This is a genomic window from Actinokineospora lacus (assembly GCF_053813445.1).
This window is the reverse complement of sequence record NZ_JBQERA010000005.1, coordinates 287923-403265: the sequence shown is the minus strand read 5'-3', so window position 1 is coordinate 403265 and position 115343 is coordinate 287923. Positions and strand designations below refer to the sequence as shown.

Annotated in this window: 91 protein-coding genes (2 of these 91 only partly in view); 34 read left to right on the top strand and 57 right to left on the bottom strand. The window is 71.9% G+C overall.

The window, feature by feature from the left end:
* Both ACTG9Q_RS15085 and ACTG9Q_RS15080 read right to left on the bottom strand, forming a co-directional pair.
* A protein-coding gene (locus ACTG9Q_RS15085) for a family 43 glycosylhydrolase (protein ID WP_455573390.1) crosses the window boundary here: on the bottom strand, positions 1–1143 show its 5' portion. 966 nt of this gene lie to the left of the window's left edge; only the first 1143 of its 2109 coding nucleotides appear in the window; its start codon is at positions 1141–1143; the stop codon falls past the left edge of the window.
* 28 nt (positions 1144–1171) lie between these two features.
* Positions 1172–2584, bottom strand: a complete 1413-nt coding sequence (locus ACTG9Q_RS15080) for an endo-1,4-beta-xylanase (RefSeq protein ID WP_455573389.1) — start codon at positions 2582–2584, stop codon at positions 1172–1174.
* 510 nt (positions 2585–3094) lie between these two features.
* Between ACTG9Q_RS15080 and ACTG9Q_RS15075 the strand changes: the two genes are divergently transcribed.
* Positions 3095–4138: a LacI family DNA-binding transcriptional regulator gene (locus ACTG9Q_RS15075; protein ID WP_455573388.1), complete on the top strand. Its 1044-nt coding sequence runs from the start codon at positions 3095–3097 to the stop codon at positions 4136–4138.
* A 117-nt stretch (positions 4139–4255) separates the two neighbouring features.
* On the opposite strand, the gene ACTG9Q_RS15070 is transcribed toward ACTG9Q_RS15075, so the two are convergent.
* The 4 genes from ACTG9Q_RS15070 to ACTG9Q_RS15055 form a co-directional block, all read right to left on the bottom strand.
* Positions 4256–4798: a class I SAM-dependent DNA methyltransferase gene (locus ACTG9Q_RS15070; protein ID WP_455573387.1), complete on the bottom strand. Its 543-nt coding sequence runs from the start codon at positions 4796–4798 to the stop codon at positions 4256–4258.
* Between the two features lie 169 nt (positions 4799–4967).
* Positions 4968–5618 (bottom strand): hypothetical protein, encoded by a 651-nt coding sequence (locus tag ACTG9Q_RS15065; protein ID WP_455573386.1) that lies wholly within the window; start codon positions 5616–5618, stop codon positions 4968–4970.
* On the bottom strand, positions 5619–6404 hold the full coding sequence (locus ACTG9Q_RS15060; RefSeq protein WP_455573385.1) for an endonuclease/exonuclease/phosphatase family protein: 786 nt from the start codon (positions 6402–6404) through the stop codon (positions 5619–5621).
* A 71-nt stretch (positions 6405–6475) separates the two neighbouring features.
* Entirely contained in the window at positions 6476–7234 is a 759-nt protein-coding gene (locus ACTG9Q_RS15055) for a hypothetical protein (RefSeq protein WP_455573384.1), read from the bottom strand.
* Between the two features lie 202 nt (positions 7235–7436).
* Between ACTG9Q_RS15055 and ACTG9Q_RS15050 the strand changes: the two genes are divergently transcribed.
* Positions 7437–10910 (top strand): ATP-binding protein, encoded by a 3474-nt coding sequence (locus ACTG9Q_RS15050; protein WP_455573383.1) that lies wholly within the window; start codon positions 7437–7439, stop codon positions 10908–10910.
* Here the strand turns inward: ACTG9Q_RS15050 and ACTG9Q_RS15045 are convergent.
* Positions 10885–12447, bottom strand: coding sequence for an NAD(P)-binding protein (locus ACTG9Q_RS15045; protein ID WP_455573382.1), 1563 nt, complete (start codon positions 12445–12447; stop codon positions 10885–10887). The genes ACTG9Q_RS15050 and ACTG9Q_RS15045 overlap by 26 nt on opposite strands.
* 78 nt (positions 12448–12525) lie before the next feature.
* Positions 12526–13014 carry a hypothetical protein gene (locus ACTG9Q_RS15040; RefSeq protein ID WP_455573381.1) on the bottom strand — a complete coding sequence of 163 codons (489 nt, stop codon included), beginning with the start codon at positions 13012–13014 and terminating at the stop codon, positions 12526–12528.
* Between the two features lie 357 nt (positions 13015–13371).
* Between ACTG9Q_RS15040 and ACTG9Q_RS15035 the strand changes: the two genes are divergently transcribed.
* The 5 genes from ACTG9Q_RS15035 (at position 13372) to ACTG9Q_RS15015 (ending at position 21105) form a co-directional block, all read left to right on the top strand.
* Positions 13372–17460: a SpoIIE family protein phosphatase gene (locus ACTG9Q_RS15035; RefSeq protein WP_455573380.1), complete on the top strand. Its 4089-nt coding sequence runs from the start codon at positions 13372–13374 to the stop codon at positions 17458–17460.
* A complete protein-coding gene (locus ACTG9Q_RS15030; protein WP_455573379.1) occupies positions 17460–17777 on the top strand; it encodes an STAS domain-containing protein in 318 nt (105 codons plus the stop codon). The genes ACTG9Q_RS15035 and ACTG9Q_RS15030 overlap by 1 nt, the downstream gene beginning before the upstream one ends.
* A 226-nt stretch (positions 17778–18003) precedes the next feature.
* On the top strand, positions 18004–19251 hold the full coding sequence (locus tag ACTG9Q_RS15025) for a serine hydrolase domain-containing protein (protein ID WP_455573378.1): 1248 nt from the start codon (positions 18004–18006) through the stop codon (positions 19249–19251).
* A gap of 68 nt (positions 19252–19319) precedes the next feature.
* Positions 19320–19994: a VanSc-type vancomycin resistance response regulator transcription factor VanR gene (vanR-Sc, locus tag ACTG9Q_RS15020; RefSeq protein ID WP_455573377.1), complete on the top strand. Its 675-nt coding sequence runs from the start codon at positions 19320–19322 to the stop codon at positions 19992–19994.
* 10 nt (positions 19995–20004) lie between these two features.
* Positions 20005–21105 carry a sensor histidine kinase gene (locus ACTG9Q_RS15015; RefSeq protein WP_455573376.1) on the top strand — a complete coding sequence of 367 codons (1101 nt, stop codon included), beginning with the start codon at positions 20005–20007 and terminating at the stop codon, positions 21103–21105.
* Positions 21106–22134: 1029 nt separating this feature from the next.
* Here ACTG9Q_RS15015 and ACTG9Q_RS15010 read toward each other — a convergent pair.
* Complete coding sequence (locus tag ACTG9Q_RS15010) at positions 22135–23766, bottom strand: amino acid adenylation domain-containing protein (RefSeq protein WP_455573375.1); 1632 nt, start codon at positions 23764–23766, stop codon at positions 22135–22137.
* Positions 23767–24240: 474 nt separating this feature from the next.
* On the opposite strand from ACTG9Q_RS15010, the gene ACTG9Q_RS15005 reads away from it, so the two are divergent.
* Entirely contained in the window at positions 24241–24453 is a 213-nt protein-coding gene (locus tag ACTG9Q_RS15005; protein WP_455573374.1) for a hypothetical protein, read from the top strand.
* 172 nt (positions 24454–24625) lie between these two features.
* The gene (locus ACTG9Q_RS15000) at positions 24626–25153 is read left to right on the top strand and encodes an EF-hand domain-containing protein (RefSeq protein WP_455573373.1); all 528 of its coding nucleotides are present in this window, start codon (positions 24626–24628) and stop codon (positions 25151–25153) included.
* A gap of 95 nt (positions 25154–25248) precedes the next feature.
* On the opposite strand, the gene ACTG9Q_RS14995 is transcribed toward ACTG9Q_RS15000, so the two are convergent.
* Positions 25249–26448: a S8 family peptidase gene (locus tag ACTG9Q_RS14995; RefSeq protein ID WP_455573372.1), complete on the bottom strand. Its 1200-nt coding sequence runs from the start codon at positions 26446–26448 to the stop codon at positions 25249–25251.
* 616 nt (positions 26449–27064) lie between these two features.
* On the opposite strand from ACTG9Q_RS14995, the gene ACTG9Q_RS14990 reads away from it, so the two are divergent.
* The 3 genes from ACTG9Q_RS14990 (at position 27065) to ACTG9Q_RS14980 (ending at position 28735) form a co-directional block, all read left to right on the top strand.
* The gene (locus ACTG9Q_RS14990; RefSeq protein WP_455573371.1) at positions 27065–27457 is read left to right on the top strand and encodes an AMIN-like domain-containing (lipo)protein; all 393 of its coding nucleotides are present in this window, start codon (positions 27065–27067) and stop codon (positions 27455–27457) included.
* A gap of 184 nt (positions 27458–27641) precedes the next feature.
* Positions 27642–28010: an asparagine synthase-related protein gene (locus ACTG9Q_RS14985; RefSeq protein WP_455573370.1), complete on the top strand. Its 369-nt coding sequence runs from the start codon at positions 27642–27644 to the stop codon at positions 28008–28010.
* Positions 28007–28735, top strand: coding sequence for a lasso peptide biosynthesis B2 protein (locus ACTG9Q_RS14980; protein ID WP_455573369.1), 729 nt, complete (start codon positions 28007–28009; stop codon positions 28733–28735). Before ACTG9Q_RS14985 ends, ACTG9Q_RS14980 begins: the two co-directional genes overlap by 4 nt.
* A gap of 57 nt (positions 28736–28792) precedes the next feature.
* Here ACTG9Q_RS14980 and ACTG9Q_RS14975 read toward each other — a convergent pair whose 3' ends face one another.
* Complete coding sequence (locus tag ACTG9Q_RS14975) at positions 28793–28930, bottom strand: hypothetical protein (protein WP_455573368.1); 138 nt, start codon at positions 28928–28930, stop codon at positions 28793–28795.
* A 624-nt stretch (positions 28931–29554) separates the two neighbouring features.
* On the opposite strand from ACTG9Q_RS14975, the gene ACTG9Q_RS14970 reads away from it, so the two are divergent.
* Complete coding sequence (locus tag ACTG9Q_RS14970; protein WP_455573367.1) at positions 29555–29764, top strand: hypothetical protein; 210 nt, start codon at positions 29555–29557, stop codon at positions 29762–29764.
* Between the two features lie 20 nt (positions 29765–29784).
* Positions 29785–30426: a hypothetical protein gene (locus ACTG9Q_RS14965; RefSeq protein ID WP_455573366.1), complete on the top strand. Its 642-nt coding sequence runs from the start codon at positions 29785–29787 to the stop codon at positions 30424–30426.
* Positions 30427–30608: 182 nt separating this feature from the next.
* Here ACTG9Q_RS14965 and ACTG9Q_RS14960 read toward each other — a convergent pair whose 3' ends face one another.
* Complete coding sequence (locus ACTG9Q_RS14960; RefSeq protein ID WP_455573365.1) at positions 30609–31235, bottom strand: response regulator transcription factor; 627 nt, start codon at positions 31233–31235, stop codon at positions 30609–30611.
* A 409-nt stretch (positions 31236–31644) separates the two neighbouring features.
* On the opposite strand from ACTG9Q_RS14960, the gene ACTG9Q_RS14955 reads away from it, so the two are divergent.
* On the top strand, positions 31645–34926 hold the full coding sequence (locus tag ACTG9Q_RS14955) for a DUF7507 domain-containing protein (protein WP_455573364.1): 3282 nt from the start codon (positions 31645–31647) through the stop codon (positions 34924–34926).
* Positions 34927–35015: 89 nt separating this feature from the next.
* On the opposite strand, the gene ACTG9Q_RS14950 is transcribed toward ACTG9Q_RS14955, so the two are convergent.
* Positions 35016–35480: a hypothetical protein gene (locus ACTG9Q_RS14950; RefSeq protein WP_455573363.1), complete on the bottom strand. Its 465-nt coding sequence runs from the start codon at positions 35478–35480 to the stop codon at positions 35016–35018.
* 229 nt (positions 35481–35709) lie between these two features.
* Here ACTG9Q_RS14950 and ACTG9Q_RS14945 point away from each other — a divergent pair, with 229 nt between their 5' ends.
* Complete coding sequence (locus ACTG9Q_RS14945; protein ID WP_455573362.1) at positions 35710–36921, top strand: lytic transglycosylase domain-containing protein; 1212 nt, start codon at positions 35710–35712, stop codon at positions 36919–36921.
* 126 nt (positions 36922–37047) lie between these two features.
* Here the strand turns inward: ACTG9Q_RS14945 and ACTG9Q_RS14940 are convergent, their stop codons facing one another.
* On the bottom strand, positions 37048–38352 hold the full coding sequence (locus ACTG9Q_RS14940) for a COG1470 family protein (RefSeq protein WP_455573361.1): 1305 nt from the start codon (positions 38350–38352) through the stop codon (positions 37048–37050).
* Positions 38353–38493: 141 nt separating this feature from the next.
* Between ACTG9Q_RS14940 and ACTG9Q_RS14935 the strand changes: the two genes are divergently transcribed.
* Complete coding sequence (locus ACTG9Q_RS14935; protein WP_455573360.1) at positions 38494–39111, top strand: DUF4255 domain-containing protein; 618 nt, start codon at positions 38494–38496, stop codon at positions 39109–39111.
* Positions 39112–39212: 101 nt separating this feature from the next.
* Here ACTG9Q_RS14935 and ACTG9Q_RS14930 read toward each other — a convergent pair whose 3' ends face one another.
* Genes ACTG9Q_RS14930 through ACTG9Q_RS14870 form a run of 13 tightly spaced genes read right to left on the bottom strand, consistent with a single transcriptional unit; the run spans position 39213 to position 53057 of the window.
* The gene (locus ACTG9Q_RS14930; RefSeq protein ID WP_455573359.1) at positions 39213–39752 is read right to left on the bottom strand and encodes a phage tail protein; all 540 of its coding nucleotides are present in this window, start codon (positions 39750–39752) and stop codon (positions 39213–39215) included.
* Position 39753: 1 nt separating this feature from the next.
* Complete coding sequence (locus ACTG9Q_RS14925; RefSeq protein WP_455573358.1) at positions 39754–41124, bottom strand: NADase-type glycan-binding domain-containing protein; 1371 nt, start codon at positions 41122–41124, stop codon at positions 39754–39756.
* 22 nt (positions 41125–41146) lie between these two features.
* A complete protein-coding gene (locus ACTG9Q_RS14920; RefSeq protein ID WP_455573357.1) occupies positions 41147–43102 on the bottom strand; it encodes a putative baseplate assembly protein in 1956 nt (651 codons plus the stop codon).
* Between the two features lies 1 nt (position 43103).
* Entirely contained in the window at positions 43104–43508 is a 405-nt protein-coding gene (locus tag ACTG9Q_RS14915; protein ID WP_455573356.1) for a GPW/gp25 family protein, read from the bottom strand.
* Positions 43509–43534: 26 nt separating this feature from the next.
* Positions 43535–45430, bottom strand: coding sequence for a phage baseplate assembly protein V (locus ACTG9Q_RS14910; RefSeq protein ID WP_455573355.1), 1896 nt, complete (start codon positions 45428–45430; stop codon positions 43535–43537).
* Positions 45430–46800 (bottom strand): phage tail protein, encoded by a 1371-nt coding sequence (locus ACTG9Q_RS14905; protein WP_455573354.1) that lies wholly within the window; start codon positions 46798–46800, stop codon positions 45430–45432. Before ACTG9Q_RS14905 ends, ACTG9Q_RS14910 begins: the two co-directional genes overlap by 1 nt.
* On the bottom strand, positions 46797–47297 hold the full coding sequence (locus tag ACTG9Q_RS14900) for a phage tail protein (RefSeq protein WP_455573353.1): 501 nt from the start codon (positions 47295–47297) through the stop codon (positions 46797–46799). Before ACTG9Q_RS14900 ends, ACTG9Q_RS14905 begins: the two co-directional genes overlap by 4 nt.
* A gap of 10 nt (positions 47298–47307) precedes the next feature.
* A complete protein-coding gene (locus tag ACTG9Q_RS14895; RefSeq protein WP_455573352.1) occupies positions 47308–49896 on the bottom strand; it encodes an eCIS core domain-containing protein in 2589 nt (862 codons plus the stop codon).
* A 13-nt stretch (positions 49897–49909) separates the two neighbouring features.
* Positions 49910–50092, bottom strand: coding sequence for a DUF6760 family protein (locus ACTG9Q_RS14890; protein WP_455573351.1), 183 nt, complete (start codon positions 50090–50092; stop codon positions 49910–49912).
* A complete protein-coding gene (locus ACTG9Q_RS14885) occupies positions 50089–50511 on the bottom strand; it encodes a phage tail assembly protein (RefSeq protein ID WP_455573350.1) in 423 nt (140 codons plus the stop codon). The genes ACTG9Q_RS14890 and ACTG9Q_RS14885 overlap by 4 nt, the downstream gene beginning before the upstream one ends.
* 49 nt (positions 50512–50560) lie before the next feature.
* Complete coding sequence (locus ACTG9Q_RS14880) at positions 50561–51025, bottom strand: phage tail protein (protein ID WP_455573349.1); 465 nt, start codon at positions 51023–51025, stop codon at positions 50561–50563.
* 22 nt (positions 51026–51047) lie between these two features.
* The gene (locus ACTG9Q_RS14875; RefSeq protein WP_455573348.1) at positions 51048–51482 is read right to left on the bottom strand and encodes a phage tail protein; all 435 of its coding nucleotides are present in this window, start codon (positions 51480–51482) and stop codon (positions 51048–51050) included.
* 12 nt (positions 51483–51494) lie between these two features.
* Positions 51495–53057 (bottom strand): phage tail sheath subtilisin-like domain-containing protein, encoded by a 1563-nt coding sequence (locus tag ACTG9Q_RS14870; protein WP_455573347.1) that lies wholly within the window; start codon positions 53055–53057, stop codon positions 51495–51497.
* Positions 53058–53273: 216 nt separating this feature from the next.
* Between ACTG9Q_RS14870 and ACTG9Q_RS14865 the strand changes: the two genes are divergently transcribed.
* The 3 genes from ACTG9Q_RS14865 (at position 53274) to ACTG9Q_RS14855 (ending at position 57178) form a co-directional block, all read left to right on the top strand.
* The gene (locus tag ACTG9Q_RS14865) at positions 53274–54179 is read left to right on the top strand and encodes a C40 family peptidase (RefSeq protein WP_455573346.1); all 906 of its coding nucleotides are present in this window, start codon (positions 53274–53276) and stop codon (positions 54177–54179) included.
* A gap of 226 nt (positions 54180–54405) precedes the next feature.
* Positions 54406–55236 carry a hypothetical protein gene (locus tag ACTG9Q_RS14860; protein WP_455573345.1) on the top strand — a complete coding sequence of 277 codons (831 nt, stop codon included), beginning with the start codon at positions 54406–54408 and terminating at the stop codon, positions 55234–55236.
* 13 nt (positions 55237–55249) lie between these two features.
* The gene (locus ACTG9Q_RS14855) at positions 55250–57178 is read left to right on the top strand and encodes a hypothetical protein (protein WP_455573344.1); all 1929 of its coding nucleotides are present in this window, start codon (positions 55250–55252) and stop codon (positions 57176–57178) included.
* Positions 57179–57290: 112 nt separating this feature from the next.
* Here ACTG9Q_RS14855 and ACTG9Q_RS14850 read toward each other — a convergent pair whose 3' ends face one another.
* The 6 genes from ACTG9Q_RS14850 to ACTG9Q_RS14825 form a co-directional block, all read right to left on the bottom strand.
* Positions 57291–57722: a hypothetical protein gene (locus tag ACTG9Q_RS14850; RefSeq protein WP_455573343.1), complete on the bottom strand. Its 432-nt coding sequence runs from the start codon at positions 57720–57722 to the stop codon at positions 57291–57293.
* A 134-nt stretch (positions 57723–57856) separates the two neighbouring features.
* Entirely contained in the window at positions 57857–60631 is a 2775-nt protein-coding gene (locus ACTG9Q_RS14845; protein WP_455573342.1) for a helix-turn-helix transcriptional regulator, read from the bottom strand.
* Between the two features lie 459 nt (positions 60632–61090).
* Complete coding sequence (locus ACTG9Q_RS14840) at positions 61091–62023, bottom strand: Dyp-type peroxidase (protein ID WP_455573341.1); 933 nt, start codon at positions 62021–62023, stop codon at positions 61091–61093.
* Positions 62020–62445 carry a hypothetical protein gene (locus tag ACTG9Q_RS14835; RefSeq protein WP_455573340.1) on the bottom strand — a complete coding sequence of 142 codons (426 nt, stop codon included), beginning with the start codon at positions 62443–62445 and terminating at the stop codon, positions 62020–62022. Before ACTG9Q_RS14835 ends, ACTG9Q_RS14840 begins: the two co-directional genes overlap by 4 nt.
* Before the next feature lie 42 nt (positions 62446–62487).
* Positions 62488–62967, bottom strand: a complete 480-nt coding sequence (locus ACTG9Q_RS14830) for a hypothetical protein (RefSeq protein ID WP_455573339.1) — start codon at positions 62965–62967, stop codon at positions 62488–62490.
* 4 nt (positions 62968–62971) lie between these two features.
* Entirely contained in the window at positions 62972–70303 is a 7332-nt protein-coding gene (locus ACTG9Q_RS14825; RefSeq protein ID WP_455573338.1) for an RHS repeat-associated core domain-containing protein, read from the bottom strand.
* Between the two features lie 348 nt (positions 70304–70651).
* Here ACTG9Q_RS14825 and ACTG9Q_RS14820 point away from each other — a divergent pair, with 348 nt between their 5' ends.
* Positions 70652–71041 (top strand): hypothetical protein, encoded by a 390-nt coding sequence (locus ACTG9Q_RS14820; protein WP_455573337.1) that lies wholly within the window; start codon positions 70652–70654, stop codon positions 71039–71041.
* A gap of 143 nt (positions 71042–71184) precedes the next feature.
* Here the strand turns inward: ACTG9Q_RS14820 and ACTG9Q_RS14815 are convergent, their stop codons facing one another.
* The 3 genes from ACTG9Q_RS14815 to ACTG9Q_RS14805 all read right to left on the bottom strand — a co-directional run bounded on the left by ACTG9Q_RS14815 (position 71185) and on the right by ACTG9Q_RS14805 (position 74986).
* On the bottom strand, positions 71185–71601 hold the full coding sequence (locus ACTG9Q_RS14815) for a hypothetical protein (protein ID WP_455573336.1): 417 nt from the start codon (positions 71599–71601) through the stop codon (positions 71185–71187).
* A 265-nt stretch (positions 71602–71866) separates the two neighbouring features.
* The gene (locus tag ACTG9Q_RS14810) at positions 71867–73630 is read right to left on the bottom strand and encodes an ABC transporter family substrate-binding protein (protein WP_455573335.1); all 1764 of its coding nucleotides are present in this window, start codon (positions 73628–73630) and stop codon (positions 71867–71869) included.
* 189 nt (positions 73631–73819) lie between these two features.
* Complete coding sequence (locus tag ACTG9Q_RS14805) at positions 73820–74986, bottom strand: LLM class flavin-dependent oxidoreductase (RefSeq protein WP_455573334.1); 1167 nt, start codon at positions 74984–74986, stop codon at positions 73820–73822.
* A 201-nt stretch (positions 74987–75187) separates the two neighbouring features.
* Between ACTG9Q_RS14805 and ACTG9Q_RS14800 the strand changes: the two genes are divergently transcribed.
* On the top strand, positions 75188–75370 hold the full coding sequence (locus ACTG9Q_RS14800; protein ID WP_455573333.1) for a PspC domain-containing protein: 183 nt from the start codon (positions 75188–75190) through the stop codon (positions 75368–75370).
* 12 nt (positions 75371–75382) lie between these two features.
* Here the strand turns inward: ACTG9Q_RS14800 and ACTG9Q_RS14795 are convergent, their stop codons facing one another.
* On the bottom strand, positions 75383–76417 hold the full coding sequence (locus ACTG9Q_RS14795) for a zinc-binding dehydrogenase (protein ID WP_455573332.1): 1035 nt from the start codon (positions 76415–76417) through the stop codon (positions 75383–75385).
* Positions 76418–76752: 335 nt separating this feature from the next.
* Between ACTG9Q_RS14795 and ACTG9Q_RS14790 the strand changes: the two genes are divergently transcribed.
* From ACTG9Q_RS14790 to ACTG9Q_RS14775, 4 genes are all read left to right on the top strand, one after another.
* Positions 76753–78051, top strand: coding sequence for a wax ester/triacylglycerol synthase domain-containing protein (locus ACTG9Q_RS14790; RefSeq protein ID WP_455573331.1), 1299 nt, complete (start codon positions 76753–76755; stop codon positions 78049–78051).
* Positions 78048–79241: a type III PLP-dependent enzyme gene (locus ACTG9Q_RS14785; protein WP_455573330.1), complete on the top strand. Its 1194-nt coding sequence runs from the start codon at positions 78048–78050 to the stop codon at positions 79239–79241. Before ACTG9Q_RS14790 ends, ACTG9Q_RS14785 begins: the two co-directional genes overlap by 4 nt.
* 118 nt (positions 79242–79359) lie before the next feature.
* The gene (locus ACTG9Q_RS14780) at positions 79360–80157 is read left to right on the top strand and encodes a hypothetical protein (RefSeq protein WP_455573329.1); all 798 of its coding nucleotides are present in this window, start codon (positions 79360–79362) and stop codon (positions 80155–80157) included.
* Positions 80157–81215: a Gfo/Idh/MocA family protein gene (locus ACTG9Q_RS14775; RefSeq protein WP_455573328.1), complete on the top strand. Its 1059-nt coding sequence runs from the start codon at positions 80157–80159 to the stop codon at positions 81213–81215. The genes ACTG9Q_RS14780 and ACTG9Q_RS14775 overlap by 1 nt, the downstream gene beginning before the upstream one ends.
* Before the next feature lie 56 nt (positions 81216–81271).
* Here ACTG9Q_RS14775 and ACTG9Q_RS14770 read toward each other — a convergent pair whose 3' ends face one another.
* From ACTG9Q_RS14770 to ACTG9Q_RS14695, 16 genes are all read right to left on the bottom strand, one after another.
* Positions 81272–82231, bottom strand: coding sequence for a hypothetical protein (locus ACTG9Q_RS14770; protein ID WP_455573327.1), 960 nt, complete (start codon positions 82229–82231; stop codon positions 81272–81274).
* 55 nt (positions 82232–82286) lie between these two features.
* Complete coding sequence (locus ACTG9Q_RS14765) at positions 82287–82940, bottom strand: HD domain-containing protein (RefSeq protein ID WP_455573326.1); 654 nt, start codon at positions 82938–82940, stop codon at positions 82287–82289.
* Between the two features lie 47 nt (positions 82941–82987).
* Entirely contained in the window at positions 82988–84277 is a 1290-nt protein-coding gene (locus tag ACTG9Q_RS14760) for a solute carrier family 23 protein (RefSeq protein WP_455573325.1), read from the bottom strand.
* The gene (locus tag ACTG9Q_RS14755) at positions 84274–85677 is read right to left on the bottom strand and encodes an MFS transporter (RefSeq protein ID WP_455573324.1); all 1404 of its coding nucleotides are present in this window, start codon (positions 85675–85677) and stop codon (positions 84274–84276) included. The genes ACTG9Q_RS14760 and ACTG9Q_RS14755 overlap by 4 nt, the downstream gene beginning before the upstream one ends.
* The gene (locus tag ACTG9Q_RS14750; RefSeq protein ID WP_455573323.1) at positions 85674–87245 is read right to left on the bottom strand and encodes an alpha-amylase family glycosyl hydrolase; all 1572 of its coding nucleotides are present in this window, start codon (positions 87243–87245) and stop codon (positions 85674–85676) included. The genes ACTG9Q_RS14755 and ACTG9Q_RS14750 overlap by 4 nt, the downstream gene beginning before the upstream one ends.
* A 31-nt stretch (positions 87246–87276) precedes the next feature.
* A complete protein-coding gene (locus ACTG9Q_RS14745; protein WP_455573322.1) occupies positions 87277–88332 on the bottom strand; it encodes a questin oxidase family protein in 1056 nt (351 codons plus the stop codon).
* The gene (locus ACTG9Q_RS14740) at positions 88329–89126 is read right to left on the bottom strand and encodes a hypothetical protein (RefSeq protein WP_455573321.1); all 798 of its coding nucleotides are present in this window, start codon (positions 89124–89126) and stop codon (positions 88329–88331) included. The genes ACTG9Q_RS14745 and ACTG9Q_RS14740 overlap by 4 nt, the downstream gene beginning before the upstream one ends.
* 28 nt (positions 89127–89154) lie before the next feature.
* The gene (locus ACTG9Q_RS14735) at positions 89155–90105 is read right to left on the bottom strand and encodes a nucleoside hydrolase (RefSeq protein WP_455573320.1); all 951 of its coding nucleotides are present in this window, start codon (positions 90103–90105) and stop codon (positions 89155–89157) included.
* Positions 90106–90146: 41 nt separating this feature from the next.
* Positions 90147–91229 carry a glycosyltransferase family 4 protein gene (locus ACTG9Q_RS14730; RefSeq protein WP_455573319.1) on the bottom strand — a complete coding sequence of 361 codons (1083 nt, stop codon included), beginning with the start codon at positions 91227–91229 and terminating at the stop codon, positions 90147–90149.
* A complete protein-coding gene (locus ACTG9Q_RS14725) occupies positions 91229–92254 on the bottom strand; it encodes a formylglycine-generating enzyme family protein (RefSeq protein ID WP_455573318.1) in 1026 nt (341 codons plus the stop codon). The genes ACTG9Q_RS14730 and ACTG9Q_RS14725 overlap by 1 nt, the downstream gene beginning before the upstream one ends.
* Before the next feature lie 198 nt (positions 92255–92452).
* Positions 92453–94141, bottom strand: coding sequence for a WD40 repeat domain-containing protein (locus ACTG9Q_RS14720; protein ID WP_455573317.1), 1689 nt, complete (start codon positions 94139–94141; stop codon positions 92453–92455).
* Positions 94138–94797, bottom strand: a complete 660-nt coding sequence (locus ACTG9Q_RS14715) for a GTP cyclohydrolase II (protein ID WP_455573316.1) — start codon at positions 94795–94797, stop codon at positions 94138–94140. The genes ACTG9Q_RS14720 and ACTG9Q_RS14715 overlap by 4 nt, the downstream gene beginning before the upstream one ends.
* Positions 94798–95325: 528 nt before the next feature.
* A complete protein-coding gene (locus ACTG9Q_RS14710; protein ID WP_455573315.1) occupies positions 95326–95919 on the bottom strand; it encodes an isochorismatase family cysteine hydrolase in 594 nt (197 codons plus the stop codon).
* Positions 95910–96188, bottom strand: a complete 279-nt coding sequence (locus ACTG9Q_RS14705; protein WP_455573314.1) for a MerR family DNA-binding transcriptional regulator — start codon at positions 96186–96188, stop codon at positions 95910–95912. The genes ACTG9Q_RS14710 and ACTG9Q_RS14705 overlap by 10 nt, the downstream gene beginning before the upstream one ends.
* Positions 96189–96773: 585 nt before the next feature.
* Complete coding sequence (locus ACTG9Q_RS14700) at positions 96774–99635, bottom strand: glycosyl hydrolase (RefSeq protein WP_455573313.1); 2862 nt, start codon at positions 99633–99635, stop codon at positions 96774–96776.
* A 466-nt stretch (positions 99636–100101) separates the two neighbouring features.
* The gene (locus tag ACTG9Q_RS14695; protein ID WP_455573312.1) at positions 100102–101052 is read right to left on the bottom strand and encodes a GNAT family N-acetyltransferase; all 951 of its coding nucleotides are present in this window, start codon (positions 101050–101052) and stop codon (positions 100102–100104) included.
* A gap of 152 nt (positions 101053–101204) precedes the next feature.
* Here ACTG9Q_RS14695 and ACTG9Q_RS14690 point away from each other — a divergent pair, with 152 nt between their 5' ends.
* The 7 genes from ACTG9Q_RS14690 (at position 101205) to ACTG9Q_RS14660 (ending at position 109774) form a co-directional block, all read left to right on the top strand.
* On the top strand, positions 101205–102632 hold the full coding sequence (locus ACTG9Q_RS14690) for an Nramp family divalent metal transporter (protein WP_455573311.1): 1428 nt from the start codon (positions 101205–101207) through the stop codon (positions 102630–102632).
* 48 nt (positions 102633–102680) lie between these two features.
* Entirely contained in the window at positions 102681–103493 is an 813-nt protein-coding gene (locus tag ACTG9Q_RS14685; RefSeq protein ID WP_455573555.1) for an alpha/beta fold hydrolase, read from the top strand.
* Positions 103493–104767 carry a PP2C family protein-serine/threonine phosphatase gene (locus tag ACTG9Q_RS14680; RefSeq protein WP_455573554.1) on the top strand — a complete coding sequence of 425 codons (1275 nt, stop codon included), beginning with the start codon at positions 103493–103495 and terminating at the stop codon, positions 104765–104767. The genes ACTG9Q_RS14685 and ACTG9Q_RS14680 overlap by 1 nt, the downstream gene beginning before the upstream one ends.
* Before the next feature lie 18 nt (positions 104768–104785).
* Positions 104786–106657, top strand: a complete 1872-nt coding sequence (locus ACTG9Q_RS14675) for an FAD-dependent oxidoreductase (protein ID WP_455573310.1) — start codon at positions 104786–104788, stop codon at positions 106655–106657.
* Positions 106658–106752: 95 nt separating this feature from the next.
* Complete coding sequence (locus tag ACTG9Q_RS14670; RefSeq protein ID WP_455573309.1) at positions 106753–108057, top strand: cytochrome P450; 1305 nt, start codon at positions 106753–106755, stop codon at positions 108055–108057.
* A gap of 249 nt (positions 108058–108306) precedes the next feature.
* Positions 108307–108726 (top strand): calcium-binding protein, encoded by a 420-nt coding sequence (locus ACTG9Q_RS14665; protein ID WP_455573308.1) that lies wholly within the window; start codon positions 108307–108309, stop codon positions 108724–108726.
* 340 nt (positions 108727–109066) lie between these two features.
* Positions 109067–109774: an AfsR/SARP family transcriptional regulator gene (locus ACTG9Q_RS14660; RefSeq protein ID WP_455573307.1), complete on the top strand. Its 708-nt coding sequence runs from the start codon at positions 109067–109069 to the stop codon at positions 109772–109774.
* A gap of 195 nt (positions 109775–109969) precedes the next feature.
* On the opposite strand, the gene ACTG9Q_RS14655 is transcribed toward ACTG9Q_RS14660, so the two are convergent.
* Positions 109970–110377 (bottom strand): hypothetical protein, encoded by a 408-nt coding sequence (locus ACTG9Q_RS14655; RefSeq protein ID WP_455573306.1) that lies wholly within the window; start codon positions 110375–110377, stop codon positions 109970–109972.
* A 548-nt stretch (positions 110378–110925) separates the two neighbouring features.
* On the bottom strand, positions 110926–112173 hold the full coding sequence (locus ACTG9Q_RS14650; RefSeq protein WP_455573305.1) for an MFS transporter: 1248 nt from the start codon (positions 112171–112173) through the stop codon (positions 110926–110928).
* Between the two features lie 66 nt (positions 112174–112239).
* On the opposite strand from ACTG9Q_RS14650, the gene ACTG9Q_RS14645 reads away from it, so the two are divergent.
* The gene (locus ACTG9Q_RS14645) at positions 112240–112698 is read left to right on the top strand and encodes a helix-turn-helix domain-containing protein (protein WP_455573553.1); all 459 of its coding nucleotides are present in this window, start codon (positions 112240–112242) and stop codon (positions 112696–112698) included.
* A 121-nt stretch (positions 112699–112819) separates the two neighbouring features.
* Here ACTG9Q_RS14645 and katG read toward each other — a convergent pair whose 3' ends face one another.
* Both katG and ACTG9Q_RS14635 read right to left on the bottom strand, forming a co-directional pair.
* The gene (katG, locus tag ACTG9Q_RS14640; protein ID WP_455573304.1) at positions 112820–115096 is read right to left on the bottom strand and encodes a catalase/peroxidase HPI; all 2277 of its coding nucleotides are present in this window, start codon (positions 115094–115096) and stop codon (positions 112820–112822) included.
* Positions 115093–115343 carry the 3' portion of a Fur family transcriptional regulator gene (locus tag ACTG9Q_RS14635; protein ID WP_455573303.1) on the bottom strand. The gene runs 202 nt beyond the window's last position, so only the last 251 of its 453 coding nucleotides appear in the window; the start codon falls outside the window, past its right edge; it ends in the stop codon at positions 115093–115095. Before ACTG9Q_RS14635 ends, katG begins: the two co-directional genes overlap by 4 nt.

Below are 115343 nucleotides of genomic sequence, written 5' to 3'. Positions count from 1 at the left end.
GAAGCGGGCCCCTTCGAGGGTGCCCACGCTCGACGGGGTCTGGAAGACCTGCTGGGCGCGGACCTGCGAGCGTCCGTCTGCGGACAGCTGGGCCACGCTGATCGTGGTGTTGCCGTAGGCGACGTACATGGTGTCGTTGTCGTCGACGAGCATTCCCGCGTCGTAGTAGCAGTTGTCGATCTGGGCGTGCTTGCTCCACGTGCCGTCGACGGCGGACGCGGTGTAGATGTGGGTGTCGTTGAAGTCGATGCAGCCCGCCCAGTAGTAGGTGCGGTTGCTCGGCCGGTACTGCAGGGTCGAGGCCCAGATGCCGTTGACGTACGCCCGCTGCCCGTTCGTCAGGTCGTACTTCGTCCCGAAGTCCAGTGACGGCACCGCGTGCCCGGCGAACTCCCAGTTGACGAGGTCGTAGGAGCGCAGGATCGGCGCGCCGGGCGAGTAGTGCATTGTGGAGGATGTCAGGTAGTAGGTGTCGCCGACCCTGATCACCTCCACGTCGGCGAAGTCCTGCCAGACGACGGGGTTGGTGTAAGGGCTCGACGGCGGCCAGTCCCCCGGCTGCTGTGGCGTGGTGGTCGGCTGGCTGCCGACGCGCACCAGCTGCCACTGCTGGTTGCCGCCACCCCAGTCGTCGTACTGCACGATGTTCGCTCCGTCGGCGGTGGACGCGTTCTGCACCTCGACGGCCTTCCCCGAGTGGCGGCTGATCAGTCGCACATGGCCGTCGGTGGAGTCGGCCAGCCGGAACTGTTGGTTGGTGCCGTTGGTGTCAGCCCACTGCACGATCGCGCCGCCGTTCGCGGTCGACCAATTGTGGACATCCAGCACCTTGCCCGAATGCCGCGACCTCAACCGGTAGTAGCCGCCACCCGAGTCCACGAACTGCCACTGCTGCCAATTGCCGTCGTTACGCGACCACTGCGTTATCCGCGCACCATCGTTCGTCGCCTGGTTGTAGAGATCCAATGCCTTGCCACTGTTGCGATTGACCAACACGTACCACGCGCTGGTGTCCACCGACGCCGCCGACGACGGCGCGGTGCCCGCGATCATCAGGCTCCCGATCAGGGCGGAGACCACGGCCACGGCCAGCGCCCCCCATCGTTGTCGCCTGGTCCGCGGGGAAGTCCTCGTGCCGACCATGAGCACACTCCTTGTGAATGAGGTTCGGTCAGCCGACGCGGACCAGTTGCCACTGCTGGTTGTTGCCGCCCCAGTCGTCGTACTGCACGACGTTGCCCCCGTCCGCGGTGGACGCTCCCTGCACCTCCACTGCCTTCCCGGAGTGGCGGCTGACCAGCTTGGCGTAGCCATTGGTCACGGTGACCCGGAACTGCTGGTTGGTGCCGTTGGTGTCAGCCCACTGCACGATCGCGCCGCCGTTCGCGGTCGACCAGTTGTGGACATCCAGCACCTTGCCCGAATGCCGCGACCTCAACCGGTAGTAGCCGCCACCCGAGTCCACGAACTGCCACTGCTGCCAATTGCCGTCATTGCGCGACCACTGCGTTATCCGCGCACCATCATTGGTGGCCAAGTTGTACAGATCCAAAGCCTTGCCACTGTTGCGGTTCACCAGCACGTACCACGCGGTGGTGTCGATGTCGCCCGGCGGCGGGTCGCCACCCTCGTTGAGGGCGTTGAGCACGGCGGTGTAGGCGGGCTTCTTGTTGCCCGAACTGTCGAACAGCAGCGGGTTCTGCCCGGTTCGCCAGGAGTCGCTGTCGCGGATGCCCCACACGGTGATGCCGGTGCAGCGCGCCACGGCGAGGCAGGAGCGGGTGACGCTGGCGAACACGGTGGCCTGGTTGGAACCGGAGATGTCCAGCTCGGTGATCTGCACGTCCACGCCGAGATCGGCGAAGCGCTGCAGGTTCTGCTGGTAGTCGCCGGCCACCGAGTTGCTCAGGTGGGACTGGAAGCCGACGCAGTCGATCGGCACGCCCCGGGCCTTGAAGTCCCGGACCATGTTGTAGATGCCGGTGGACTTCGCGTTGATCCCGTCGGTGTTGTAGTCGTTGTAGCAGAGCTTCGCGCCGGGGTCGGCCGCTCGGGCGGCGCGGAAGGCCGCCTCGATCCAGTCGTTGCCGGTGCGCTGCAGGTTCGAGTCGCGGCGGCCGCCGCCGCTGCCGTCGGCGAAGGCCTCGTTGACGACGTCCCAGGAATGGATCTTGCCGCGGTAGTAGGACGCCACCCTGGTGACGTGGTTCATCATCGCCGAGCGCAGCGCGGTGCCGCTCATGTTCTGCGACCAGCCCGGCTGCTGCGCGTGCCACAGCAGGGCGTGCCCGCGGACCTTCATCCCGCGCGAGAGCGCGTGGTTGGCGATCCGGTCGCCGTTGCCGAAGGTGAAGTTCCCCTGGGACGGTTCGGTGGCGTCCCACTTCATCTCGTTCTCGGCGGTGACGCTGTCGAACTCGCGGTTGAGGATGGTGGTGTAGACGCTGTCGCTGAGCCTGCCCGCCGCGACCGCGGTGCCGAAGTAGCGCCCGCGCTCGGCTGCCGAGGTGGCCAGCGTGCTGCCCGCGGCGGCGGTGCCGGTGAGCGCCACGGTGATGCCCGCGACGAAGGAGCCGACGGCCATCACCGCTGTCGCTGCTCTGAGCCGCCGTCGTAGCCGTCCGTCGATGTGACTGGTCGCTGATCGCGCCATGTGCGTGTCCACGCTTCCAGGAGGAGGGGGGTCCGCACACCGGGCAGTGTCCGATCGGGTGACCGGCGCGGAATGTTAGCGCTAACATTCCGCGCCGCGCCACAACCCCGGCATGCGGGTTTCATGAGATGCGGCAATCCCCCGGCGACGGGACGGCGGTGCGGCGCCGCGGGCGCTGCGAGGTCGCTCCATCGCTGCGCACGGCGGCCCCTCTCGCCGTCGTCGACGGTGGGGTGGCCATCCCGGCCGAAGCTGAAAGTTTCGGCCGAGTTACCAGAACTTCGTACCTCAATGTAGCCACACGTCTGTACAGCGTCAACGGATCGGTGGTGGAGCGCGTTCGACAACCAGGTCAGTTCGACTGCCAAGCCGAGAGTTTCACCGGATGCGCGGCAGCGCTGGTGTGGAGAGGGTCGCGTCCCGCGTCGATAGACTTCGGCCATGACCGACTCCACCGAATCCGCACGTGACGCCCAGGGGGTCCTCACCCTGGCGCAAATCGCGGAGCTCGCCGGGGTGTCGGCCGCCACGGTGTCGAAGGTGGTGAACGGTCACCAGGAGGTCGCCTCCGACACCAGGGCGATGGTCGAGTCCGTGATCCAGCGGCACGGGTACCGCAGGCAGAAGAGGCAGGCGAAGGCCCCGCTGCTGGAAGTCGTGTTCCACGAGATCGCCGGGCCCTACCCGGTCGCCGTGCTCAACGGGGTGGAACGGGCCGCGCGGGGACACGGGCTGTCCATCGTGCTGACCCAGCTGCAGGGCAGGCACGAGCCGGGGCGCAGCTGGACCGACACCGTGCTCACCCGCAGGCCGACCGGCGTGGTCATGGTGTTCTCCGAACTCACCGCGAGCCAGCAGGTGCAGCTGGCCAACCGCGAGATCCCCTTCGTGCTGGTCGACCCGACCGGCGAGCCCGACCACGGCGTGCCGTCGGTCGGGGCGGACAACTGGAGCGGCGGCCTCGCGGCCACCCGGCACCTGGTGGGGCTCGGCCACCGGCGCATCGCGATCATCACCGGCCTGCCGCACCTGCTCTCCGCCCGCGCCCGCATCGACGGCCACCGCGCCGCGCTCGACGAGGCCGGGCTGCCTGCCGACCCGGCACTGGTCCGGGAGGGCAGCTTCCAGATCGCGGACGGCTACCGGCAGACCAGGGCGCTGATGCGCCTGCCCGACCCGCCGACGGCGATCTTCGCCAGCAACGACGGCGAGGCCCTCGGCGTCTACCAGGCGGCGCACGCCCTCGGCCTGCGCATCCCCGACGACCTCAGCGTCGTCGGGTTCGACGACCTGCCGCCCGCGGAGATCATGATTCCGGCGCTGACGACCGTCCGCCAGCCGCTCGGCGAGATGGCCGCGACCGCGACGGAGCTGGTGGTCGAGCTGTCCAAGGGGATGCGGGCCCGCAGTCACCGGGTCGTGCTCCCCACCGAGCTGGTGGTGCGCGCGAGCACCGCGGCCCCACGGCGGCGACTCACCCTCTGACCGGCCCCCAGCGCGGTCGATGCAGGCGTCCTCCGGGACAATTGTCCACAGTGGTCCGAAGCTCTCCAGACTTGCCCGCGGGCTCCGGAGGGCGTCAAGATTGCGAAAAGCCCGCCGTCACCGCGCGCGGTGGACGGACACGGCGTAGTCGCCGTCGGCGAAGGCAACCCCCGACCAGGTCGAATACCGCTCCGCGAGAGCGAGACCGGCGGCGGCGCAGTGCTCGTCGTACTCGGCGGTGGTGTAGCCGCGGTCCAGTGAGAAGCCCGCGATGAGCACGCCGCCCGGCGCGACGTGCCGGGCGACGCCCGCGACCAGGGCGGGCTGCGTGCCCGGCCCGGTGAACAACGGAACGTTGCCCGCCATCACCACCACGTCGAACACCCGGCCGAGGTCGAGGTCGGCGAGGTCGGACTCGTGCCAGGTGATGTGCGGGGCCCGGCGCCGGGCGGTGGCCAGCATCGACGGGTCCACGTCCACCCCCACGACCTCGATCCCGTGCCGCGCCAGCTCGATCCCCACCCGCCCGGTCCCGCACCCGGCGTCGAGCACGGTGGCGGGCCGGTGATCGCGGACGAACCCGGCCTCCCCGTGCACGTCGACCCCGCTGTCGGCCAACCGGTCGAACCGTCCTTGGTAGTCCTCGCCATCCCACGTCACCGCGCCACCGTGGCACACCCAGCTCTCGCCGTCATCCCCACCAGGACCCCGAGACCGAGAAGGGCGGCGCCACGGGGTCAGCGGCGTCCTGCTCACCTGGTGCCCCCAGCCTGCCTTCGAGGCCACCGATCGCGGCTGCCCCTCAATGCCCGCGGCCACCCGGCGGTCTTCAGGGCGGCCGGTCGGTGACGAGGAGCGGGCCCAGCGCCGTCCCGGTCGGCACCGCTTCGGCCCAGGGGCCGGTCGGGGACCAGCCGCTGTTGAGGTCGAAGTGGATGGTCCGACCGGCGGGGTCGAGGTCGATCAGCACTCCCGGGCCGTCGGCGGCGGTCAGTGGCAGGCCGGTCGCCCTCGGCTGGGCCGTCATCTCCAGGAACACCCTCGGCAGCGGCTCGACCACGGCCTTGGTGCCGCCGAACAGCGGGATCGCGCACACCGGGGCGGTGCGGCCGTCCGGCGCGGACTGGGCCAGGCCCGCGCCGAACCCGGTCGTCGTCTGGTTGAGCACGGTCAGCGCGCCCGGTGCGCCCTGTGCCTCGACGCGCCCGGTGCCGGTGGCGGCGGTGACCAGCAGGGTCGCGCCGAGGTCGGCGGGGTAGGTGTTGCGGAGGGTGACCCCGTCCCCGGCCGGGGCGGTGTAGGCGGCGTAGTCGGTGTTCCACGCCAGGTCGGTGCTCATGGCGAACGTGCCGGTCTGGAACCACAGCAGCGGCACACCGCGTGGCGCGGCCCGGACCGCGACGCAGGCCAGCAGGCGGTGGCCGGAGGCGGCCAGCTGGTCGACCGTCGTGTCGTCCATGAGCACCGTGACCCGCGGCATCTACATGTCCACGGCGAAGGGGTAGTGGTAGGCGTCGCTCTTGAAGTCCAGGACGTTGTCGAGGACGAACACCGAGCTCTCGCTGGTGAGGATGTGGTCGAGGCCGTTGGCGAACGCCTGGCCCTGGTCGTCGGTGATGTAGACGCTGCTGTCGTCCCACCTGGAGAACGGGTGCGTGACCGCGCCCTGGAGCAGGTTGTTGAGCGAGCCCGCGTAGTTGAAGTCGCCGCAGACGGCGGTCGGGCTGGGCTGGTTCTGCGCCGCTCCGAGCAGGTGGTTGAGCACCGCGACCGCGCACGCCACCTGCGGGCCCCCGGTGTCGGCGTGCCAGTCGAGCACGGTCACCCCGCCGCCCGCGGCCAGGCGCAGGTCGACCCGCACGGGCGGGCGCAGGTGGTTGCCGATCGGGTCCTGGAAATTGCGCGGGTAGTAGTACCCCAGGTTGGCATGTCCACTGAAGACAGCGGTGCGGTAGAAGATGAGGTAGCCGTCGGTGCTGTTGACCCACTGCGGGTTGTTCGGGTTGTCCTGGCTGTACACCTGCAGGACGTTGTAGTACGCCGACCACCCCGGCACGGCGTTGTCCAGCGCCCGCACGAACGGGGTGGTCGGGCCGGGCGGGCCCAGGGGGACGTTCGAGTCGAGGATGCCCTGCGGGCACTCCTGCAGGCAGATGACGTCCACGCCGTGGTTCACACCCAGGCGGACGATCTTCTCCACGCGTTGCACGGGCGTGCTGGTCGGCAGCGTCCCGTGGTAGACGTTCCACGTCAGGTACACGGTCATGGCGGGCTCCTTGGTCGGACGGGGACGCCCGCGCCGGGCGGCGGACCCGGCGCGGGCGCGAGGACGTCGGGTCAGACGCGCGCGCCGTTGCCCACGGCGACCGACGCGGGCGGGTCGGCGGGCGTGCGGCCTGCCGGGACGAACGGGTCGTCGAGCACCTCGGGCGTGGCCTCGATGAGCAGCGGCACGAGGTTGGCGTTGGCCGGGACCGCCCGGCCCCACGGGGCGCCGCCCCACGACCAGCCCTGGTTGATGTCGTAGGACACCGTCCGGCTGCGCCCGCCGGTCAGGTCGACCAGGACGCCCGGGCTGTAGGCCTTCTCGATGACGGTCCCGGTGTTGACCGGCAGCGAGGAGAACATCAGCAGGACCCGCTCGATCGGGGCGATCACGTCGAGGTGGCTGCCGTACAGCGGGAACGCGCACATCGGCGTGGACTTGCCGGTGAACTGCGCCTGCGAGATGCCGCAGGTGAACGGCGTGGTCGTCAGGTTGTGAATGGAGAGCGCGCCCGCGGTCCCGCCCTGCACGACGGCGCCGGTGCCCTTGGGGCTGGTCACCTCCAGGGTGTCGCCCAGGTCGGTCAGGTAGGGGTTGGCGGCCCGGATGACACCGCCGGGGATGATGGAGCTGGTGGAGGTGTACGTCTGGTACTGGACGGTCCAGTCGACGTAGGTCTCGGTCGCGAAGTTCGTGCTCTGGAACCACACCAGCGGCGAGCCGGGCATGGTGGTGCGCACGCCCTTGAAGCCGTAGAGGACGAAGTTGGCGCTGTCGAGGGTCTCGACGGTCTCCTGGGACATATCGATCTCGATCTGGTAGTCAGCCATGGGATTCCTCCGAAAGTGTTGGAGCGGGCCACTCCTGCGGGTGAATTCGGGCCGGTCTGTTGTGTAGCAACCCGTGCCGACAACGTTAGGAACCCCGTGCAGACGCGGCGCAGATCCGGCGCAGACGCCCCGATCGCGGGATCGCGCGAAGGCATGTCCGGACCGGACAATGGGTGTCGCGCGTGGACAGACGGGGGTGGACATGGCACTCGCCGTACGGCTCACGGGCGAGGTGGCCGTCGAGCGCGGCGGCCTGCCCGCCGCGGGCCGGGCGCTGCGGTCCACCCAGGCCCAGGCCGTGCTCGCCCTGCTGGTGCTCGAACGCGCGCGCCCGGTCGGCCGCGACGAGCTGGCCGCGCTGCTCTGGGGCGACGACCCGCCGTCCTCGTGGGAGTCCGTGCTGCGCACCGCCGTCGCCAGGGTGCGGGCCGCCCTCGCCGACGCCGGGCTCGACGGCCGGTCCGCGGTCAGGGCCACTCCCGGCGGGTACCGGACGACCCTGCCCGCCGACACCGCCGTCGACGTGGAGCAGGCCATCGCCGACGCCGACGCGGGCCTGGCCGCCCTCGACGCCGGTCTGCCCGCAGGCGCGGTGTGCCGCCTGGCGGCGGCGGAGGCGGTGGCGGGCGCGCCGTTCCTGGTCGGGACCGAGGGCGCCTGGGTGGGCGCGTGGCGAACCCGGCTGCGGGCGCTGCGCGTGCGCGCGCTGGAGGCGCTGTGCCGGGCCAGGACCGCCACCGGGCAGGCCGCCGAGGCCGCGCTGGCCGCCAGGGAGGTCATCGACCTCGACCCGTTCCGCGAGTCGGCGCACCGGCTGCTGATGACCGCGCTGGCGGCGGCGGGCAACCGGGCCCAGGCCCTGGTGGTCTACGAGCAGTGCCGCGCCCTGCTGGCCGAGGAGCTGGGCGCCGACCCGTCCCCGGAGACCGAGGCGGTGTTCCTCGGGCTGCTCGACACCGGGTCCCGGCCAGTCCCCCGGCCGCGGGCCGACCTGCCCGCCCGGCTGCGCGCGGAGAGCGGCGGCCTGCTGGTCGGGCGCCTCCGCGAGGTCGCCGCGGTCCGCGAGGCGATGGTGCGCGACACCCAGGGCCCGCCGTCGCTCGCGCTGGTGGCGGGCGAGGCGGGGATGGGCAAGACGGCACTGGTCGCGCACGCCGCGAGGTCCGCGGGAGACGCGGGTGCGCTGGTGCTCCACGGCCGCTGCGACGAGGAGGTCGTCCTCGCGTACCGGCCGGTGGTGGAGTGCGTCGCGCAGCTGGCCGCGCACCTGCCCGCCGAGACCGTCGCCGAGCACGTCGCCGTCTACGGCGCGGGCCTGCCCCGGCTGGTGCCCGAGCTGCGGGTTCCGGTGCCCGCCGCCGACCCGGGCGCCGACCAGCAGACCGAGCGGCACCTGCTGTTCCGGTCGGTGGCCGCGCTGCTGGCCTCCGCCGCCGCCGACCGGCCGCTCGTCCTGGTCATCGACGACCTGCACTGGGCGGACAAGCCCTCGCTGCTGCTCCTGCGCTACCTGGCCACCGCCGCCGACCCGGCCCGGCTGGCCTTGGTCGCCACCTATCGCGACGGCGACCTCGCGGGCGACGCCGAGCGGACCGTGCGGGAGTTGCTGGGCCTGCCGGGGGCGCGCCGGGTGGCGCTGGCCGGGCTGGGCGACGACGACCTGGTCCCGCTGGTGGAGTCCGCCGCCGGACAGCGGCTGGGCGGGGCCGCCGTCGCCTGGGCGCACGCGGTCGGCCGGGAGTCCGGCGGCAACCCGTTCTTCGCCCGCGAGCTGCTGGCCCACCTGGTCGAGACCGGCTGGTCGGCGGCGGACCCGGCCGATATCGGGCTGCCGGAGACCGTGCGCGAGGTCGTCGCCCGCCGCGTCGACCGGCTGGGCGGGCGGGTGCCCGCCGTGCTGGCCTGCGCGTCGGTGCTCGGGCAGGAGTTCGACCTGGCCACCCTGGCGGTGGCGGCGGGCGAGACCGAGGACGACGTGCTCGACGGCCTCGACCGGGCGGTGGGCGCCGGGCTGCTGGTGGAGCGGGCGGGCGACGAGTTCGCCTTCCGGCACGCCCTGGTGCAGCGGACCACGTACCAGCGGATGGGCGAGACCCGCAGGCGGCGGCTGCACCGGGCGGTGGCGCGCGCCCTGGAGTCGGGGCCGCTGCCGGGGGCCCGCGTGGGTGAGCTGGCCCGGCACTGGCTGCTCGGGCACCGCCCCGACGAGGCCGGGCACGCCGCGGGCGCCGCCCGCGCGGCCGGGGTCCGCGCCCTCGCCGACCTGGCCCCCGACCAGGCGCTGCGCTGGTTCACCGAGGCGCTGTCGCTGGTGGCGGCGGGCGACCCGCTGCGCGTCGACGTCCTCATCGGGCTCGGCGAGGCCCAGCGCGGCGTCGGCGACCAGGCCTACCGCGAGACGCTGCTGACCGCGGGCAGGCTGGCGGAGGCCGGTGGCGACACCGCCCGGCTGGTGTTGGCCGCGGTGGCCAACAACCGCGGATCCGTGTCGAGCAGCGGCCGCACCGACACCGAGCGGGTCGCGCTGCTGGAGTCGGCCATCGCCGCGATCGGCGACGACCCGCACCCGCAGCGCCCCCTGCTGGGCGCGACCCTGGCCGTGGAGCTGCTCGCCGACGACCAGGCGGACCGGCGGCGCGCGCTGGCCGACGGCGCCGTGGACCGGGCCCGCGCCCTCGGCGACCCCGGGGTGCTCGGCCGGGTGCTGGCGCTGCGCTTCGAGGCGACCTGGGCCCCGGCGACCCAGGTGCGCAGGCTCGCCGACACCGCCGAGCTGCTGGGGCTGGCGGGCGGCTCGGCGGACCGGCGGCTGCGCTTCCTGTCCGCCCGGCTGCGGGCGATCGCCTGCTGGGAGGCGGGCCTGCTGGCCGAGTCCGACGCCAGGGTGGCCGAGGAGCTGCGGATCGCCGCCGACATCGGGGAGCCGTACCTGCGCTGGGTGGCCGCGCTGTCCGAGGCGGGCAGGCTCCAGGCCGCCGCCCGCCTGGCCGAGGCGGAGGCCGCCGCCGAGGCGGCCCTGCGCCTGGGCACCGACGCGGGCGAGCCGGACGCGGTCCTGGCCTACGGCGCGCAGCTGATGGGCCTGCGCCGCCAGCAGGGCCGGGCCGGGGAGCTGCTCCCCGCGCTGTCGGGGATGGTCGACTACTCCGACTACGACATGCGCCCGGCGATCGCGCTCATCCACACCGAGGACGACGACCTGGACGCCGCCAGGGCCGCGGTCGGCGACGTGCTCGACCGGCCGCTGCCCGAGCCCGCGTCGCAGTTGCAGGTGCAGCACCTGTGCCTGCTGGCGGTGGTCGCCTCCGCGCTCGGCGAGGGGTCCGCGTGCCGCCGCCTGTACGAGCGGCTGCGCCCGTGCTCCGGGCTGCTGCAGCTCAACCAGGTGGTCCGGGAGGGCCCGATCGACTACCAGCTGGGCCTGGTGGCGTGCGGCGCGGGCGAGCTGGACACCGCTGTGGAGCACCTGACCGCGGCGGTGCGGGACGCCGCGGCCCTGCCGTACTGGTTGGCCGAAGCCCAGGTCGCCCTCGCCGACGCGCTGCTGCGCCGGGGCGGTGCGGATTCCGCCGCCCGGTCGCTGGTGGAACGGGCGTGCGCGACGGCGGTCGCGCACGGTTTCGGGGGCACCGCGCGGAAGGCGGGGCGGGTCAGGGTCGGTGCAGGCGGCGGGTGACGGCCATGCGCTGCGGCTGGGACAGGACGGGGAACATCACGTCCAGGTAGAACAGCAGGAACATCCCGTAGGCCAGGACGTGGTGGCGGGGCAGCGGGTACGGGCTGCCGAAGGCGTAGTTGGCGATGGCCATGGCGGAGTCGAGCGCGCCCTCCTCGGAGTCCGTCGTGGTGTTGTTGCCCGCGAAGTAGACGTTGGTGTCCTGCTGGCCCGCCATCGGGAACCAGCCCTTGCCCTGGGCGCGGTAGAGGGTCTTCTTCGGACCCGCCATGTACGTCGCCGACCACATGCCGTGCGTCCACTCGCGGTGGAACTTCACCGTGTCCGGCCTCGGCCTGCGGGCGGGCCTGCCCTTCTCGCCGTACATGGTCAGGTAGAGGCCGTCGGCGGCCGGGTCGGCCATCAGGTTCTTGAGGACGAACGTGGTGTAGGTGTCGGCCAGGTCGTAGTGCGGCCAGCGGTCGAGGCCCGCGTAGGCGGCGGTGAACTGGAGCGTTTCGAGCTGCCCGCGCATCCGCGGGGCCAGGACCTCCACGTCGGTGTGGACGTAGCACTCGCCCCACATCAGCGGCCACTGGGACTTGGCGACGTAGGGCGCGTAGCAGGTCTCCCACAGGGCGCGGTTCCGGTCGTTGTCGAGCAGGTCGGCGTTGGTCCACATGTCGGTGGTGAGGACGACCTTGTCGAACACCTCCTCCCGCTCCCCGTCGGCCGACACCCAGCGCACGTGGACCGGGCGCCCGGGGTGCTCGGTGTCCGTCCACACCGCCGTGGCCGTGGCGCCCAGGCGGACCCGCGTGGTGAGCGTCGTCGCGGCGCGCGAGGCCATGGCCCGCACCCAGGACGAGCTGCCGTCGGTGAAGCGGGACCAGCCCTTGCCGGGCTGGGTGAACGACCCGAGCGGGGTGGCGCAGAACGGGATCGTGTCGAACAGCGGCGCGAGGTCGGCGAAGGTGACCTGGTCCAGGTTGGCGTTGCCGTAGCCGTTGATGATGCTCAGGTAGGGCGAGACGAAGTAGCCGGCGAACGTGGCGGGGTCGGTGATGCCGCGCGGGTCGCGGAAGAAGTCGGCGACGGTCCGGCCCGCCCAGCCGTCCCACACCGAGCGCTCGATGAACTCGGTGAACGCACGGGCGTCGGCGGCCATCTGCGGGCTGTACAGGGCGAAGTCGGGGCCCTGCTGGTAGGCGGGGAAGTTGCCCCAGTTGGCGGGCGCCCCGGTGTCGGGCCGATCGGGGAACGCGCAGCCCACGCGCAGGTCGTCGAACGCGGTGAGCGGCACGCCCGCGAAGTCGGGGGACCGCAGCATCACGGCGACGTTCGGGTACACCAGCTCGGAGATCAGCTGCACGCCGACGTCGACGTCGACGATGCCGCCGTTGTAGGCGATCGGCACGGTCAGGGAGTGGCCGCCCAGCTGGTCGTCGTCGTGCAGGAGGGTCGCTTCCCACTCCCCGCACACCGTCGGGTCCTGGGCCAGCGCCCACAGCAGGGATGCCCCGGTCGCGCCGCCGCCGACCACGCAGACTCGCTTCACGCACCGCAGCGTAAAAGGGAAAACGGCCTGCGGGCGGCGACGTCACCCGACCGTGCGCTACGTCCACTCCACCCGGGATCAGCGCAGGCTGAGCAGGAGGACGGCCTTCCCGCCCTGGATGGCGGTGATCCGGAAGACCTGGTCGTTGGTCTGCTGAACCGAGCCGACCGGGCCCCCGATCGAGGTGGTGAAGCCACTGGACGAGCCCGACAGGCTGACGGTGTCCCCGGTGACGGTGACCGTCATCGGCCCGCTCGGCCCCTTGTTGGGCAGTGAGTCGCCGGTCGTGACGATGACCTCGCAGCGGCCGTCGGCGCAGGCCCGGAGATCGCGCCCGTCCGCGGCTCTGAGCGCCGCCCCGCCTGACGGATGGGTCGTCGGCTCGCTCGTGGGCTGGGCCGTTGGCTCGGTCGCCGTTGCCTCGGTCGCCGTCGGCTCGGTCATCGGTTCGGTCGTCGTCGTGGTGGTCGCGGGCGGCGTGGCCGATGCCGCGCTTCGCGGCTCGCCGTCGGTGCTGCAGCCAAGCAGCAGAGCCGCGGGCAGTGCGATCAGCATTCGCTTGATCATGGCCGTCACCCTACGTCGGCCGCGGCGGCGCCCCCGTCACCCGGCCCGCGTCGCGAGCAATCATGAACACCGTTCAGATACAGGTGTTGGCTGACGGCAGGCGGTGTCGTGGCCGTACGCTCTTGCGCGACCCACCACCGCCGGGTGTCGGTGACGTCACGAGCTGATCGTTCGGCGCGCCCGCCCCCGGTGCGCGAGAGTTGGCCACGGCATCGCCCACCTCTCGCTCGGACCACCGGCCGGTCAGGTCGGAATTCGGGTGGGCGGTCGGGCGGCGAAGCGGTGTGGATGTGGTCGGGTTGAGCGAGAGGGCGCCTGGTGACGCGTTCGGGTGACGGTGAGCAGGAGTTGCCGGAAGTGGGCGTTTTCGCCGCTGACGGCGTGGTCGGCGCCGACCTCGCCGTCGTGGACTGGGCGGCGACACCGCTGGGGCCGCCGGAGGGCTGGCCGCAGAGCCTGCAGACCGCGGTGCGCATCCTGCTCTCGTCGAAGTTCTCGATGTGGATGGCGTGGGGCCCGGACCTGACGTTCTTCTGCAACGCCGCCTACCGCCGCGACACGCTGGGGCGGAAGTACCCGTGGGCGCTGGGGCGGCCCGCCCGGGAGGTGTGGGCGGAGATCTGGGAGGACATCGGTCCGCGGATCACCCGGGTGCTGACCACGGGGCAGGCGACCTGGGACGAGGCGCTGCTGCTGTTCCTGGGGCGCTCGGGGTACCCGGAGGAGACCTACCACACCTTCTCCTACAGTCCGCTGTGGGACGACGCGGGCGCCGTCGTGGGGATGCTGTGCGTGGTCAGCGAGGAGACCCAGCAGGTCATCGGCGAGCGCCGGATGACCACGCTGCGGGACCTGGGCTCCGATCCGAGCGTGGTGCGCACCGAGCAGGAGACGCTGGCCTTCTCCGGGCAGCAGCTGAGCCGGAACCCGCGGGATCTGCCGTTCACCCTGACCTACCTGTTCCAGGACGGCGGCGAGGCGCGGCTGGCGGCCGCCACCGGCTTCCCGGCCCGGCATCCGGCCGCCCCGGCGACACTGCCGGTCGACGGCTCAGCGGTGTGGCCGGGGGCGGCCCTGGCCCGCGCGGAATCCGTGCTGATGGACCTCCACGGCGAGGCGTTCGCCGACCTGCCCGCCGGTGAGTGGCCGGAGCCCCCGACGCGGGCGCTGGTGGTGCCGCTGCTGCGCCAGGGCAACGCGCCGTACGGGTTCCTGGTGGCCGGGCTCAACCGGTACCGGGCACTGGACGATGGCTACCGCGGGTTCATCGAGCTGGTCGCCGGGCACGTCGCGGTGGGGATCGCCAGCGCCCGCAGCTATCAGGCCCAGCAGCGGCGCGCGGACGAGCTGGCCGAGCTGGACCGGGCCAAGACCGCGTTCTTCTCCAACATCAGCCACGAGTTCCGCACCCCGCTCTCCTTGATCACCGGTCCGGTCGACGAGCTGCGCCGCCTGCTGGGCGATGCCGACGAGCGCGTGCGCGAGGAGCTGGAGGTCATCCACCGCAACGGCCTGCGCCTGGTCAAGCTGGTCAACTCGCTGCTCGACTTCTCCCGCATCGAGGCGGGCCGGATGCGGGCCCGCTACGAGCCGATCGACCTGGCCGCCGTGACCGCGGAGCTGGCGAGCGTCTTCCGCTCGGCGGTCGAGAAGGCGGGGCTGGAATTCAGGATCGACTGCCCTGCCCTGGCCGAGCCGGTCCACCTGGACCGCGGCATGTGGGAGAAGGTGATCCTCAACCTGCTCAGCAACGCGCTGAAGTTCACCTTCGACGGCTCCGTCCGCGTGAGCGTGCGCGCCGCGGACGAGCACGCCGAGGTCGTCGTCGCCGACACCGGCATCGGCGTGTCCGCCGAGGAACTGCCCAGGCTGTTCGAGCGGTTCCACCGCGTCGAGAACACGCGGTCCCGCTCGAACGAGGGCAGCGGCATCGGACTGGCGCTGGTGAAGGAGCTCGTCGGCCTGCACGGCGGCACGATCACCGCGGACAGCGCGGAGGGCGTGGGGACGACGTTCACGATCCGCCTGCCCCTCGGGACGGCCCACCTGCCCGCCGGGTCGCTGGCGCCGGGAGGCTCCGGTGCGGGGGTCTCCGTGACCGCCGAGCCGTACCTGCAGGAGGCCCTGCGGTGGCTGCCCACCGACACGGCGGGCTCGGCGCAGGCGGGAGCGCCCGCGTTCACCTCGGGGCCGACGGTGCCCGCGCGCGTGCTGGTCGCCGACGACAACGCCGACATGCGCGAGTACCTCAGCCGCCTCCTCGTCGAGGCCGGCTACCAGGTCGACACGGCCACCGACGGCCAGGCCGCGCTGGAGGCGGTCCGCGCCGCGGCGCCCGACCTCGTGGCCAGCGACGTGATGATGCCCCGGCTCGACGGGCTGGCCCTGGTCGCCGCGCTGCGCGCGGACCCGCGCACCGCGTCGGTCCCGGTGTTGCTGCTCTCCGCGCGGGCCGGGCAGGAGGCCTCGATCGAAGGGCTGCAGGCGGGCGCCGACGACTACCTGGTCAAGCCCTTCGCCGCCGCCGAGTTCCTGGCGCGCGTCCGGGCCAACGTGGAGCTGGCGCGGCTGCGCAACCACCACATCCGCTGGCGGACCGCGCTGGTCGACTCCCTGCAGGAGGCGTTCTTCGTCTGCGACGAGGACGGCGCCGTCATCGAGATCAACACCGCGTTCACCGACATCCTCGGCTACGGGGCCGAAGGACTGCCCTACCCGCCCAACCAGCCGTGGTGGCCGGACGCGGCCACCGATCCCGAAGCCCACCAGCAGGTGACCGACGTCGTCGCCGGGCTGCGGGAGCACATCCAGGGCAGCTGCACCATCCCGGTCACCCACCGCGACGGGCACCGGCTGTGGATCACCGCCACCTTCAACCAGGCCCACGACCCCGACACCGGGCGGCGGGTGTCCGTCGGCACCTTCCGCGACGTCACCGCCGAGCACTACGCCATCCAGCGGGACAACGCGCTCGCCTCGCTGAGCACCCGGCTGTCCGAGGCGACCGACGTGACCGACGCGCTGACCGGCACGCTGGCCGAGCTCAAGGACCTGTGGCGGGCGCGGATCGTGCTGGCCGCCGTCTACGAGCACGGCGACGAGCCCACCCTCACCAGCACCGACCCCGCGGCCACCTGGCGGGAGCTGCCCGACGAGCGCCGCCTGCTCCTCACCGAACTGCGACAGGGCCCCCCGCTTACCCCGATGAGCGACCCGACCGGCGCGGGCATCTTGCTCGACCACCCGGACGGGCCGCTGGTCCTGTGGATCGACCTCGGGCCCCTGCGCCCCTTCACCACCGAGGACGAGCTGCTGCTGTCACTGCTCGCCGGGCACCTGGCGCAGGGACTGGGCCGGGCCCAGCAGATCGACCAGCAGCGCGAGACCGCCATCGCCCTGCAGCGCGCGATCCTGGGCCCCGCCCACCTCCCAGCGGGCTTCGGCGTGCGCTACCAGCCCGCCACCCGCCGCCTGGAGGTCGGCGGCGACTGGTACGACATCATCACCCTGCCCGACGACCGCATCGGCATCGTCGTCGGCGACTGCGTCGGCCGGGGGCTGCAGGCCGCCAGTGTCATGGGGCAGCTGCGCAGCGCCTGCCGGGCCCTGCTGCTGGAGAACCCCAGCCCCTCCCGCACGCTGATGGCGCTGGACCGGTTCGCGGCGAGCCTGTCCGGCGCGCTGTGCACCACCGTGTTCTGCGGTGTCCTCGACCCGGAAACCGGGCGCCTGACCTACTCCAGCGCCGGGCACCCGCCGGGCATCCTCGCCCATTCCGGCGGCGGCATCGACCTGCTGGCGGACGGCCGCTCCGTGCCCCTGGCCATCCAGCCCGGCAGGTTCCGCCCGGAAGCCGAGTGCGCCATCCCCGCCCGCGCCACCCTGCTGCTCTACACCGACGGCCTGGTCGAGCGGCGGCGCCGCTCGCTCAGTGAGGGCATCGACCGGGCGGGCGCGGCCGTGCAGGCGGGCAGCGACCTCCTCGTCGACGACCTCGCCACCCACGTCATGGGCGCACTGGCCCCCGCCCGCGGCTACGACGACGACGTCGCCCTCCTGCTCTACCGCCATCCCGGCCCGCTGGAGGTGACCTTCCCCGCCGAAACCGGTGAGCTCACGCCCGTCCGCCACACCCTGCGCCGATGGCTGGACACGGTGCGGGTCCCCACGCAACTGACCCACGACGTCCTCGTCGCCGCGGGCGAGGCCTGCGCCAACGCCATCGAGCACGCCAACCCCAGCGCCCCCATCCACCTGCGCGCCGAGGCCCTGGTCCACACCCTGCGCCTCACCGTCTCCGACAACGGCGCCTGGCGGACCCCGCGCCCGGAGGCCAACCCCCACCGCGGCCGGGGCATAACCCTCATGCGCACCCTCATGCAGCACGTCACCATCACCCCGAGCGCCACGGGCACCACCGTCGACATGTCAACGAGGATTTCTTGATGACCACTTCCCTCACGCTGACCCCGGGCAGGCGCAGCGATGGAACCGCCCTCCTGACGGTCGCGGGCGAGATCGACATGAGCAACAGCGAAACCTTCGCCGACGCCCTCGTCGCCACGAACGGCCCGCTCGTCATCGACCTGACCTCCGTGGAATACCTCGACAGCGCAGGCCTGACCGTCCTGTTCACCCACGCCGACCGCATCGAGCTCATCGCTCCCCCGCTCCTGTCCCCCGTCCTCACCATCTCCGGCCTCTCCGACCTGGTGACCATCCACAACGCGAACCCGAATCCGGACAACCCTGAGCAACCATGACAACGCGCACAACGCCGTCGAGTCTGACGTCTTTCGCGTCGTAATTGGACATCGGAATCTTGGGCCTGGTCGGTTTGACAAACCGTTGACGAGATATCAGGTCGGGTGTATCGCGGGCATATCGAAAATCGCATACGGCATCGCAACGGTTCCGCGTCTTCAGTAGAGGACATGAACCACAGCGCGTCCGTACATGTGGTTTGTCGATCGGGAAAGGACCGTGATCGTGAACTCTGATTCCGCGGGTGGGATCGACCGGCGGCGGTTGCTCGGATGGGGTGGGCTGACGGCAGGCGTGGCGGCCGGTGCGCCGCTGGTGGGCGCCGGGCTCGCCCACGCCGCGCCCGAGTCGTCCGGGCGCGGTCGAATCCCGCCGGACACCCGGCCAGGCGGGGCCTACGACCGGTACGTGGCGACACTGGCCGCAGAGGACAAGTTCTCCGGTGTGGTGCTGCTGTCGTACCGGGGCCGGACGGTGCTGTCACGCAGTTACGGCATGGCTGACCGGGAGAAGGGGATCGGCAACCACGAGGGCGTCGCGTTCAACCTCTCCTCGGCGAGCCAGCCGTTCCTGGCGGTGGCGATCCTGCAGTTGGTGCAGCAGGGCAGGGTGGCGCTGTCGGACACGGTGGGCAAGCACCTGACGGGCTTCGCCCGGGAAATCGCCGAGCAGGTAACCATCCACCACCTGCTCACCGGCACCTCCGGCCTGGACGCCCCGATGCCGGACTGGCACCGCGTCTTCCACAGCAGGGAGGAAGTGCGCGAGTACCACCAGCAGTGGGCCCGGCAGGCAGAGTTGGTGGCCGTTCCCGGTTCGAACGACAACGGCCACCGCCCTGGTGGGGGCGCGGCCCTGTCCATCGCCGCGCAGGTCGTGGAGGCCATGTCCGGCATGACGTTCTGGGACTACGTGCACCGGCACGTCTTCGGGCGCTGCGGCATGACCGGCTCGGCGTACTACACCAGGCAGCAGTGGCTCACCGACGAGCACATCGCGCACCCGTACATGCTCCAGGCCGACGGCAGCCGGGTGGACGCCGTCCGCCACCTGGACAAGGGCAGCGTGAGCCCGCACATCCCAGGCAGGAACCCGGGCCGCGCGTTCATCGGCTACTCCTCGGGCGACGGCTTCGTCACCGCGCCGGACCTGGTCCGGTTCGCGAACGCGCTGCGTGACGGCACGGTGCTGGCCCGGCCTTACGCCGACCTGTTCGCCGGGGCCAAACTCCCCGGACACGGCCCCACGTCGTACCGGGCGTACACAATGCCGATCTCGATCATCGGTGACCAGTGGGTCATCGGGCGTGGCGGCGGCGCTGGCGGCATCGGCGCCAGCTGGAGCATCTACCCGAACACCGGTTGGGTCGGCGTCATCCTCAGCAACTACGACGACATTCCGTTGCTGGAGATCGGCCTGCAGGAAGTCAAGGCCATCACCGGCGTGACGCTCGACCCGCCAGGCGGCGGCTGACGCCACGGCTGCGCATGTCCGCGGTTTGGATAGGTTGGCGATATGCGCGGGCTCGTAGCATCGTGGGTATGCGTGTGCTGATCGTCGAGGACGAGCCCTATATGGCGGAGGCCATTCGCGATGGGCTGCGCCTGGAGGCGATCGCGGCCGACATCGCCGGGGATGGGGACACCGCGCTGGAGTTGTTGGGTGTCAATGCCTACGACATCGCCGTTCTCGACCGCGACATCCCCGGCCCCTCCGGGGACGAGATCGCCGAGCGCATCGTCGCTTCCGGCAGTGGTATGCCGATCCTCATGCTCACCGCCGCCGACCGGATCGATGACAAGGCAACCGGGTTCGGGCTCGGTGCCGACGACTACCTGACCAAGCCCTTCGACCTCCGAGAACTGGTGCTCCGGCTCAGGGCGCTCGACCGCAGGCGCGCGCACAGCAGGCCGCCCGTGCGGGAGATCGCGGGCCTGCGGCTGGACCCGTTCCGCCGCGAGGTCCACCGCGACGGGCGCTACGTCGCGCTCACCCGCAAGCAGTTCGCCGTGCTCGAAGTCCTCGTCGCCGCCGAGGGCGGGGTCGTCAGCGCCGAGGAACTCCTGGAACGGGCCTGGGACGAGAACGCGGACCCGTTCACCAACGCCGTGCGCATCACGGTCTCGGCCCTGCGCAAACGCCTCGGCGAACCCTGGGTCATCACCACCGTGCCCGGCGTCGGCTACCGCATCGGCGCCGGGGACGAGCGTGGATAGGGCGCCCGGGATGAGCGTCCGCCTCAAACTCACCCTCAGCTACGCGGGTTTCCTCATGTTCGCGGGTGTCTCGCTGCTCGCGGTCGTGTGGGTCTTCCTGCTCCGCTACGTACCCGAGACGATCCACACAGCACCTCCCGGACGGGGGTCGCCGCCCGGCCCGAGGTTCGTGCCCGACCGTTCCGACCTGCTGGAAGCCTTCGGCCCGAAGGCCGTCGCGATGCTGGCCCTCCTGCTGGTGTTCAGCCTCCTGGGCGGATGGGTCCTCGCGGGCAGCATGCTCGCGCCCCTGACGCGCATCACCAACGCCACCCGCCTGACCGCGAACGGATCGCTCTCCCACCGCATCCGGCTGGAAGGCCGCGACGACGAGTTCCGCGAACTCGCCGACGCCTTCGACGCCATGCTCGCGCGGCTCGAGGCCCACGACGCCGAGCAGCAGAGGTTCGCCGCCAACGCCTCCCACGAACTGCGCACCCCGCTGGCGATCACACGGACACTGCTCGACGTGGCCCGCAACGACCCGGACCGCGATGCCCGCGCGCTCCTCGACCGCCTCCACCTCGTCAACACCCGGGCGATCGACCTCACCGAGGCGCTGCTCCTGCTCAGCCGCGCCAACCAGCGCTCCTTCACCCGAGACCACGTCGACCTGTCCCTCATGGCGGAAGAAGCCGAGGAAACGCTGCTCCCCCTCGCGGAAGAACGCGGCATCGCCATCGAGACCTCCGGCGACCCGGCCCCCACCACCGGCTCCCCCGCGCTCCTGCTGCAGATGACCACGAACCTCGTGCACAACGCGATCATCCACAACCTGCCTGGACCGGGCACCGTGTGGGTCACCACCAGCGTTCACCCGACGACGGCCGCGCTCACCGTCGAGAACACCGGCGAGAAAGTCTCCCCGCAACTGGCGTCCACGCTCGCCGAGCCGTTCCAGCGCGGCAGCGAGCGCACGCACCGCGACCACGCGGGTGTCGGCCTCGGCCTGGCGATCGTCAACAGCATCACCCAGGCCCACGACGGGACCCTCACCCTCACCCCCCGCCCCGGCGGGGGTCTGCGCGCCACGGTGCACCTGCCCGCCGCCGCTCGTACCCGCCGAACATAGCGGCGGTCCCTTGTGGATTCCCGCCCGCGGTCCCGTCACCGCTCGGGTTGGGCCCCGGGCTCCTCGCACGGCTCGGACACCTCGCCCCGCATCCGGTACACGCAGCGCGGGACGCTGTCGAAGTCCTTGATGTCGTCGATCCGCAGTATCGCTATCGGGCGGTTCGACCCGTCGCGGTGGACGCTGAAGTCGATGGGGCCGACCGCGCCCTCGAAGCACGGCTCGCCCTGGGACGTGGCCTCTCCCGCGCAGGCGAGTTCGCGGAACTCCTGGGCGATGGCGGCCCGGTTGGGGGCGAACAGGCTCGGTTTGATCCGCTCGCGGTTCTTGTTGTTGTCCACGAGCCGCACGAACAGGCTCGCGGCGTCGTAGGCGATGCCGGTGCGCTCGCTGGGCCACGGCCGGTCCGCGGCCTCCGCCACCGGCCGCAGGGCGCTCTGGAAGGCCCGCCACGCCGGGTCGGGCGTGGTGTCCAAGGAGTGCAGCCGGTTCAGGCCCCCGCACAGGGCGACGATCGGATGGGCCGGGCTGCCCACACTGGAATCCTGCGCGGGCACGCCCTCCGCGACGCAGGACGGGCCCGCCAGGACGACCTCGCTGCCCAGGGAGACGTAGTGCAGCGGCACGCCCGCGAAGTCGTCCTGGTGGCGCAGGCGGCGCTGCGCGACGAACCGGGTGACCGCGTCATCGCCCACCACCAGGGGCGGGTGCTTCACGCACTGGTTGCGCACGCGCCGCAGGAAGCCGAGGACTTCACCTTCCCGGCCTCCGTAGAAGGCCAGTTGGTCGCGCCCGCAGCGGATGGCGGTGTTGCTGACATTGTCCCACCGCACCACCTGCTCCGATGTCCCGCGCTGCGCGATGAACTGCGCCTCCAGGGAGTCGAGGTAGGAGTCGGGGCTCGCGTCCGGCCGGTAGTGGGTCACCGCCTTGCGGGTGTGGCTGCCGTACTCCAGCACCAGCCTGACCTCGGCGGTGTTGCCCGGAACCATCTGGAAGTACATCGGCGAGCGCTCGGCGAGGTCGTCATCACCGGTGAGCGTGGTGGCCAGCACCGGGATGCCCCGGTCGCCAAGGGCGCCGATGGCGCTCTCGGTGGCGATCACGGTGCGCCCCATCCCGACCACGCCCATCACGGACAGGTCGGCGTCGAACAGCGGCGCCAGCAGCCGGTCGGTCACCTCCCTGGCGTGGCCCATCCCGGTGCCGCCGTTGGCGACGATGACCCGCAGCAGCGGGGCGGTGGCGCTGGTGGTGCCGTTGTCCTGGCTCTGCCTGACCAGCAGCCCGGCCAGCTCCTCGGTCACCGCGTCCGCGGTGTGGGGCACGTCTTCCTCGTTGGTGAACTCGCCGAAGTACACCACGGTGACCAGCGGGCGACCCGAGTTGCTCTTCCTGACCCGCAGCGCCTTCGCGTTCTGCTCGAAGATCGCGGCCTGCGCCGCGCGCAGGCGGTCGTTGTCGCCGAAGATCGCCGGTGCGGTAGAGCCGTTCCGTGGGCACGAACGGGGAGGGCAGGAAGCTGCCGTCGGTCAGGTCCGGCCGGTTCAGGTACCCGCGCGCCACCTGCGCTCCGCCGATGTACAGCTGGCCGATCTCGCCGATGTCCACCGGCGCCATGTCGTCGTCGAGGATGTAGCACTGCGTGTCGTGGACCGGGACGCCGATCGGGATCGTCCCCATGCCCTCGCCGATGGTCTGGCGGTCGACCACGTGCGCCGTCGTGTTGATGGTGCACTCGGTCGGTCCGTACAGGTTCACCAGGACCACGTCCGGCAGCAGGTCGGTGACCTGGCGTGCCAGGGACCTGGACAGGGCCTCTCCGCCGGAGAACACCCGCCGCAACGAGGAGCACAGGGCGAGCTCGTCCAGCTCCACCAGCGCCTGCAACAAGGTGGGCACGCACTGGAGCGCGGTGACGCCGTAGTCGACGATGGTCTTCACCAGCGCCCGCGGGTCGCGGTAGAGGCCGGGTGGGCACATGACGACACGGCCGCCCACAGCGGGGGCCAGCACTTCCCACTGCGCGGCGTCGAAGCTGATCGGGGTTTTCTGGAGCACCGTGACGCCGGGCCCGAGATGGCCGCAGGCACGCAGCCAGCGCAGTTGGGAGACGACGCTGTGCTGCTCGATCATCACCCCCTTGGGTCTGCCGGTGCTGCCCGAGGTGTAGATGACGTAGGCCAGGTCCTCGGGCAGCACCGGCGTTTCCGGTGGCGCCGCGTCGTTGCCCGCGGGCATGGTGACGATGGCCGTCCGGGGCGGCAGGAGCGGTGTGAGCCTGTCGACCAGGTGCTCCTGGGTGACGACGATGCGCGCCTCACTGTCCTCGACCATGAAGCGCAGCCGGTCTTTCGGGTAGTCGGGGGACAGCGGCAGGTAGGCGCCTCCCCCGAACAGGATTCCCCACACGCCCACCATGAGTTCGAGGGAAGGCTCGGCGTAGAGCCCGACGCAGCGATCCCGGGTGACACCCGAGCGCCACAGCCGACCGGCCAACCGCCTACTGTCCCGAACCAGTTCCCGGTAGGTCAGGTGTCGATCCCCGAACGAGACCGCCACGTGGTCGGGCCGCGCTCGCGTCTGGGCCGCCATCAGGTCCGAAAGGGACTCTCCGAAAAGGACTTGCTGCTTCCTGCCGGTCATCATGTGCTGCCGCAAGGCTTGCCTTCCTGGGTGCGCTGGGTCGTGGCACGGGCCGACGACCGCCCGAAGAGGACGGGTCATATCGACGTCACCTCGGACTCGTCGGCAGAACCGGCACCCGGACGGAGGCGTCGATCAACGGGGATGTCCGCGCATGGGCCTCCGGATCGGTTCGATGTCGTGGTCGCATCGGCAGCCCGCGAGCGAATTCCGCGACTGGCTGACAGAGGGATGTACGGGTGCGTCCCGATCAGTGGTCGACTGCGCGACGCTTTACACCGAATACAACATCGGTTCGCCGGAGGCCCTCGCTTGACAAGCCTGACAGGGGTTCACCCGCCTGGACTCCAGGCACGCCTAATCGGTGTGCCCGCGGCGGCACTAAAAGTCACGCCGTCGCCCCGCGGGAAATGATCCCGGGTCAAACACGCGCGCCGCGTCGGCGATCTCGGCTCGGGTCTGGTGTGCCTGGGTCACCGACGGTTCGGCATGGCCGCGGCCGCCGTGGAGGGCCGTGGCTCGGTCGCGGGCCTGTGGACGCTGCACAACGTCCTGTTCGGCTTCAACCAGGTCTTCCTGGCGATAGCGCTGCTGGGCTTCACCGCCGCCGGGGCGGGTGTGGGGTTCATCCCCGCCTGGCACGCCTGGCTCGGATGGATCAGCTGGATCGTCGCTTGCGGCATCACCCTGCTGACCACCTGAGGAGCAACCAGGGTTTGAGGGCATGCAAGCCGAACAGGGCTGACACAGAAGTGTGCGGTCGCCGCACCTATGGGTGGCGCGTCCCCGCTCGCCGGGCACGGGTCCGCTCTGGCGGCTAGAACCGGAATCAGGATCTTCCACCGCACCTCGACCAGCCAGTCCGGAAGGCGCCATGCTCACCAAACAGCAACTCATCGACCAGACCTTCGGCAGCGCCGATGTCGACGGCGACGGCTACCTCACCAAGTCGGACCTGGTCGGGCGGGCCACCCTGTTCGCCGACGCGATGCTGGACAAAGCCACCTCCCGTGACGAAACCGCCGACATAGCGGACATGCTCACCACCGCGGCGGATCTGATGCCGAAGATGGCGGCGGAGCAGTGGGAGCGGATCAGGGCGGTCGCGCGCTTGGACGACCAGGGCCGGTTGACCCGCGACGAGTTCGCCCGGATCATCGTCCACCTCGTGGAGGGTGAGGTCACCGACGCGCACCAACTGGTCATGGACGCCACCTGGCACTTCCTGGACCCCGACGGCGACAACGCCATGAACCGCGATGACTGGAACCGCTTCGCCAAGGCCAACGACATCACCATCTACGTCGATGAGCTGTTCGAGGAGATGGACAGCGATCGCGACGGCAGGGTCAGCAAGGACGACTACCTGGCCGTCCCCGCCGCGTGGAACAAGCGCTCGTGACGGACGGAAAGGCGTTCCAGCGCGTGGAGATCAGGCCATGACGCCCCGACGCCGCCCGGTCCACGCGGACCGGGCGGCGTCGAGGTGTGTGGTGGTCAGGACGTGGGAGCCAGGTAGAGCAGGCGGTTCGGGGAACCGGTGCCCGGGTTGGTGACCACGTTCGGGGTGGCGGCGGAGGTCAGGTTGCTGGCCACCTGCGCCGGGGTGAGGCCGGGGCTGCCGCTGAGCACGCGCGCGGCGGCGCCTGCGACGTGCGGGGCCGCCATCGACGTGCCGCTGATGGTGTTGACCGCGGTGTCGCTGGTGTGCCACGCCGAGGTGATGTTCTGGCCGGGGGCGAAGATGTCGGTGCAGGTGCCCCAGTTGGAGAACGACGCGCGGGCGTCGGTGTTGGCGCTGGCGTTGACCGTGATCGCCTCGGCCGTGCGCGCCGGGGTGAAGTTGCAGGCGTTGGAGTTGGAGTTGCCGGAGGCGATCGCGTAGGTCACGCCGTCGGCGATGGACCTGCGGACAGCGGATTCCAGGGAAGCGTTGCTGCCGGAGCCACCCAGGGACATGTTGGCGACCGCCGGGCCCGAGGTGTGGTGGTTGGTCACCCAGTCGATGCCCGCGATGACCCCCGCCCAGCTGCCGGAACCGACGCAGGAGAGGACCTTCACCGCGATGAGGCGCACCGACTTGGCCACACCGTAGGAGGCGCCGCCGACGGTGCCCGCCACGTGGGTGCCGTGGCCGTTGCAGTCGGAGTTGTTGCCGTCCCCGACGGTGTTGGTGCCCCACGACGCCCGGCCGCCGAAGTCGCGGTGGGTGGTGCGGATGCCGGTGTCGATGATGTACGCGGTGACTCCCGAACCGGTGGTGGTGTAGGAGTAGCTGTTGTTCAGCGGCAGGTTGCGCTGGTCGATGCGGTCCAGGCCCCACGACGGCACCGGGGACTGGGTCGCGGCGAGCTGCACCGGGGCGTTCTGTTCCACCAGCGCCACGGCCGGGTCGGCGGCGAGGCGGCGGGCCGCCTTCGCGCTCATGGTGCCGGAGAACCCGCGCAGCGCGTGCTCGTAGGTGTGCTCGATCGACACGCCGTGCCGGTCGGCCAGGGCACCGACCAGCGACCGGGTGCTCTGCGTGCCGAGCGCCCCCTCCTTGAACGTGACGATGTAGCTGCCGGGGATGCCGTTCGCCGCGGCGACGACAGTCCCCTCGGCGGCGGTTGCCTGGCCGGTCAGGACCGCGGAGGCGGTGGCGGAAATCGCCAGCGCGGTGACCAGACGGGTTCGGACAGCGCGGAAGCGCGTCATAGAGGTATCTCCCTCACGACGGGACATTGCAGGGTGTGTTGGTCCGCGCGGACTGCTTCTGACTCTAAAGCGGCTGCCCTGGGGCCGACAATCGCCCAGTTGACACTTAAAAATGTAGTGCGTTCGGCCGCGAACTGTTGACAACACAATGATGTTCACACAGCCCGGGACCGGTAGGCTCGTACCCCACTTCACCGCCGTCGCGCTCGCCACGCACCTCGCGCACCCGGATCGGGCATTCCCGTCACCACTTGCCGGTGGCCGTGGCCGCCTCGATCGCCGACCGTGGCTCGGCACCCAGCCGATGAGGGCCGTCATGCCCAGGATCTTGCGCGGCGACCTCGCACGCCATCTCTCTCTCCTGAAGGAGCAACGCCGTGGATAACCACACGTCTTAACCTGTATCGAGCCGCCAATTGCGCGGTCTGAAATTTGAGGGGACACAGTGAAAACCATCATTCGAAGAACGGGACTGCTGGCGACCGCGTTGGCCGTGGCTGTCGGGCTCGCCCCGACCGCCGTCGCCGCGCAGGCCCCGACGCACTCATCGACCTCGGCGGCCGCACCGTACTGCGGAATCACGTGGGGGTCCCGGCAGAAGACCACCACCCTCACCGTGCCCTCGCCGGTGCTGACGAACATTCGCGCGGGCAGGCACGACTGCTACGACCGACTGGTGCTCGACACCCGCGGAAAGTCCGCTGGATATCGGGTGTTGTACGTCGACACCATGACCGATGTCAGCGGTGAGGTCGTGCCGCTGCGTGGCGGCGCCAGGCTGTGGATCAACCTGAGCGCGACCTATGACAGGACGGACGGACCTGTGTTTCCGTGCACGAACTGCGCCGAGGTCGTGAACGTGTCCGGCTACTCGACCTTCCGCCAGGTGGCCTGGGCCGGCGCCTATCGGCACTCGACCCTGGTCGGACTGGGCGTGCGGGCCTTGCTGCCATTCCGCGTGTTCACCCTGCCCGGCCGTCTCGTGATCGACGTGGCACACCGCTGGTGACAACCGGACGGGCCGACCTTCCCGCAAGGGAGGATCGGCCCCGAAGCGGCAACCTCAACCGGGGACGGGCACGACGTTCAAGAACCGCCGTCCCTCCTCGGCACCACTCCGACGGTGCATGGTGTGAGCACCGCTCTCCGCGCGGGTTCAGCAGTGTTTCAGCGAGCTGGCCAGGCCCTACGGCGTGTGGCCGCAGAGCCCGTTCCTCGACGGTGACGTCGTCCGGGCGTGCATGTCGGTCCCGGCGCACGAGCGCGTGATCGGAGACGAGGTCAAGCCCTTGTTGCGCGCATCGCTGCGCGGGCTCGTCCCGGGCACCGTGTTCGACCGGCGCACGAAGGGGGACTACCTCGGTGAGGAATACCTCGGGGTGCGGGCCAACGCGGCCGAGTTGCGCGCCAGGCTCGTCACGTCGCCGTTGGCCGATCACGGACTGATCGAGCCGCGGGCGGTCCTACGGTCCGTCGACCGGATCGTGATGGGCGCGGACGGGCCTTTCCCCGCGTTGAACCGGTTGGTCGCCTTCGACCTGTGGCTCAGGAGCATCTCATGACCCACGCGCACGTGCCCGCGCACCTTCACGCGGCCGACGGCGCCGCGGGAAGCGTCGTCGTGCTGAACGTCCGGTCGGGGCGGTGGCACGTCCTGAACGCGGCCGCGGCCGCGTTGTGGCAGGAGGTCGGGCGTACGGAGGATGTCGGTCGCGCGGTCAGGGTGGTCGCCGAGCGGTATCCGCCCTCCGCTCACGAGACCTTCCACGCCGATGCTCGACTGGTGATCGACGATCTGTCCGAGCGCGGGCTCATCGCCTTCGGCAGGTCCAGGGGACGTGTCCGGGGGCCCGTGGCCGCGCGGCCCGGCCCGCCCGCTGAGGTCGGCGCCAAGGGCGCGACCAACGGGCGCCATGTGCCTGCCGTGGCCCGCATCGCCGCACCACTGGCGATCTGCCTGCTCCGGCTGCCGTTCCGAGTGGCTGTCCGCGTGGTGGGTGCGGCGAACAGTCGCTGGTGCGTCAGGGATTCCACCATCGCCCAGGCCGTCGAGGCGACGACCGCGGTGGAGACGGCTCTGCGCGGTTACCCCGGCCGGGCGGCGTGCCTGGAGCACTCGCTCGCGGCGGTGCTCGTCTCGCTGCTGCTCCGGCGCAGACTGCGCTGGGTCTTGGGCGTGGCGAAAGACCCCTACCGCTTCCACGCATGGACGGAGACCGGTGACGTGGCGATGGCAACGTCCGATCCCACGCCGCTCACGGAATTCACCCGGGTGATCGCCGTGTGACCGACAGCCGTGGGGGCCGGCCGGGATGTCCCGGCCGGCCCCCACGGAACCTGGTCGTTAGCGCACGGGCAGGTAGGGGAAAATCCCTGCCGCGAACCCCACGACCACGAAGACGAGCACAAGCACCACGACCCGAACGGTCCTGGTGAACTCCGGCCACGTGCACCGTCCGGTCAACTCAATACGGATCTTCATGTCATCCACTTCCCTGTCCCTGGGGGTGTGAGCCCAGTCAACCCTCACGAGGCAGAAGGGCGCAACGCGTTGCCCAGCAAGGATTTCCGCGATGAGCTGGCTGATTCTTCAAGGCTACTTGCCGTTCCATCACATTGGACCGCGCTGCGGCTTCACGTCGAAGACCGGTGGCCTTGATCGCGCTCATCGCTTGTCTCATCCGAAGAATTTCGGCACCCCGCGTCGGGCCTGCCGGTCACGGCACCCCAGCACGGTCTGAGCGGATCAGCGGGCTCGGGTGATCTGACGGATTGTCTTCGGATCGACGATCTGCTCCAGAAGGCGCGCCTGGCCCCGGGGATCGCCCTTCCCACTCATCGAATTGACGGCAAGAAGCAGCCCCGCCCCCGATCACCTTCAACCCGAACCGGCCCCGCGCAGAGCCCGCGCCCCAGAAATTCATCCTCAAGTTCACCCGAACAGACGAACACGCTAGCTCACCCTCACGCGTTACCCGGACGGGCTCGTCGGCGGGACGAAGTAGCTGCGGCCCAGTATCCCGTTGGCTTGCCCCATCGGCACTGGCCCACGTCGAAAGCTCCGCCATACGCTCGCCAGCGCAGGGCGATCGACCGAGGAGCGAGCATGGACGACCTGAACAAGCTGAGCGACGAAGAACGCAAGTGGGTCCAGGAATCACTCATCTGGCACAACGAGCGGGCGATCGACGACGCCCTCTCGGAGGACCTGCTGAAAGAGCTCAACGCGTTGGACCCGAGCATCATCGAGACGCTCCGGGAGGCCGTGCGCGCGGAGACGAAGGCCTTCATCGAGCAGTCCGGCAGCGGGGGCTGACGATGAACGGTTTCGGCGAAATGCCCGAAGGCGAGATCGATCCGCGTCTCGCCTCCTACGACATCCACAAGGTCCTCGCGAGCGCGCACGAGGGGCTGGCGCAGAAGTCCCCGCAGTACGCCACGGCGAGCACGCAGGTCCAAGCCGCAGCGAAGAAGGCGACAGCCAGCTACGACCGCCTCTCCGCCCAGGCGAGGACGACGCTGCGGCAGTACCAGGAGGGCGGGGCCACGTCCGGGACGCCTGGGCAGCGCTGTGTCAGCAGCTTCCTGGCCGAGTTCGCCAAGGGCACGCTCAAGCACCTCCCGAGCGAGACGGGCCAGCAGTGGGACAGCCCGGTCCACCACGACCACCGCCCCGATCCGCAGCACGTGCTCAAAGACCTCCAGCGCAAGTTCGTGCGGGAGCACGTGGACCGGCAGCAGCAGTTGCTGAGCTCACGCCTGGGAACCCTCCAGACCCGCCTGGTCGACGCGCTGGTCGAGGCGGACCAGAAGATCCCGGACTCCACCAAGGCTCTCCTGCAGAAGCACCTGGAGAGCCAGGACTGGGACGACTGGGGCAGCTGGGACCACGTCACCGAGATCATCAAGGAAGACCTCCAGGAGAAGATCCAGAAGGTGGTCCAGGAGAAGCTGCGCAAAGCACTGGGCGAGATGTAGGCGCCCAGGCCCGTGCGTCAGCGCCCGCCCGCGAGGGCGCCGTCGGCCAGTCCGCTGTGGACCTTCGTTCCGCCTCCGCCGTCAGGCGAGGACGCGACCGGGTCACCCGGTCGCGTCCTCGCCTGTTGGCGGGCTCGGGATGTCCACCTGGCAGGACCACCCGAGCCGCCCGCGGAAACCGGTCAGATCAGCCCTTCCCGCATCGCGTAGGCGACCGCGTGCGATCGGTTGCGGAGGCAGAAGCGCGTGGTCACCGCGTGGAGGATGTTCTTGACCGTCCGCGAGGAGTAGGACAGGCGCACGGCGATCTCATCGGTGTCCAGGCCGTCCGCGACGAGCTGCAGCACCTGCGTCTCCCGAGCGGTCAGGCCCGCCACCGGCAGCTTCCGCAGGGACATCGTGTTGTGCTCCAGGTCGGACACCTGCCGGAACAGCCGGGACAGCATCTCCGTCGGCAGCGCCGACTCGCCCTGGGTGGCCTTGACGACGAGCTGTTCGAGCCTGGCCGGGGTGGCCTCCCGGCGCTCGACGACGGCGCAGACGCCGATCTCCACGGCGGCCCGGAGCTCGGTGTCGTCCAGCGTGACGGTGACCAGGATGAAGCGCTTGCAGCCCGCGCGGCTCAGCTCCCGCGCGCTCTGCATGATCTCGTCGGCGACCCTGTCCACCGCGAGGATCACGACCGCCTCGGGCGTCACCCGCTCCCGCGGCACGAGCATGAGATCGGGTGACTGGCTCAGCTGGGCGGTGACACCGAACCTGGTCACGGAATCGGTCGCCTCGACGTGGACGGGGATTCGCACATCCATGTTCTGACTCCTCACGTGGTTCCCACTCAACCGCGGACCCCGCCCCAATCTGCGCCTCCGGGGAGCCAAAAGACCTAGGGAACAACCCTAGTCAGGGTCCCGAGTTCGCGTCGGGAGCGACGTGGACGACGCCGAGCCGAGATCAAGGGCATCTTCGGGTCCGCTGTGGATACGGGTTGTCGCTCACCGTCACCGGCGCCATTGCCTGAAAGCGCAACGGAAGTGCCCGATCCGCTGCCTGGCGGTCATGCCGTCGCGGTGATCGCCGCGGGCAGACTGCGACGGCGACCGCATCGCAGGTCGGGATGCGCTGCGGTCGCGCCCCCATCGACCGACGACGGGAACGGCCATGCCAAGCGGAATCTCGAAGGTGTCGCCTATCAGGGGATGGCGGCGGTGGTCCGCGGTCGTGGGGGTGATCGCGCTGGGGACGGTCGGCTTCACCTGGCTGGCCGCCGAGCAGGCCGAGGTCGCCCAGGCCGACACCCAGGTGTTCGAGTGCGACGACGGCAGGCGGCAGGAGTACACGGTCCCCACCGGCGTGACCATCCTCGTGCTCACCGTCAAGGGGGCGACGGGCAACGGCGCGGGTGACGACGCCGGTTCCGGGGGCGCGGGCGCGATCATGAAGGCCACCGTGCCGGTCACCACGGGCGACCGGTTCGTCGTCGACGTGGGGTGCGCCAACGGCGCCGGGTACCACCACGGTGGGGGCGGCGGGGGCCGGGGCAGCGGCACCTCGCTGTGCGCTCGCACCGCCTCCGACGGTGGTGGCGGCGGCGGTAGCAGCGCGGTGCTGGTGAGGTCCACCGACGCCGTCCTCGTCGAGGCGGGCGGCGGCGGCGGGGCGGGCGGCCGGGGGGCGAACTGCGGCAGCTCGGGCGGTGGCGGCGGCTCGGGGGGCGTGCTGGAGGGGAGCAACGGAAGCGACGGCGGGGGAACCGACTCGGGCGGGGCGGGCGCGGGGGGCGTCCGCCAGGAGGGCAGCGGCAGCAGCGGTGGCGGCGGGAACTTCGCCTACGGCGGCGGGGGCGGCGGTGGCGGCGGGGGCTGCCTCGGCGGGAACGGCGGTGGCGGCGGCGGCGCGGGGGGCCGCGGCGGCGGCGGGGGTGGCGGCGGCGGCGGGGACTCCTGCGTCGGCCCCAACGTGGCCCAGGTCCAGACCGAGGAGGTCAGGAACACCGGGAGCGGGCAGGTGACGATCGAGGGGGTCGGGCTCTCGATGACCGTCGACGTCGCCTACACCGACAGCGGCAGCCCCCCGAGGCACAGCGAGGGCGACACCATCGTGTTCTCCATCTTCGTGGCCAACTACGGGAGCACCACGCTCGCCGGCTTCGAGGTCACGGCGGCCGTCCTCGTGGGGGACTCGGGGACCGAGAACCTGCCGCTCAACCTCGAGTGCAGGCAGGTCGGGGAGTTCGAGCCGGACGAGACGATGCAGTGCGACGGGACCTACACCGTCCAGGTCCGGGACATCGACGCGGGATCGGTCAGGTTCTCCGCCACCGCCGGGGGCTCGTTCGGGGACGGGGACGTCGCGATCACGCAGACAGCGCGGTTCGCCCTCAACGACCTGCCCGCCTTGGAAGTGGGTGTCGAGGTCGCGGACACCGGCGACGCCGACGGCGACGGCCTGACCGAGGGGGACACGGTCACCTACGAGGTCGTCGCGCGCAACACCGGCAACGGGACGGTGGAGATCAGCGCCCTGACGCTTCTGGTCGACGGCGGCGCCGACGAGGCGGCAGAGCTCCTGTGCCCGCCGTCGGCGTCGAACCCGAGCGCTGTCGCGCCAGGGGCCGAACTGAGCTGCGAGAAGGTGTACACGATCACCGCGGCCGACATGGACAGCCCCTCCGGGGTGCTGTCCGCGAAGGCGAGCGTGAGCGGGAGCAGCAGCAGGGGGGCGCCGGTCTCGGCGAGCGTGGACCCGGACGACGCGGTGGTCACCGAACTCTCCCCGGTCGGGGAGTTCACGGTGGAAGCCGAGGAGAGCGTCAGCGACTCCAACGGCAACCAGCGGGTCGGGGACACCGGCGACACGATCACCTACGACGTCGTGGTCACCAACTCCGGTGGGGTTTCCCTCACCGACGTCGAGATCTCCAACGAGATGGGCGAGGCGGGCGGGTCCGCGACCGACTACGAGTGCGCCGGGGGCGTTCCCGCGAGCCTCGCGCCCGGGGCCACCCTCGACTGCGAGAGCACCTACGAGATCACGCAGGCCGACGTCAACCGCGCCGAGGTCGTCACCGTCGTGACAGTGACCGGGACGCAGCCGGACGGGGACACCGCCGAGGCGGGCTCGGGCCCGTTGACCACCGAGCTGTCGACGACGAGCGCGCTGACGGTGGTCAAGGAGGCCGAGGGCTTCGAGGGCATCCAGGACGGCACCGTCGACGTGGGCGACACGATCGAGTACCGGATCACCGCCACCAACGCGGGCACGGTGACCTTGACCAACGTCGAGGTGGTGGACGAGTACGAGCCCCCGGCGACCGAGCCCGGCGACCCGCCGCGCTGCGAGCCCACGGCGCCGAGCACGCTCCCCGCCGGGCAGACCATGTCCTGCGCCGTCGCCTACGAGGTCACCCAGGCCGACGTCGACCAGGGATCGGTGACCAGCCGGGCGTCCGGGCGGGGCACCACGCCGGGCGGGCAGGTGATCACCTCGGGGGAACCGGACGAGGTCACCACCGAGCTGGACCAGGCGGCGGCCGTGTCCATCACCAAGCGGGTGGCGCGGATCGACGACAGCAACGTCAACAAGGTCAACGACGCCGACGACGTGATCCACTACGAGGTCACCGTGCGCAACACGGGCACGGTGACGGTGACCGGGGTGGAGGTGACCGACACCATCGCCGCACCCGCGTCGCCGACGCCGACGCTCGACTGCAGGCCCGAGACCGGGGCGGCGCTGGGGCCGGGCGAGGACATGGCCTGCACCGGCACCTACACGATCACCCAGGCGGACATCGACGCGGGCAGGGTGGTCAACACCGCGTCGGTGACCGGGGAGCTGCCGGACGGGGAAGCGCGGACCTGGGGACCCGCGAGCGTCACCACGGTGCTGGCCGCCAAGGCCGTGCTGGTGGTGAAGAACGAGGTCACCTCGACCGAGGACCGCAACGGCAACTCCCGGACCGACGCGGGCGACGTGCTCGTCTACATGGTGTCCGCGTCGAACAACGGCACGGTCTCCCTCGCCCGGGTGTCGGTGACCCAGCGGCTGGACGCCCCCGCCGGGGTCACCCTGCGGATGCGCTGCGACCCCGTCCAGCCCGCCGCCGTGGCCCCCGCCGCGACCATGACCTGCATGGGGACCCACACCGTCACCGCGGCCGACGCGGCGGCCGGTGTCGTCCAGGCCACCGCGACGGCCACGGGAACGGCCTCGGGGAACACCGAGGTGACCTCCAACGCGGGCCTCGTGCGGACCGTGCTCACCAGCGGGTCAGGGGCGGGCGGCGGATCGGACGCCGGTGGTGGCGGTTCCGCGGGCGGGGCCGGGTCGGGCGGCGGCGGGACCGGCGGCGACGGTGGGGGCGGCGGTGGCGGCGGCGACCTGGCCTCCACCGGCTCGTCGGTGGCGCTCCCGGTGGCGCTCGGCGGCGGGCTGCTGCTGGTCGGCGCGGCCCTCGTCGGGATGACCAGGCGCGGGAAGCGGGTCCGGCGGGTTCGCTGAGGCGCTGAACCCGCGAGTGGCGCCCCTCTTGACCGACAGGGGGGCGCCACTCGCGACTTTCGCCCAACCACAGCGTTCCGCTCAGGACTTCACCAGGTCGGCGCCTTCCGGCACGTCTCGACGGCGCCCAGGATCTCCTGCTCCACCCGGTACCAGTTCGACGTGAGCTGCTCGCCGGTGGACCGCCTGCCCTCCCGGGCGATGCGCGCCGCGCAGATCGACACCCACGACGACACCGTGTCCGCGAAGCGCTCGGCCACCAGGCACAGCCTGGTGCGAGCGGGCAGGTCGGCGCGCAGCTCGACGAACCCGTCCAGCACGTCGACCAGGATCGCCGACAGCGCCGAGATCTCCGCGGACACCGCCAGCACGGCGGGCACGTCCGGTCGCGCGTCGCGCAAGTGCGCGCACAGCACGTCGGTCCGCCCGCCCAGGGCCAGCACCGCGTGGTCGAGCAGCCCGACGCGCCGGTGACCCGCGAGGGCCGCCTCGCGGACCAGGATGGTGAGAGGGCTGGGCGCGGGCTGCCCCACCGCGCGGTCGTCAATGGACACTGCGGCGGCTCCGGCGAGCGGTGGCCAGGGAAATCACCGGCATCATCCACTGACGATGGCAGTGGGGAGCGCTTTCGGGGGTACCTGCCGGGGGCGCATCCGAGGCAGCCCTGTTGCCCGATGGGTTGTCCCCGACGCGTCCCCGACGCCGCTGTCCCGCGTCGGCGCGCGGGGCGAGGCTGTCCGTGCGGGCGACAGCCGAGGCCGCCACGATCCGAGGAGCTCCCCCATGGGCCGCATCGAACGCCTGCGCGCCGAGCAGGAAGCCAGGTCCGAGACGCTCGCGGCCAGGCGGGAAGTGGGCTTCGCCGCCCTGCTGGTCGCGGTCTGCGTCGGGGCCGCGCTGCTCGTCGGGCACCAGCCCGCCATCGTCGAGCAGGCGGCGAACAGGCAGGCGGCGAACAGGTCCGCCCCGGTGGCAGGCGCCCAGCGGACACCGCCCTCGATCCCGGCGGTCGCGGTCGAGCAGCCCGCGGGCGTCGCTCCCCTGGCGGTGCCGCAGGTGCTGCGCGAGGGCCCGGCGCCTGCCGTGCCCGGCGAACTCGTGGTCTCCGGCGTGCCGAGCACCGCCCTGGCGGCCTACCGCGACGCGGAGGCGGTCCTGCGCGCCCAGAAGCCGGGATGCGGGCTGGACTGGCCGCTCACCGCCGCCATCGGCCGCGTCGAGACCAACCACGGCCGCTTCGGCGGGGCCGAGCTGACCCCCGAGGGGACCAGCGTGCCGCCGATCCGCGGTCCGCGCCTGGACGGCGTCGTCTTCGCCCACATCGCCGACACCGACGGCGGGCGGCTCGACGGCGACACCGAGTACGACCGCGCCGTCGGCCCCATGCAGTTCCTGCCGTCCACGTGGGAGATCGTGCGGGCCGACGGCAACGGCGACGGGGTCGGCGACCCCCACAACATCTTCGACGCCGCCCTGGGCGCGGGCGTGTACCTCTGCAGCGGTTCGACCGACCTGACCGACGACACGTCCCGCCGGGCGGCGGTGTTCCGCTACAACCGCTCCGACGCCTACGTCGCCCTGGTGCTGTCGCTGGCCGACGAGTACCGGCTCTCCGGGTTCACCGTCGTGGAGCCACCCCTGCCCGGCGCGCGGGAAATCCCCGGCGACCCCAGGACCGTGGCCCGGGCCCGCACGGCCGCCGCCGCACCGGCACAGGCGGGGCAGGCAGGGCGAACAGGACAGTCGGGGCAAGCAGGACAGGCACCAGCGAGGCCGGGTGCTCCCACGACCACGGCACCGAGGACGATTCCCCCCTCCACCACCGCCGCGGGCCCTCCGGCACCGTCCACCACGCGCACCACCACCACGCACCCCCCGGTGCCCAGCACCCCGACCACCACACCACCCGGCACGACCACCGAACCAGCGACGACCTCGCCCCCCGCCGTCTCGATCGGCTTGGGACCGCTCAGAATCGTGCTGCCGCTGGGGTGATCCACGTCCTGGCCGCCCTCGCACGACCCGCGAGCCGCCCCGATCAGGACCCGCTCCCCGGTTCCACGCCCTTCGCGCGCCGCGTGTCGCCAGGGACCTGAACCGCGAGGCTGCGTGGCGGACCGCCTACCGGCCTTGCGCGGACGCGCTCGGCGGCGCGGGGCGCGTGCTGGAGGGCGGGGCGACGGTCGTGCCGGAGAAGGTCACCGAGGGGGTGCAGCGGGCCGAGCCCGCACCGGGTGTGACGCAGTTGACCGAGATCACGACCGGCCTGCCGGGCTCCACCCGCAGGGGGTTGCTGTAGGTGATGGACTTGTCGGTGAAGTTGGCCAGCCCGAACTCCGAGAGCACCTTGTCGCCGACTCCGATGCGCAGGTAGCCGACGTCGCTGCGCGGGTTCTGCAGCAGCACGTCGACGATCTGCATCACCCGGCCCTGCGGGGCGGTGAAGGTGAACCGCTGGAACGACCCGTCGGTGACCGGGTCGGCGAAGGTCGCCACCCGGAAGTCGAGCGGCTGCGGCGCGGGCGGGGTCGGGGCGGCGCTGAGGCTCGCCTGGATCTCCTGCGCGTGGCCGTCCGCCCGCTGGGCCGCGGCGTCCGCGGCGTCCGCGGCGCTGTTGGCGGCGCTCACCCCGCTCTGGACCTGCTCGTTGGCGATGCTCTTCACCCCCGGCGCCACGACGGCGAACCACAGCGTGGTCAGCGCGACCGCGAGCAGGGCCAGGACGGCCAGGATCGGCAGCACCCAGGTGGGCAGCATCCGCTCCTGGACCATGAGGCCCTTGGCCACCATCGGCTCGGCGGCCACCGCCGCGTCATTGTCGCTCTCGCGCAGGACCCGCAGCTCGAACGGGTGGTTGCGCGGTTCTCCCCTGAGGAACCTGTCGTAGGGCTTCACCCGGACCTTCAGCAGCGCGACCGTGCCCGGCTGCACCGTGAAGAAGGTGCGGTTCAGCCGGATGTCGAGCTGGTCGTCCTCCGGGTCGAAGGGCTCGACCTCGGTCCGCACCGGGGTGTTCCCGGCGTTCTCCACCGCGAGCTGGTAGCGGGCGCGCGTGCGGCCCCGCCGCCGGGTCGGCAGCAACTCGGTGTCGAGCTCGGTGAACGGCTCGACATCGATGCGGCCTTCCTCCACCACCGCGCTGTCCGGGTCTTCCCTGGACCGCACGCGGACGGCGAACGCGTAGGTCCCGGCGAGCACTTCCGAGGACTTCGGCGGGGCGAACACCAGCGCAACCGTGACCTCGCCGCCCGGCATGAGGTTGACCGTGGCGGGCTCGGCCCGCGTCCAGGGCACCGTCTCGCCGATGAGGTCCACGCTGAACTGGTCGACGACCTGGCCGCCGTTGCGCACCCTGATCTCGCAGGTCGCCTCGTCGCCTGCCGCGACGGACAGCGAAGCGCTGCCGAGGATGATAGCCGTCTTCATGGCACAACTCTGCGGTGCCGCGCGCCCGCGCATAACCCGTCCGCGGATAGCCCTTCGCGCAGTATCCGCGAGGGCGTCTGTGCCCGCACGCTTACCCGTTGGTACTGCGGTGGTCCCGCCGCGGGCGACCACACTGGCTGGGTGCTCCACCACATCGACGCGGCATTGGTCTCACTGGTGCGATCGGCGCTCCCCGAGGAGGTCGACGTGCGGGTCGAACCGCCCACCCGCAAGTGGGCGCTCACGGTCTCCGACACGGTGGTCAGCCTGTTCCCCCACCGGATCGAGGAGGACGTCGAGGCACGCGCGTCGACGTGGACCAACCACGTCGACGCGCGCGGCCGGGTCCTCGCCCGGGTGCTCCCGCCCCGCCGGTACCGGTTCTGCTACCTCCTCACCGCGTGGTCGGACAGCAGGCGGGCCGAGCACGAGGTGCTGGGCACGGTCCTGTCCGCTCTGGCCGGGCACGTGTGGCTGCCCCCGGCGGACCTCGCGCCCGACATGCCGGTGACCGGGCAGGTCGGGATCGACGTCGCCCACCCGAACCTGCCCGCGGCGGGCGAGGACCTGTGGAGCGCCCTCGGCATCCCCCCGCGCGGCCACCTCGACGTGGTGGTCACCGCCACGATGGCGCCCGCCACGGTCACCGCGCTCACGCCCCCGCCCGAGGAGGTCGTCCTGGGGGTCGGCCAGACAGTGCCCGGCGGGTCGGCGGAGTCCACCCCGGGCGGGCGGCCCACCCGCCGAATCCAGGAGTAGCCCGCCAGGGCGGCCACCACGAGGGCCACCGGAACAGTCCCGGCGGCCCTCGTCATCGGTGTCGCGCACCGGCGCGGGTCACCACCGAGCCTCGCGGCGGGTCAGAGCTCGTCGACCACATCGACCCGATGGGGCAGGTGCGCGGGTTTGGCCCAGCCCACCAGGTCGCGCACCGCCGTCACCTCCGCGTCGGACAGCTCCCGCGACACCCGCACGACCAGCACGGCGGGCGGCGGGGACATGTCGTCGTCGTGCGGGCTGCTCGACCACCGCACGCCGCCGTCGTCGACGACCCGCGCCCGACCGTCGGTCACCAGGTCCAGGTGCCACTGCAGCCCGTGCGCGGTGCCGCGGCCGCGGTGCAGCTCGACGGCGTTGACCACCGCCTCCCGCCGCCTGCTCTCGGGCCAGGTGTCGTCCACCACCACCCCCAGCCATTCGGCGAGGAGGTCGAGGAAGTCCGCGGGCGCCAGCCGGGGGTCCACATAGGCGCCCAGGCAGTCCAGGGAGGCCAGGCTCGCGCTGAGGACGTCGTCGAAGGCGGCGGTGAGCCGGACCATCAGGTCGTCCTCGGCGTAGACCGACGGGAGGAACTCGATCAGCGGGTGCGGGCTGGGCAGCTCGGGGACGATTCCGCGCATCTCAGCCCGCCCCGAAGAACTCGATCTCGGTGACGGCCACCTCTTTGGCGCCGTCGGTGAGGAAGACCCGCAGCACCTGGACGCCCACGACCTGCGCGCCGACGCCGTTGCGCAGGGTGAACTCCTGCGGCTCCGGGGTGTCCTGCAGCGTCACGGTGTCGGATTTCTGGTTGGAGTAGGAGAAGATCAGCAGCGATGGCCGGTGCCGGGCGGCGAAGTCGTCGGCCGCCCCGCTGATCACGATCACCTTCGCGAGCGCGGCCGGGTTGCCGAGGTCGAGGGTCACGACGGGCTGCTTGCCGTCCGGCTGCCAGGGCGCGGCCCAGTAGGTGTTCTTGAACTGGTCGAAGGCCGCCTTGGCCGGGCGGTCGGGCAGCTCGGTGTCGGTCTGCCCGATGGACACCGGGCGCACGGGGCCCAGCGCGTTCGTGAAGGTGCGGCCGACTCCCGCCTTCACCTCTCCCACCTTCGTCATCACGTAGGTGCGCAGCGGCGGGTAGATCCCGGCCACGAGCGTGAAGGCGAGGACGACGACGAAGAAGTAGCGGCGGATCGCGCTGCCGATCTTGCGGGTCCGCCGCCGCCCGCCGCCCGCCTGGACCGCGTTGGGGCGCTGTGCCGCCTTGACGACCTTCGGGCCCCGCCGCGGGCCCGCCGTGCTCCACCATGGGGCCTTGATCGGGACTGCGGCCTCCAGCGAGTCGCCGCAGCGGCTGCAGAACTTCCGCGAGGGCGGGTTCCCCTCACCGCACTCGCCGCAGATCCGGTCGCCCGGCCGGATCTTGCGGGTCGGCGGCGCCCGGCGCACCGCGGCCTTCTTGGGCCGGACCTCCTGTGGCAGCACGGCTTCCTGGTCCGGCTCCCGCGGGGCGACCACGGGCATGACCAGGTCGCTGCCCGCGGCGGCGGGTGGCGGAGGCGGCGGCGCCGCGCTGGGTGGCGGCGGGGGTGGAGGCGGCGCGGTCCCTCCCGGTGGAGGGGGCGGAGGTGGTGGCGGAGGCGGCGCGGCCCCGCCAGGCGGCGGAGGCGGGGGTGGTGGGGGTGGCGGCGGAGGAGGTGGGGCGGCACGAGGTGGTGGTGGCGGGGCTCCGGGAGGTGGCGGCGGACCGCCCGGTTTCGGCGGGGCGGTGGCCACCGCCGCGCCCGCGCCCAGTGGCTTGCCCTGCCAGTCCCGGTGCGACCCGGCGACGGCCTTGGTCAGCCGCTGCAGCAGGGATGCCTTGGACGACGGGCCCGGGTCCGGGTCGGGTTCCGGGTCCGCCTTCGCGGCGGGCGCCACCTTCTCCCCGGACCACTCCAGGAACTGGCCGCACGACCCGCAGAAGGTGTCCTTCTCCCGGTTGGCCTGGCCGCACTCTCGGCAGACGATCATCGCGGTTCCTCCCGTCGGCGGGTCAGTTGGTCTCGACGCGGACTTGGTGGTCGAAGGAGAAGACGAGGCTGTTCGCCTCCAGGGCGATGCGGGCGGTCTCCACACCGCGCTCCCCGGTGACCGGGTTCGCGCTGAACAGCCGCACGTCCTCGACCACGTCCACACCGCGCACCTGCTGCAGCACGGCGTGCACGTCACCGACGCGGACCGCGCGGCCGAACGGCCAGCCCTGCCCGTCGGGGCCGCCGCCCGGCAGCGGGTTCAGGAAGCGGGCCAGCGCCCGCAACGCGTCCTCGCGGACCTGCGCGGGCCGCACCCGGGGGCGGGCGACCAGCCGCGCCACGACCGTCACACCCCGGTAGCGGGGCGGCTCCACGATGACCTGGGCGCCCACCAGCCGGACGCGGTCCAGCGCCTGGGCGAGCTTGCGCAGCAGGTCCTCCGGCGGCGCGAGGTCGGCCAGCCGTACCTGCCCGTCCTCGGCGGACGCCGCGGGGACGACGAGGACCTTCACCGTCCCCGCGGGCACGCCCGTCTCCCCCGCGGTGAGGCAGCGCACCCGCGCCACCTCGGGAACGGCCTGCCGGGACAGGACCTCGTAGTCCTCGGCGGTCACCGCGCGGCTGCGGGTCCGCAGCGTCAGCGCGCCCCGGTCGCGGGCCTGGTCCAAGGTCTCGGCGTCGACCCCGCCGCCCGCGGAACGGATGTTCTCGACCGCGGAGACGAACGGGATGGACGACTTGAGCGTGCTGATCGTCCCGGCGGCCACGTTCCCGCTCTCGCCGCCGCCGACGGCGTACTCGCGCACGCGCACCACGGCTCCGCGCGGGGGCACCGCGCCGTGGTGGCGCACGCCGCCCCCGGGCAGCCGCACCACCGGGCCGAGGATGACCTCGGCCGTGCAGCCGTCCAGCACGAAGTGCCGGTCGTCGGGGCCGCTGGCGGCGAAGTTCTCGACCCGGGTCCACTCCTGCCACCCGGCGTCGGAGCTGACCTCCACCACCGGATCGCCGACCCCGGCGAGGACCGGTCCGGAGGACAGCCGGAAGAACTGGCCCGCGACGCCCTCCGCGGTGCCGAGCACCTCGTCGCGGATGACCTCGGCGTTGATCGCCGTGCCGGTCACCCCGACCGTGCACGCGCCGACCCTGGTCACCACCGGCGACGCGCCGTACCCGGGCTGGTCCTCCAGCGGCTCGGTCACCCTGGCGCGCAGCCAGGCGCCGCGCCTGCCGTCCACGATCCCCGCGCGGTGGTCCTCGGGGATGCCCAGGATCACCGCCCCGGAGGTGTTCAGCCCCCCGGTCTCGTCGCGCAGCAGCCCGCACGGCACCCACGCCTCGCCGTTGTACGCCTCCCACACCAGCGGCGGGTCGTCCGGGTTCACCCCGACGCCCTCGATGTGGGCGTCCAGGTCGACGCGCACCGCGCAGTGCGGCACCGCCTGGTCCAGGGCCAGCAGCAGGTGGTCGCCGGGGCGGGGGTGCGCGGAGAACACCGGCACCGACGCGCCGGTCCTGAGCTCCATCGTCCTGTTCACCGCGGAGTCGGCCTCGGCGGCCCGGGTGCTCACCGCCTCCAGCGCGCAGGGCAGCGCCGCGCTGTCGGCGACGGTCGTGAAGAGGATCGACTCGACCGTCTCGGTCCGCAGCGTCCCGACCAGGGTGCCCGCCGGGATCGTCATGGTCGACAGCGCCGGGGTCGACAGCCAGAACGTGGTCTCCACCCGGGCCGGGGTGGGCGGGAACATCCGCACGCCGATGAGGTCGAGGAACTTGACGTGCAGCCGCTCCGGAACCCGGTTGAGCCGGTACAGCAACTGGTCCACGACGAAGGCGAAGGTCTCGATCAGCGTGACGCCCGGGTCGGAGAGGTTGTGGTCCGTCCACTCGGGACAGCGCTGGCGCACCATCCTGGTGGCGTCGTCGACCAGGTCCTGGAATCGCCGGTCGTCCAGGTTGGGGGCGGGCAGGGCCATCTCAGTCCTCCTCGCCGTCGGGGACGCTGTAGAAGGGGAACACGAGGTTGTGCTCGTCGTTGGTGGCGCGGACCACGTAGGAGATGTCTATGTAGAGCAGGCTGGGCTCGCCGCGGTCGGGTTCGACGGCCACGTCGACGATCTTGACCCGCGGCTCCCACCGGGTCAGCGCCCCGCGCACCTCCTCGGCCAGGCCGTTGGTGGTGTCCAGGGATATCGGCTCGAAGACGAAGTCGCGCAGGCGCGAGCCGAACTCCGGGCGCATCGGCCGCTCACCCGGGTAGGTCGTCAGGATCAGCCGCATGGCCTGCTCCAGCTTGCGCCTGCCGACGGCGAGCGCGAACGACCCGTTGGGGGCGAACCCCAAGGGGTACTGCCACCCGGTCCCGATGAAATCGGTCGACATCGCGCCTCCTCCTGGCAACACCGCGGCTAGTTGAGCTTGATCGGGTTTCCCTTGATCTCCACCGGGCCGCGGCTCTCGATCTTGATGGCGGCCTCGCCGGTCAGGTTGACCTGCGCGCCGCCGCCGACGTTCACCACGCCGCCCTTGCCCGCCTGGATGTCGATGGTGCCGCCGTCGTTGCACTCGATGGTCAGGCGCCCCGGCGCCGCCGGCCCGCCGTCGGCGGGTTCCGGCGAGCAGCGCAGCGTCAGCGTCCCCGCCACCTTGTCCACGACCAGCGCCACGTCCGCGCCCTTGGTCCCCAGCACGAACTCCGAGGCGATGGTGCTCGGCCGCTTGCCGGGGGTGAGCTCGTCGTGGAAGGCGAGCCGGTTGCCGGTCGGCGAGGTGATCCCCCGCCACACCACCGACGCCGCGGCCCCGCTGCGCTTGACCGGCTCGCCGCCGAGGTGGTTCTCGTCCCGCTTGTCGACGAGGCCGCCGAGCACGTACGCCCTGCGGACGTCGCCGAACTCGAAGGCCACCAGCACCTCGTCGCCCACGATGGGCTGGAACCGGGCGCCCCCGCCTGCCCCCGCGCCGGGGTGGGCGACGATCGCCCAGTCGCTCTCGAACTCCGGCGACAGCCACGGCAGCACGACGCGCACCCGCCCGAGGCCCTGGGGATCACCGATGTTGCTGACCACCCCGCACACCACGCCCGGGATGTTCGGCACCGCGCCCGCCCCACCCCGCCCGCCGAGACCGAGCAGGGACCTCTCCTGCCGACCGCTGATCTCGAAGCGCGTGATGTAGCCCGCCCCGTCGTGGACGTGCACCGCGCGCGTCACCGCCCAGCGCCCGCAGAACTCCCCGGAGACCCCGCCGACCTCGATGACGCTGCCCGGCCGCACCGCGGGCTCGCCCTCGGCCTCGCCCTCGGCCTCGGCCACCGTGCTGCCCAGCCGCTCGGCCGCGCCCGAGGCCAGCTCCGCGGCGACCGAGCCGATGCCCGCGCCGTGGGCGACGGGCAGGGCGCAGAGCACGAAACCCCGCTCGACGGGGCCGGGGCCGAGGTTGCCCATCGCCGGGTCGCGCGAGGGGGTCGCGGACGTCGGGGCGGAACGGGGCAGGAACGGGCGGGCCAGACCCGCGGGGTCCGCCTCGGCGAGGTCGACCGAGACCGTCGCGGTCGGCACCACCGTCGGCACCACCGTATTCTTGTCGGGGTCCCACACCCGGACCTCGGTCTCCGGGACGAGGTTCCCCGCGCTGATCCGCGGGGCGAACCGGCGCAGCGTCTCCGGGAACCGGAGCGGGACGGTCCGCGTGGCCGTGCGCGCGTTGGCGGCCTTGGTGAAGAAGAACTTCCCGTCGGCCACGCCGAAGTCGTACCCGAGGGCGTCGGCGCGCCAGCGCAGGAACTCCCAGTCGCTCTGGTTGACCTGGCCCACGTGGTCGTGCGCGGTCCGGGTCGGGTCCACGGCGCCGACGGGCAGCCCGTGCTCGCCCGCGATGCGCCGCGCGATGTCGGAGTCCTTGGCGTTGAGGAAGGTGCGGTTGCGCCGTGCCCGCTGCAGCCGGTGGTCCTTGGTGTAGCCGCGGGCGACGACGTAGGACCGGACGTCGAAGGAGCCCTCGATGGCCACGACCTCGCCGGTGATGAGGTCGGTGATCGCGTCGTCCGAGATCGAGCCCGACCCGATCGTCACCACGGTGCCGATGCCCAGGCCCGCGGTCGACAGGGCGTTGCCGTCGTCGGCGAAGGCGATCTCGAACATGCCCGGCCGGTGCGCGTGCAGGTCGACGACCACGCGCCGGAGGAGTTCAGCGGCCGCGTCGGGCAGCGGCCTGCGCTCGGTCCCGAGCGAGATCCGCGGCCGCACGACGGCCAGGTAGTCCGCCGGGCCGGGCCGGGTGTTCGGAGCGTCCACTGTGGCCATTACGGCTTCCCTCCCAGGTTCAGGGACTCGCCGCGGCGCAATCGGAGCGTGTCGTCGATGTTGTTGCTCTCAGCGACGCTCCGGTAGTCAGCGGGCTGCTTTCCCGACCCGGCGGCCACCGACGGCATGGTGTCCCCGCCCTTGACGACGTGCGCGGAACCCCGTGGCGCGTCACCGGAGGGCTGACCCGCCACCGGCTTGTCCTTGGGCACGACGACCAGGGTCAAGGTCACCTTCGCCCGGTTCGGGACACCGGTGTTGGTGAACCTGACGTACTCGCACTTCACCTGTTTGAGGTGCACGTCCTCCTTGAGGGTCAGGCCCTCCCCCGCGCCCATGGTGACCGTGACGATCTTGGGCATCGCCTTGCCCCCGACGTCCTCCGCCTCGATCCAGTCGTAGAGCTTGGCGCACTTCTCCTTCACTTCCTCGGCGCCCTCGATGTGGACCCGGCTGACGCTGATGTTCAGCTTGCCTTCCTCGTGGTAGTTCTCCGGGCTGCGGAGCGTGGCCGCGGCGTCCTTGATGGGGGAAACCCTTTCGAGGGTGATGTCGGTGGGGTTGTACTGGAAGGTCACCTCCTCCTGCTTGTAGCGGAGGGTGAACTTCCCCTGGTCCTGGCTGGCCTGGGGCGTGCGCAGCGGCCCGCTGCGCGTGTCGGGCAGGAATCCCCGGTGGACCAGGGTCAGCGACTCGATCGCGACGTCGCCACCCTTGGTGTTGAGGTCCGGTCCCTTCCAGCTGATGGGAATCGCGTCCCGCAACGTCCAGGAGGCGATCTCGTGCGCCTCGGACCCCGCGCCCTTCACCGCGGGCGCGTTCGCCTTCCCGCCGCGTCCCGCCTTGGGCGGCCCGGAATCGGCAGGCGCCCTCATCGAGCAGAACAGGCGGATGACCACCGTGGACCCGCGGTACCCCCGCGCGCCCGCCGACTGGTTGTTGACCTTGGCGCCCACCAGGCCCGCGCCCGCCTGGTCGCCGCCGATCCAACTGGCCGCCACGGTCTTCAGCCATTCCTGCACGTCCCGCGAGTCGCCGGCCGTCATCGCCCGCTCCAGGGTGATGTTGCCGTAGTTGATCCGCTTCGGCATGTAGTACGGCGACCCGTAGTCACCGCCGGACCACAGCAGTTCCTCGATCTGCAGTTCGACCCCCAGCCCCTTGCAGGCCGACCAGGCCCCCAGGTTGCGGGTCGCGCCCTGCCCGAGTGCGACGTTCTCCACGGCCACCTCGAACCACATGGTCATGCCGTACCGGGGCGTCTCCGCGGGCTGCCTCCCGCCCGGGGACGTCAGGGCGCCGACCGCGGCGAAGGGGTTGGCGGCCAGCTGCGTCGCGTGCAGACCCCTGGGTGGGGTGAATCCGGTCATGACGTCTTCGCCTCGTTGTCCAGGAATCCGGTGTGGGCCAGTTCCAGGGTTTCGATGGCGGGCCGCGCCCCGGTCGAGTTGAACTCCCCGATGGACCACGAGATCGGGAAGAACTGCTTGATCTCCCAGCTGACGACCGGCATGTTGGCGAAGTCGACCATGTCGATGCCGCCGCAGAGCGCGGTGGGCGTGCGCGAGGTCTCCACGAGCCACCGCTGCACGGTCGCGGAGTCCGAGCAGGCGGCGCGTTCGAGCTTGATGGTGTCGTAGCTGATGTTGCCGAGGAGCACCAGCTCGTCGTTGCTGTTGCCGGGCCGGTAGGTGTGCTTGCCCCAGCTGACCCGCAGGCCCGACACCCGGCTCCAGGTGCCCAGGTTGTACTCGTCCTTGTCGATCCGCACGATGAACCGGTGCGCCATCGCCACCTGGTCGAACAGGTACTCCGAGACCTTGGCGGAGACCCTGGGCGCCTTCACCCTGAACTTCTCCAGACTCATCGCCCGCTCCTCATCCCATGTCGGCGAGCAGGCCCGCCCGCTCGCGGTCGACGATCAGCTCCGCCCGAAGGCTCGACCTGATGCGCTGGTACAGCTTGGTGGCCACCCTTTCGAAGACCGCGGGCTCGGTCTCCAGTGTGGACTTTCGCGTGCGCAGTTCCTCGACCGCGGAGCGGAGGTCGGCGATGTGCTGGTACACGCCGGTCAAATCGGTCGCCGGGGACGTCGGCGCGGACGGGGGCGACGGCTCGGGAGACCACAGAGGAGCGCTCGGCTGGGCAGCGGGACTCGGGGTGAAGCCCGAGGCCAGCGTCCAGGACCGGTCGAGCGGCTCCACCTCGGGGGCCTCACCCGACACGGGTGGGGCGTCCTCCCCGGCCGGGGCGCCGGATTGGAACCGTTGCAGGAAGTCCCCCATCATGGCCGCGGGCGCGGCGGCGCCGGGCTCCCCGCGCTGGGAACTGTCCCGGGGGCGTGTCCTGTGCAGCAGGGGCGGTGGGGTCGGTCCGCTGCCGTGGACCCACTGCTCGACCGCGTGCGCCTCGGCTTCCAGCTCCCGGCCCTCGACGGAATCCTCGCCGGGCATGGCCTGCCCGAGGACGCGCTGCTGGACGGCGTGGGTCAGCTCGTGCGCCAGCAGCGCCCGGGTCTCCCGCTCGGCTGGCTCGCCCGCCTCGTCAGGCAGGTACACCAGTCCCGCCTGGGTGAAGGCGCGGGCGCCGATGCTCGCGGCCCGCCGCGACACCGCGCGGCCCCGCAACACCTTGACGTCCCGCACGTCCGCCCCCAGCTGTTCGCGGAACAGCGTGATCAGATCGATGGGCACCGAGGTGTCCTCCCAATCCCGCGCGCTCGCCCGGGATTCGTCCCGCCGCGGTGGGGGCGAAGTCAGGCCGGCGGGCACCGCGCGGTAGACGGGACCGGTGGAGATGCCGGTGGAGATGCCGGTGGAGATCGCCGGAGGACCCGCGTCCCCCGAGGGGGCCGGTCCGCGGTGGACGAGGGAAGTCGGGGACTCCCCCACGGCCGTGGAACGCCCAGCGGGGCCGAAGTCGCCACGTGGGGGCGCGGCGTCGGGTGGAGGCCCGGTGCGCGGCTCCGCGTGGGGCGTGTCCGCCCACGGTTCCCGCTCCTCCTGGGCCGTTGCCAGAGGCGGGCTGGATAGAGGCGGGCTGGTTGGAGGCTGGCCGGTTGAAGGCGGGGCGGGGGGTGGCGCGGGCGGCGGGGGGTCGGAGTCCTGATCACCCGTCCCGGAGACGTCGTCGGCGGACCCGTCAGGGGCGGGCACGGTGTGGGCCGGGCCGGGGCGATCCGGGCCGGGGCGCGGGGTCTTGCCCCGCCGCTCGGGCCGGGGGAACAGCGGGGCCTGGTGGGTCAGCGGGCGTGACTCGCCGTCGACCTGCCCCCGAGCCTCGCTGGACGGGAGCGCGGCCGGGTGCACGGGCGGCCACACGACCTCCACGGCAGGCGGTGGGCCGAGTGGGGGCCGCGAGCGCACCTGCGGGACGGTCGGCGGAACCGGTGCCGGATAGCCGGCCTCCGGAAGGACGGCGCTGTCGTCGCCGGGGTCCGGAATGTCGGCGGGGGCCGCATCGGCCCGCGGCTCCCGCAGGTGTGGCCCGCGGTCCGGCCGCGCGTCGGGCACCGGGTTCTCGGGCTCCAGCTCGTCGCTCGGCATCGGCTCGCCCGGGGTGGGCGGGTTCGGGACGCCGATGCCCAGGCGCCTGCTCTCGCCCAGGGTGAGCCGCTTCCTCGGCGCGGCGGGTCGCGGGACCTCGGCAGGTGGCGGGGCATCCCGCGGTGGTGGCGGTTCCGCCACCGACGAGCCGCCGAGGGCGTTCATCCCCATCATCGCCAAGACGTTCTCGAACCCCATCTGCTCGTACTGCGCCGCCATCCGGTCGAACGCGGTGAGGCTGCGGAACGGCACGGCGGGCTCGACCGGTGGGCCCACGAAGTCCTCGGTCGCCTCCGTCACCGTCGTCCTGGCTGTCGTGGGCACCACGGGCGCGTGCCTGCGCGGCGGCTCGAACACTTCTGGTCGGTGATCCTCGGGGACCGTCGACGCGGGGCGTTCGGTGTCAGCCATCGGCTGGTCAGCGGCGACCGGGACCGGCACGGACTTCCTGCCGCGAAGCGCCGCGAACCGGCGGGTAGCGGCCGACGGCTCGTCGGCGGGAACCCGCGTGCGGCGGTCTTGGTCGGGCAGGCGGTCTTCGCCGAGCAGGTCGGCTTGTCCGAGCAGGCCGTTTTGGCCGGGCAGGCTGATCATCCGCTCCGGCATGGCGGGCGCGGGCCGTTCCCGGTCGAGCACCGCGACCAGCCCGTCGACCCGGCCGAGGGGTGCCTTCACCCCGGGGTCGCGGTGCCTGAGCGGGAGGAGCGCGCCGAGCAGCGGGCGAGTGCCCGCCACCTCGGGCAGCCGCGACACGGGGACGAGGACCGGCGCGCGCCTGCGCACCGACATCCGCAGCGGCGGCACTGAGCGCCAGTGCCCGGCCGGGGTGGACGGCAGCGGACCCGACAGCGGGCCGGGTGGCCGCGGCGGCGCGGCAGCGGGGCTGCTCGCGCCGTGGCGCTTCCGGAACGGCCACCACATTGGTCCTCCACTCTCAGAACAGCGCGGGCGGTACGGCCGCCTCGTCCGCGTTCAGCCGGTCGTTGATCCGCCCGACCTCGGCGATGACGGTCGCGCGGGACCGGTGGTCCAGGTCCACCAGTTCGGCCAGGGGCCAGTGCAGGTAGTAGGCGACGTACGCGATCTCCTCCCAGAGCCGGGAGAGCGCGTACGTCACCGTTCCCCCGGGGCATCACCGGCGATGTCCACCGCGAAGTCGTGGCCGCACGATGGGCAGCGGACGTCGGCCTCGGTGTGGCCCTCCTGGTTGACCCGCCGGTACAGGTCCTGGAGAAACGCCAGGTCCGAGGCGAACAGGCTCTCGACCACCAGCGCGTCCACTTGGGACAGGCTCCCCAGCCGGACGACGGTGCGCTCGAGGAGCAGGACGGTGAGGTAGGCCGGGTTCTGCCGGACCCGGGGGTCGGTCTGCGTGGTGATCTCGTCGCGGGCGGTCGCCAGCCGCATCGTGCCCTCGCGGTGCACCGCGCCGTGCTCGTCGACGAACCCACGGGGCAGCACGAACGGGTACTCGGTGCGGAGCGGACCGGCGCTCACCGCCAGGGGCGGCGCGAGCTGGGAGTCGGTGGGGAACATCGGCCGTCGCTTTCGGATCGGGAGTACGGGCCGCTGGGGTCCGCGGGGACTACTTCGGCGCGGCGGTGGTGATCTTCTCGCAGGTGATCTTGACCTCGATGCTGACGACCGAGTTGTCACCGGCCTTCATGCCGGTGATCATCACCTCGGCGCACCACGCGTTCTCCAGCACGTAGACGATCTTGTTGTCCTGGCCGCCGCTCGCGTCGTTCAGCGTGAGGAGCGCGTCGCCGCGCACCGACTTGTCCCCTGCCCTGGCCATGTTGTGCCACAGCAGGAGTTGGTTCGCGCTCGTCTTGTCCAGCGCGGCCTTGAGCGTGACGGTCGGCGGCTCGGTCTTGCCGAACTGCTTGGTGTGGTGGGTGTTCCCGCGGGCGTCGTTGTAGATGTACTCCACCGAACCGACCTTGGACGTGACGCTGCCCAGTTCGGAGAAGCCGATCGGCGGCAGGTGCATGGCCTGGAGGAAGAACTGCGGGGCCGAGACCACCTGGGCCGGTGCTGGCGCGGTCATGTGCCATCCCTTTCGTGCATCGTCAGACCAGGAGCACGGAATCGCACTCGATGGTCGCTTTCATCATCACCACGTTCGCCGAACCCGCGGCCGTGGTGTCGATGTCGAGCTTGGCGCACCACGCGTTCTCCAGCAGGCAGGCGGCGGCGACCTGGCCGCCCGCGTCCATGATCGTGAACCAGGTGGGGACCTTGGCCACGGGGGCGTTCGACCGGGCCAGGGCGTGCCAGGCGAACAGCCGCCCGAAACCCTCCAGGTCCAGCGCCCGCTTCAGGGTGATCGACGGTGGCTTCGCCCGGCCGAACTGCTTGGTGTGGACATTGCCGAGCAGCCCGTTGTAGGAGTACTCCTGTGCCTCGACCTGCGAGGTGAAGCCGGTCAACTCCGAGAACCCGATGCTCTCGGTCCACCCCGCGCAGCAGACGGTGAACCGCGCGGCACTGACGTACTCCGACACCGGGGTGCCCCCTCACTCGTTCAGCGCCGCGCCTTCGGAGTACTGGGCCAGCCGGAACACGACGAACTCGGCGGGCTTGACCGGGGCGATCCCGATGTCCACCGTGAGGATGCCCGCGTCCCGGTTCTCCTCCGGGTTGTTCTCGGCGTCGCACTTGACGTAGAACGCCTCCTCGGCCGTGGTGCCGAACAGCGCCCCGCTGCGCCACACCCGCCGCAGGAACATGCTGATCGTGCGGTCGACCGAGGCCCACAGGAAGTTGTCGTTGGGCTCGAACACGACCCAGTTCGTCCCGTTGAGGATGGACTTCTCCACGTAGTTGAACAGCCTGCGCACGTTGAGGTAGCGCCACTCGGGGTCGCTGGAGAGCGTGCGCGCGCCCCAGATCCGGATGCCCTGCCCGGGGAAGGAGCGGATGCAGTTGACACCCACCGGGTTGAGCTGGTCGTGCTCACGGCGGGTCAGCCCGGATGCCAGCTCGATGACCCCGCGCACCACCTCGTTGGCGGGCGCCTTGTGCACGCCGCGGCTTTCGTCGCTGCGGGCCCAGACACCCGCGACGTGCCCGCTCGGCGGCACCACCACCGGCTTGCCGTCCGGGGCCATCACCTTCAGCCACGGCCAGTACAGCGTGGCGTACTTGGAGTCGTAGCCCGCGTCGTTCATCCGCCAGTCCTTGAGGCGCTGCGGCCTGAGGTCCGGCAGCGGGTCGAGGATCGCGACCCGGTCCGCCATCAGCTCGCAGTGGGCGGTCATCGCCAGCTGCACGGCCTTGACCCCGTCGGTGTCGATGGCGCCGTGCAGGTAGGCGCTCATCAGGTCCGGCACGCACAGCATGGTGATGTCGTCGATCGTCTCCAGACCGGCGAACCCGGTGCGGTCGCCCGCGTCGCCGACGTAGTCGTTCGGCGACACCGAGGCGGGCGACGCGTCGTCCTCGGCGGGGGCGGCGTCACCGCCGCCGCTGAGCGCGACCTGGGTGCCCTTGGCGGGCACCGCGAGGACGTGGGCGCCCTTGGCGTCCTCGACGGCGACCAGCTTGGACTGGCGCAGCGCGGTGACCACATTGGACGGGCCGCGGCGGACAGTGAGGTTGTCGTAGACCTCCTCAGCGTCGTCCTTGCGGATCACCAGCTTGAAGGTGTCCTCGCCAGGCTCGGACGCCTCCTGGATGTCCACCGTCACCCGGTTGCCCTCGGCGCCGGGCAGCAGCGAGCGCACCACGAACGGCCTGCCGCCCGCCGCGCCCGCGAGCTCCGCCGTGGCCACCTGCCCGCTCTCCAGCTCCCGGGGGCGCCCGTCGCCGTTCCCGCCGCCACCCACGCGCACGATGTAGGCCGAGCCGCCGCCGTTGAGGAAGTACCCGTAGACCGAGTGGGCGAGGAAGCTGCCGTCCAGGAAGCCCCCGAAGGCCTGGGTGAACTGCGACCAGTTGGTCACGAGGACCGGCTCGTTCACCGGCCCCTGCTCGGCGAACCCGACGAAGGCCGCAATCGCCGTGCCGACACCTTCGATCGGCTTCGATCCCGACGCTACTTCTTCTGTGTAGACGCCGGGGGACAGATAGGTCGCCATCGCGTCCTCCCGTGGAGAGTTCGATGTCCACACTGTTGTCAGCGCGCGGGCGCGGTCGCAGAGGAAATCGGACCATCAATGGAGCAGCCCGGTGCACTATCGGGCCACATCAGCGGCCTCCGCCTTGCCCGCAACGCTGCGCCTTGGCCTGTACCACCGACGGGGGTGCGCGCCGATGCTGGCCGGGCCACCTCGCCCCGGGGGGAAGGAACGCACGTGCCCGCGAAACGACCGGTCCGGACAGCCGTCCTGGCGGTGCTCATGGCCGCGCCGGTGGTGCTCGCGGGCCCGGCGCAGGCCCGCGCGGACGACCCGCCCACCACCGTGGCGGGTCTGCTCCTGCACTACCAGGAGCTGAGCGAACGGGCCGAACAGGCGAACGAGCGGTCGATGGCGCTGACCGAGCGGATCGCGGCCAACCGGGAAGTCCTCCGCGCGCTGGACCGCGGCATCGCCGAGCTGACCGAACGGCTGGGGACGGTCGCGCCCACACCCGAGGCGGCGCCGCTGCTCGCGCGGAGGGAAGGGCTGCACCTCCGCGCCGCGGGCATCGGCACCGTGACCGGGCACATGCTGACCGAGCAGGGGGCGGTCACCGCCGAGTTGGACACCCGGATCGTCGAGGTCAAGTCCGTGCTCGCGGCGCTGCCCCCGGAGCAGCGGGCCCTGCTCAACGCCAACGCGCCTGCCGTGCCCCCCGCTCCCCCGCCGCCCGTCGGACCCGCGCCCGCACCTGACCTCGTGCCCGCACCGGCTCCCGCGCCCGCAGCGGGGACCTCGGCAGTGGTCGACTTCGCCCTCGCCCAGCTCGGCAAGCCCTACGAGTGGGGCGCCGAGGGCCCGCACTCCTTCGACTGCTCCGGTCTGGTGCAGGCGGCGTTCGCGACCGTGGGCATCGCGGTGCCCCGGGTGTCCATCGACCAGTCCCGGGTCGGCGGTCGCGTTGACCGGGCCGACGTGCGCCCCGGCGACCTCGTCTTCTACTACCAGCCCGTCCACCACGTCGCCATCGCCCTGGACCGCGACCGCGTCGTGCACGCGGCCACCTTCGGCGAACCGGTCAAGATCGGTTCGCTCGACGGCGCGGGCCCGGTCACCGTCATCCGCCGGGTCGTCGGATAAGAGGCGGTGTCCTGCCAAAAGGACGCGCCCGGTGATCAGCGCGCCCACCGTCGGAAGTGGACTCGGCTCGTGTGCCCTCACGGGCACCGCATTGGCCTGATGGTCTCTTCATCCTCGTGGTGGCCGGTCATATGGTGGTCCGACTGGTACGGCCGACGCTCCCACCGCGAATCGGGCCGGGCGCCGACCGGAGCACCACCACCCACCCCGGAGAAGAGGGTGTCCGATGGACGAGGACGTCAAGTGGTTCACCACAGCGGTGGCCCACGACAACGAAACCAAGGCGGAGACGTGGTTCAAGGCCGTGCTCAAGTCCGCCGCGAGCACCGAAGTCAGCGACCTGCGCAGCTTCACCGAGGAGCTGAAGAAGGACACGGACCTCGACAGCCAGGACGTGACCCGGTTCGAGGACGCGACCAAGGACTACTCGGACTACGCCTATGGCGCGGTGACGAAACTGAAGGAGGGCAAGCACAACGCCGACGAGCTCCTCTCCGAGTACAAGGAGGAAACGGGGAGACGCCGCGCCGCGGCGGAGCAGCCCGCGGCGGTGGTGGAACAGCGCAGGCGGGATGAGGGCGGCGGCTTCGACTGGGTGCTCCGCGACGGCCAGGAGGTCCCGGAAGAGGGCTGGGGGGTGCTCGACGAAGGGGGCGGCTTCTACTGGGTCAACCGGGACGGCAACTGGGTGCCCGCCTCGGCGGACTTCGCCACCGTCCGCCAGGACCAGGCGGGATCGCTGTACTACCTCGTGTACCGCAACGGCGACTGGGTGCGGGACACGAGGTTCGTGCCTCCCGCCGGGACCGCGGCCCCGGCCCCGGCCCCGGACGCACCGGTGGCGGCCGCCGTCGCACCGGCGGCGGACACCGCGCAGGCGGCCGCGGAAGGTGAGGCCGAAGCGGCGCAGGACATCCTCGCCGACGACATCGTGAAGCCTGTCATGGCGGAGCTCAGGGCCATGTTCCCCGAGGACAGCGACCAGGAACTGCTGGAGCTGATCAGTGATGTGCTGCCCCAGGCGTTGGAGTCCCACCAGCTGAGCCCGACCGGATGACGAGGGTAGTGAGATGACGCGATCCAAGCCGGATTCCGAGAAGCACGCGGCAGCCAAGCAGGCCATCGCTGCCAGATTGAAGACGGTGGGCCACAAGAAGGTCAAGACCGTCAAGGCCGAGCACGCGAAGAACCCCAGCATCCTGCTCCCGCAGTCGCTGGCGTCGGCCTCCGACGGCAAGGCCAAGAACGGCACGACAGCGGCCGAGGCCCAGAAGCAGGTGGAGTTCGCGAACAACTTCCTGGCGGACGCGGAACCGGTGACCGAGATGTGCCACCGCGTGGCGGAGCGGGTCCAGGAGTTCACCGAGTACGTCTTCATCACGGCGACCGGGCACACCCAGAAGGCCATCAAGAACGCGAAGCACCTGCAGAAGGAGACGGAGTCCTTCGAGAAGGCCCTCCAGGAGAAGATCAGGAAGCCGCGCAGCGACATCAGGAAGGAACTGGCCGCCGAGCACCAGGACACCTCCTCGCTCAACGACAAGGCCGAGGCCCTGCGGGCCAACCGGGCGGTCATGGCGGGGCGGGTCCACGGACTCGGCGTCGCCGCTCGCGAGGCCATCGAGAACCTGGAGGAGGCGGTGGCCTTCGAGATCCAGAAGGCCAACGTCCGCAACAACCCGACGATGGTCGACAAGGGCATCCAGGTGATGTCCGCCGTCATCGACGGCGCCAGCGCCGTCGGCGGGGAGTTCGCCGGGCCCTTCAAACCCCTCGTCACCCTCGCGGGCGGGGTGAAATCGCTGCTGTGGCGGCAGCTCCTCGCCGCCAAGAGCGCCGCGGACGTCAAGGAGCTCAGGAAGAAGGGCTCCGCCTCGGACGCCTTCGACGCCCTGGGGGCCGACCCCGGTCTGCTCGCCGTGCGCGTGGCCCAGAAGTACAAGGACGACTTCGACACGGCCCTCGACCTCATCGGCTCGGTGGCGGGGAACGTCGAAGGGTGGACCGTCATCAGGGTCACGCTCAAGACGGCGGTGCACACCTATTTCGACACCGACGTCAAGAACGCGGTGGCGCAGCACCTGGCGCAGAGCAAGACGAAGGAAAAGCTCCGCACGGCCGACGACGACAGCTACGCCACCATGCTCTTCCAAACGGGGCTCGAGGCCATGAGCGGCCTTCCCGGGGTGGTGGCCGGTGCGCTCAACGGCGCGAAGTTCAACCCCGTCGACTTCGGCTTCGCCCTCGCCCAGCCCTTCCTGGAGTGGATCGCCGAGAAGATCATCGACCAGTTCGACCTGGGGGGCAACGCGCAGATCGTCACCGCGGACCAGCTGCTCGCCGACTTCACCGCACTGCGGAACGCGCACAAGGTGGTCCGCGACGGCGAGCCCGACGCGGTCGAGCCCGAGACCCCCGGCCCGCCCAAGAGGGACAAGCGGAACCGCCGGGTCAGGGAGGTCATGCAGGACAGCGCCGAGACCGACAGCGCGGGCGTGTACTGGTGGGTCCGGATCGGCGACGAGATCGGGAAGATCCACCGGGACCGCACGTTCACCCCGGTCAGCGGCATGGAACTCCGGTTCCCGTCGACGATCGAGGACGGCACGGAGATCGACAAGGTCCTGGGTCCCGCGGGCAGCGACCTGCCGGGCGTGGGGCCGGACTCCTGGATCGTCATCGTCGGCGACCTTGAGGGCCACGTCCCCGGCGACCGCGGCAAGTTCACCCCCATGGCGCCGGTGGAGTTCTCCGACTGGACCGGTCGCGTGGTCAAGGCGGACGGCTACGTGCCCAAGGGCGCGGACAAGGTCGAGGGAACCTGGCACCGGAGCGCGGCGCACGATGGCGGCAGGCAGTACTTCCTGTTCGAGCCCGCGTCGGGTCCGCGCGAGTGGGCGCGACCCGAGGACAAGACCGCGGACAGGGGGATGAGCGTCGCCGACGCGTTCAAGGACAACAAGTCCATCCGCGTGACGCCGATGACCCTGGCGCCCTGATCCCGCCCCCGGGTGCGGGGAGGAAGATGGCCGTCTCCGGTGGTTTCCACCGGGGACGGCCGTTTCCGATGTGGACGGACAAACGCACGCGCGCCGCGCGGGTCGCCGGGCGTCAGCCCGCCATCACGGTGGTGTTGGTGGTGATGAACTCGCCGGTCCCCTGCTTGACCAGCAGCGTGTCCGGGACGGGGCCCGCCGGGGTCGGCTGCGTGGCCGGGGTCTGCACGGTGAACACCACGGGGAACCGCTGGCCCTTCAGCAGGAGGGTCTTCCCGTTGACGGTCTGCCTGGTCAGGTTGGCGGGCAACAGGGTCACCGTCAGCTTGCCCGTCCCCGGCGTGACGAACGGCGGCGCCGTGTAGGGCAGGGGCGTCATCAGCGCTTCGGGGAGCTCATCGCCGAGCAGGCACACGTAGACGTTGTTGACCATGAAACTCGTGCTGGAGCCGCGCAGCGGGACGGGCGCCTGCAGCTGCGGCACGATCGCGGGCGGCGGAACCAGAATCTTGATCATGTCACCGGTCTTGATCACGAAGTCACCCATCGCCGAACCCCTCCCTCCGGTGACCGACCACCCGACCGCGGATCGGGTCCGCAGACACTAACCCGGGCAGGACAACATCGGTAGACACGCGGACAGCCCGATCGCGCACACTTCCCCGACGCGGCTCGGACCCCTCAGACCGCGTTCCCCTCCTCCCGCAGGTAGTCCCGGAGCTGCCGGCGGTTGCGCAAGCTGCCCCGGGCGTAGATGTTGCCCAAGTGGTACTCGACGGTCTTGGTGCTGATGTACAGCTCGGACGCTATCTCCCGGTTCGTGTAGCCGAGCCCGACGAGGTGGGCGATGGAGCGCTCCCGATCGCTGAAGCGGAGCGTCCCGCGCGTGCGCTGCGCGGGGACGGCCTCCTCACGCAGGCAGCGGTCCCGGAAGGGCGTGGCGCCCAGCCGGTCGAACCAGCCGAGCGACCGGCGCCCCCACACGGCCGCGCTGTCGCGAGCGCCGCTCCTGCGCAGCGCGCGGCTGTACGCGCACTCCAGCATCCCCCGGTGCAGGGGCACGTCATCGCGCCCCAGGTCGATGACCGTGCCGCGCTGGTACACCGTGAGGGCGGCGTCCATGTCCCCCCGCTCCTCGGCCAGCCTGCCGGACAGCCACGCGGCGGCGAGGCGCAGGTAGTGGACCTCCTCCGCCGCCTTCTCCAGGTCGGACAGCGCGGTGGCCGCCCCCGCCAGATCGCCGGTGCCGATCAGGGCCTCGACGCGCAGGGGGAGCCACCACGGGCGCAGGATCTTCTTGAAACCGGTCTCGGGCAGCGCCAGCAGCGGGGCGAGCGCGGTGAGCATGCCCGCGTGGTCGGCCCTCGCCTGGGCCAGCACGGCGTGGCCCACGGCGACGGCGGGTGTGGAGAACCGGGCCGGGACCGCCTGCGCCAGCTCCTCGGCCATCTCGATCTGCAACCGCGCCTTGACCCAGTCCCCCCGGCTCGCGGACACCCAGGTCGCCACGACGTGGGCGAAGGCCGCTGCCCACGGCTTCTCCTCGACGGCGACCGTCGCCACCCCCTGCTCGGCGTTGACACCCGCCATCTCCCAGTCCCCGAGGAGGTAGCAGGTGGCCGCGAGCACGGGGTAGGCGAACTCGGTGACCGCGGAGACGCCGGTGTCCCGCGCCAGCCGCAGCGAGGTCGCGATGTCGAGGCGCGCGGAGGTCAACTCCCCGCTCCACGACCTCAGCATCCCGCGCAGCGCCAGGTGGTAGGCGTCGGCGGGCTGGACCCGTGAGACGTGCGGCATCCGGACGAGCCTGCCCAGCTCCCGCACCCCCGCGCTCGCGCCCTCGATGAAGCCCGTGCCGATCGCGGCGTTGCCGATGGCCTTCATCGCCAGTCGGGCGTCGAGGTCGGGCAGGGCCACCACGCGGCGCAGGATCGGCACCGCCCGCTCGCAGTCGTCCATCAGGTGGAGCATGCCCAGCCAGGTGGCGGCCATGGCGAACACCCACCGCGACCCGGCGTCGCCCTCGGCGCCCGCGATGGCCTCCCGCAGGAGTTCCTCGGCCTCCGGTCCGCCGCGGGAGGTGGCGTGGGCGCCCAGCACCAGGCTCCGCAGCGGGCTGGGCGCGCACTCCCGCGCCTCGGGGACCAGGCTCTCGGCTTTGGCGTGGTCATCACCCCAGAGGAACTGCGCGGCGGCGGTGAGCAGCCGCCGCTCCCGGGCGTCGCGGTTGTCCGACACACCCGCCGCCCACAGCAGCAGGGTTCCGGCCCGCCGGAAGCCGCCCGCGGCGAAGTGCTCGTCAGCGGCCCGTTCGAGCTCCTCCGCCAGCGGCTCGCAGGAGTGGCCCGCCGCGGCCACGCGGTGCCGCCATGATGCTTCCCGGGAGACGTGCCGGGCCGCGGTCGAGTGCACCTCCCGCAGGCGCGCCGGTCGCATCGTGGCCAGGATGGCCTCGCGGCGCAGCGCGTGGCTGACCGCGACCGGCGCCTCGGGCTCGCCGGGCCACCACTGGAGCAGGTGCAGTTCCAGCAGGGGTTCCAGCGCGTCCGCGACGTCCTCGACACCCGCGACGTCGCCGACGATGGCCAGCGGTGCGCGGCCGTCCAGCACGGCCGCCGCCTCGGCGAGGCGCCGGGAATCCTCCGGGAGCGCGCTGAGCTGCCTGCTCACGGCCGCGGCGAGGGTGGAGGGCACCGGCAGGGCGCCGCGCCTGCCGACCGCGAACTGCCTGCCGGGGAGTTCGGTCAGCAGGGTCTGGACGTGCAGCGGGTTGCCCTCGGTGTGCGCGCGCAGCTTCTCCACCGAGCCCGCGTTCCACTTGCGGCCCGAGACGTGGCGCACCAGTTCGGCGACCTCGTCCGCGGCGAGCCCCGTCAGCATGAGGCTCAGCTGCCCGTCGGTGTCGCGGATCAGTCGTTCGAGGTCCTCGTCCGTCGCGTGCCCGTGCTCCCATTCCGTTCGCGTGATCAGGATGACGAGCACGGCGTCGGCTTCCAGCCTGCGCAGCGCGAATCCCAGGGCCTGCAGCGATGGGGGGTCGGCCCACTGCGCGTCGTCCACCACCAGCACCACCGGTCCGCCGCGCTGCGCGAGGTCGAGCAGGTGGAGCAGCTGGGCGCCGACCTGGAAGGGCATCCCCGCCGAGTCGATGTGGCGCAGGGCGGGGAACTGGTCCATGGCGGCCTGGGGCACACCGGACAGCAGCTGGCCCATGGCGCCGAAGGCGAGGTCCCGCTCCGACGCGTCGCACCGGGCCTGCATGACCGTCGGCACGGCCGCCCGCGTGGCGGGGCTGGTGAGCCAGTGGCGCACGAGGGCGGACTTGCCGATGCCCGACACGCCGCTCACGACCACCCGCTGCGGCGATCCCGACACGGCCAGCCGGAACGCGCGGCTCAACGCGGCGAGGTACGACCGGCGCCCGACGAACAAGGGGCCATCTGCCCTGGATGTCATAGCGATCCCAACCCCTATGCCACTGAGCCGTCCTACTGGAACGTGAACATCAGGTGAAACTTCACTGCCGCACCGGAGGATCCGGCGCGACCTGAGTTGTCAGTCATGCTCGCTCATGTCGAACCGTTTCGCGATCGATGCGGACGGTTGATCGAGGACATCGCCGAGTTCGGACCGGCGACCTGGCGGGTCGCCCATCCCTGCCGTGGGTGCGTTGAACCATCAACGACCGAGCGAACGGCTTGGATGCGCCATTCCCGGGGGGTTTTGCCGCCCGCCTGTGCGGCGGCGCGGGTCCTGCCGCGACTCCTGACCGACCGTATAGGAGCGTCGAGCTGACAGTGACCAACAGTTCCTGAAGGACAGTCCTGGTGGAAGATCCCCTATGGAACGGGGTTCCCGGACGCCCTGGCACTCTCGGCCACTGGCGGGCGACTCGCACCTGATCGCCCCGGCCCGCTACGGGCCCGTGGGCGGGACCAGGAAGTAGCCGCCGCCCACCGCGAGGAGGTACGGGTTCAGGGCGTCCTGGGGGAGGCGGGACTGGGCCAGGGCGAAGCCCGCGGCGAAGTCGTTCTGGAAGGACATGAAGACCACGCCGTCGTCGGGGCCCTCGCTCCGGTGGTACGCCCAGGAACGGCGCAGCATCCGCGGCGACGGGGCGCCCGCTGTGCGCGGGTTCATGGCGCGGACGTGGGAGTCCAGGGCGGTGACCGTGCCGTCGGGGTCCTCGGAGTAGCGGGGAGCGGCGGTGGCGGGAGAGCCGTCGAGCCAGCCGCCGTCCGGGCGGCGGCCGAAAATGCGGTCGCGGGTCTCCGCGGAGTCGGCGTCCCAGAGGGGGTGCGCCAGCTGGATCACGCGGACGGCGGCCAGGGAGGAGCCGTCCGGGAGCAGCACCGCGCCCGGGTCCACCGGGTTGGTCTGCCCCTCCACGTGGCCGAAGGGGTTGCGCTGCAGGGGTTTGCCGACCCCGTCCACCACGTCGCGGTGGACGGGGGTCCGCCAGGCCGTGGTGAAGGGCAGGCCCGCCAGCAGGGCGTCCATCCGCTCGGCGCTGTCCCGCGCGTCGTCGGACTCGACCTGGAGGAAGGCCGACGGGTTGGCGCGGGCCGGGATGAGGACGTCGCCGGGGAAGGCGGGCATGGCCTGCAGGCCGGGGCTCAGCGCCGGTCCCAGGCCGACCATGACCTCGCCGCCGGACAGCCCGCGCAACGCCCGCGCCGCCGCGGCCGGGTCGCCGGTGTGGGCCAGGAAGGCCACCTCGCCCGCGGGCCGGGGCACGCGCAGGGCTGGGTGCGCCGCCGGGTCGGCGGGCGAACCGCACGCCGACCCGCCGACCAGGCCCGCGAGCCCGCCCAACAGCACCGAGCGGCGCGACGGCCCGCCGGTCACGAAGCGGCCCGGCGGACGCCGACCTCGAGCGTCAGGTGCCCGAGATCGGCGTGCTCCCGCGGGTACCCGGTGTCGGTCTCGACCACGTCCCCCAGGGCGGGGCCGTGGGCGAAGAACGGGACGCGGCAGAGCTCGAACAGCGGGGTGGTCAGGTGGTCGGCGGCCTCCTCGCCCTCGACCTGGACGAACGCGGCGGTGTTGGAGCGCTCTGGGCGGAGGACCCCGCCGGGGCGAGGCGACCTGGGTGGGCCCGCGCCGCCCAGACCCACCCGCGCCCCCGGCTCCCCGCCCGGCGTGCCCCGCAGGGCCGGGCGCGTCCCCGGCTCGTCCTGCTCGGAATCCGCGCCGCGGCGGGCCCGCGGCAGGGCCGAGCCACCGGACCAGGCGAGGACGTTCCTCCGGGGGCAGGTGGTCGGGTGCATGTGAGGCGTCCCGTCGGTCGTGGGAGTTGGTGGTGGGCCGGGTCAGACGACCGGCGTGTAGGCGCCGCCCGCCTGTGCGGCGGAACGCTCGGCGTGCACGGAGGAGCGGGTCAGGAAGCGGCCGCGAACGACCCGGACGAACGACCCGCCCAGCGGGAACACGAGCACGGTGTTCGCCCCGTCCTGACCACGCAGCGCGTGTCCTTTGACCAGATTGTCGAGGAACTCGATGATGTCGCTCTCGACTTCCTCGGCGAACCCGCGCTGCCCTTCCCGCGAGATGTCGTAGAGATCAGTGTCGATCTCGTAGGCGATCCGTCGATCGGTCACCGGGTCCGCCGTCTCGAACGTGAGCCCGAGCCAGCGCGGCGGCCGGACGGACACCTCGGCCCGCCAGGTCGAGCCGACGAGCCGCCAGAGCGACCCCGCGCCGGGCTCCTCGACGACCCGCGCCGACCACGAGGTGGTCGATCGATGTTCGCGCAGGAAGCCGAGGAGCCGCTGGCCCGGTTCGACTGCCATGCGCTCACCACGTCTTCCAGTAGCCTTTGCCGAACCAGTTGAAGTCTATGCCGATCTTGCGTGCCTCGATGTGGATGTGGACCGGGGACACGGCCTTGCCGATCGGGCCCATCTTGGCGTAGTGCTTGGGCGCCGGGCCGATGGACACGCGGAAATTGGCGAGGGGATGCGGCTTGCCGATCCGGATGAAGTTGTTGCCGTTCTTGAGGAACTTGCTGGCGGCCAGCAGCTTGCCCAGCGCGCCCAACCCGGCCCCGCCGAGGCACCCGAGCGCGGCGGCGCCCGCCGCCGAGCCCCAGTCGATCTTGCGACCGCTGAGCAGGTCGCTTATCGCCGACCCGCCCGCACCGGACGCGGCGCCCGCCAGGCAGCCGATCAGGAGCGGGTTCTCACCGGTCGGGTCGACGAAGTTGGCGGGCGAGTTCTCGACGTAGGCGTAGAGGTTGGTGCCACCCGCCATGCCGATCGGGTCCTCGGAGATGAACCGCTGCAACGCCGGGCTGTAGTACCGCTGCCGGTACTGGAGCAGGCCGGTGCCGTCGTCCTGCCTGCCGGTGTAGGACAGGTCCGAGCCGCGCGGATCGCCGGTCGCCGCGGGCAGGCCGAACGGGTCGTAGGACTGGGTCGCGGCGATGGTGCCGTCGGCCCGGCCGAGGCCGATGACGCTGCCCTGCGCGTCGGTGAGCACGGTGTCGGTGACCCCGGCCGCGGTGCGGGCCGCCCACTGGTCCACGTCGGTGCTGAGCAGCGACGCGGTGAGCGTGCCCGCGCCGTCTTGCTCGGCGACGACGTTGCCCTTGTCGTAGAGGAACGCGGTCGTGGTCGACCCGACGGTGCGGCTCGTGCGCTCGCCGAGCGCGTCGTAGGTGTAGGTGGCCGACGGACCGGTGCCTGCCGACGCGGTCAACCTGCCCCTGGCGTTCCAGGTGTAGGTCGTGCCGCCGTCGCTGAGCAGGTTGCCGTCGTCGTCGTGGGTCACCGCGGTCGATCCCGCGGTGACCAGGCGGTTGGCGTCGTCGTAGACCAGCCCGGCACGGGCCGCGGGCAACCGCACCGCGGCCAGGCTGCCGCCCACCGACGACACGCGCCCGGCGGCGTCATAGGTGTAGGTGATCTCGCCCTTGGCGGTTCCCGCCTGGGCGTAGGCGATCCTGGTCAGCTGCCCGGCGGCGTCGTAGGTCCGGGTCTGGGTCCAGCCGCCCGGCAGGGCCAGCGTGGTCGGCCGCCCCGCGGCGTCCCGGGTGATCGCCACCGCGTCAGCGCCCCTGCTCACCCCGGTCAGGGTGCCGGAGTCGTCGTAGGCGTAGCCGGTGGCGGCCAGTCCCGGCACCGTGGTCCCGATCTGGCGGTCGGCGGCGTCGTAGCTGTAGCCGACGGTTCCGGTGGGCCGAGTCTCGGTGAGTACCCGGTCGCGGTCGTCGTAGGTGAAGGACAGCGATCCGCCCGCGGAGTCGGTCAGGGCGGACAGCCGGTCGGTGCTGTCATAGGCGTAGGTGACCTCCGACTCCTGCGCGGTCGGGCCGGTGACGCCGAACCGGACCTTGGTGACGAGGTCGAGGGAGTTGTAGGTGTACTCGATGCGCTTCCCCGCCTTGGACACCGTCGCGGTGGTGCGCCCGGCGGGATCGTAGGTGGCGGTGGCGGTCTTGCCGCGCGGATCGGTGGTGCCGGTGCGGCGGTCGGCCTGGTCGTGGGCGTAGCTGGTGACCTTGCCGCGGGCATCGGTGAAGGAGGTCGGGTTGCCGTTGCCGTCGTAGGCCAGCAACTGGGTGCCGCCGAGCGCGTCGGTCGTGCTGACCGGCAGATTCAGCGCGTTGTACTTGGTGAGCGTGACCGCCCCCGCCGGGTCGGTCACGCTCACCGGCCTGCCCGCGGCGTCGAAGAAGGTCGTGGAGGTCCGGTTCAGCGGGTCCGTCACCGAGACCGGCAATCCGGCCTCATAGGTGTGGGAGGTCACCCCGCCGGTCGGTGTCGTCTCCGTGGCCACCTGCCCGGCGCTGGTCCGGGTGAACGTGGTCCGGCGGCCCGCCGGGTCGGTCGAGGTGAGCAGGTTGCCCTTGGCGTCGAAGGTGTTCGTGGTCGTCTTGCCCGCGGCGTCGGTCATGGTCAGCGGCTGGTCGAACGGCCCGTAGCTGATCTGCGCCGCGACGTGGGAGCCCGCCGCGCCCGCCAGCTCGGTAAGCGTGGTGGGCCTGCCCGCCGCGTCGTAGGTGTACTCGGTGCGCCGCCCGTACGGGTCCACGACGGCGTCGATGCGGTTGTCCTGCCCGCGCACGAAGGTGGTGGCCCTGGCCAGGGCGGTGCCGTGCGCCTGGGTGTCGCTGACCACCATCCGGTTGGCGTCGAACGCCACCCGCCGGACCGCGCCGTTGGGCTGGGTCACCCGGGTCTCGGTGATCTGCCCGGCCTCGTCCAGGGTGTAGGCGAAGTGGTAGCTGCCGCCGTCGGCGAGGTCCTGCCGGGCGACGCGGCCGTTGCCGTCGTAGCTGACGTCCAGGTAGGCCACGCCGCGGGCGTCGGTGATGCGGGTGATGCGGTCGGCGCTGTCGTAGGTGTAGGTGGTGACCCCGCCCGCGACGTCGGTGACGGTGGCCAGGCGGCCCGCGTCGTCGTAGGTGTAGCGGACTTCGCGGCCGATGTTGTCGTAGGCGCGGGTCACGCGGGCGGAACCGTCGTGGTCGAAGGCGATCCAGCGGCCGTTGGGCGAGACGATCTGGGCGACCTCGCCGTTGGCGCCGCCCGTGCGCAGGAAGGTGACCCGGTTGCCGTTGCGGTCCTCCATGGCGCGGACCCGGGCGTACCAGGGGAAGAAGTACTTGGTGCCGTCGCGCATGGACAGCACCCAGTCGCCGTCGACCTGGGCGATGGTGGAGCCGGTGAACCGCCCCGGCGAGCCCGCCGCGGCGAACACCGCGTCGCTGTAGCCGTTGCCCGGCGAGGTGCGCACGTAGTGGGCGCGGCCGCCGCCCGGGGTGTAGACGTCGACTTCCTGGTACTGGCTCTCCGAGGCCAGGAACATGTTGAAGTCGGCGCCGGAGTTGAGGCCGAACTCGCGGTCGTGGTTGTCGCCCTGCCAGTACTGCCGGTTGAGCGCGATCGGCATGACGTCGGCGAGGCCGAGGTCGGTGTGGGTGTCGGTGAGCAGGCCGGTGGACAGGTCGACGGGGTCGCCGGAGAGCTTGTCCAGCAGGTCCTGCCACCACGGCTTGTCCGGCTTCGGGTTGCCGGGCGTGTTGAACATCGACCCGTCGAGCGACCACAGCCGGGTGCCCGCGTCGGGCACGACCCGGGTCCCGTCGGCGTCGACCCGGCCCTTGCCGTAGATGTGCCAGCCCTTGGCCGGGTCGTAGTTCCAGAAGTCCACTTCGGAACCGGCGGGCAGGCCGGTGTAGTTCGGGTAGACGACGCTGGCGCCCTCGGGGAAGACCACCGCGCCGCCGGGCTGCACGGTGAAGTACACCGGGACGATCCCGTTGCGCGGCAGCGGGTAGGGGGCGCGGTCGAGCGGGATGGCGGTGATGCCCAGCTCCCGCACGACGTTGCCGTCGAGGTCGCGCACGACCGTGCCCGCGGGCAGCCGCACTTCGAGGCCGGGGACGGCCGGGGTGCTCAGCACGACCTCGCGGGCGGTGGGGGCGTCGATGCGCCGCACGCTTGAGCGGTCCAGCTTGGGCAGCCAGACCGTGGCCTCCAGGGGCGTGGTGGCGCCCGCGACGACCTTGGCGTGGATGCGGAAGGTGCCGTAGCGGCCCTTGTGCGCGTAGCCGTCGACGATGACCGTGGTGGCGTTGGGGCGGACGTCGGACAGGAGGAAGCGGCCCTTGGCGTCAGTGGTGGCGCGCACCGAGTCCATCCGGACCGGGATGCCCGCGAGCGGGCGGCCGTGCAGGTCGCGGACGTGGCCGCTGACGGCGGTGGTCCCCGCCGGGGCGGTGCGGTCGGCGACGCGGTTCGGCGCGGCGCGGCGGGTCAGCCAGTCCCGGCCGTCGAGGTTGCCGCCGTCGGGGGTCCAGTCCGCGGGGTCCGTCCCCGCGGTGGGGGTCGCCGCGTGGGGGGCGGAGAGATCGGTGGTGACCCGTTCGTCGCGCTGTGCCGGGGCGGTCACCCTGGCGGGCTTGTGGCCTTCCAGGACGCGCGCCTCGGCGTCGAGGGACGGGGGCGCGGCCTGCGGCTTGGCGCCTGCGGGTTTTGCGGCGGCGGGTTTCGGGGCTGCGGCGGTGACGGCGGCCGTGCCGACGATGCTCGCGGTGTAGGTGCTGGAGCCGACCAGGGCGAGATCCGGGTTGAACAGCAGCCGGTACGCGCCAGTGGTCGGGAGCGTGACCTCCACGGTGGCGTTGGGCCGGGCGGCGCTGCCGACGCGGTTGCCGTCCGGGCCGTTGACCTGCCAGGAGAGGGCGCAGCAGCCGAACGCGGGCGACGTGGCCGACGACTGGACGCGGACGCGCTGGCCCGCCGTGCCGCTGAAGCCCGCGAACGCGTTCCGACCCGGCTGGCCGACGGTGATCGTCTTGGCCGTGGCGGTCAGCGGGAGCGGCCCGGCGTCGAGGTCCGCCGGGACGTCCCAGGCCCGCAGCGTCATGCTGCCGGTGAGGACCGCGTCCGGGTTGACGTTGATCCGGTAGGTGCCGTCCTGGGGGAGGGTGATCGTGTCGAGAGTCGCGTTCGGGTTCTGCACGGCGCCGACCCGAGTCCCATTGGGGGCGGCCAGCCACCAATCCAGGTAACAGCAACCGAAGGACGACGAGGCCGCGCTCGACTGGATGATGACCCGCTGGCCCGTGACGCCCTCGAACGTCGTGGAAGCGCTGCGGCCGGGATCGGCGATGGCGACGACCAGCGGCGTTCCGTCGAGCGCTTGCGCGCCCGCGTCCAGGTCCGCGGGAACGGTCCAGGCCCGCAACGTCATGCTGCCGGTGAGGACCGCGTCCGGGTTGACGATCAGCCGGTAGACCCCGTCCTGGGGAAGGGCGATCGTGTCCATGGTCGCGTTCGGGTTCTGGACACTGCCGACCCGCGCACCATTGGGAGCCGCCAGCCACCAATCCAAGTAACAGCAACCGAAGGACGACGAGGCCGCGCTCGACTGGATGATGACCCGCTGGCCGGTCGTCCCCTGGAAGGTCGTGAAGGCGTTGCTGCCCGGGTTGGCCACGGTGACGACCGTCGGGGTGCCGTCCAACGCCTGCGCGCCCGCGTCCACGTCGGCGGGAACGGTCCACGCGCGGAAGGTCATGCTGCCGGTGAGGACCGCGTCCGGGTTGACGATCAGCCGGTACGTCCCGGTTTGCGGAAGCGTGATGGTGTCGAGGGTCGTGTTCGGGTTCTGAGCACTGCCGACCCGCGATCCGTCCGGGGCCGCGAGCCACCAATTCAGATAGCAACAGCCGAACGACGACGACGCCGCACTCGACTGGACGATCACCCGCTGGCTCTGAGTGCCCTCGAACGTGGTGAAGGCGGCGCTGCCCGGGTTCGCGATGGTCACGACCCTCGGAGTGCCGTCCAACGCCTGGACACCCGCGTTGGCGTCGGCAGGGACGCTCCACGCGCGGAAGGTCATGCTGCCGGTCAGGATCGCGTCCGGGTTGACGATCAGCCGGTACGTGCCGGTCTGCGGGAGCGTGATGGTGTCCAACGTGGCGTTGGGGTTCTGGGCGCTGCCGACCCGCGTCCCATCCGGGGCCGCCAACCACCAACTCAGATAGCAACAGCCGAACGACGACGACGCCGCACTCGACTGGACGATCACCCGCTGGTTCTGAGTGCCTTCGAAGGTGGTGAAGGCGTTGCTGCCCGGGTTGGCGATGGTCACGACCGTCGGGGTGCCGTCCAGCGCCTGGACGCCCGCGTTGACGTCGGCGGGGACGCTCCACGCGGCGAAGGTCATCGACCCGATGCCGCCGCCGTCGGGGTTCATCCAGATCCGGTACGTGCCGGTCTGGGGAAGCGTGGTGGTGTCGAGGGTCGCGTTCGGGTTCTGGGCGCTGCCGACCCGCGTCCCGTCCGGGGCCGCCAACCACCAATTCAGGTAACAACAGCCGAAGGACGACGACGCGCCGCTCGTCTTGATGATGACCCGCTGGTCGGCGGTTCCGGAGAAGGAGACGTAGGCGCTCTGCCCCGGGTTGGTGATGGTGACCGGCTTCGCGGTGCCGTCCAGGTCGATCGGGCCCGCGTCGAGGTCGACCGGGACCAGGTGCACGGTCACCGATGTCGTGCCCGCCGCCGCGGTGGTGTTGCGCAGGACGATCGCCCGCGTGCCGGGGCCGCTCACCGGGCCGGTCTCGACCCACGCGGCCGCGCCCGCGCAGGTGTTCGCGCTCGACTGGCGGTTGCGCTCGTCGTACAGGCGGGCCGCCAGGCCGCAGGAGCCGAAGGTGCCGCCGGTCAGGGACGCGGCGAAGCGGTCGTTGTCGGCCGCGGCGAAGTAGCGGATGGCGTACTTGCCCGCGGCCACGGGGACGGCGGTGGCCGCGCCCACCGGGATCGGCCCGACCGTGTCCACATCGGACGGGTTCACGCCCGCCGGGGGGACGGCGACGGGGGTCGCGCTGGTGGCGGTGCCCGCCGGGGTGCTGAGGGTGACCGGCCCGGTACTCGCCATGGGCGGCACGGTGACCGTGAGCGTGGTGGCGGTCCGGGCGGTCACGCCCGCCAGGAGGCCGTTGACCCGGACGAGGTTGTTGGCCAGTTCGGGGTCGGTGTTGCCGACGGTGAGCGTCAGGGACGCTCCCGGCGCGACCACCGCGGGCGCGAAGCCGGTGATGACCGGCTGGTCGTCGCGGATGACGGTGACCCCGGGGAGGGCGGCGGTGCCCGCCGCGGTCGCCACCGTCACCGGGCCGCTGGTGCTGGCGGCCCCGACGGTGATGGTGAGCCGCTCGGCGGTGGCGGTGGTGACGGCGGCGTCCGTCCCGTTGATCTTGACCGTGTTCCCCGCCGGGGTGGCGGCGAAACCCTTGCCGGTCAGGGTGAGCCTGTCCCCCGGGCGGACCCGGGCAGGCACCGCGGACAGCACGGCGACGGCGGGATCGCCCAACCGCTCGACGGCGGTCACGTTGCCCACCGGGTCGTAGGCGTACCGGGCGATGGACCCGTCGGCCGCGGTGACGGCGACGAGGCGCCCGTTGGCGTCGTAGGCGTACTTCGCGGGCCCCGCGGATTCCGCCGCCACCGCGGGCGGATCGGTCCTCGGCTGCGTCGCCCGCGGACCGAGAGGCGTGCTCGCGGCGGCACTGGGCGTCGGCGGGGCCGCGTCCGCCGGGACCCCGGCGACGACGGACGCCATCACGGCGAAGGCGGCAAAGATGGCGGACAGGCGTTGTCTGCGCAACGTCGTCTCCTGGATGGCAGGGCCCAGTACAGCCTGGGACCCACCGTTCGTACCGCAGGGTTCGACGGGCCCACAAGGTCCCGCGCCCCCTCCGGCAGCTATTTGAGGCAGATGCAGCAACGCGGTAATCCCTTGTCGGACGCCGGATATAAATAATCGCTCAGCTTGTCGGCGGTGTTACTACGTCGTCCGGGTGACACCAGTCGCCACCTGCGCTTTGCAGAAACCTCGCAAGCGGTTCACACGCTCGGGCGCACATCCTGGCTCCGGTCCAACGACCGAAACCCGGACGAGGCGAGAAGACCGGCCGGGTTGACAGAAGCTGGTTCGCGCCATGAGAGGTCACGAATGAAGAAAGCTGTTTCGATCGCCGTGGGTATGGGTTTCCTGGCCGCCGCGACCGTGTTCGGCAGCGGCGCCTCCGCCGCGCCGGGTGCCGCGCCGGGGGCCGCGCCGCCCTCCACGCAGGCCGCCGCCACCTGCACCGGCTCGTGGGTCAAGGCGCTCGCCCCGCTCAAGCTGCGCTCCCGGCCCGACGCGGCCTCCGTCGACATGGCCGATGTGATCGAAGGCGAGCTCAGGGCGTGCCGGAAGCAGGTGACGGGCTCGGTGTACAAGGCGTGCGGCGTCACCGGCGCCACCAGCTGGGTCATGGTCCAGGTCATGGACCTCGACCCGAGGTACCCGCGCGGCTGGTCCGGCTACCTCCCGGCGACGTGCCTCGTGGACCACAGCTGAGTGAGCCGCACACCGGAGGCCGCCACCAGATCCCGGTGGCGGTCCCCGGTCTTCGGCCCGCGCCTCAGTCGCAGGCCCTCACCGAGGGATCGTGGCCAACACCCGAGGCGGTGAGCACAGGTCCGGGAACCGGCACCGGGAGGTCAGCACGGCTGGCTCCCGCACCAGGGCTCGATGGTCGCGTAGGCGGTCTTCGTCGCCGAGTGGCCGTTCTGCGAGTAGGTGACCGTCGTGGTGATGGACTGCCCGCTGCGGCCCACCGCCACCGCGCAGTCATGGGAGGTGCTGGTGCAGCCGGTGATGACGTACCGGTACGCGCCGCTGATCGACCACGAGTACGTGTAACCCGTGCCGCTGGTGTTGAGCACGGCGAACCCGACGTTGTACTCGCTGGCGCCACGGCTGTTGGTGCAGAATTCGTTCCACTCGAACACCGTCCCCGGCGCGATCCTGCACCCGAACGTCTCCGCCCCGAACGCGGACGCGGGAAGCGCGCCCGCCCCGAAGAAGCTCAACCCCGCCACGGCCACCGCGGCCCACGCCCGAACCCGACCGCGCATCGCTCCTCCTGGAAGTCCGCGTCAGCAGGCGAATTGCCCGCGGTATGACTGGATCACCGCCGTCGGCGCGCCGATGGCGCCACCCGTGGCTTTCCTCGCCCTGAGCCGAACAGTAAGCCACCCTCCCGGACCACCGATAGCGGCCGAACGGGGTTCAAGGCACGACCTTCAGGCCCCGCTTCGCCAAGTCGCGCGCGACGACCTCGACCAACTCACCGGCGGTGCGCTCTCGGCGACCGGCGCCGGTGGTCGGGATCGCTGCGGGTCACTTCAGGAAGCCTGCCGTCGCGAACCCGAGGGAGGCGAGGCCGGGGGCGCCGAAGTTGGCCAGGTTGGCGCGTACCGCGTAGACCCCGACGCCCGGGTACAGGGGTAGGTGGTGGGCGTGTTTCCAGGCCAGCACGTCGATCTGGTCGGCCAGCCCGGTTCGCTGGGCGGGGTCCAGCTCGGCTGTCGCGCGGTCGTAGATGGCGGTCGCCCCGGGGATGACCACGCGGCCGAAGTTGGCGCCCGTCGGCTTCTCGAACGCCTGCCGGTCGTGGGAGAGGGGGTATGGCGAAGTGGTCCGCTCGAAGGCGATGAGGTCGAAGGCGCCCGAGGCCAGGTGGGTGTCGTGGACGCGTTCCGTGGGCACCGCCTCGGTCTTCGCCTCCACGCCGACGGCCAGGAGTTGCCTGGCCACGAGGTCCCCCACGGTCTGCCCGGCCGGTGTCGCCGCCACGACCAGCCGCAGGCTCAGCCGCTTGCCGCCCTTCACCCGCACGGCGCCGTCCGGCTTCCAGCCCAGCGCGTCCAGCGCCGCGCGGGCGGCGTTCGGGTCGTGCGGCAGGGTCGGGGCGTTGTCCTTGTAGCCCGCGTGCCCGGGTGGCAGGACGTGGTTGCCGACCGCCTTCGCGCCCGGCACGATCGGGCCCACCACGGCGTCGGTGATCGCCTGCGGGTCGACCGCCTGGGCGATCGCGGCGCGCAGGCGCTGGTCGGACAGCGGGGCGCCCTTGGCGCCGTTGAACGTCAGCTGGCCCACCCGTCGCTCGGACGCCTGGCGCACCTGCGCGTCGGGGATGGCCTTGGCCCGGGTCAGCAGCTCCGCGTCCCCGCCGATGGGGAACAGGTCGATGCCGCCGCCCGCCAACTCGTCCGCGCGCGCCGCCGGGGGGACGACGCGGAAGGTGATGCTGTCGAGCGGTGGACGGATCTTCCACCAGTTGTCGTTGCGGCGCACGACAATCGTCTGCTCCGTGGCGTTGATCAGATCGATTTCGAAGGGGCCTGCGGAGGTCGTCGGCCCGTGCGCCCAGGCGCTGTTGAACGCGTCCGGGCTCTGGGTCAGCTCCAGCGGCACCAGCGGCCCGAACAACGCGGGCCAGTCCGCGAACGGCTCGCGGAAGGTGACCACGGCCTCCTTGTCGGTCGCGCCGCGCTCGACACTGGCCACGTCCTCGTAGCCGACGCGGCCGGTGGTCTCGAAGCCCGCGTCGGACCCGTTGAGCGCCGCCCAGTGCGCGCGCAGGTCCTCCCAGGTCATCACCCTGCCGTTGGTCCACACCGCGGCCGGGGCGATCGTGTAGCGCACGACCTGCGGGGAGGTGGACTCCAGCTCGATCCGGTCGAAGAAGTCCTTGTTGGGCACGGGAACGCCGTCGGGGCCGTCGACGAACGCGCTGGGCAGGATGGCCTCGGCGATCTGCTGGGTGACCGGCTGGGCGCCGTCGACGTGCTTGGGGTTGAAGTTCGACGGCAGCGCGTCGACGGCCAGGCGCAGTTCGCCGCCCTCGCGCAGCGCCGACCCCGGCTGCGGGTTGATGTCGCGGCCCGCGCCGGACGGGGCGGGCATGTCCGCCATCGGTGAACCGCCTCCGGTGCCCGAGCCCGCCGCGTAGTCCCCGTGACCCGAGTGGGCCCCGTGGTCGGTCTGGGCCCCGTCGCCGGAGTGCGCCCCGTGGTCGGAGCCGCCCGACACGCACCCGGTAACGACCAGGAGCGCGGCGAGCAGCGCCCCGCCCAAGGCAGCCTTGCGTCGCGTGCGCATGCGCATCCCCCGTCGGTCGCCGACAAGTTGGTCCTGAGCAGCACTCGGACCGTAGCGCAGAACTGGGAGCGCTCTCAACAGCCAACCCGGCACGACTCCCGCTTAACTTTTTCGACGGCATTCCCAGGCGCGACGGACCTGTCGCCGCCGCCGGTCCGACCGGCGGCGGCTCCACGACCACCCCTGCGGCTACGAGCGGTCGAACTCCGGGATCAGGTCGCCGGTCAGCCGGATGCTGGTCATCACCTGCTCGTGGGTCAGCCCGCCGATCTGGTGCAGGCACATGAGCCGGTCGATGCCCAGGTCGGCGTAGGCGCGCAGCTTCTCGCGGCAGGTCTCCGGAGAGCCGACGATCAGCGACTGCTGGGCGCTGAGGATGTCGAAGATCTCCTCGTCCGGCACGTCCTCGCCGTTGATGATGCGGCCGATGAGCAGCTGCCCCGGCGTCGGTCCGGCCGTGGCCTCGGCGCGGAGGAACTCACCGGCCAGGCCGCCGCCCGCCGGGTCGGCCATCAGCTCCTGCTGCCGGGCCAGCAGGCGGACGAAGTCCTTGCTCGCCTCGAAGAAGTTCAGCGCCGTCACCGTGTACCAGGCCGCCGCGGCCGCGGCGCCGTTGCGCATGGCCTCCTCGTCGGTCTCGGCGCAGTGCACGAAGGTGAAGAAGCCGACCTGGTTGTTCACGACCGCGCCGACCGGGTCGGTGCAGGCCGCCGCGGCGTCGCGGTAGAGGCGCACCATCCGCTCGACCCGCTCGAGCGACTCCCAGAACGTCGTGCCGAGCACGCCGACGCCACGCCGTCCGGCTTCCTCGAAGGACGCCGGGCTCGCCGCCGCCTGCCACAGCGGCGGGTGCGGGCGCTGCACCGGCTTGGGGGTGATCGTCACCTCGGACAGCTGGTAGGTGTCGCTCGTGTGGCTCACCTTGTCCTCGGTCCACAGCCGGGGGACCAGCTCGAACGCCTCCCGGGTCTGCCCGCGCACGTCGTCGGGGTCGATGTTGAACAGCCGCCACTCCGGGACCGTCGAGCGGGTCATGCCCAGCTCCACGCGCCCACCGCTGAGGTGGTCCAGGGTCGCCGCCCGCTCGGCCACGCGCACGGCGTGGTTGAACCGCGAGGGAGCAAGCACCGCCGCGTGCCCCAGCCTGATCCGCGACGTCACCTGCGAGAGCGCGGCCAGGAACAGCTCCGGCGCCGACGAGAGGCTGAACTCCCCCGCGCCGTGGTGCTCGACCTGCCACCAGCAGCCGTAACCCAGCTCGTCGGCCAGCCTGGCCTGCTCGATCGCCTGGCTGAACCGCTCCCCCTCCGACGCCCACCCGCGGTTCTGGATCTCGTTGAACACGTCGATCTTCACTCTGCCTGCCCTTCACTTCGAGTCACCGACAGAGTCAGCGGAACGGCCAGCCGCGTTACCGTCCGCGCGGGCAGGCAGGCCGCCGCGCTGATCAGGGCGCGGCAAGGCGGTCTCGGCGAATGCCCCCATGGTTCATCCACCGGCCCCCAGGGTATCCCCACAGTGCGAAGCCCCATCCCCGACTCGTGAATGGTGCGCCCAATGACAGCCTTGACCAGGCCGCAGAGCCAGAAGATGATCGCGGGGGTGTGCGCGGGCCTCGCCAACCGCTACAACTGGCCCGTCAGCCGAATGCGCCTGTTCTTCTTGGTGTCCTGCGTGCTGCCGGGACCACAGTTCGTTCTCTACCTGGTGCTCTGGGCGATGATGCCCAAGCGCGGGTAAGGAGGTCTCCGGTCATGGCCGGACGAGGACCTTGATTGCCGCGCGCTCGGCCATCGCGCGATAGCCCGCGGGGACCTCGTCCAAGCCGATCGTCCGGTCGAACACCTGGCCGGGGTCGATCCGGCCCTCGATGATATCCGGCAGCAGCTCGTCGATGTAGGCGCGGGCGGGGGCGACACCGCCGGTGAGGGTGATGTTGCGCATGAACGAGCCCGCGTCCGCGGGCACATCCGGGTATTGCGGCACCCCGACCCGGCTGATGGTTCCGCCGTCGCGGACGATGCCGAACGCGGTCTCGATCGCGGGTTTGAGACCGACGCACTCCAGGACCGCGTGCACGCCGTCCCCGCCGGTCAACTCCCGGACGCGCTCGACCCCCTCCTGACCGCGCTCGGCCACCACGTCGGTGGCCCCGAACTCGCGGCCGAGGTCGGTGCGCTCGGTGTGCCTGCCCAGCAGGATGACCTGCTCCGCCCCGAGCCGCCGTGCCGCCAGCACCGCCGAGAGCCCGACCGCCCCGTCCCCGATCACCGCGACCGTGGTGCGCGGGCTCACCCCGGCGGTCACCGCGCAGTGGTGACCGGTGGGCAGCACGTCGGACAGCGTCAGCAGGGACGGCAGCAGCGCGGAGTCCTCGCCGACAGGCAGCTTGACCAGCGTGCCCTCGGCCTGCGGCACCCGCACGGCCTCGCCTTGGCCGCCGTCGCTGCCCGCCTCGCCCCAGAACCCGCCGCGGCGGCACGAGGTCTGCAACCCCTCCCGGCAGAAGTCGCAGGTGTTGTCCGCCCACACGAAGGGCGCGACCACCACGTCCCCCGTCGAGAGCCCGGCGACCTCGGCGCCGGTCTCTTCCACCACGCCGAGGAACTCGTGGCCGATCCGGTCGCCGCGACCCCGCGCGGGCATGCTCCCGTACGGCCACAGGTCGCTGCCGCAGATGCACGCACAGAGCACGCGGACCACCGCGTCGGTGGGCTCGCGGAGTTCCGGGTCCGGCACTGTCTCCACCCGGACGTCACCGGCCCCGTAAATCAGCGTTGCCTTCATCCGAACCTCTCCGCTGTGACCGTCGCGCTCTTCAGTGATCCGGTTCTCATGATGGCGGAGCAGTGGCCCAGGCGTTCAACGGTGGGTGACGCCGCCCGCGCCAGCGGCGTTGCCGGGAAGATCACCGGGCGGTAACCTCGAATCACGGGTCGTGAGGTTGGTGGGATCGGGGGATCAGAGGCGTGCCGTTTCGGAAGTCCGATGCCGTGACGTAGGCCATCGAACGGGTGAAATCCACCGCGGCCGCCCATTCCGGATCCGACCGACAACGCGCCGCGAGACCGACTGGGGGGCGGAACACGATGCGCCGTGCCCGGAGCCGAGGCGGGCGGAGGATGTCCGCCGCGGAGCGGTCGTTCTTCGCCTTCGACACCCCGGACACCGCGCAGCACTTCAGCGTGGTGTGCCTGCTGGAGCCCCGACGCCCTTCGGCGTTCACCGATGAGGTGGTGCGCGGTCTCCGCGCCGCGGGCCCCGTCGCGCCGCCGTTCCACTTCCGCGCCACCAACGGCCCGCTGCGGGCGTGGCTCGGGAGCTGGGCGGCCGTGCCGGAAGCCGCCATCGACCGCGCACACCACGTCAGGACCGCCGAGGTGACCAACCTCGCCGCGGCCGTGACCCGGCTCCATTCCACCGCGCTCGACCCCCGCTGTCCGCTGTGGGAGGCACACGTGCTGCGCGCCGGGCAGGAGGTCGGGCTCGTGTTCAAGGTCCACCACGCCCTGGCCGACGCCCAGGGGTTCCTTGTGCGCCTCGACCGCATGTTCGACTCGGGCATAGACACCCCTCCCTGGGTGTTCCGGGAGCCGCCCACCACCACAGGTCCCCCGCCCGCGCCGCTGCGGCGGATGGCCGCCCACGCGTGCCGCGCAGCGCTCGCCGCGGTGCGCGGTGGCGCGGCGCCCTACGGGGTCCCCGCCGTCCCGGCGCTCAACGGCGCGATCGGACCCCGCCGAGCGGTCGAGAACAGGGTGCTGCCGCTCCCTGCGGTGCGGCGCGTGGCCGCGCACGCGGGCTGCACAGTCAACGAGGTCTACCTCACCGTGCTCGGCGGCGCGCTTCGCTCCTACTTGGACAGTCGGGGGGAACTGCCCCGGTTCGACCTCACTGCGGGCGTGCCGATGTCGTTGCGCGCCGAGGGAGACGCTCGCGCGGCGAACACGTTCACCCTGATCGTCGTGGAGCTGGGGACCTCGATCGCGGACCCGGCCGCCCGGCTGCGGCAGGTGCGCGCGGGCAGCAGGGCGGCCAAGGCCGCGATGGCGGCCCGTCCCCGACTGGAGGCGGCGCGCGCGGCTGGTCTGTTCACCGGGCCATTGGCCATCGCCCACGCCATCGGCGTGGCTCCCCTGCCCCGGCCGCCGTACAGCGTCGTCGCGTCCTCGGTGCGCGGCTCCAGCAGGCCCCGGGAGTTGCTGGAAGCGCGAGTCACGTCGCTGTACGCGGCGGGCAGCATCTGCCACGGCACCGGGCTGTTCGCCGCCGCGCTGTCCGAGCAGGACCGCTTCGAGGTCTGCCTGACCGCCGACGCCCGCCTCATGCCCGACCTGGCCGTGCTCGCCGACCTGTTGCCCCGTGAACTCGCGGCGCTGGTCGAACGGACTTCCCACCGGAGGCTGGAGGAGACCAGGTGACCGCGGTCGACACGCCCTGCTACATCTACGAGCTCGACGCGGTGCGCACCGCCCACCGGCAGCTGAGCGCCGCGCTGCCCGAGCCGAGCACTCTGTACTACTCGCTCAAGGCGAACGCGCATCCCGCGGTGCTCGCCTGCCTGTCCGCCCTGGGGTGCCGGGCGGAGGTCAGCTCCACCGGCGAGCTGACCGCCGCGCTCGCCGCGGGGTTCAGTGCCGCGGACGTGCTCTACACCGGCCCCGGAAAGCGTGACCAGGACATCCGGTTCGCGGTCGTCCGCGGGGTGCGGCTGTTCTCGGTCGACTCCCCCGTCGCGCTCGACCAGCTCGACCGGCTGGGCTCCGAGACGGGCACGGGGCTGCGCGCTCTCCTGCGCGTCAACCACCCGGAGCCACCGCGCGGCGTCGGGCTGGCGATGACCGGCGGGGCGTCCAAGTTCGGGGTCGACCTGGCCTGGGTCGCCGCCGAGCCGGAGGCGTTCGCCGACCGGCCACGCGCCGCCGTGACGGGCATGCACCTGTACCTGGGCAGCAACCTCGGCACGACCGATGCCCTGTTCGGGGTCTTCGAGCACGCGCTCGGGGCGGCGGCGCAGGCGTGTGGGGCCCTCCGGCTGGACCCGGCCGTGCTCGACCTCGGTGGCGGTTTCGGCGCCCCGTACGCCCGGCCGGGACCGCTGCCGGAGTTCCCGGACCTCGCCGAGCGGCTCGGTGAGCTGCTCGACCGCGAGGTCGCGGACTGGCGGGCGGGCACGCCTCGGATCGCCTTCGAGTCCGGCCGCCACCTGACCGCGTCCTGCGGCGCGCTGGTCACCACTGTGCTCGACGTCAAGCGCTCCGGCGGGACGGCCTTCGCCATCCTGGACTCCGGCACGCACCACCTCGGCGGCATCGCGGGCCTCGGTCGGGAGGACGCCGTCGAGCCTCGGGTGCTCGCGGGCAAGGGCGCGGACACAGAGGACTGGACCCTGGCCGGTCCGCTGCTGCACCCGCTCGACGTCTGGGCCCGTCACGCACGGCTGCCCGAGCCCGCCGTGGGCGACCGGATCACGGTGCCGAACGTCGGCGCCTACGGGCTCGGGCTCGGCCTGGTCCTGTTCCACCACCACCCGATGCCGGTGGAGGTCGTGCTGGACGGCGGGCGCGAGGTCGAGCGAACCAGGCTGACCGTGGTCAGGGAGCGGCTGTGAACGGGCGGGCCGCGCGGCACGGCGTCCCCGGGAGGCCGAGCGGACCCGCTGTCGGTCTGTGGGACCGCGGAGCGCGCGTCAGCACGATCTCTTGTGGACTCTTGGCACGGGGTGCGCGGTGAACCGGGACGTGGTTCTGCTCGACGTCAACGGCACCCTCGTGCCGTCAGGGAGCATGGCGGTGGCTGACGGTTCGCTGTCCGTGGTGCGGGAGGCGGCGGCGGCGCTGCGCGGGCGCTTCGAGGTGGGTCTGTGCTCGGACTCCCCGCTCGCCGCCTTGGACGCCTTCGGCCGCGGCGCGCTGGGCCTCCCGGCGGCCTTCCCCGTCGTCGCCGAGAACGGGAACTTGGTGCGGGTCGGTGGACCGCCTCAGGTGCGCGTCGCCTTCCCCGGCCTCGCCGAGGCGCGCGCGGTGCTCGGGGAGGCCAACGGGTGGCGGCGCCGGTTGCCTTCCCGCCTCTCGCCCGAGTTCGGCGGCGCCCCGGTGCCCGCGGGCGCGTGGGCGTTCGGGTCCGGTCGGCAGGCGTCGATCAGCCTGTTCGCCGACGCCGACGCGGTGACGCGGTCCGCCGAGGCCGTGCGGGCGTGGGCGCGGTCAAGGAATCACGTGGTGTCGACAGACCCGGCTCCGCGGCACGGTTTCCTGGGGGTGCACCCGTATTCGCGGCTGCGGGCGGGCAAGGCGGCCGCGTTGACCGAGCTGGCCGCGTCGGGCCGTGGCGTGGTCATGGTCGGGAACTCCGAATCCGACTGGGTCCCGCCGGAATCCGGGGTCCGCTGCGGGTTCGTCGCCGATGCCCACATCCCACCCGGGATCCGGGCGTCGGCGTGGGCGGTCGCCCGATCGCCCGGCGCGGCGGGAGCCGCGGAACTGCTGCTGGGGCTGGCCAGGACGTCGATCGAGAGGAGCGGGTGATGGTGCGGGTGGGCGTGGTGGGGTGCGGGATGATCGCCCAGCTCACGCACCTGCCGTACCTCAAGGAGCTGCCGGAGCTGTTCTCGGTGGCCGCGGTGTGCGATCTCGACATCGACCTGGCGCGCGCGGTTGCCGAGCGGTTCGCCGTGCCTGCCGCGCACGGGTCGGTGGGGGCCATGCTCGACGCCGAACGGCTCGACGCCGTCCTTGTGCTCACCCAGGACCACTACGAGCCCGCCGTGGCGGCCTTGGCGCGGGGGCTGCACACGTTCACGGAGAAGCCGCTGTGCCACACCCTGGCGGAGGGCAGGAGCCTGGTCGCCATGGCGGAGTCGGCGGGCGTGGTGCTCATGGTCGGCTTGATGAAGCGCTACGACAGCGGGGTGCGGATGGCCCTGCGCGAGATCGCGGGCCTGCGCGCCCCCGTGCTGGCCCGCGCCCATGTCGTCGTCGGCCCCGACTACGGGAACTGGATCATCCCCGAGTTGCGGCCCGACATCGTCCGCCCGGCCGCGCGGTCCACCGATGACCCCAGGAGGCCGCGCATCGCCGCCGAGTTCGGCCCGGCGCCCGCGCACCTGCTGGAGGCGTACATGGACATGTTCGGCGTGTGGAGCCACGACATCAACCTGCTGCGCGCCGCCTTCCCCGCACCGCCATCGGAGGTGCACGCGATCGCGTCGGCCGACGGCGCCACGTTCACCGCGATGCTGCTCTACCCCGGCGGCACGCAATGCGTGTTCCAGGGCAGCAAGATCGACCTGCCCCTGTTCGACGAGGGGCTCGCGGTGTGGTCCGCCGAGAAGGTGGTCGAGTTGTCGGTGACCAACCCGTTCCAGCGCGACTTCCCCGCCGTCCTGCGCACCTCGACCGTCGACGAGGACGGCCGCGGTCTCGTCCAGCGGGCGGTGGTCGGCTCCCACAGCGAGGCGTTCCGCAACCAACTGATCCACTTCCACGACTGCGTCACGACCGGGCGGCAACCGCTGACCAGTGGCAAGGAGGCACTGGCGGACATCGAGCTGATGCTGAGGATGCTGCACGCCGCGCGCAGGTGAGCGGACAGGGGCGCCCGCGCAGCGGGCAGAGGCCCGGTGGCCTGGCCATCGGCGCCTCATCGGGCGGGCACGCCGTCGCGGACGGTCGCGAGTTCGCCCAGGACGTCGACGACCCGCTCGTCCGGGTCGCCCACCACGGGGAACGGCAGATCCGCCACGCGCAGCACGCCATCGACCAGGCGGTCCAGACCAGTGTGGAAGGCCAGGTTCGCCGCGACGACGCCCTCGGCGAACGCCGCCTCCCGCTCGACGGGGACGCCAAGCCTGGCCCGCGCGCTCACGAACGGGCCGCAGTACGGCACGCGCAGCCAGCCACCGTCCGCGGCGCGCACGACCAGTCCGTCCACACCGAACAGGAAGCTGCGCGGGTCGGCCACCTGCACCAGGTCCCGGGCGCCCGGCGGGATGCGGTACTCCACGGCGGAGGTCAGCGGGAACGCCGGTTCCGGGCCGCGGGCCTCCCGCACCCTGATGCCGCACACCGCCCGCAGCACCGGGATCCCCGCGTCGGCCAGCATCCGGTGGACCGCGCCGAGGGTGGCGCCGGTGTAGGTGTCGTCGTCGAGCAGCACGCACCCCGCCCGGGCGGGACCCTCGGCCAGCGCGGCGAGCTGCGCGTCCAGGTCCGGCGCCCCGGGGCGGGCGACCAACCCGACCTGGCGCACCCCGCCGGGCAGGAAACCGCGGGAGAGCCGCAGCGCGGAACCCTCCTCCACCAAGGGGTCCAGGCTCACCACCCGGCCGGTCCCCGCGGCGGCCATGACGAACCGGCGCAACGCCACGGCGTCCCAGTCCTCGACCCGTGTCCCGGCCGGGTGCGCCAGCGCCGTGCGCAGCTCCGCCCTGACCCGGAGACCGAAGTCGCGGTACAGCGCGGTCACCGCGGCGGGGAACCGGGACGGGGCGTGCGCCCGGCGGCCCCACGCCGCCTCGGCGCACCGGACGACGTGCGCGGTGTCATCCCTGGTCACCACGACGCGCCCGGTCTCGTCGCGCACCTGCCGGGTCCTGGTCACACCTGGCTCCCCCTCAGCCGTCGCGTCGGGCAGGCGGCGGCCCGCCTCGCGTGGATCAGCCGGACTCGGCCTTGGGCACCCAACCGCGGTCAGCGCCGTGCTCGATCAGGGAGCGGGCGTAGCCCCACAGCTCGGTCGAGGCGTCGCCGATGACCGACTTGCGGCGCAGCACGTCGGCGTCGGTGACCCCGGGAGTCTTCCAGGTGCCGCCCTTGTTGTTGTAGTTGAGCAGCAACGGCTGGAGCCGGTCCATCGCCTTGGCGAAGCGCGCCTCGGCGGTCTTGCGGTCCTCGAACTCGTCCCACAGCGCGCGCAGCCGGGTGGCCTGGTCCTCCGGCAGCAGGGCGAAGAGGCGGTCGGCGGCCGCCTGCTCGCGCTCCTCCTGGTCGTGCTGGGCGGCGGTGTCGTAGAGGAACGTGTCGCCCGCGTAGATCTCGATCAGGTCGTGCAGCAGCACCAGCTCGACGGTGTGGCCAACGTCGATGGGCTCGTCGGAGTACTCAGCCAGCAGGGGCACCATCATCGCGAGGTGCCAGGAGTGCTCGGCGTCGTTCTCCCTGCGGTCATCGGCCAGCAGCGTGCTGCGGCGCAGCACGGTCTTGAGCTTGTCGATCTCCACGATGAACCGGATCTGAGCGGCCAGCCGCTCGGGCACGCCCCCCGGCTGCTCGACCCGGTCCAGCAGCACACCGATCTCGTCGTCGGTCACGTCGCGTCCTCTCTGCACTTCGTTCCTCATGGCGTCCCCGACTTCGGTCACGCCCAGTACTGCATCGCTGTGCTCGCGGCCAGCAGCCCGGAGACCACCAGCGCGGGCACGGCGGGCCGCTGCCCGCGCACCGCTCCCGCGACCAGGTGAACCACCAGCCCGGCCAGCAGGGCCTGGTCCAGCGCAAAAGTGATCATGGTGACCACTGCCATCACGACCACGACCAGCACCGCCTCCGCCCCCGCGGCCTGTAACTCGGCCGGGCGCGGCAGCGTGGTCAGCGCGACGTGGAGCAGCGCGCCGGACGCCGCCACCGCGGGAACCCAGGTGAGCGCGGGCGCCAGCACCAGGCAGGCGAGCAGCAGCACCCCGGTCACCACCGAGGCGAGCCCGGTGCGCGCGCCTGCGCGGATGCCCACCCCGCTCTCCACGAACGTCACGAAGCTGGTGGAGCCGACCACCGCCCCGCCCATCGTGGCCACGCTGTCCACCTGCAGCGCGCGTCCCATGCCAGGGACCTCGCCGTTGCGCTGGATCGGGGTGCCGCAGGACAGTCCGACCAGCTTGGCGACGCTGCCGAAGAAGTCGATGGCGAAGAGCATCAGCACCACGCCCCAGGCCGCCGGTTGGGCGAAGGCCGTCAGGTCCAGGGCGAACAGCCCCGCCGTGGCGTCCCCGGCCCGCGGCGGGTCGGCGCGGAGCCCGACGATGGCGCAATAGCCCGCGGCCACCGCGATGCCGACGAGCACGGCGGCCCGGAACCGGATCGCGCGCAGCAGCCAGCTGACGCCGAAGCCCAGGTACAGCGCGATCGCCCCGGGGCTCGCCAGCACCCCGGGCCAGTCGCCGCCGATGAGACCGGACACCTGGAGCCCGACCAGCCCGATGAAGATCCCGACGCAGGCCACCAGCCCGGTGCGCACCGGGCCGGGGATCGCCGCGATCGCCGCCGCGCGCCACCCCATGGCGGTTACCGCGGCCATCAGCCCACCAGAGCACAGCACCAGTCCGAGGGCCTGCTGCCAGGTGAACCCGTGCACGCCGATGACCGAGAACACCACCAGGGCGTTGATCTCCATGCCCGGCGCGACCGCGAACGGCAGCCGTGCCCAGAGCCCCATCGCGATGGTGGCCAGCCCGGCGATGAGCGCGGTCGCGGTGAACGCCGCACCCCACGGGATGCCGCCCTGGGCGAGGACGGCCGGGTTGACCAGCACGATGTAGGACATCGCCAGGAACGTCGAGACCCCGCCGAGGACCTCGGTCCGCGCGGTCGTGCCACGCTCGGCCAGGCCGAACGCCGTGTCCAGCCTGCCCGCCGCCCCGGATCGCGTCACGCCCGCCCCCGTCCGCGCCGCAGCGTGGCGGCCACCGGCAGGGCCAGCAGCGCGATCACCGCGGTGACCCCGTACGCCCAGGCCAGGGTCGTGGCGTCGGGCGCGCTGCCGTGCACCCACACCAGCAGGGCCAGCCCGACCGCGCCGCCGGTGTACTGGGCGGCCGTGATCATCGCGCTGCCGGTGCCCTCGGCGGCAGCGGGCAGGTCCCGGGTGCCCGCGATGAACATGCCGGTGAACGCGATGCCTTGGCCGAGCCCGCTGACCAGCAGTCCGGGCAGCACACCGAGCCAGTAGTCCCCCGCCCCAGCCCCCACCGCGAGCCCGGCCAAGCCCACCGCGCCGATCCCGAAGGCCACCCCGAGCAGCGTGGCGGGCGACCACCGGCCCGCCAGCCGCCCGGCGACGGCGTTGCCGATCGCCACGGCCAGCGCGAGCGGCAGGAACCCGATGCCCGATGCCAGCTCGCCCAGGTCCAGCTCGCGCTGCAGGTACAGGGTCACCAGGTAGAACTCCGCGCCCAGGCTGGCCATGAACAGCGCCGCGATGGCGCACGCGCCGCGCAGCGACCGGGTGCGCAGCAGCGCGAGCGGGATCAGCGGGTCCGCGCCGCGCCGCTGCGCCGCCGCGAACAGCGTCCCGAGCACCACGGCGACCACCGCGCAGAGGGCGACCACCCACAGGGTCGGTTCCGGGGTCGCCAGCTCGGTGAACGCCAGGCTGATCGCGCTGACCGCCGCGGTGGCCGCCGCGGCGCTGGGCAGGTTCACTCGGCGCCCGGACCGCCGGGGCGCACCGCGCGTCGCGGCGCGCCAGGCGAGCAGCACGCACACCGCGGCCACCGGGAAGGTGATCCAGAAGACCCAGCGCCAAGACGCCACCGCCAGCAGCACACCACCGACGACCACGCCCAGCGCCAGACCCATAGCCCCGGTGGTGCCCCAGACCGCCAACGCCCGGTCCCGCGCGGGGCCGGACGGGTAGTGCGCGTGCAGCAGGCCGAGCGTGGCCGGGGCGAGCAGCGCCGCGCCGACGCCCTGCGCCGCGCGGCAGACCATCAGCACCGTGTCGTTCGGCGCCGCGCCCGCGACGACCGCGGCCAGCGTGAACAGCGCGTGCGCGGCGACGAAGACCCGCCCCGCCCCCAGCACGTCGACCAGGCGCCCACCCAGCAGCAGGAACCCGGCGAAGAACACGCCGTAGGCGCTGACGACCCATTGCAGCGACACCGCGCTGAAGTTCAGCACGTCACCGATGGTCGGCAGCGCCACATAGATGATGGAGAAGTCCAGCGCCACCAGCAGTTGCGACAGCGCCAACCCGGCGAGGAGGCGGGGCGTCCCCACAAGCCCGCTCGGAGCGCGCACCCCCGCGGTGTCCGCGCCCACGTCGCCGGTCATGCCTGCCCCCGTTCCCGGAACACGAACCCCGCCCTCGGATTGATGTCGACGTGCCCAGTGACCGCGCGAACACGGTCCGTGCCGACCAGCTCGCTGTCTATCACAGGCGCCCACGTCCCCGCAGGCAGTTCCACAGTGGCCCGTCCGCCGCCGAAGTTGAGGAGCACGACCGCGGTGGGCTCGCCGGGGTGGATCCTGCGGTAGGCCAGCACGTCCGGGTCGCCGAGGTCGAGGAACTCCAGCCCGCCCGCGCGCAGCGTCGCCCAGCTCGCCCTGGCCGCGCCCAGCGCCCTAGTCAGGGCGAGGGCGGAGCGCGGGTCCACCTCCTGCTCGGCCACGCAGGCCGCGCTGGGCAGCGGCAGCCACGGCTCACCGGTGGTGAAGCCACGGCCCGGGTCATCGCGCGTCCACGGCACCGGGCCGCGGGCCGGGTCGCGGCCCAGGTCGGGGTGCACCCGCGCCCACGGGTCCCGGACCTCGCCCCCGTGCAGCAGCACGTCGGGCAGGCCCAGCTCGTCGCCGTAGTACAGCACCGCGGCCCCGGGCAACGTGAGCAGCAGGACCGCGAACACCCTGGCGAGCTCCGGACCAACCCGGGAGACCAGTCGCCGCTCGTCGTGGCTGCCCAGGACCCAGCACGCGACCGCGCCGTCGGGCACGGCCCCGATGGTGGCCGCCACCGCGGCGCGGACGTCGGCCGCGGCGGGCGGGCAGGCGAGCAGGCCGAACGCGAGCGGCAGGGTGATCCCGTCCAGGTCGCGGCCGTAGTAGGCCGCCCACGCCGCCGGGTCCCGCTGGTGCACCTCGCCGACCAGCAGCCGGTCGCCGGGGTAGCCGTCGACCAGGGCGCGCAGCTCGCGGTACCAGTCGTGGGCGTCGGAGTGGCCGGTGTCGTGGGCATGCGACTGGGAGTCGTACTCGGCCAGCGGCCGGTGCATGGTGAGACTGCCGGGCGGGGCCGCCGGGTTGTCGCGCAGGAGCGGGTCCTTGCCGATGCTGGCGGCGCAATCGATGCGGAAGCCGTCGACACCGCGGTCCAGCCAGAACCGCAGTACGTCGGCCATCGCCGCGCGCACCGCGGGCTCGCGCCAGTCCAGGTCCGGCATCTGCGGGAGGAACGAGTGCAGGTAGTACTGCCCGGTCGTCTGGTCGAAGGTCCACGCCGGGCCGCCGAAGGTGCTCAGCCAGTTGTTCGGCGGACCCCCTCCCGGGGCGGGGTCGCGCCAGACGTACCAGCTCCGGTGCGGGTCGGTCCGCGCGGAGCGGCTCGCCGCGAACCAGGGGTGCAGGTCGGAGGTGTGGTTGGGCACGAAGTCCAGCAGCACGCGCAGGCCCGCGGCGTGCGCGGACCGCACCAGCCGGTCCAGCGCAGCCAAGTCGCCGAAGACCGGGTCGACGGCGGTGTGGTCGGCCACGTCGTAGCCGAAGTCGCGCATCGGGGAGCGGAACACCGGGGACAGCCACACCGCGTCCGCGCCCAGCGAGGCGATGTGGTAGAGCCTGCCGGTGATCCCGTCGAGGTCGCCGACGCCGTCGCCGTCGGAGTCGGCGAAGCTGCGCGGGTACACGTGGTAGACCAGCGCGTCCTGCCACCACGGCTCACTCGACCCAGGTGCCGTCCTCCATCCGCCGGATCCAGTCTGTGGCGGCGGTGGCGTAGATCGGGTCACTGGCGAGGGCGTCCTCTCTCCTGCATGCCTCTACGTACTTGATCGCGTGCGGGTCGCCCGTCGCGATGGCTCGGTCGATGAGCGTGTCGTAGTCGAGCACCCGCACGTCGGCCTCGGGATCGCGGTGCCCGGTCCCGTAGACCGCGCGGATCGCCGCGGTGAACTGCCAGGCCGCGGCGACACTGGCCCACTGCTGCTCGACGGGCAGGTGCGGCAGCACGAGCCGCACCGCGGCGGGGGCCGTCAGCGCGTGCACGAATCCCATGTACTTGCGGTGCTGGTCGGTCATGTAGCCGTGCCCGGCCAGCGCGGTGATGGCGCTGAGCGCCGAGTGCGGGTCGGCGGGGCGCTCGGCGCCGTCGACCACCGCGCCGAACTCCGGCACCAGCTCCAGCGCTTCCAGCCGGATGCGGAAGATCTCGTTGATGCCCTGGTCGGTCGGCACCCTCGGGACCGCGTCCCACGCCTCGCGCAGCCCGCGCCCACCGGCGAACCGCTGAGTCCCGGGCACCGTCTGGTATCGGGCCGCCCAGTAGCCCATGCCCCTGGCCAGTTCGTCGAGCCGCTGCGCGGTGCCGCCCGCGGCCAACGCCCGCACCGCATGCCCCGTGCGGATGACGCCGTGGCCGCCGCCCGCAGGCAGGCCGGGGAGCAGCCTGGGCCACCAGAGCGCCAGCACGTCCTGCCAGGGGGCCTCGGCGAGCCGGGCGCGGAAGAAGGCGGTCCAGTCGCCGAGTAGCCGCATGTTGCCCAGGGCGGGCCGCCAGGTGCGCTCGTCGATCGGCTCGGACGCGGCCGGGCCCTCCCGGTACAGCAGTGGCCGGTACCCGTCGACGAACGCGGTCACCGCCTCCGGCCTGCCCAGCGCGACCAGCGCCTCGGCCGCCATCGGGCCGTGGTTACTCACCCCCGGTCCCCACTCCGGCCCGCAGTCGCCGAGGTAGGCCAGCGCCTCGTCCAGCGCGTCGGAGTACGCCGCCGTCATGCCGTCCCTCCCGCACCGAGCCCGCTGATCGTGTCGCCGACATCGCCAAGCACGACCAGGTCGCGGTCGCGCTCGTCGTGGGCGTAGAAGCTCTCGTCGAGCACGCCGCTGACCACACCGACGACGACTTCGGTGCGCAGTCCCAGGCGGGTGCCGAAGCCCAGCACGGCGCGCGCTCCCGCTGCGGTGGACTGGGCGGTGAGCAGGGTGACCCGCTCGACCCCGCGCGGCAGTGACCGCATCAGGGCCATCACGGTGGCGCCGCTGGCCACGACCCCGTCGATGACGACGCAGTGGCGGTGTCCCGTCGCGGCGGGCAGCGCGCTCATCCCGACCAGGATGCCGCCCTCGTACCCGATGCGTTTGGCCGACGGGGTGAGCGAGCGACCGGCGGGCAGCGCGCCGAGGTCCTGGGCCAGCTGCCTGCCCTCGCGCTCAGGCCCGACGCAGAGGACGTCGCCTCGGGTCAGCTCGTCGGCGCGGACCGGCAGCTTGGCGTAGATGCGCAGCAGCGCGTCCCGGTAGACGGTGCGGTCGGCGACGGTCTGCTCGGCCAGGTTGGCCACCTTGGTCGCCTCGGCCAGGTCGTCGACGACGCTGGGGTCGGACTCGGTGGCGACGGTCAGCCCGAGCAGGTCGCGGGGCGCCCCGAGGTCGGCCAGCTGGGCGGCGGTGAACAGGGTGAACGAGGCGAACTCGTGGCCGAAGCGCAGCCGGTAGGGCTCGGCGGCGGACAGCCAGGCTGCGGGCGCGTTCTCCGCCGCGTGGTGCGCGACGCCTCCGACAGGGTCCATGTCCATGATCATTTCCTGTTCCACGTGATCACGCCAGCCCGGTGAGGGTGCCCACGAGCAGGTCCCAGAACCGGGGGACGTCCAGCCCGACGGCCACGTCGGCGTTGGGCTCGCGGTCGGTCACCCCGAGCAGGTCGATCACGGTGGCGCCACGGGTGTAACGCCCGTGCACCTCGACGACCACGTTGGCCCGCTGCGTGGTGACCAGGTCGCGGTCGATGAGCAGGGCGACGGCCACCGGGTCGTGCAGTGGAGAGTCCGGCATGGACCAGATCCCGTCGTAGGTGCCGGAGCGGAACCGCAGCAGCGCGTCGGCGACCTCGCCGAGCCGGGGCACCGCGCCGATGCGGGCCAGCACCTCAGGGGTGACCAGCGCCTGGTGGGTGACGTTGAGCCCAACGTAGGTGACCGGGATTCCGCTGGCCAGCACGACGGTAGCCGCCTCGGGGTCGAACAGCACGTTCGCCTCGGAGTAGGGCAGGAAGTTGCCCCGGTGCGTCGATCCGGCCATGCACACGATCTCCTTGACCGCGGGCTTGAGGTGCGGGGCGGCCAGCAGCAGCGACGCGACGTTCGTCTGCGGCCCGGTCGCCACCACCGTGACCGGCTCGTCGGTCGAGGAGAGCACGTCGGCCATGAGGGCGACGGCGTCCCTGGGATCCTGCGGCACCGTCGGCTGGTCGAACTCCCACCCGTCGAGCCCGGTCTCGCCGTGCACGTCGCCCCCGCCGTACCGGTCGCCCTCGGCGCGCCCGTCCCCGCCGAACAGCGGGGTGCCCGCGCCTTGGGCGACCGGGACGCCGGAAACCTTGGCCAGGCCGAGCACGTGCCGGGCGTTGAGGGTCGACTTCGCCACGCTCTGGTTGCCCGCGGCGGTGGTGACGGCCAGCAGGTCGATCCGGTCGCTGCCCGCGGCGAGCAGGATGGCGAAGGCGTCGTCGTGCCCTGGGTCGCAGTCGAGGATGATCGGCGTGGGCATGGTTGTGCTGTCCTTCCGGGAAGCCGCTGGTGTGCCGGTGGTCATCGGGGGTGTCCGCGGTAGAACTCCAGGTGCCGGGCGCCCGATGAGGCGAACGCGGCGGCGAGGCGGTCGGCGAGCGCGGCGTCGGCGGCGGTGCCCGCGGCCTTGGGCGCGGCGACGACCTCGGCCAGCGCCGCGGTCAGCGCCGCCTGATCCCCCGCGGGCACGAGCGTCGCGGCGGAGTAGTCGGCCAGCAGCGCCGGGAGGTTGCCGGAATCGGAAGCCACCACGGGTTTCCCGCAGATCACCGCTTGGGCGACCGCGAGGGAGAACGGCTCCCCGTGCGCGCCGCGGTCAGCGGTCGGGTGGGTGATCACATCGGCCGCGGCGATCGCCGCCCAGCTCTCGGCCGGGGAGTAGTGGGTGAAGGCGATCCGGCCGCGCTCACGCCACGGCGCCACGGCGGCCATCAGGGACTCGTCGATACCGGTGGGCCACACCAGGTGGCGGGTGCCCGCGTGCACCAGCCCGAGGTCGCCGTCGCCGTCGCCGTCGCCGAGCAGGGTGACCACGGCGCGCAGCACGAGGTCCGAGCCCTTCCACGTGGTCAGCCTGGTCGGCTGCAGCACGGTGACCGCTCCCGGGCGGGGAAGCTCGTAGTCGGTCTTCACCCGGTTCATCGCCAGCGGCAGCACCGTCGCGCGAACCCCCGGCACGTGCGCGACCACTTGGTCGGCGACGAACCGGGAGTGCACGACGTACTCGGCGGAGAGCCCGCGGAGGAACTCCCACTGGGTGTCGTTGGCGTCGATGTTGTGCAGGTCGAAGACGACCTGGACACCGCGACCGGCCAAGCCCCGCGCCAGGTGTTCGGCCACGTCCGGCTTGTGCCACTGCGGGTTGTGCAGGTGCACCACGTCTGCCTCGGCGCAGCGGTCGACAAGGTTGGCGACCTCCGCGCCGGTCGGCGCTTCCCCCAGGGTCAGCGCCGGGAGATACTCGCCGACCAGCGGGTCGCGGGTTCCGGAGAGCAGGCCCGCGTCCACGCCCACCTCGCCGAGCTGGCGGATCAGCGCGGCGCAGTGCGCCTCGACCCCGCCCGTGGTCGGCAGCGCCGTCCAGTGCACGTGCAGCACCCGCATCAGGCACCGCCCTCCGCGAGCCGGAAGCCCATCGCGTAGAGAGACCTCGGGTACGGGCCGTGCCTGCGCTGGTTGCGCGCCAAGTCCCGGAACCGGTTGAACGCCCCGCCGCGCGCGATGCGGTAGTGGCCCATGCGCCGGTACAGGTCGTCGCGCACCAGCACGCCACCCGGGTACGGCTGGTAGCGGTCGGACACGTACTCCTCGACGTTGCCCGCCATGTCGGCGGCCCCAGCCCAGGACCGGCCCTCGGGGAACGCGCCGACCGGGGTGGTGCCCAGCAGGCCGGTCTCCAGGGTGTTCGCCCTGTCCTGCGCCCAGTCCTGGCCCCACGGGTAGCGCATGCCGTCAGCGCCGCCCGCCGCGTACTCCCATTCCGCCTCGGTGGGCAGCCGGAACGCTCTGCCGGTGCGGGCGGCCAGCCAGGCCGCGTACCGGTCGGCCGCCTCCGGGGTCACGGTGTAGACGGGATGGTTGGACACGGCGGGGTGGTACCGCCCGTAGAGCCACGAGCTGGGCAGCTCGGACTCGTCGGTCTCGGTGAGGAACCGGGCGTACTGGGCGTTGGTCACCGGGTACTCGGCGATCCGGAAGGCGGACACGGCGCGGTCGTGGCGCGGGCACTCCTTGGCGATCCAGTCGCGCCGCACGCCGAAGCGCTCACTCTCCCGGTGCAGGGAGTCCACATCGGACTCGGGCGTGCCCATCGCGAGCACCCCGGCGGGCACCTCGACCATCGGCGGGTCCAGGTCCGGGGTCCTCGGGTCGCCGAGCAGCGCCAGCAGCACGCCGGCGGCCAGCCTGCGCTCCAGCGGCAGCGCCGGGTCACCCACCCTGGAGGAAAGCCCGGTCGGCTCGGCGGTCAGGTCCTCGGCCGCGGGCACGGTTCGCTCGGCCCGTGGGGGGAGGTAGTGGTTGGGCAGGCCCATCGCCGCCCTGTCGGTCAACGCGTTGATGTCGGCGTCGACCAGTGCGACCGCGCCGATCCGATCGCGCGCGGTGACGCCGACCTCGTGCTCACCCACCTGTGCCCTCCTCGGAACCGTCTCCCCGTGCCCCCTCGGGCAGAGCCGCGGCACTTCTGTCTACTGTGGACGCACACTTCCTGGTGACGAGCGGCCCGTCCGCGCGGGCCCGGGTCAGCCACACCCCACCGCCGCCCGCCGCCACGTGGTACCCGGTGCCCGCGACGGCGCCTGTTCGGGCGTACCCGATGGCCACCATCAGATGGCCACCGGGTACGCGCGGCCGTCGTAGGAGGCCGCCACGAACCGCGCGCCGTCGGCGTCATAGGCGATCGAGGAGATGCCCGAGGTCGTGGGCCGGGAGGTGGGCAGCCAGGAGCGCGCCGCGCGGTCGTACACCGCAACCAGGCCTGCGTACCCCGCGGTGGCGACGTAGCGGCCGTCGTCGGAGGCGGCGACGCACTTGATCGAGTTCGGGTGCGGGGTGCTGAGCACCTCGGCGGTCCGGTCCGGGGACCAGATCCGCAGCGTGAGGTCCCGGCTGACGCTGGCGAACCAGCCCCCGCCCAGACCCGCGCAGCCGTTGGCGATGCGGTCGTGGGCGTCGTCAACGGTCTCCACGTGCTCCAGCGTCGATATCCGATACCAAGTGGCGCTGGCGTCGGCGGCGACGGCGAACAAGTAGTCGCCAGACACCGCGACACCCTTGACGGCGTTGCCGTTGAGCCGAAGGTCGCGCACGTACTCGACGGTTCCCGGGCTCGGCACCCGGAACAGCAGGCCCTCGCCCGTGTAGGCGCCGACAACGACGTGGGTGACCCCCTCGCGCTCGAAGCCCACCCCGCAGTTGAGCGGCGAGCGGTGCTGGTGCAGCTCGGCGCCGGTCAGCGCATCGAACACCGTGCCGAGCTGCCCGCCCGCGAACACCGTGCCTGGCGCCGCGGTCAGGAAGTTGCACAGGCTGCCGGTGCGCGCGATCTCCACCCCGTCGCGCCAGACGATGCCCGCGTCGCCGACGGCGAGCACCGACCCGCATGACTCCGGCAGCACCGCGTTGTACCCGTACGTCGGCTCGATGGGCGTGTCCTCCCAGACCCCAGACCGGTAGTCGTAGGCGCGGTACGTGGCCCCGAAGGTGGCGAACACCAGCGACGACGTGCCTGCGAACGCGCAGGACCTCGGCCACACGTCAGCGGGCAGGCCCGTGGTCGCGCTGGGAACGGGGGTGCCGCCGGTGACGTCCCACAGCCGCATGGTGCGGTCGTAGCTCAGGCTGACCATCAGCCCGCGCGCGTCATCGAGCACGAGCCGCTTGATCCCAGCCTCGTGCGCGGGGATGACCTCGCGGTCGCCGCCGCGCACGACGATGACCTCGCCGTCGTCGTTGCCCGCGAAGATGGTGCCGTCGGAGGAGATCGCGATGGTGTCGGTCTCGACCCCGGCCATGTCGAGGTCGTCCAGGAGCCTGCCGGAAGGCGCCGACCACCGCTTGATCGTGCCGTCATCGCTGGAGGAGACCAGCTCGTCGGAGTCGCGTGCCCACTCCACCGAGATCACGTCCGCCGTGTGGCCGACCATCGTGCACACCAGTGCCCCGGTGAAGTCGTAGACCCGGACGCGGTGGTCACGGGACGCGGTCGCCACCCACTGCCTGCGGGGGTGGAACACCGACATCTCGACGTCGTCGTCCTGATCGGCGAACACCGCCACCAGGCGCAGGTCGGGCACGGTCCACAGGCGGGCGCCGTAATCCGACGACGAGGTCAGCGCGTAACGGCCGTCCGGGGAGAAGGTCGCCTGGTTGGCCAGGTGGTCGTGCCAGCAGCGCGCCAGCGGCTGTTTGTCCGATTGGCGCCAGAGGATCACCTGGTTGTCATACCCGGCCGTCAGGACGTAGGAGTCGTTGTACGCGGCCACCCCGCTGATCGGCCCCCGGTGCTGAATCACGGCAGTTCCTCCACGTTCATGATCTGGTGACCAGCCATTTCGACCTTCGCTCGCAGATATCGGTGGTTGTTCTCGTTCAGGTAAACCCCGGTGGGCACCAGCTCCACCACTTCGACGCCATTCCTGCGCAGCTGTTCCGCTTTGTCCGGGTTGTTGCTCAGCAGCCTGACCGCCGAAATGTCGAGCGCGGACAGCATCTGGGCGGCGGAGGTGTAGTCACGCGCGTCGTCGGCGAAGTTCAGCTCGCGGTTCGCGGTGAAGGTGTCCATTCCGGTGTCCTGCAACAGGTAAGCGTCGAGCTTGTTGTAAAGGCCGATCCCGCGGCCCTCCTGGCGCAGGTAAAGGATCACCCCGCCATCGCGCACCACTTGGACCGCCTCGTGCAGCTGGGGTCCGCAGTCGCACCGCGCGGACCCGAAGACGTCCCCGGTGAGGCACTCGGAGTGCATCCTGACCAGTGGTGTTCCCTGCCATCCCCGGAAGACCAGCGCCAGGTGCTCCAATCCGTCCGCCAGACCGGAGAAGGTCACCACATCCGCGCCGACCCAGCTGCCCTGGTTTCCGGCGCGCACGGGAATGCGTACCACCCGCCGCAATGACGGCACGGCGTCCGCGACCCTTTCGACGGGCAGCAGGCCACCCGTTTCTCCGCCCATTGTTCCTCCGCACCCGTACGGGCGGCCGCATATGACCGCCGAATCGTGTTCCGCGGAACCAACGAGAACGTGGACCCGAACAGACGCCGGAATCCATTTCGGCGAGTGGTTGCGTTCATCACCCCAGACGTGGAGTCGCCCGCCAGTCCCCTTCCGGCACGCTACCCCAGGCACAGAAAGCGATCAACGACGCAACTCGCGATTCGACGGGTACGCAACCGTGCGCGTCCACCCCCGTTCGGCCGATCGGGAGTGCCGAACCCCGTCCCGCGGACCACGAGACGTCGCCGACCTGCGTTTGTCGACACGCCGCCGACAATTGTGCGCACTTGTTCACGCATCACCCTCCGCGCGCGCGAAGAGTGAAATTCCCTCACACGTACCAGCCGAGAGTGCTTACGGGTGATTATCGCGGCATCCAGTAGGCAAAGTGCGAGCACCGGCTCGACACGGTGCCGACCTGCTACAGCTACAACTGGAGCAAGTCGCGTGCTTCTCCTGCATCGGGACACGCGTGTATGGCGAGGGTCAGAGCGCCGCGAGGATGTCGTCGGAGTTGGCGACTTCGCCGAGGAGGCCGAAGGTGGCGATCGAGGCGGCGTGGGCCTCGGGGGACGCTGCCGCGCAGGCGTCTTCGACGATCACCACGCGGTAGCCGAGGTCGCCCGCCGCGCGGCCGGTGCTCTCGATGGTGAGGTTGGTGGCGACGCCGAAGAGGACCAGGGTGTCGATTCCGGCGGCGCGCAGTCGCTCGTCCAGGTCGCTGGAGGCGAAGGCGCCGACCTTGGGGTTGGTGACGACCAGGTCGTCCGCTTCGGGCTTGAGCTCGTCGAGGATGGCGGTGGCGGGGGTGCCGTCGAGCAGGCTGCCCTGCTGGGCCACCACCCCGAGGAGCGGGACGTTGGCGACCAGGTCGCTGTGCCCCTCCTGGAAGGCGACCCTGGTGTAGACGACGCGCACGCCCGCCGCGCGGGCCCCGGCGAGCAGCCGCTTGGCCACCTCGATGACGCCGCGGCGTTCGACCTCGGCCCGGAAGAAGGGGGCGAAGGCGCCGTCGGCCCCCGCGATGTCGTTCTCCCAGTGGCAGGCCAGGAATGCGGTGGTCGACTTGGTCAGGTCCATGGGGTGGGCTCCCTCGCTGGGACGCCGCGTCGGGCGCGGGCGGTGGGCGCCGGGTGCGGATGATCCCGTGTCCGGCGACGTTGGCGAGGTGACAGTGGCGGCTCAACCGGCCGAACCTTCGCGCCTTGACGAGGGATCCGCTGGTTGCCGCTGGTGCAGTCGCTGAAGATCAGGCCCTTGCGCTCGTAGAAGTGCAAGGCGGAGGCGGACACGCCAGTCCGGCAGATGACCTCACCGATCGTGAGGTGGCCGTCGGGGCTGGCGGGCACGATGGCGCTCCTCCGTTCGGGACTCAGGCGCGCCGGGACGTCGCGGCGCGCCTGAGGACCAAGACGGCGACAGCGATCGACAGGACGAGGCAGAGCAGGCCGACGCCGAGTGGGGGCAGCCGCAGGTCCGGTGAAGGCATCCACTCCCACGGCCGCGCCCGCGCCGGTGAGGCGCCCGGCGCCGACCATGGCGCCGGGGGCCGGGTCGCCGAGCCTGGTCGTGAGAGCGACGATGGCGGCGCTGTACGCGGCCACCGGAAGTGTCAACGGGGGCGGCCGGTCCACCGGAGAGGGAGCTGTGGTCGTGCGGTTCGCCATCGCGGTTCGCTTTCTCTGGTCTCGGGCGGACGGCGACCAGCCCACCAGCTCAACCGCGGTTGAGGTCAATGCGTCGATGGAGGCATAGCTGCCAAGCGTGGCCAGGGCAGGTTCAAGACTCAGGCAGGCCCTTGGCGGTCGAGGAGGGTTCAGATCGCGAGGGCGCGCCGGGAGTCAACCGCTGACACCACTGTGGACCAGTGACGCCCGGTCCCACCACCGCGGAGGTGGTGGGACCGGGCGTCAGCTCGAGCGATCAGCGGGCCGCTATCCCGCGTACACGGTGTACGGGATCTCCACAGTGGACTGGTTGCCCTGGGCCGCGGTCGCGCTGGTGCGCAGCATGGAGGTGGCGTTGCCGATGGCGCTCCACACCTCCACCTTGACGCAGCCCCGGCTCAGGTTGGCCGGGCTGCCGGTCTGCGAGTGCAGGCCGACGCCCTGGGTGTAGGTCTCCCAGCCGGTCACCGGGTCGGTGGCGAAGTAGCGGTAGGTCTCGGTCCGCGAGTAGTTGCCGGAACCGTTGGGGTCGTAGGAAACCCGGACCTGCACGCCGTTGCCCACGCGCGTCTCGGCGTCCACCCGCAGCGTGAACCGGGTGGACTTGGCCGCGTCGTAGGTGCCGGTGATGTTGCAGGCGGTGTAGACGCGGGCGTTGGTGGGCGTGCCGTCGCGGTTGGCGCCGCCCGCCGAGGCGATCACGTCCGAGACCGCGTTCGTGCCGTCGTTCGCGCTCAGCGAGCTGGGGCTCACCAGCTTGAGGACGGACGTGGTCACCGGCGGCCGCGTGGTGGTCGTGGTGGGGGGTGTGGTCGTCGTGGTGGTGGTCGGCGGGTTGGTGCCCGGGACGGCGTTGCCGCCGGACCAGGTGTGCGCGCCGGTGGTCGCGGTCTTGCCTGGGGCGACGACGAGCGTCCGGCCGTCGGAGAAGCGGACGGTCAGGTCGCTGCGGCCGAGGTTGGTCGCGACGTAGGTGCGCGCGCCGTTCTTGGTGAACACCGCGTGCAGTGGGGTGTTCGCCGTGACGCTGGTGTCGACGTGCCCGAGGCTGGCGAGGTTGCGCAGCCAGTGGAACGTGTGCGCCTTGCTCTCGCCTTCCTCCGGGACGTAGTTGGTCGACCGGAACGCCGCCAGCGCGGCGTCGGCGTTGGACAGCGCCTGGAAGGACCAGATGATGTCCGCCCACGAGCGTGGTGTCGTGCTCCCGGAGTTGCGCCGGATCTCCTGGACGTTGCGCTCGACGTAGGCCGGGTTGTGGCCGAGGTAGAGCGAGCCGCCGGTGATGGGCAGCATGTTGATGCCGTGGATCTTCTCCGGGTCGGCGGTGAACCAGGTGGCGTAGGCGCCGCCGTCACCCCAGACCATGCCGACCGTGGAGTGGTCGAAGTTGGCCGGGAAGACCTGGTCCTGCGGGTCGAACCAGTAGTTCTGGATGGCGCTGGCCTGCGTGGTGTAGATGTAGAGGCCCGCGTCGCGGACCGCGGTGTCGCCGGTCGCCTGGCCCCACTGGATGAGGGCGTTGGCGAAGTTCATGCCCTCCGATGAGGACTCCTGGTTGTTGCCCGCGAAGAACGCCCCGTGCCCGGCGGCCCAGTCGTGCCCGGCGAAGATGTCGAAGTCGCGCAGGAACGGGAAGCGGGTGTCGCCGCGGTCGTAGTTGTTGGCGTCGCGGATCAGCAGGTCGACCATGCCGCCGTACTGGGCGTCGGTCGCCCAGGTCGGGTCGAACTTGGCCAGGGTGGCCGCGGCGGCGATGTAGTAGCCGTAGTGGAAGTGGTGGTCGTTGAGGTCGGTGTCGGACCCGTAGGAGGCGGGGTAGCCGATCAGCGTGCCCCAGTTGCGGTCGTAGTAGAACACCCGCTGCGACTTGCCCTGGGTCGCGGTGAACCAGTCGGTGAGCCGGGCGCGGATCGAGGTCAGCATCTTGTCGCGGACGTCGGTGCGGTTGAGCTGGTCGGCGATCTCGGCCAGCCGGGCGGCGCGGCCGAGGGCCTTGCCGGTCCAGTAGGTGTCGTTGTTGAAGCCCGCCATCGGGTCGCCCTGCGCGGCCTGGTCGAGGAGGCCGTTGAGGGTCGTCTGGTCCGCGCCGGTGATGCCGACGGCGGGGATCTCGGGCAGCACGCCGTTGTAGCGCATGTTCGTGGTGAACGACGACGCGCCGACGAGGACCTTCATCGGGCCGCGCGGCGAGGTGTAGGTCTGGGCGATGGGGCTGCCGCCGCCGAGGTTCTGCCACTGGTGCGGGTAGAGCGCGACGACCGTGCCGGACGTCGAGCCCTCCAGCGCCTGGGTGGTGAAGGCGTAGGTGGAGCGCACGACGCTGGCGGACTCGTCGTAGTTCCAGGTCACCTTGGTGCCGGTGATGTGGTTGTGCGCGTAGGCGCCGTAGGAGTCGGCGAGGGCGGCTCGGGCGGCGTCGGAGGAGGTGGCGGGCAGCACGGCGACGCTGAAGTAGCCCCGGCCCGCCAGGTTCGACCGGATCGCGGAGCCCGCGACCGACCACCCCGCACCGGAGGGCGCGTAGGCGACGTAGTCGTGCCCGTCGACGCGGAAGCCGACCCGGTTGCCGCTGTTGAGCCACACCGACGGCGCGGCCGCGAAGCTCAGCTGCGCGTCGCCGCCGGTCACCCGCGCGTAGACGAAGGGCGAGCCGTGGCCGATGGTCGTGCGCAGGGTGCGCGAGCCGTCGGACCAGTGCGGGCTGACGGTCCAGTCGGTCCAACCGTCGACCCGGGACGTGGTCGCGTTGAGCCCGGCGACGCCGAGGGTGAAGTCGGCGCCGTACTGGAAGTGGTACTCGCCGACCGAGTTCGGGTTCCCGGAGATGGTCGGCGTGGTCGAGTAGTCGACCCCGAGTCCCCCTGCGACGGTGTCGAAGGAGAAGGGGTGCGCCATGAGGTTGTCGGAGAAGGAGCAGTCGAGCCGCTTGTAGACCAGTGACGACCACCAGTCGTTCGTCGGCACCGGACCGGCGGGCGCGTTCGCGGTCATGTGCCGCCGCGGGTTGGTCGCCAGGTCACCGCACGCCTGCGGCAGCGCCGCCCCGGCGGGCAGGGTCTCGGTGTAGCTGCCCGCCCCCACGTTCGCCGCGCCCGCGGGCGCGGCGTTCATCAACAGCGGCACCACCACCGCCCCCACCACTGCGGCAGCGGACAGGGCGGCGATGGTGCGTGACCGCCGTACTCCGTTTGGTGGGTGCGTTCCAGAGCGGATTCGCATGGGAGCTCTCCTTCGAGCAGGGCTTCGGGACAGCGCGCCGAGAGCCTCGGCGAAGGAAACTCCTCCGAGGCCCATGTAAGCGCTCTCACACGTTCTAGCAGGCGGTCTTGTCGAGGGTCAACGCTCAAACGGACACCTCGACGGTCAAGGAAAGAAAGCTCTTTTGCGTGCTGGGGGCTGTTTGCTGAGGATTCGTGCACGATCGGCCGCACTTGCCGAGTCAAGTAGCCCGCCACGCCCCGGCTCGGTGACGGTTTCCAACGCCGTCTTGCCCGCACCGATGCGACCGCGTCGCGGACCCGCCCCTCCCGAACGGTCGGACGACATCCTCGGACGCGGTGGCCAGTGCTCAGGCAGAGCGGCTACCGGGGGGCGGTCAGTTCCCGCGGGCGGGGCCCGCCGTCCGGCGCCAGGCGTCGATGACGAGGACCGGGCGCATGCCCGCGCGCTCGTAGAGGCCCAGCGCCGGGGTGGTGTTGTTGGTGTCGACGTGCAGGATCGTGCCGCGCCTGCCCGCCGCGCGGTCGGCGGCGAACGCGGTCCGCAGCAGGGACACGCCGATGCCCCGGCCCCGCGCCCCGGCCAGGACCCCGAGGGCGGCCACGTACCCGCAGTCCTCGTCCTCGACGAACCGCCCGTTGGTGATCAGCACGCCCACCCGCTCGCCGTCGAGTTCGGCGACGGTGAGCCCGGACCAGTCGAACGCCGGGTCCAGGTCCAGGGTGGCCTGCCACTCCTCGAACGGCTTGGCCAGCCAGCCGAAGTGGTCCTTGAACGACTCGTTCAGGACCGCGTGCGCGCCGCGCCGGAAGTCCTCGTCGCCGGGTCCGGCGTGGAGGGTGAGGCCCGCGGGCAGGGCGGGCGGGGGGACTCCCCGGCCGTCGTGGTCGACGCGCATCCGGTGGAAGGCCGTCGCCGGGGCGAACGAGCGGCGCCGCGCGGCCGCGCGCATGGCCTCGTTCGCCCGGTAGACGCCCATGTCGACGGTCTGCGGCCCGCCCTGCGCCATCTCCTCGGCGCGCGCCAGCACCCGGTCGAACAGGAACTCGACCACGGACGCCTCGGTGGCGATGACGTCGACGTCGACCTGCTCGCCCGCGCCCCTGCGGAACGCCCAGCCGTAGCCGAGCAGGCCGCCGTCCGGGCCGTGCACGAGCCAGGAGTCGGTCTCCGGCGCGAACCCCGGCTCCACCAGCTCGGTGCGGATGTCGTCGAGGGTGACATCGGCGTACCCGATGACCTTCTCGTTGTACGCCGAGACCAGCCCGAGGATGGCCTCGGCGTCGGCCAGGGTCGCGGGACGGCTGGAACACCCGGGGGCAAGCATGCCGCACAGAGTGGGCATCCACAGTGTGGGCTGTCCACCGGATTTTTCGGCCCGCGCGGCGCGGGGTGTCGGCGTTGCCCCGGACGCGACCAACTGTTACTACTCGACAGGCAGGGTAGTCAGCGATCATGAGGACACCCCGGAGGCCAGAGATGACGGCAGGCGATGGTGGCCGCTCGGCGGTCGAGCGGTTCCCGACCAAGTACCTCCCCCCTCCGCAGCTGCGGCCGATGCCCGAGCCGCCCGCCTCCACCTGGCGGGCCATCGGGCCGGGCGTCATCGCCGCCGGGGTCGGCCTGGCCTCGGGGGAGTTCATCCTCTACCCCTACATCGCCTCCCAGGTCGGCCTGGTCTTCGTCTGGGCGGCGCTGGTGGGGCTGGCCACCCAGTTCTTCCTGAACATGGAGATCGAGCGCTACACCCTGGCCACCGGGGAGACCGCGCTGACCGGCTTCAGCCGCTTCTGGCGCCACTGGGGCCTGGTGTTCGCGCTGATGACCTATTTCGCCAACCTCTGGCCGGGGTGGGCGACGAGTTCGGCGACGCTGATCACCTACCTGTGGGGCGGTGAGGCGCGGTGGATCGCGATCGGCATGCTGGTCGTGATCGGGCTCGTCCTGACGCTGGCGCCGGTGGTCTACACCGCGCTGGAGCGGGCCGAGATGCTCAAGGTCGCCGCGGTGCTGGTCCTGGTCGGCGTCGGGGTGTTCGTCGCCATCTCCGCCGAGGCGTGGGCCGACGTGCCCACCATCGTCACCGACGCGAGCATCCCGGTGCAGCAGCTCGGCTTCGCGCTGCTGCTCGGCGCGCTGGCCTTCGCCGGGGGCGGCGGCGGGCAGAACCTGGTGCAGAGCAACTGGATTCGCGACAAGCGCTACGGCATGGGCAGCTATGTGCCGCGCATCGAGAGCCCGCTGACCGGCAAGCCCGCGGCCGCGCCCGGCACCGGCTTCATCTTCGACCCGAACCCGGAGAACCTGCGCCGCTGGCAGCGCTGGTGGCGCTTCGCCAACCGGGAACAGGCCTACACGTTCGTGCTCATCTCGTTCATCTCCATCGTGTTCACCTCACTGCTGGCCTACTCCACCGTCTTCGGCCGCGACGACCTGCCCAACGACATCTCGTTCCTGCGGCTCGAGGGCGAGCAGCTCAACGCGAGTGTCGGCGGCTGGTTCGGCACGCTGTTCTGGGCCATCGGCGCCTTCGCCCTCTTCGCCGCGGCGCTGGGCATCGTCGACTACACCAGCAGGCTCGCCGCCGACGTGCTCAAGACCAGCTACCTGCGCGACAAGAAGGAAAGCACGCTCTACTTCGGACTGGTGTGGGGCCTGGTCGTCATCGGCTGCCTCGTCCTGCTCGCCGGGTTCAGCCAGCCGCTGGTCCTCATCGTCATCTCGGCCTGCGTGGGCGGGCTGATGATGTTCATCTACTCCGGCCTGCTCATCCTGATCAACCGCAAGCTCCTGCCCGAGCAGATCCGCATCTCCCGCGGCCGTGTCGCGGTGCTGTGCTGGTCGATCGCCCTGTTCGGCACGCTGGCCACCCTCACGATCATCACGCAGGTGGGCAAGCTGTTCTGACAGCCACGGGTCGACCGGGTCCTGCGGCGCCGACCCGTGGCTGTCAGGATGGCTGGTGTGGACATCCTGCGCAGGAACAACGTCACGGTCACCGGCGCCCCAGCCGGGCCGACGGTGGTGTTGGCCCACGGGTTCGGCTGCGACCAGAACCTGTGGCGTTTGACGGCGCGGGCGTTGGCCGATTCCTACCGGGTGGTGCTGTTCGACTACGTGGGGTCAGGGCGTTCGGACCTGTCGGCGTTCCGGGAGGAGCGCTACTCGGACTTGGACGGCTACGCGCAGGACGTGGTGGAGGTGTGCCAGGCCCTGGATCTGCGCCGGGCGGTGTTCGTGGGGCACTCGGTCAGCGCGATGGTCGGCGTGCTGGCGGCCCGGCGGGCGCCCGAGCGCATCGGGTCGATGGTGATGGTCGCCCCGTCCCCGTGCTACATCGACGATGACGGCTACCGCGGCGGGTTCAGCACCGAGGACATCGACGAACTGCTGTCCTCGCTGGATTCGAACTACCTGGGCTGGTCGGCGGCGATGGCGCCGGTGATCATGGGCAACCCGGAGCGGCCCGAGCTGGGCCAGGAGCTGACCAACAGCTTCTGTGCCACCGACCCGGACATCGCCCGCGTGTTCGCCCGCACCACCTTCCTGTCCGACTCCCGGCGGGACCTGGCCTCGGTGGCCGTGCCGACATTGGTGCTGGAGTGCGCCCACGACGCGATCGCCCCGCGGGAGGTCGGCGCGTTCGTGCACGCCGCGATCCCGGGGTCGGCCCTGGTCACCCTGGAGGCCACCGGGCACTGCCCGCAGCTGTCCGCCCCGGAGGCCACCAACGCGGCGATCCTGGAGTTCCTGGCGGGGCTGCCGTGATGTGCGAGGCCGGGCAGGAGCGCGACCCGCGGGACCGGGACAGCGGTCCACCGGACGCGACCTTCGCCGCGCTGCTGGAGGACAGCGCCGAGGAGCTGTACGAGACCGCGCCGTGCGGGTACCTGTCCACGCTGATGGACGGCACCATCGCCAAGGTCAACGCCACCCTGCTGGACTGGCTCGGCCTCACGCGGGAGGCGGTGGTGGGCCGGAAGCGGTTCGCCGACCTGCTCAGCGTCGGCGGCAGGCTGTACCACGAGACGCACTTCGCGCCGCTGCTGCGCATGCAGGGCAAGATCGGCGGCATCGCCCTGGAGATGAAGACCGGCGACGGCGGCCGGATGCCGGTGCTGATCTCCTCCTCGGTCAAGCACGGCGCCACCGGCGAGCCCATGCTGATCAGGACCACCATCTTCGACGCCCGCGACCGCCGCGCCTACGAGCAGGAACTGCTGCGCCGCCAGAAGGAGTCCGAGCAGGGGCGCAAGCGGGCCGACGCCGACCGGGTCCGGCTGCAGGAGGCCCTCGCCGTGCTGCAGCAGAGCCTGCTGCCCGCCGCGCTGCCGACCGTCCCCGGGCTGGAGGCCGCCGCCTACTACCACACCGCATCGCCCGAGCAGCTGGGCGGCGACTTCTACGACCTGTTCCCCATCGGCGAGCAGCGCTGGGCGTTCTTCCTCGGCGACGTGTGCGGCAAAGGCCCGCAGGCCGCCGCGGTCACCTCGCTGGTCCGCCACACCCTGCACGCCGCCGCCATGCACGACCACGACCCGATCGCCGTGCTGACCACGCTGAACACCGTCCTGCTCGACCACTACGGCGCCGACGACCCCCGCTTCTGCAGCGCCATCGTCGGCACCCTGCGACCCGGTCCTGACAGCTTCACCGTGCACCTGGCCTCCGGCGGGCACCCCCCGGCCCTGCTCCTGCGCGCGGACGGCGACTGCCGCTTCCTCCCCACCCCCGACGGGGTCCTCGTCGGGGTCCTGCCCGAGCCCCGCTTCACCCCCGTCGCCACCACCCTGGCCCCCGGCGACACCCTCCTGCTCTACACCGACGGCCTCACCGAGGCCCGCGTCGGCCGCGCCTTCTACGGGGAGCGGGCCCTGCGGGCGTTCGTCGCGGAGCACGCGGGCGCCCCACCCCAGGCGGTGGTCACAGCCCTGACCGGACTGCTGGAGGGCTTCGGCGACGGCGTCAACGACGACACCGCACTACTCGCCTTCGGCGTCCCAACGCAAGTACACGATCCGGGAGTACTTAGGCCCCGGTGATCGCCCGATAATCAAGCCATGTCCGAAAAAGCCAGTGTCGTGGTCGTGGGGGCAGGCATGGCCGGGCTGGCCGCGGCACGGGCACTGCGCGAACTCGGCCACCCCGTCACCGTCCTGGAGGCGCGCGACCGCGTCGGCGGGCGGATCTGGACCGACGAGCACGGGGTCGACCTCGGCGCGCACTGGATCCACGGCACGGACGGCAACCCGATCACCGAGCTGGTCGAGGACCTGGGCATCCCCTACAGCTACGTGGGCGGCGACAGCTCCTACACCGGGGGCTTCGACAGCCTCGACCTGTTCGGCGCGGACAACCGCCCGGCGAACCACCGCCACAAGAGCCGCACCCTGCGACTGGCCGACGACGTGCTGCACGAGCTCGAGCAGCGGGCCGAGACCGCGCGCAAGGGGCAGCACCCGGACATCCCGCTCGGCGAGGCCATCCGCCAGATCCTCGCCGAGCGCGAGCTGTCCCCCGACGACGAGCACGCGGTCCGCTACCACCTCAACGTGATCCTGCGCGACGACGTCGCCGAGGACGCCGACAACCTGTCCCTGAAGTTCTGGGAGGACGGCTACCTGGTCTACGGCTACGGCGACAGCGTCCTGCACCAGGGCTACCAGTCGGTCGTCGACGCCGTCGCCGAAGGGCTGGACGTCAGGCTGCGCCACGTGGTCACGTGCGTCGACACCAGCGCGGGATCGGTGCTGGTCACGACCGACCACGGCCGCTTCGAGGCGGACGCGGTGCTGGTGACCGTGCCGCTCGGCGTGCTCAAGGCCGGGGTGGTGCGCTTCGAGCCCCCGCTGCCCGAGGACAAGCGCTCGGCGATCGCCCGCCTGGGCTTCGGCACCCTCAACAAGATCGCGCTGCACTACCGCGAGCCCTTCTGGCCGAGGGACCAGTACGTCTTCGGCTACCTGTGCCGCGACACCGACCGCCACCCCACGGTCGTCATCAGCATGTGGAAGTCCCACGGCAAGCCGGTCCTGGTGATGCTGCTCGGCGCCTCGCTCGGCCGCGAGCTGGAGACCTGGTCCGACGAGGACGTCGCCGCCTACGCCACCACCGTCGTCGCGGACATCTTCGGCGCGGACGCGCCCGCGCCCGAACGCGTCTCGCGCACCGCGTGGTCGACCGACCCCTACGCCTTCGGCGCGTACACCTGCATCGGCGTCAACGCCTCGCCGAAGGACATCGGCACGCTCGCCGAGCCGGTTGGCGACCGGCTGTTCTTCGCCGGTGAGGGCACCAACCCCTACCACTGGGGCTGCGTGCACAGCGCCTACGAGTCCGGCCTGCGCGAAGCCGCGCGGATCAGCGGGAACCCCGCCATCCACACCCCGCCGAGCGCCGGGACCTCCCGCCGCCAGGCCCGCAACACCGACCGCATGCTGCGCTTCCTGCGCCTGCGGATGGCACACGTCACCGCGCCCGAGCTGACCGAGCGGGTGGCGTGCCTGCGGGAGAGCGCCGACCCCCACGGGGTGCGGCTGTTCGCCTCGCTGGCCGACTCCGAGCTGGAGGCACTCGCCTCGATGTTCGACGAGATCCCGTTCACCGCGGGCGATTCCCTCTGCCGGGAGGACGACGCCGCGCACGGGGTGTTCCTCGTCGCCCGCGGCGAGGTCGAGGTCGACTTCGGCGGCATCTACGACCGCGTGACCATGGGCCGCGGCGCCGTGCTCGGCCACCACGACCTGTTCTTCAACGCCCGCACCACATCGGTGACCGCGCTCAGCGACGAGGTCGTGGTGTTCTACCTGGACCACTACCGGTACCAGAACTTCCTCTACGCCTTCCCCAACGTCCTGATGCTGATGATGTCGGACCTGGTCACGCGCTGGGAGCGACTGGAGGACGCGCCCGCCCTCACCGACCTCGGCTGACGGCGCCCACCGGGGCGGGTGGGGCCGATCGCGGTCTTGTTCTCGACCCCCCGGTGTGATCACCTTTGCTGCGGCGGGAGCAGCGAGGAGGACTAGTGCGTCATACAGCGTCACGGGTCGATGAGGTGCTGCCGCCGGGACCACGGCTGCCGAAGGCGGTGCAGACCGTGCTGTTCCTGCGGCGTGCCCAGAACGGCGCGGTCGTCAAGTGGCACGAGCGGTTCGGCGACACCTTCACCGTGCGGCTCGTGGGTGGGAGTTCCCTGGTCGTCCTGGTCGACTCGCAGGCCATCCGCGAGGTGTTCACCGGCTCGGCGGAGGTCTTCCACGCCCCGCGGGACAACCCGGTCGCGCCGATCCTGGGCAGCAGGTCGGTGTTCCTGCTCAACGAGGACGAGCACCTGCGGGCCCGCAAGATGCTGATGCCCGCGTTCAACGGGGCGGCGCTGCGCGGCTACGCGGAGATGATGGCGGACATCGCGCGGTCGGAGGTGCGGCGCTGGCCGGTGGGGACGCCGCTGGCCGTGCAGGGCCCGATGAGCCGGTTCACCCTGGAAGTGATCCTGCGCGTCGTCTTCGGCATCGCCGAGGGGCCCCGACTGGACCGGATGCGCGGCCTGATCGACCGGCTGATGACGGCCGGGCCGATGACCCTGGCAGGCTGGGACCACTGGCTGCTCAAGCGCCTGCCCCCCTGGACGGGCATGCGCGCGGTGCTCCGCCGCATCGACGACCTGCTCTACGCCGAGATCGCCGAGCGCAGGCGCCAGGCGGTCGAGGACCGCACCGACGTGCTCTCCCGGCTGCTGGCCGCCGACTCCGGCGCCACCGACGTCGACCTGCGCGACAACCTGCTCACCCTGCTGCTCGCGGGCCACGAGACCACCGCCACCGCCCTGGCCTGGCTCCTGCACGACCTGGCGCACAATCCCGAGGTCCGGGACCGCACCTGGGCCGCGGGCGATGCCGGTGACTCCCGGTACCTGCAGGCCGTGATCAAGGAGGGGCTGCGGCGGCGCACGCTCGTCGCGCCGGTCGCGCGGGAGCTCAGCAGGCCCACCACCATCGGCGGCTACCTCCTCCCCGCGGGCATGATGGTCGCCCCCTACACGACCCTGGTGCACCTGAACCCCGCCGACTACCCCGACCCCGACCGCTTCCGGCCCGAGCGGTTCCTCGACGGCTCCGTGGACGGCGGCCGCTGGCTGCCCTTCGGCGGCGGCCTGCGCCGGTGCATCGGGGCGGGCTTCTCCATGCAGGAGTCCGAGGTCATGCTCCGCGCGGTCATCCGCGCCTTCGAGGTCCACCCGGGCGGCCCCGAGGAGCGCCCGAAGGCCCGCAACGTGACCGCCGCGCCGTCGAAGGGCGGCAGGATCACCCTCACCCCTCGATCGAGCTAGGCGAAGACGAGTGTGAGCTGGGAGGCCCGAGCGGGCCTCCCAGCCGCGCCTACCGGAGCGATCACCCGGAACTGGTGGTGTTCAGCGGCGGGTGCTGGGCCAGTGGCGGGGTCGCGCGTTCACGAGGTGTCACGCGTCGGTGACGCCGGGTGGAACAGGCTGGGGTCATCCGAATTTCCGGAAGACGAAACGGAGGACACAGTGCGAAGTCGACCGCTCTACTCGATCTTGGCAGCAGGGATCATCGTCGTGGGAGGTCTCGTGGGGGCGGGCACCGCCTCGGCGGCGGTCCCGTGCACCATCGGCCCCAACGTGACGCAGACGGACACGACCGTGATCGGGTCCGGCGGGAACGACACGATCGACTGCACCAGCGCCAACCCCGGCAAGACCATCTACGGCAACGGCGGCAACGACACGGTCACCGGCACGGCCTACATCGACACGATCAACGGCGGCGCGGGTGATGACACGCTCACCGGTGGGGTGGGCAACGACTTCCTCAACGGTGACCTCGGCACGGACACGCTCAACGGCTCCGCGGGCAACGACACGCTGCGCGGCCCCGGCACCGACATGGCCCAGGACACCCTCAACGGCGGCGACAACACCGACTCGTGCGGCCCCGTCGGCGTGCCCCCGGACCTCCGCAGCAGCTGCGAGTCGTAGCACCCGCGCCCTGCCGCACCGGATTCCCGTGCGGTGACCAAGAACATCCGAGGACGAACGACGACCCGGCCCTGGAAGGGGACCGGGTCGTTCCGTCCGCGGCGAACCACACTCGTCTGGTGGAACGTTTGGACCGATCGCCTGCCCGCGCTGTAGCGTGTTCAGAAGAGGTCAGCCCGCGGTACACCGGGCTTCGGCCTCGGATGCGCGAGACCGCGCGGGACGTGCGCAATGGCGCCGAGAGGCATTCCATGACCACCCTTCCACATCTCCCCGACACGACATCGAACCCGTGACCCGGCTCGCGACGCCGACGGCGTGCTTGGCGCCTCAAGCGGGTTTGCGCGTCGCGCTCCTCGACGGGTTCCGGCTCACCGGGGGAACCGGCGCCATCCCCGTCTCCGGCGGAACCGAGCGCCTGCTGGCGTTCATGGCGATGCGCCCCCGGGCGGTGGGCAGGCTGCTCGTGGCGGGCTCCCTGTGGTCGGACGCGACCGAGGGCCACGCGTACGCGGCCCTGCGGTCGACGCTGACCCGCATGCGCCTGCCCTGCCGGGACGCGCTGCTGGTCACCGCGTCCAGCCTGGAACTCGCGCCCGAGGTCTCGGTCGACCTGCGCGACGCCCGGAAACTCGCCCACCGCCTGCTGGACGCCGGCCCGCCCGCCGCGGTGGACATGAGCCTGGACGCGGTCGCGACCCTGTCCTCGGAGCTGCTGCCGTTCTGGTACGACGACTGGGTCCTCCTCGAGGCCGAGGACTGGCGCCAACTGCGACTCCACGCGCTGGAGGCGCTGGTGGACGGCCTGGTCGAGGCGAAGCGGTTCGGTGACGCCACAGCGGCGGCGGGCGTCGTCGTCCGGGCCGACCCGCTGCGGGAGAGCGCGCAGACCGCCCTCATCCGCGTCCACCTGGCCGAGGGCAACCGGTCCGAGGCGGTGCACGCGTTCGACCGGTTCAGCCGCCGCCTCCGCGTGGACATGGGCCTGACACCCACCTCTGGACTGCGCGACCTGGTCGGGGGCCAAGCCGGTCCCCCGCGCCAGTGACCCTGGGCAGCGCCGCGCAAGACATGGTCGCCTTTCGGGATCAGCCCCCATCGACGCGCCGCGGGCCACGGGGACGGCGGCTGGTTGCCGTGGTCCACGTGGCCCGCACCCGAGTTCCTGATGCCCGCTCACAATTGTGCGCCGGGCAAGCGGCTCACCGCTGTCGGACGGCGCTGAGGGGTTGAGCGTGTCCGGCTACGCCTGAGCGCAGGCGGCGATGACGCCCGCGGTCGCGGCCGCGGAGGTGGCGTACGCGGCGACGCTGGCCGCCGCGGCGGTCGTGGCGGCGGCGGTGAACTCGGCCAAGGTGGCGGCTGCGGCGTTGATCGCTGCCGGTGTCCCGCTGGCGACACCGTCCGCGAATGCCTTGGCAGCCGCTGCCGCGGCGGCGGAGTCGGCGACGTTGGCGGCAGCCGCGGTGGCCGCGTTGGCGCTGTCGACCGCGGCGGCGATGGCGGTGGCGCACGCCGGGGGCGGCACCACCGTCGCCACGGCCACCGATGCCCGGTTCGGAACGGGCGCGGCGGCGCTGGCCGGTACCGCGACCAGCGCGGCGAGGGCACCGGTGGTGAGAATCGAGATCGCGATGTGTCGGACGTTCATGGGGTGATCCCTGTCATGGAGAAGGTGGGCCCCGACAGATCCGGGAAAGTGACTGGTCCGGGGGGACAAAGTCGATCGAACAACCGGCTCATAGGAAAAGTATGCACCTCCCGAGCCCACTGGATACCGAACCCGCTCGTTCGTGTACAAAGCGGCAGTGCGGAGACTCCCGCACTGCCGCTGAATTCAGTCCACGATCTTGGAATGCCTGGCGTGCCGTTATGGCCGTTCAAGGACCACGGCGACATCCTGGGACTGACCCCCGTCGCCGGTGACGACTCCGACCCCTGAAAGGCTCTGAGACCTTGACTGCCGAGGAGAAAGAACAATTACCGCGCGATGATCGACCCCTTTGCGGGTCAGGCGTCCGCCTGGAAATACGCCCGGCGAATTTCGGCACACCCCTCACGGGAAATAGGACATCGTGGCGTGCCGAAGCGCGGATTTTGCACGGGGGGCACCGCATGGGACACACGCGGGAAACCCCGGCGCGGTCCCATCCGTCTCGCTGACGGAGGTCGCCGCTACCGGGGTCCCGGGTAACCCGCTCAGCGTACCTCTTGGGCGGACCTGCCGACACCGTCATCCGGTAATCGGCGGGGCAGCACGACCACGGCGAGCACACCACAGGCCACGGTCGCCGCCCCGGCGATGTACGCCGTTGTGGTCAGGCCGAGTCGCACGGCTGCCGCCGGACCGAGGACGGCCCCGACGAGGGTGGCCGCCGCCTCGGCGGTGAACATCGCGGCGCTCATGCGTCCCAGGACCTGGTTCGGGGTGATCCGCTGCACGGTGGTCTGCCCGGCCACCAGCGCCATCGACCCCGCGGCCCCGATCAGCACGGCCGCGGCCAGCGCCCGAGGCAGACCGGTCGCGGAGAACAGCAGGCCGAACCCGGCGCCCGCCCCGCTCAGCGCGGCACAGAGCAGCCAACCCGGCGCGATCCGGTCGATCACGTGGGCGACGGCGGGCGCGCCCACCAGGAACCCGAGCCCGAGCGCGGACATCACCAGCCCGATCTGCCCGCTCCCGCCGAGCACGGTCATCCCGAAGGGCACCAGCAACGCGGTCAGAGCGGCGTTGGCGCCCAGGAAAAGCGCGTTGACCATCAGCAGGCCGCGAACTGTCCGCGCACCTCGCAGGAAATCCAGCCCCTCGCGCAGGTCGGCGAGGACGCGTCGAACGCCTTGGCCGTCCCGTTCGCGCCCGGCGGCCACCCTCGCGGTCAGCGCGAGGGCGACCGCCGACAGCAGGTAGCTCCCCAGGTCCACCCAGACCAGCACGGTGAACCCGGCCCACCCGAGCAGGGCACCGCCGAGCGGGGCGCCGATCAGCCGGACGGCGCCGTCGGTCACCGCGTTGAGCGCGTTGGCGCCTGCCAGCGCGGTCCCGGTGCCGACGACGACCGGCGTGTGCGCCTGCGCGGCCGGGCGGAACAGCACGGTGCTCACGCTCTCAGCCACCAGGGCGGCGTAGACGAGCCAGAGGTCGCCCGGCTCGCCGACCAGGAGCAGCAGCCCGACCGCGACCGCCCTGGCGAGATCGGCGACGATCATGACCCGGCGCCGGTCCCAGCGGTCCACCAGCACCCCGGCGACCGGCCCGAGCAGGACCGGGGGCAGGAACTCCGCCGCCAGCGTCAGACCGGTCGCCGCCAGCGACCCGGTCAGGGCGAAGACGTGCGCGGGCACCGCGATGACGAGCAGCCACGAGCCGAGCAGGCTGACCGTCCTGGCGAACCACAACAGCCGGAAGTCCCTGATCCGCAGTGCTTCGAACACAAGCACCCCCCCCATGTGTCTCACCAAGATATTCATGCGTATCGTTATCTTGTCAAGACACAGGGAGGCGCGGCTGTGGACATGCGTGAACTCGGCGGTCGCCTGCGGGCACTGCGCGCGGCACGGGGCTGGACCGTCGCCACGGTCGCCGCCGACGCCGACCTCTCAGTGCCCTACATCGCGAACCTGGAGAACGGGCGGGGGAACCCCACCGTCGAGGCACTGGCCAGACTGGCCGCCGCCCTGGGCACCCGATTCCGGGTCGACCTCGTTCCCGAGGACACCGCGGCGCCCGCGACGACCGCGGCCGCCCCCCTGCCCCCTGCCCTGGTCCGGCTCAGCCGGGGCACGCGGTTCCGCCGCGACCTCCGGCTGATGGCCGAGCACCTCGGCGAGGACCCCACCGCGACCTCGGCCCGGACCTTGGACGCGCTGGCGCGGCTGGGCGCGGTCAGCGGCCGCGAACTGTCCGATCCGGACTGGCACCGCCTCATGGACGCCCTCGTCCTCGTCGCCCTCCACCCGAATCCGGGGAAGTGAGGGGCAGGCGAGGTCCGCACCGTCATCCGGGAGCCTGGGCGCACAGCACCGGCGAGCGGGGCCGTCCAAACGGGACGAGCCCGGCCGAGGGATCGGCCGGGCTCGTCGGTGGGGCGGGAGGTCAGGACAGGTCGAAGCGGTCGAGTTCCATGACCTTGGTCCAGGCCGCGGTGAAGTCGGTGACGAACTTCTCGCGGGCGTCCTGGCTGGCGTAGACCTCGGCGAGGGCGCGCAGCTGGGAGTTGGAGCCGAAGACGAGGTCGACCGCGGTGGCGGTCCACTTCACCTCGTCGGTGGACGCGTCGCGGATCTCGTAGACGTTCTCCTCGGACTCCGACGCCTTCCACCGGGTGCCCGGGGAGAGCAGGTTGGCGAAGAAGTCGTTGGTGAGCACGCCGGGCCGGTCGGTGAGCACGCCGTGCTCGCTGCCGCCGACGTTGGCCCCGAGGGAGCGCAGGCCGCCGACGAGGACGGTCATCTCCGGCGCGGTCAGGTCGAGCATGTAGGCGCGCTCGACGAGCAGCACCTCCGGCTCGAGCTTCACATCGGAGCGCAGGTAGTTGCGGAACCCGTCGGCGCGCGGCTCGAGGAAGCCGAACGACTCGACGTCGGTCTGCTCCTGGGTGGCGTCGGTGCGGCCGGGGTGGAACGGCACGGTCACCTCGACGCCCGCCTCGCGGGCCGCCTTCTCCACGGCCGCCGAGCCCGCCAGCACGATCAGGTCGGCGAAGGAGACCTTGGCGCCGCCCGCGTCGTTGAACTCCCGCTGGATGCCCTCGAGGGTCTCCAGGACCGTCGCGAGCTGCTCGGGCTGGTTGACCTCCCAGCCGCGCTGCGGCTCCAGGCGAATCCGCGCGCCGTTGGCGCCGCCGCGCATGTCGGTGGAGCGGAAGGTCGCGGCCGAGGCCCAGGCGGTGCCGACCAGCTGGGCGGTCGTGAGGCCGGAGTCGAGGACCTTCGCCTTGAGGGCGGCGATGTCGGCCTCGCCCACGAGCTCGTGGTCGACGGCCGGGACCGGGTCCTGCCACAGCTGGGGCTCGGCGACCCACGGTCCCAGGAAGCGGCTGACCGGGCCCATGTCGCGGTGCAGCAGCTTGTACCAGGCCTTGGCGAACGCCAGCGCGAACTCGTCGGGGTTCTCCAGGAAGCGGCGGGAGATCTTCTCGTACGCCGGGTCCATGCGCAGCGACAGGTCCGTCGTGAGCATGGTCGGCTTGTGCTTCTTCGACGGGTCGTGGGCGTCCGGGATGATCGCCTCGGCGTCCTTGGCGACCCACTGCTTGGCGCCGCCGGGGCTCCTGGTGAGCTCCCACTCGTGGGCGAACAGGATCTCGAAGAAGCGGTTGCTCCACTGCGTCGGGACGTCGGTCCACGTCACCTCGAGACCGCTGGTGATCGTGTCGGCGCCCTTGCCGCTGCCGTGGGTGCTCAGCCAGCCCAGGCCCTGCGTCTCCAGCGAGGCGCCCTCGGGCTCCGGGCCCACGTGGTCGTCGGCCACGGCCGCGCCGTGGGTCTTGCCGAAGGTGTGGCCGCCCGCGATGAGGGCCACGGTCTCCTCGTCGTTCATCGCCATCCGGCCGAAGGTCTCCCGGATGAAGTGCGCCGCCGCCACCGGGTCCGCGTTGCCGCGGGGGCCCTCGGGGTTGACGTAGATGAGGCCCATCTCGGTCGCGCCGACCTCGGGCGCCATCTCCGCGTCGCTGACGTAACGGGCGTCACCCAGCCAGGCGTCCTCGGGACCCCAGAAGATCTCCTCCGGCTCCCAGACGTCCTCGCGGCCGAAACCGAAGCCGAAGGTCTTGAAGCCCATCGACTCCAGGGCCACGTTGCCCGCGAGCACGAGCAGGTCGGCCCACGAGATCTTCTGGCCGTACTTCTGCTTGACCGGCCACAGCAGCCTGCGCGCCTTGTCGAGGTTGGCGTTGTCGGGCCAGCTGTTGAGCGGGGCGAAGCGCTGGCCGCCGTCGCCCGCGCCGCCGCGGCCGTCGTGGGTGCGGTAGGTGCCCGCGGCGTGCCAGCTCATCCGGATCATCAGGCCGCCGTAGTGGCCGAAGTCGGCGGGCCACCAGTCCTGCGAGGTGGTGAGGACCTCGGTGATGTCGCGCTTGAGGGCCTCGACGTCGAGGGTGGCGAACTCCCTGGCGTAGCTGAAGTTCTCACCGAGCGGGTTGGCCTTGGACGAGTGGGCGTGCAGCACCGAGAGGTCGAGCTGGTTGGGCCACCAGTCCCGGTTGGTGCGCGGACGGCCGCCCGTCTTCGGGGTCGGCGAGTCGATCGCCGGGTTCTCGCTCTCGCTGCCGCTCGCGGTCACCGAGTCGTGCGCGACCGGGCAGCCGGCCGCCGCCTTCTCGTCCACGCCCTGTGCGCTGGAGGTGGGCGTTGTCGTGGGGTCGCTCATCTACTTCCTTCCGAACTGGCGATCATCTGGGAGCGTTCGGCCGCGCAGTCGGGGCAGGTGCCCCAAAAGACGACCTCCGCCTCGTCGATCATGTAACCGTGGTCGTCCGAGGCGGTGAGACAGGGGGTCTGGCCGACGGCGCAGTCGACGTCGGCGATCGCGCCGCAGGAGCGGCAGACGACGTGGTGGTGGTTGTCCCCCACCCGGGACTCGTACCGGGCGACCGCGCCCGCGGGCTGGATGCGCC

Excerpts from the sequence above, each read along its gene's own strand:
- ACTG9Q_RS14655 (WP_455573306.1), bottom strand. The coding sequence starts at position 110,377 with ATGAACGTCCGACACATCGCGATCTCGATTCTCACCACCGGTGCCCTC.
- ACTG9Q_RS14885 (WP_455573350.1), bottom strand. The coding sequence starts at position 50,511 with ATGTTCCCCACCGACTCCCAGCTCGCGCCGCCCCTGGCGGTGAGCGCC.
- ACTG9Q_RS14900 (WP_455573353.1), bottom strand. The coding sequence starts at position 47,297 with ATGAGTCTGGAGAAGTTCAGGGTGAAGGCGCCCAGGGTCTCCGCCAAG.
- ACTG9Q_RS14975 (WP_455573368.1), bottom strand. The coding sequence starts at position 28,930 with ATGAAGATCCGTATTGAGTTGACCGGACGGTGCACGTGGCCGGAGTTC.
- ACTG9Q_RS14925 (WP_455573358.1), bottom strand. The coding sequence starts at position 41,124 with ATGATCGTCTGCCGAGAGTGCGGCCAGGCCAACCGGGAGAAGGACACC.
- ACTG9Q_RS14995 (WP_455573372.1), bottom strand. The coding sequence starts at position 26,448 with ATGACGCGCTTCCGCGCTGTCCGAACCCGTCTGGTCACCGCGCTGGCG.
- ACTG9Q_RS14845 (WP_455573342.1), bottom strand. The coding sequence starts at position 60,631 with ATGACATCCAGGGCAGATGGCCCCTTGTTCGTCGGGCGCCGGTCGTAC.
- ACTG9Q_RS15065 (WP_455573386.1), bottom strand. The coding sequence starts at position 5,618 with ATGCCGCGGGTCACGGTGCTCATGGACGACACGACGGTCGACCAGCTG.
- ACTG9Q_RS14815 (WP_455573336.1), bottom strand. The coding sequence starts at position 71,601 with ATGCGCGGTCGGGTTCGGGCGTGGGCCGCGGTGGCCGTGGCGGGGTTG.
- ACTG9Q_RS15040 (WP_455573381.1), bottom strand. The coding sequence starts at position 13,014 with ATGATCAAGCGAATGCTGATCGCACTGCCCGCGGCTCTGCTGCTTGGC.
- ACTG9Q_RS14970 (WP_455573367.1), top strand. The coding sequence starts at position 29,555 with ATGGACGACCTGAACAAGCTGAGCGACGAAGAACGCAAGTGGGTCCAG.
- ACTG9Q_RS14905 (WP_455573354.1), bottom strand. The coding sequence starts at position 46,800 with ATGACCGGATTCACCCCACCCAGGGGTCTGCACGCGACGCAGCTGGCC.
- ACTG9Q_RS15055 (WP_455573384.1), bottom strand. The coding sequence starts at position 7,234 with ATGGCTGACTACCAGATCGAGATCGATATGTCCCAGGAGACCGTCGAG.
- ACTG9Q_RS14880 (WP_455573349.1), bottom strand. The coding sequence starts at position 51,025 with ATGACCGCGCCAGCACCGGCCCAGGTGGTCTCGGCCCCGCAGTTCTTC.
- ACTG9Q_RS14715 (WP_455573316.1), bottom strand. The coding sequence starts at position 94,797 with ATGGGCGGAGAAACGGGTGGCCTGCTGCCCGTCGAAAGGGTCGCGGAC.
- ACTG9Q_RS14830 (WP_455573339.1), bottom strand. The coding sequence starts at position 62,967 with ATGGCAGTCGAACCGGGCCAGCGGCTCCTCGGCTTCCTGCGCGAACAT.
- ACTG9Q_RS14730 (WP_455573319.1), bottom strand. The coding sequence starts at position 91,229 with ATGCGGGTGCTGCACGTGCACTGGACGGCGCTGCCGACCACGGGCGGG.
- ACTG9Q_RS14680 (WP_455573554.1), top strand. The coding sequence starts at position 103,493 with ATGTGCGAGGCCGGGCAGGAGCGCGACCCGCGGGACCGGGACAGCGGT.
- ACTG9Q_RS15075 (WP_455573388.1), top strand. The coding sequence starts at position 3,095 with ATGACCGACTCCACCGAATCCGCACGTGACGCCCAGGGGGTCCTCACC.
- ACTG9Q_RS14690 (WP_455573311.1), top strand. The coding sequence starts at position 101,205 with ATGACGGCAGGCGATGGTGGCCGCTCGGCGGTCGAGCGGTTCCCGACC.
- ACTG9Q_RS15005 (WP_455573374.1), top strand. The coding sequence starts at position 24,241 with ATGGCCGCGGCCGCCGTGGAGGGCCGTGGCTCGGTCGCGGGCCTGTGG.
- ACTG9Q_RS15060 (WP_455573385.1), bottom strand. The coding sequence starts at position 6,404 with ATGACCGTGTACCTGACGTGGAACGTCTACCACGGGACGCTGCCGACC.
- ACTG9Q_RS14645 (WP_455573553.1), top strand. The coding sequence starts at position 112,240 with ATGCGTGAACTCGGCGGTCGCCTGCGGGCACTGCGCGCGGCACGGGGC.
- ACTG9Q_RS15030 (WP_455573379.1), top strand. The coding sequence starts at position 17,460 with ATGACCACTTCCCTCACGCTGACCCCGGGCAGGCGCAGCGATGGAACC.
- ACTG9Q_RS14835 (WP_455573340.1), bottom strand. The coding sequence starts at position 62,445 with ATGCACCCGACCACCTGCCCCCGGAGGAACGTCCTCGCCTGGTCCGGT.
- ACTG9Q_RS14675 (WP_455573310.1), top strand. The coding sequence starts at position 104,786 with ATGTCCGAAAAAGCCAGTGTCGTGGTCGTGGGGGCAGGCATGGCCGGG.
- ACTG9Q_RS14755 (WP_455573324.1), bottom strand. The coding sequence starts at position 85,677 with ATGACCGGCGACGTGGGCGCGGACACCGCGGGGGTGCGCGCTCCGAGC.
- ACTG9Q_RS14910 (WP_455573355.1), bottom strand. The coding sequence starts at position 45,430 with ATGGCCACAGTGGACGCTCCGAACACCCGGCCCGGCCCGGCGGACTAC.
- ACTG9Q_RS14810 (WP_455573335.1), bottom strand. The coding sequence starts at position 73,630 with ATGCGCACGCGACGCAAGGCTGCCTTGGGCGGGGCGCTGCTCGCCGCG.
- ACTG9Q_RS14695 (WP_455573312.1), bottom strand. The coding sequence starts at position 101,052 with ATGCTTGCCCCCGGGTGTTCCAGCCGTCCCGCGACCCTGGCCGACGCC.
- ACTG9Q_RS14710 (WP_455573315.1), bottom strand. The coding sequence starts at position 95,919 with ATGGACCTGACCAAGTCGACCACCGCATTCCTGGCCTGCCACTGGGAG.
- ACTG9Q_RS14915 (WP_455573356.1), bottom strand. The coding sequence starts at position 43,508 with ATGTCGACCGATTTCATCGGGACCGGGTGGCAGTACCCCTTGGGGTTC.
- ACTG9Q_RS14820 (WP_455573337.1), top strand. The coding sequence starts at position 70,652 with ATGAAGAAAGCTGTTTCGATCGCCGTGGGTATGGGTTTCCTGGCCGCC.
- ACTG9Q_RS15015 (WP_455573376.1), top strand. The coding sequence starts at position 20,005 with ATGAGCGTCCGCCTCAAACTCACCCTCAGCTACGCGGGTTTCCTCATG.
- ACTG9Q_RS14795 (WP_455573332.1), bottom strand. The coding sequence starts at position 76,417 with ATGAAGGCAACGCTGATTTACGGGGCCGGTGACGTCCGGGTGGAGACA.
- ACTG9Q_RS14980 (WP_455573369.1), top strand. The coding sequence starts at position 28,007 with ATGACCCACGCGCACGTGCCCGCGCACCTTCACGCGGCCGACGGCGCC.
- ACTG9Q_RS14860 (WP_455573345.1), top strand. The coding sequence starts at position 54,406 with ATGGACGAGGACGTCAAGTGGTTCACCACAGCGGTGGCCCACGACAAC.
- ACTG9Q_RS14895 (WP_455573352.1), bottom strand. The coding sequence starts at position 49,896 with ATGTGGTGGCCGTTCCGGAAGCGCCACGGCGCGAGCAGCCCCGCTGCC.
- vanR-Sc (WP_455573377.1), top strand. The coding sequence starts at position 19,320 with ATGCGTGTGCTGATCGTCGAGGACGAGCCCTATATGGCGGAGGCCATT.
- ACTG9Q_RS14790 (WP_455573331.1), top strand. The coding sequence starts at position 76,753 with ATGTCCGCCGCGGAGCGGTCGTTCTTCGCCTTCGACACCCCGGACACC.
- ACTG9Q_RS14870 (WP_455573347.1), bottom strand. The coding sequence starts at position 53,057 with ATGGCGACCTATCTGTCCCCCGGCGTCTACACAGAAGAAGTAGCGTCG.
- ACTG9Q_RS14745 (WP_455573322.1), bottom strand. The coding sequence starts at position 88,332 with ATGACGGCGGCGTACTCCGACGCGCTGGACGAGGCGCTGGCCTACCTC.
- ACTG9Q_RS14940 (WP_455573361.1), bottom strand. The coding sequence starts at position 38,352 with ATGAAGACGGCTATCATCCTCGGCAGCGCTTCGCTGTCCGTCGCGGCA.
- ACTG9Q_RS14735 (WP_455573320.1), bottom strand. The coding sequence starts at position 90,105 with ATGCCCACGCCGATCATCCTCGACTGCGACCCAGGGCACGACGACGCC.
- ACTG9Q_RS14930 (WP_455573359.1), bottom strand. The coding sequence starts at position 39,752 with ATGCGCGGAATCGTCCCCGAGCTGCCCAGCCCGCACCCGCTGATCGAG.
- ACTG9Q_RS15080 (WP_455573389.1), bottom strand. The coding sequence starts at position 2,584 with ATGGCCGTCGGCTCCTTCGTCGCGGGCATCACCGTGGCGCTCACCGGC.
- ACTG9Q_RS14855 (WP_455573344.1), top strand. The coding sequence starts at position 55,250 with ATGACGCGATCCAAGCCGGATTCCGAGAAGCACGCGGCAGCCAAGCAG.
- ACTG9Q_RS14850 (WP_455573343.1), bottom strand. The coding sequence starts at position 57,722 with ATGGGTGACTTCGTGATCAAGACCGGTGACATGATCAAGATTCTGGTT.
- ACTG9Q_RS14685 (WP_455573555.1), top strand. The coding sequence starts at position 102,681 with ATGGCTGGTGTGGACATCCTGCGCAGGAACAACGTCACGGTCACCGGC.
- ACTG9Q_RS14920 (WP_455573357.1), bottom strand. The coding sequence starts at position 43,102 with ATGGCCCTGCCCGCCCCCAACCTGGACGACCGGCGATTCCAGGACCTG.
- ACTG9Q_RS14775 (WP_455573328.1), top strand. The coding sequence starts at position 80,157 with ATGGTGCGGGTGGGCGTGGTGGGGTGCGGGATGATCGCCCAGCTCACG.
- ACTG9Q_RS15050 (WP_455573383.1), top strand. The coding sequence starts at position 7,437 with ATGGCACTCGCCGTACGGCTCACGGGCGAGGTGGCCGTCGAGCGCGGC.
- ACTG9Q_RS14800 (WP_455573333.1), top strand. The coding sequence starts at position 75,188 with ATGACAGCCTTGACCAGGCCGCAGAGCCAGAAGATGATCGCGGGGGTG.
- ACTG9Q_RS14650 (WP_455573305.1), bottom strand. The coding sequence starts at position 112,173 with ATGGGGGGGGTGCTTGTGTTCGAAGCACTGCGGATCAGGGACTTCCGG.
- ACTG9Q_RS14945 (WP_455573362.1), top strand. The coding sequence starts at position 35,710 with ATGGGCCGCATCGAACGCCTGCGCGCCGAGCAGGAAGCCAGGTCCGAG.
- ACTG9Q_RS15000 (WP_455573373.1), top strand. The coding sequence starts at position 24,626 with ATGCTCACCAAACAGCAACTCATCGACCAGACCTTCGGCAGCGCCGAT.
- katG (WP_455573304.1), bottom strand. The coding sequence starts at position 115,096 with ATGAGCGACCCCACGACAACGCCCACCTCCAGCGCACAGGGCGTGGAC.
- ACTG9Q_RS14960 (WP_455573365.1), bottom strand. The coding sequence starts at position 31,235 with ATGGATGTGCGAATCCCCGTCCACGTCGAGGCGACCGATTCCGTGACC.
- ACTG9Q_RS14965 (WP_455573366.1), top strand. The coding sequence starts at position 29,785 with ATGCCCGAAGGCGAGATCGATCCGCGTCTCGCCTCCTACGACATCCAC.
- ACTG9Q_RS14740 (WP_455573321.1), bottom strand. The coding sequence starts at position 89,126 with ATGGACCCTGTCGGAGGCGTCGCGCACCACGCGGCGGAGAACGCGCCC.